This is a genomic window from Oceanobacillus sp. M60 (genome assembly GCF_053839645.1).
On sequence record NZ_JBSSNH010000001.1, the window covers coordinates 115,344 to 230,686 of the forward strand.

The window sequence follows — 115,343 nt, forward strand, 5'->3', positions numbered from 1 at the left end:
GGTGTATTCATTCCAATTGGCTTCTTAACAGCAGGTATCCAATATTTACGAAACACGTATATCAATTTTACTGCGAAGGCAAAGGATACCGTGTATATAGGGATTGATGCTCCAGATTACAATGATCAGAAAAAAAAGCAGGATATTAAATTAGAAGATATTAATTTGTAAACTGAAAACGTGCAGAAAGGAAAAACTTATGTTAGCGACATTATTATCGATAATGATTGTATTACTATTTTTGAATTTTCCGATGATGATTCCATTAATGTTAGCCCCTGTTGTTGTGATGCTTATCTTTAATCCAAATTTAAATATGGATTTACTGATGGGACAGTTACTAACAGGAATTTCATCTTCTGTTTTACTATGTGTGCCTTTATTTATATTCGCAGCAGATATTATGACTTCGGGGAAAACATCGAATAGATTGTTAGATTTTATCGGTTCCTTTATTGGTCATATTCGTGGTGGTTATGCTGTAACGACTGCAGCTGCGTGCTCCGTATTCGGGGCAATTTCAGGCTCCACCCAAGCAGCCGTGGTAGCAATCGGGCGTCCGATGCGGGACAGAATGCTGAAGGCGGGATATAAAGATTCCAGTGCAATTGCATTAATTATTAACGCAAGCGATGTTGCCCTGCTCATTCCGCCAAGTATCGGCATGATTATTTATGCTCTAGCAGCAGGTTCAGGTGTATCTGTCGGTGATTTATTTATCGCCGGAATTATTCCAGGGATAATGGTTTTTCTCGCTTTTGCCATCTATAGTGTGATTTATGCAAAGGCAAAGGATATTCCGCTTGCTGAGCGCCAGGGCTGGGGAGAACGCTGGAAATCTTTTCGTAAAGCTTTACTTCCTTTAGCCTTTCCAGTAATCATAGTCGGCGGTATTTATACAGGGATATTCAGTCCGGTAGAAGCATCCGGTATTGCGGTACTCTATGCATTTATTCTAGAAGTCTTTATTTTCCGGACCATTCCATTAAAAAAGATTCCGAGTATTGCCCTTTCCACCGGGCTAGTTACATCAGCCGTATTTGTATTGGTAGCCGGCGGTCAATTATTCTCATGGGTGCTTGGGTACGCCAGAATTCCGCAGCAAATATCCGAAGCAGTGTTAGGAACGGATCCAAGTGCCATTTATGTACTTATTGTTGTCAGTATCTTTTTCTTTATAGGCTGTATGTTTGTTGATCCGATTGTTGTGATTCTCGTATTAACACCAATATTTATACCGGCAGCAGAAACTGCAGGAGTAGACCTCATCCACCTTGGAATTATTATTACCTTCCAGGCAGCATTAGGCTCTGCAACACCGCCATTTGGCGTAGATATATTTACCGCTAGTGCGGTATTTAACAAACCATACTTGGAAGTAATTCGAAGTACACCGCCATATATTTTGATTTTATTACTCATTGGTGTGCTATTAATTTTCTTCCCGCAATTATCATTAGTACTTATTAATTAATAAAACAGGTTTATCTCTGTTTTATATATAAAAATTAGGGGGTATTTATTATTTTAAACAAGAGATTTCTATGGATGCTTTCCTCTATTATAGCGCTCAGCTTATTATTAGCAGCGTGCGGAGGAAGCGATGATGGAGAAAGTAATGGAGATACCGGCAATGGAGAATTTGAAGAGCAGTCTTGGCAGTTTGTAACGGAAGAGCTTCAAGGCGAGGTTCAATATGAATACGCCGCGGAATTCGCAAACCGTATCAGCGAAAAAACAGATGGAGCGATTACCGTTGAACCGCTGGAGTTCGGTGCTTTGGGCAGTGAAGTGGATCAAGCCCAATTACTTCAGCAGGGCGGAGTTGAGCTGGCTGTAATGTCTCCAGGCTTCACCGGGAACCAGGTACAAGATGGACAAATCTTCTCTCTGCACTATTTCTTCCCTTCTGATCAAGAGCAGGTACAGGAAGTATTGACAAATAGTGAAGCATTGAATCAGGATTTACGTGCCAAGTATGAAGAACATGGTATTTCTCCGCTATCTTACTGGACAGAAGGAGCAATGGCTTGGTCCAGTAACGCCGGGATTGAATCTCCTGACGACTGGAGCGGTTTAAACATTCGTGTTCAGGAATCACCGCTTATGCGTGAAACATATGCTGCTTATGGAGCAACTGTTCAATCACTAAGCTGGGATGAATTATATACAGCACTGGACCGCGGAACGGTAGATGCACAAGAAAACCCCATTTTCTTTATTCAATCAGCGAGCTTCCATGAAGTACAGAATACCGTTACCGTCTCTAACCATAATAACTATGTTGCCATGACAACAGTGAATACAGATTGGTATAACGGCTTGGATGATAATGTGAAAGAAGTAGTCGACGAAACGGTAGCAGAAATGCAGGATTGGGTATTTGAGGAGCAAACGGCGCAAAACCAAGAGGGTATCAATGCGATTGAAGCAGATACGGATAGTCCGACAGAAATCATTGAATTAACAGATGAACAGATTGAAGAATTTAGAGAGGTTGCAGAGCCTGTACATCAATATTATCGTGATGAAGTATCCGATATCGATCAGGATATTTTCGATAAGCTGCAAGAAGAAATTGCGGATGTAATGGGTGAGTAATAGAGAACACCCGCTTTTAACTTTATGTAAAAGCGGGTGCTTATTATTTCTTACACAAACAGGCTGAGATTTGTCTCACCTGTTTATTTATGATTAATATGCTCTGGCCCAGTAAACTAATTCTTTTGCTTTTTTACCACAGCATACACATGTTTCCGATACGCTTTCCGGTTCAAATGGGATACAGCGGGAGGTTGCGGATGTTTCTTCTTTAATCTGTTCTTCACAAGCAACATCTCCACACCACATTGCTTTGACAAATCCGCCTTTTTCGATTTCTGTTTTAAATTCATCCATATCCTTCGCAGTATGTGTCATCTCTACACGATGTTCCAGCGCACGTTTATAAAGGTTTGCCTGTACTTCATCCAATAAGGCAGCCAGACGCTCTTCTACATCGGTTAAGGCGACAAATTCTTTTTCTCCCGTATCACGGCGGACAAGAACAACCTGTTCCTTCTCAATATCCTTTGGCCCCATTTCGATACGGACCGGAATACCCTTCATTTCATATTCATTAAATTTCCAGCCCGGCATTTTATCACTGCCGTCAATATCCACGCGGGCAATACCAGCCAATTGGTCGCGTAACGCATAAGCTTTATCGAGAACCCCTTCTTTATGCTGCGCGATTGGTACAATCATTGCCTGTGTCGGCGCAATCTTTGGAGGCACTACTAATCCGCGGTTGTCTCCGTGTACCATAATTAATGCACCCATAATCCGGGTAGATAATCCCCAGGAAGTTTGATGCACAAATTGGCTTTCACCGTTTTCATCCAGGTACGTAATGTCAAATGCTTCTGCAAATCCGGAACCAAAATGATGAGAAGTACCGGATTGCAAGGCTTTTCCATCATGCATCAACGCTTCAATCGTTAACGTGAATTCAGCTCCGGCAAATTTTTCTTTATCTGTTTTCTTTCCTTTTAGAACAGGAATTGCTAGATAGTCTTCCACCAGCTTGGCATAAATTTCAAGCATCCGATTTGTTTCTTCTGTCGCATCGGCATCTGTCGCATGCGCTGTGTGGCCCTCCTGCCAATGAAATTCAGAAGAACGCAGGAACGGGCGTGTTGTTTTTTCCCAGCGAACCACGTTAGACCATTGATTATACAGCTTTGGCAAATCACGATAAGAATGGATATTTTTTGAGTAATAATCACAGAAAAGCACCTCAGAGGTTGGACGCACGGCGATACGTTCTGTTAATTCCTCATCTCCGCCATGGGTTACCCAGGCAACCTCGGGAGCAAATCCTTCTACATGATCCTTCTCTTTTTGCAGTAAGCTTTCAGGAATAAAAAGCGGGAAGGCCACATTGGTGTGCCCTGTTACTTTAAACATACGATCTAATTCATCTTTGATATTTTCCCAAATTGCATAGCCATATGGCTTGATAATCATCGTTCCGCGAACCTGACCGTAGTCCACAAGCTCCGCCTGCTTGACGACGTCTGTATACCATTGTGCGAAATCATCCTCCATCGCTGTAATTTTTTCTACAAATTGCTTATTCTTCTTACCCAAAAGTAAGCACCTCTTTCTTATTTTGCTCTTCTATTATTTGAAATTTCCATGTAAACGCAAAAAATCCTCCATCCAAAAAAAAAGGGACCGAGGTTTAGTGGTGGTACCACCCTTGTTTATATATAAGCTGCCATCTATTATTTTATAGACGCGTCCAGCATATATATACACTTTATTGGATAACGGTCCAAAACCGCGCCAATTTCAGAGCAGAACTCCTTATATGGCGAACTCAGAAGGCAGGTTCCCTTGTCTGTCTAAGAAAAAGTCTCAGCATTCTTTTTCTCTCTGTGTTAGACATTTACAACGTACTATTCTCCGTCAACATTTCAACTATGCTTTTAATATATAGTTCTCACTGATGAAAGTCAAGAAGCTGACGATTTTTTTCATATATGCTGTCCAGTTAAAACCAAATTGCAATGAAGAACCAGGCAATCATTATTAGCTGCAATACTACTTTCGCAACCGATCCGCCTAAAAACCCTAAAAAAGAACCAATCGACGCGCGGATTGCTTCTTTTGCTGTCCTGCGCTGTATCATTTCAATAGCAAGAACCGTAAAAAATGGCACATAAATAATTCCAAATGGCGGTGTAATAAATGATCCGACAATAACAGCAACTGCAGCTCCTCTTTCGCCTGCCTTACTCCCGCCAAATTTTTTCACAAAATAACTGTTGGCGATAATATCCGCTACAAAAAGAATAACTGTGATAACTATCATTCCTGTCCAAAACCACCAGGTCAGGGAGTCACTGTTTATAAAGAAATAATAGACTAAAAATCCGCCCCAAATCGCGATAACTGATGGAATCATTGGGAAAATAATTCCTAGAAAGCTTGCGATAAATAATAGGATAATGATAATCCATAATAAAATATCCAATTCGTCCACGCTCCTTCTTAAAAAACTTCCTTTTTAAATCCTTCTCTTTAAGCACTCTTTTTAAACATACTGGATAGCCTGGTCTCTTCTTTTAATAGAATACGGCGATAATTTTCCATATGTTTGTATATACATAGCAATGTTAAAAAGATCACTACCAGCGCAGGTCCATTCCCAAAGAAATAATAGGTTGTAATTAAAAAGGAAAGATACATAAACAGCACACCAATAACAAGGTAGTCCGTTGCAAAGGTAAAGAATAATAAGATAGCAATTCCAATTAATGCAACCCGCCAATCAATGGCAATTAGTGCGCCTACTAACGATGCCGTACCCTTCCCGCCACTGAATTTCATCGTAATTGGATAATTATGACCAATGATAACACATAAAGCCGTCAAATAAATAGATAGCGAAATTCTCTCAGCCGACATTCCCGCTTCATTTAAAATAAAGAGAACAAGCAAAATGGCAAGTGTCGCTTTAAAAATATCGATAAGCGCAACAACAATCCCATATTTCCAGCCTAGCAGAATCGTTGTATTCGATGCTCCGGCATTCTTTACGCCTTCCCCCTTAATATCCCGCTTTTTTATCTTGCCAACGATTTGCGATCCATGAATACAGCCAAAAATATAGCCAATCAAACAGCTGATGAGGTAATAATACATTGTTTTCCCTCCATTTCTGTCAAGTTTATCTCATTATATGTCTAGATCAGCGAAGAAATCAATTTGCAAAACTGCCAGATTTCGCTAACTGTTCAATCCTTCACCAAAAGCCCGTACATGTTATGATAGAACTAGAGATTCTTTTTAAAGGAGCCCAAAATATCGAATGAAAGCTTTAAAGCATTTTACGCTTTCTTGGATTGCCATTATTCTTTTTATAGGTTTGCTGTTCTGGCTTTACGAGCAGACAACCCCTTCTTATGAAAGAGTGGATGGAGAAGAAACAGTATCAGAACTTCATCCCGATGTCCAAGAAGCGGTGGATACGTTAATTGATCGTGCGGATGATATAGATATAGAGGTCGTTATTACAGATGGTCTGCGTACAGAGGAAGAGCAGGAAACACTGTACGCCAGAGGCAGAGAAAATGAAGAAGATATTGTTACCCATGCCAGAGCCGGGGAAAGCTATCATAATTATGGGCTGGCTGTCGATTATGCGATTCGTAATCATGATGGAGAGGTTATTTGGGATATCCATTATGATGGGAATAACAATGGAGAGTCTGATTGGTTTGAAGTTGCAGACATTGCAAAGGAATTAGGTTTTGAATGGGGCGGAGATTTTAATAGCTTTACAGATTACCCGCATCTGCAAATGACATTTGGTTTGAGCATTTCTGAGTTGCAGCAGGGATACCGTCCTCCTGTTGGAGAAGAATAAGATGGTCTGATTTATTATATTCGAATATATTTCACAAAAAGAAATGCAGGCAGAAAAAAAGTTTCTGCCTGCATTTCTTTTTATCATCCTATTTTAAAACAGACGAAGTTCCTTGATTTCGCTCTTGGTTTTATCAGTTCCTAAATCATATAATTTGCGGTAGAGGGCAATCAAATCTCCCTCGTAATTATCTCGTTTGGCATCGACAGGCTGTTCATCAAATGGTTTTCCTACGAATTTAACGGCATCCTTTGCATTTTTTTCTTTTCTGGCAAATAAAACTTCCACTTCTTTTACCTCTTCCGGTGTCGCATATATTTCATACTCAATTCCGTTTTCAGGTAGCGAAACCTCTCGGATTTCCTCCGTATCCACTGTTACATAGTATTTCTTTCGTGCCATCTTTGGAAACCTCCTTTATAAAAATATTACCTATTTTGGGAGGTCTAAAACTTCTCTATTAGATTAGGAAAAAATATGGCTTGGATTACCGTCTGTTCTTCACAGCAGGAGATGCCCCTTTAAAACAGACAATACAGCCCGTTTTATTCCGCAATATATTGCGAGGCTTCCTCCCCGGAAGCCTCTGTAAATGCAGAAAAAGAACGATATTCTTCACCCTTCCAAATCCAGATGCCTTCTTCTTCTGATTCTCTATAATAAATATTTTCAATCAAACGATTATCTTTGTTTTCCTGAAAGAAATTCGCAATAAAAATACGCGATGGACCGGCAGTGAATTCATTTTCCTTTATTTCATTATCATGCACATTATACTGCACCAGAAGCTGGCCGCCGTCTAAGTCTTTCGTATCGTTTTGATACAGGATATTCTTCGTAATCAGCGTATCACGAGTGCCGCCTCTCTCTTCATCATAGCCGCCAATAGCAATTCCGGTATAATGATTATTTGAAATCAGATTATCTATAATTTGTATACCTTCCGCATATTTCCCGGCATGTTCCGAAGTAGCTTCAATACCTATATCATTCTCATATAATTCATTTTTCTTAATCAGAATATCTTTTCCGCCATCTACATAAATAGCCGCCGCACTATACTCGCCATCGTACGCCGGATTTGTAGAAGAGGAAATATGGTGGACTGTATTATTTTGGACCGTCCCATTACGGACATAATCCGCAGCGGGATTATTGGCAACACCTTCATATCCTATCAGATCGATTCCAATATTATCACTGAACTGAACTATATTCCCATCTACCGTAAACCCGTCAATATCACCATTTAACACAATCGATTCACTGGTACCTAACTTTAAATCCTCAACGATATTATCTATGATATTTATATCTTTCATTGAATCCGTACCATATACCGCAATCCCGTGTCCGTTCCCTTCCTCATGCCACGTTTTTATTCCTTTGACAAAGTTGTCTCTCACTGTAATATGGCTGCTGGAACCGCTGATGAAAAGCCCCATTACCGTTTCATCCATTGCATCTGTCGTTACATTTTGGATAGTCAATCCTTCTATATTTATGTAATTTTTATCCTCCAGAACAACAAGTGCACGGTTTCCATCCACAGTATTCAAACTCTCGCCGTCCATAATAACTTCTTCCCCTTCAAACGCTTGAAAGGAGATTGGCTTGTGCCTCGTGCCGCTGTGCTGGACGATCAGCGGCTCCTTATACGTCCCTTCCCGAATATATACAGTAGCGCCCGCCTCCGCTTCCGAGCTGGCTTTAGCAATTGTCTGAAAGGGAGACTCCAATGTACCTTCATTTTGATCGTTTCCATCCATTGCTACATAAATTACTTGGTTTGTAGAATACAGCGAACAGACAGTAAATAAAACACCGGCAGCTGCACATGCTGCAATCATAAATAATCCCATACTCTTCATGGCTTTCTCCTAGATAACCTTATTTCTTTTCTTCTTTCTGATTCTTCTCATTGCCGTTACCGTCACTATTCTTCTTCTCCTCTTCACCAGGAAGCGGATCTATTTTATGCTTATAGCCATACCCTTTTGATAATGTAACCAAGGATAAAATAATAACCATTGCAACCACAATGACCGAAACAGCAATTACTGCGATATAGGACCCCATAATATACCTCCATCATCTTTTCTTATATTCTATCCTATTAAACTATGCATGCCTTTTCAATTAATTTCTATTTTGCTGTAAGTTACTGCGCCTCCAATATAAGAAACCACTTACTCCCCTTTGCTTGTACCATATTGGGACTTAGTATAAACTCTAGTATGTATGTTATTAAAGTTTATCACGGAGAATCACTCGAAAATCTCTTTATGATAGAAGTTTCTTTTTTAGTAAGTTGAAATAAAAAATGCGTGCAAAGGAGCAATACAATAATGCCAGAACCTATCGTTACCTATCAAAATGTTCATAAATCCTTTGGGAATGTGGAGATATTGAAGGGGATTGATTTAGATATATATCCAGGTGAAAAAGTCGCTGTCATTGGTCCAAGCGGATCAGGGAAAACAACAATTATCCGGATGCTGATGACATTAGAGCAGCCAACATCTGGAGACATTATCGTAGACGGCCGCAATTTGTGGAAAATGGAGAAGAATGGAAAATGGGTGTATGCGAATGAAAGTCATCTGCGCTCTATTCGCGGTGAGATTGGAATGGTATTTCAGCATTTCAACCTGTTTCCGCATATGACGATTTTAGAAAATTGTATGACAGCGCCTATGCATGTGAAAAACGAAGTAAAAAACGAAGTAAAAAAGCGCTCGATAGAAATGCTGGAGCGTGTAGGACTCGGGAGTAAACTGGATAATTATCCAAGTCAGCTTTCAGGCGGACAAAAACAGCGGGTAGCCATGGCCCGTGCCCTTGTGATGCGTCCTAAAATCATGTTATTTGATGAGGTTACCTCTGCACTTGACCCGGAGCTTGTCGGAGAGGTGCTAAATGTTATTCGTGATATTGCAGAAAATGATGATATGGCGATGGTTCTTGTCACGCATGAAATGAACTTCGCCCTGGATATAGCGGATAAGGTACTCTTTTTAGATGAAGGGGTTATCGCAGAGCAAGGTACAGCAAGTGAGGTCATCGAGCATTCAGAGAACCCTCGTGTTCAATCCTTTTTGCAGCGTTTTAGAGGGTGAGCGAAAAATATTTAATCCTCCCCAGCCATGTTTAGCTTCGGCTGAGGTTTTTATAGATATTTTATGTTTCTGGTTAAACGGGTTCAAATGGGTTACCTATCAATATTTTAATTTTGAAGTTTCACTTATAATTTAAAGGAAAAATATTCCGTAAAGGCAATAATATAAGAGGAAAAGGCTCTTAGGGGAGCAAAGGATTTCGTATATTACGAATGTATTAAAAAAACCAGCCGGATTGACTGGTTTTTTCCTGTTATGCAAAATAAGAATTTATGAAACTTCCTCTCCTTCATCAGGAAGCTTTCAATAACTCCGACTGATGTTTTTCTTCATATTTTCGCGCCCAGCGGACAAGCAGATACGCAAATGGTGTATCAACCGCTGCAACGGTAAACTTCCAAATATATTGCGAGACAATCATTCCCAGTAAAACAGATGTCGGGACAACGCCCCAAAAAGCAATCGTAATAAATAGGACGGTATCAAAGAGCTGGCTCGTCATCGTTGATAAATTATTACGCAGCCACAGCTTTTTCCTTCCATGCCGCTGTTTTAACGTATGAAAAATGGAAACATCCAGGTGCTGGCTGACAAAATAAGAAACCAGGCTTGCTAAAATTATCCGGAAGCTCCCATTAAAAATCTCTTCAAAGGCAGCCTGTGATTGGAAATCGGCAGCCGGCGGAAGCTGAATGGAAATATAAATAAATACCATGGCAAGCACCTGTGTGAGAAAACCAGCCTGGACCGTTCTCCGAGCTGCCTTTTTTCCATAAACTTCCCCAATGACATCCGTCATCAAATAAGTAATCACATATACAATCGCTGCAGCGGGCAATACAATACTTCCCATTTCAAATAATTTAACCGACAAAATATTCGATAATAATAATAGGCCGACAAAAACGGCAGTGAAATAAATATACATTCTCCTGTTCCCTTCTCTTCAAAGGTGCAAGGATCTTAGTTTCCCTCTATCGATTATCAATCTTTTCCGGATACATATCATGCTGCATTAACCGGTTTTCTGCCATCTTTTCAAATTTTGTCCCCGCTTTTCCATAATTGCAATACGGGTCGATGGAAATACCTCCGCGGGGCGTAAACTTTCCTCTTACTTCAATATAACGCGGATCCATCAGCTCAATTAAATCGTTCATAATAATATTGACACAGTCCTCATGGAAGTCACCATGATTCCGGAAACTGAATAAATATAATTTTAAAGACTTACTCTCTACCATTTTGATATCTGGAATATAGCTGATATAAATCGTCCCAAAATCCGGCTGATTCGTTATCGGACAAAGCGTTGTAAATTCCGGACAGTTTAATTTCACAAAATAATCACGATTTGGATGCTGATTATCAAATGTTTCTAAAATCTCAGGTGTATAATCAAACGCATATTTCGTTTCTTTATTTCCCAGCAATTCAATTCCTTGAAGATCCTTCTCACTTCTTCCTGCCATACTCATCACCTCCTTTAGATATATTACGATAACAGAAATCAGTTATTTTCTATTACCTTGCAGTTCAAAACTTCCTCACATAGAAAAAGCCGTGCTCCCAAGGAACACGGCTTGATAATCGCAAGTTGTCCTTAGTTTTTTATAGAGGGTTTAAGCTAAGAACCTCTGCCTGAAGTTTAAAATAACACTTCATATTATAAGAATAGATAAAAGGCATGTCAAATTTTCTTTTTATCCCAGCCATCCTCTATCACAGCCAGAACCTGTGCCATGAGGCTATCCTTCCACATCCTCGCCAATAATCCGCACTTCCCGCTCTAACTGCACATCAAATTTCTCTTTTACCGTCGCTTGAACAAATTGAATTAAGGAAATATATTCGGAAGCCGTTGCATTTTGTTTATTTACAATAAAACCGGCATGCTTTGTGGAGACTTCTGCTCCGCCAATTTGCTTCCCTTGAAGATTACAGTCTTGGATCAGCTTGCCGGCAAAAAAACCGGGTGGGCGTTTGAACACACTGCCGCAAGACGGGTACTCGAGCGGCTGTTTGGATTCTCTTTTATATGTAAGATCATCCATCATTTCTTTAATTTCTTCTTTGTTCCCGGGCTTTAACGCGAATGTTGCTTCCAACACAATATAACCGTTGTCCGGGATGTTACTTGTGCGATAGCTGAGATCTAATTGCTCTGCTGTTAATGTCAGCAGTTCGCCGTCCTTTGTCGCAACTACCGTACTTTCCAGCGCATCTTTAATTTCTCCGCCATATGCACCTGCATTCATATATAGCGCTCCGCCGACGGAACCTGGAATACCGCAGGCAAACTCTAAACCGGCAAGCTCTTCATTTAAAGCAAAACGGGAAGCATCAATAATTCTTGCTCCGCTCTGAGAGATAACTTTACCTCCTTCTCTCCAAATAGCCGACAGCTGCTGCAGGTTCATAACGATTCCGCGGATGCCGCCATCCTTCACAATCAGATTAGAACCATTTCCAAGCATTGTAAATGGGACATTTTCCTGATTAGCAAAGCGAATAATCGCCTGTACTTCCTCGTAAGTGGACGGAGTAATGTAAAAATCCGCTTTCCCGCCTAATTTCGTATACGTATGTTCTCTAATCGGCTCATTCATCAATACATTCTCTTTTTTCGTATGTTGAATTAATTGATCATAAAGATGATGGTATTTATTCATGCTATCATTCCTTTAATTTGTCAAAAGCTTTTCTCTATTTGACCTTTATATTCTCATTCTTTTCCTACTTTGTTAAAAACAGGCATTCATCTTACTCCAGTTGAGCATTTCCGCATAACTGAAGTAAGATTATTTGATAAATCAATCCTATACCATTGTAGTTGATTCACTTTAATCTTGCCACAAAAAGCTATGAATCAATTTATCAATTTGCATACTTTCGTGCAGGGCACTGTGTGTCAGCTGCGGGTCATCAATAATCGTCTCTTTGAAATTTTGTTCGGGTATCATACTCCTCAGTGCCTTCACACTTTCCGGAACAGCAACGGAATCACCTGTACTGGCAATGCTGTAAACATCCACATCCGCAGGAAACATATTCTGCTGCAGCATATTTATCGCATGCGAATCGGGTTTCAAATCTTCTGCAGCTGCATCTTGATGAATTTCAAAATATCTTTCATTATAAATACCATCAAATGGACTGCCGATGGCTACAAGTTTATTAACAGATGGATAGTCATTCCTTGCATATTCCATCGTATATTTCACAGCAAGAATACCGCCCATAGAATGTCCGACCAGGTTAACTTCCTCCACTCGATAATTTTCCTTTAGATGAAGAAGCACTGCCGCAATCCATTCTGTACTTTCCTCAAAGCTTGCACGATTATCCTCTAAAACAATCTGTACAAACATGGGCGCATATCTCCCGTTATTTAAGTTATAATCGACAATATCTCCGTTCTCTGTCACATAGTAGATAAATCCTTTATTTCCCCATTGGTACGTATTTTCAAAACGGTCAAGCATATGACCAAATGAATTCTCCGTTCCTTTATAACCATGTATAAAAATCGTCGGTGCACCGGTATACTCCTCTGCTTGCGTTTCATCGTTCTGGTAAAAATAAATACCTGTTGCAATGGCGCAGATAACCAGGAGACCCAGGACAATACCTGCAATCTTCTTTCTCATTTATTTCCCTCAATTTCTGTTGTAAATCTAAGTACATCTCATGCTCTGAAGTACATAGCTATTATAACATCCTTCCTTTGCTGGAACACCATTTCTTCTACTTTATGTGTTTATTTTTTTACTTCATTGGCATATTTTTTATCAGGAATTAAAATACAAATTTTAAGAAAATAATGATTGAAAAATAAGTACCTGCAGGAAGCCCTCTGTTCATTCCTCCGCCATGGGTATCTATAAAAAGAAAGCAAATAGAATCTGCTTTTTAAACAGCATTCTATTTGCTTTCAATCATTATTGGGCAATCCGTTCATAATAATATCCCGGCCGATAATCCATTTCTGCTTATAAGTCTTTATTGCCCTCTATTCATAATATGATTAATGATGATGGTCGTCATCTTCATGCTCATGATCGTGGTCATGATCGCCTTCCTCACCATCTTCATGCTCATGATCCTCGCCTTCATGGTCGTCAATCGTAATTTCTGTAACCGGAGACTTGGCAACTGGATTATGATCATCATCGTAAAGAACCGCAAGAACTTCCTGTCCATCTACTTCTGCATCACCCATATAAGAATCCCCGTATTGATCTTCTGCCACCGTCCATTCCTCTTCAGCAGAATCACGTATGTACCAGTGCCAATGATCCAAATCTTCCTCTTCTGTTACTGCCTCTAATTTAAAAACATCGCCTGTATGGTAATGGTCGGATAACCCTTCAATTTCGATATTTTCCGGCACATCCTCGAAGGAAACCGCTTCGTCATCATGATCATGGTTATGCTCTTCTTCTTCATGATTTCCTTCTGTCTCTTCCTGGCTGTCTGTCCCTTCATCTTGATTATCTGCTTCTTCATTTCCGGACTGACAGCCAGCTATAAACAGGAAACTAATTAAGCCTAATATAATTCCTAATTGCCAAAACTTCTTCATAAAAAACACTCCTTCCATAATACGTAATGATTACGTTTCGTAACGATTACGATTAAAATTATACATAGATGCCGTTTAGTGGTCAAGTGATTTTTTTAAGATACTATTCTTCATAGACATGAAAATATGCTGCCATACTACGCTGATCGAATGATATGATTGCTGCTGCCACTAATCGTTTGGGCAAAAATGGCCTGAAACCTGATTCAACCCTTATAAATAAAAGTCTCAAGCTCCCACGAACAAATATCCTGGGAGCTTGAGACTTTTATTTATCCTTTATTTCACAACAAGCACTTTACACGCTGCCTGATGAACGATTTGCGTACTGACACTGCCAAGAAGAAGCCTTCCTACTCCGCCAAGCCCCCGGCTTCCTATAACGATTAAATCTATTTCCTTCTCTTTGGCATATTCAATTACTTTATAACCCGGATTACGGAAAGAATAATCTATCAAAACCTCTGTTTCACATGTTATCCCATCCGCTTCCAGATCATTATATACTTCTTGGATGGCAGGGCGCGCTTCCTCTGCCAAATCATTCATAAAAGTGCGGGCAAGAGCGGCATTCACCGTTGGCCCTCCATTGGAGATTACGGTAACAACATGTACAACGGCATCTTCAGCAAGTTTCACCTGCTCTTTGGCTTCTTCTATTGCTTTTTTACTAAGGTCGGAGCCGTCATAAGCTACTAATACATTCATACTCATCCCTATTCCTCCCTATTTCGTATTATATTCCTACTATTATCGTAACACATTTCTGTTAAAACGGTTACATGTTCAATAGAAGTGTTGAAAAAGCGTCATTAATTTACGCAGTGTAACTGACTGTAAGAATCCCGACTCCTAAACCAAGAAATACGGTGTTTCATTGCGGAAGTTCTAACAGTCAGTAACGACCAATTAGTTCTACTTGCAGCCACCCCCGCTGAATTGCCTTTTTATTTTATGGAGTGATATTGGACCTCGTCTTCATTCATACTGCATATATAAGAAAAACCGCAATCTGTTAATATCTCTTTAGCCTCTTCAAAATGAGCAGCAATCTCTTCCGGACGGTGCGCATCAGAACCTAATGTGATAATTTCTCCGCCAAGCTTACGGTATAAGCGCAATAAATTTTTACTTGGCAGCGGTGCATTCATGCCATATTTATAGCCGGATGTGTTTAATTCGATTCCCTTGCCTTCTGAAATAACCAGTTTTAATATTTCTTCCATAATATCCTGCGGCACATGTTCCCAGCCCCCAGAGGCATATCTGCTGACTAAATCAAGATGGCCTAAAATATGATAGTTTTTAAAATTTTTCAGGCATTCATAGTACTCTTCAAAATAAATACGATATGCTTCATCTACGGTTCTATCTTCAAAAAATTCACCGGAATGCAAATCCTGTTTATTCGCGGAGTGCATGGAACAAATGATAAATTCCGGATCCAGCCGTTCAATAAAATCGGAAGTTTCCTTAAGCACATGCGGCTGCACACCTACCTCAATTCCCTTGCGGATTTTAATCCTGTCCTGATACTTCTCCCGCAGCCCTTCTAATTTTTTTTGATAAGCTTCTGTATCAAAGCTAAAATCCCACTCCTTATCCGGGTAGTCCACATCTAAATGCTCGGTGAACGCAATTTCCTCCATCCCTTTGTTTATTGCTTCCTGAACCATCTCCTCCATCTCTGCCTCACAATCTGCCGAAAAGCTTGAATGCATATGAAAATCGTACATAAAAGTTATGCTCCTTTCATTGACTTTTTTTCTGAACATTACTATAATACTAAATAACTTTAATTAGATAAAGCATTAAATTGATAAAGTGTTGAATGCGAAGGAGAATTTTATGAGAAATAAACAACTGCTTCATACCATGTTCTACCCGAAACAATTTTCAAAAAAACGTCATGTTATCCATACATTAACCGGCCGCTTTTCTAAATTTGGATATCAGCAGGTGGAGACACCCGTTTTTGAAAATTATGATTTATATAACGATGTTCAAGGGACCGTCAATACAGCCGATATGCTGAAGCTGATCGACCCATCTGGAAAAGTGCTCGTACTGCGGCCGGATGCAACCATCCCGATTGCCAGACATTATACCAATTTGCAGGAGGAAGTAGCAACCGGACGCCTCTCCTATGTGCTGGATATTTTCCGTTCCACGACAGAAGAACGCTCCCGCACACAAGCAGGTGTAGAGCTATTTGGAGAACGTACGCCGGAAGCTGATGCAGAGCTGATTGCATTAGCTGTAACCAGCTTAAAAGAATTAGAGATTCCTTCTTTTAAAATAGAAATTGGTCATGCTGCTTTTTATAAAGAATTATTACGCGAGGCTGACCTGGACGCCATGCAGCAGAAAGAACTGGATCAATATATTCAGTCGAAAAACATCTCGGAGATTGTTCCCTTTTTAAAAGACTTGGGACTGGAGGCTGCCTTAATTGAAAAGCTTCGTAAAATTCCAATGTTATACGGAGATGCAAGCTTTGTTATCGATGAAGCGGAGAATATTATCTCATCAGACAAGATGCGTGAAGAACTGGACTATGTATCAAGAGTGTACCAGCTTCTCCAGGATTATCAGGTGGATTCCTATATTTCGATCAACCTTGGCCTGATCAACCATATGAATTATTATTCCGGCATTATCTTTCAGGGCTTTGCGGAGGGGCTTGGCCAGCCCATTATGATGGGAGGACGCTATGATTATTTAACCCGCTCCTTTCATCAGGAAACGCCGGCAATCGGCTTTGCTTTTGAGGTTGATTTGCTTGTTGACCTGCTCCCTGGCATCTTTACAGAAGCTGAGATAATCCAGCTTCGTTATGAAGCTTCTGAACGCCAGCATGCTTTTCAACTCGCCGAATTGTTCCGGGAAGCAAATCAGACAGTCATTGTAAAGGCGTTCGATAAAAAGGAAAATCGCTCTGATTCACCGGAGATACTCGTAAAATCCGAAGAGATAGTATATAGTAAACAAAAAGAAGCAGCAGTGTTTAAGACAAATCAGGAATTACTAGATTGGTATTTTAGAAAGGACGTTAAATGATGCAGCCAGTAACTATCGCTTTAGCCAAAGGCCGCCCTGCAAAGCAATCGATTGATTTACTAGAAGCAGCAGGAATCCATTTTGAAGGGTTTCATGAAAAAACCCGTAAGCTCGTTTTTTTTAATAAAGATAAGACATTACGGTTAATCTTTTTAAAAGGGATGGATGTTCCGATTTATGTTGAAAAAGGCGCTGCGGATATCGGGATTGTCGGCAGAGATAATATTATTGAAACAGAAGCAGATGTTTATGAAATTCTTGATTTAGGGATTGGAAAATGTAAATTCTCTGTCGCCGGAAAAAAAGGAGTCTCTCTTCCTGATAATCAGTCGTTAACGATTGGCACCAAATATCCGAATATTGCCAAGAAATTTTTTGACAAACGTAATCAGACAATTGAGACCGTACATCTCAATGGATCCGTTGAGCTGGCGCCATTAATTGGACTTGCGGATTACATCGTTGATATTGTCGAGACAGGAAACACCCTGCATGAAAATGGATTAGAGGTATTAGCAGATATCGAAACCATCAGTACAAAATTTATTGTGAATAAAGCAAGCTTCGTAACACGTTCAAAAGAAATTCAAGATGTACTAAAAAAATTGGAACAGGTTGTGAGTGAGAAAAATGCAAATTCTCCGTTATGAAACATATAAACAAAATGCAGTAAATACTGAAAAAGCAACACAGCTGATGCAGCGAAATTTAGATGAGCAGGTTTTGGAAATTATCCGTGCTGTACAGGAGCACGGTGATGAAGCAGCACTTGCATATACTAAAAAATTTGATAAAGCTGATTTATCCTCCTTGCTCGTTTCTGATGAGGAATGGAATATTGCCTTTGATAAAGTAAAATCTGAACAGCCAGCTCTCTTTCAAGCATTAACAGAAGCTGCGGAAAACATTCGCCAGTACCAGCGACGAACCAAAGAAGAAGGTTTTCAGTTCAGCCCGCAGCCCGGCATTCGTCTTGGTCAAAAAATAACCCCACTGGAGCGTGTCGGAGTCTACGTTCCCGGAGGAAAAGCAAGCTATCCTTCCACGGTATTAATGGATGTGATTCCAGCTGTCGTTGCCGGTGTCGAGCAGGTTGTGATTACAACCCCTCCCCGCCCCGACGGAACGATTGATCCTGTTGTACTGACAGCAGCAAAAATCGCCGGTGCGGATCAGGTATTCAAAATTGGCGGCGCTCAGGCTGTTGCTGCTCTGGCCTATGGAACAGAGAGTCTCCCTAAAGCTGACAAAATCGTTGGACCCGGGAATGCATTTGTCGCCCGTGCGAAAAAATGGGTGTTTGGCGATGTTGCCATTGATATGATTGCAGGTCCAAGTGAGATTTGTGCCTTTGCTGATAATACCGTCCCTCCTTCCTACGTTGCCGCTGATTTATTATCCCAGGCGGAACATGCAGAGGATGCTGCCTCAATTTGTGTGACAACAGATGCTGCTTATGCAGAGAAAGTACAAAAAGAGGTTGAGCGGCAAATTCCTTTACTGGAGCGGGCAGCTATTATCCGTGAATCGATTCAGACAAACGGAAAAATTATTATCTGCGAGGATGAAGCACAAGCAATCGAATTAATTAACACGATTGCTCCGGAGCATCTGCAATTAATGGGAAATAATGCGGAAGAACAAGTGGAGAAAATTAAGCATGCTGGAGCTATTTTTATCGGTCCGTATTCCAGCGAACCTTTAGGTGACTATTTTGCTGGCCCTAACCATACGCTGCCGACAAATGGGACCGCTCGCTTTTCCTCCCCGCTCGGTGTGTATGACTTCATGAAAAAATCGAGCACCATTCATTATTCAAAGGAACGGCTGCTGGATTATGCTGATACCATTATCACAATTGCTGAAGCGGAAGGCCTGACCGGGCATGCCAATGCAATTCGAATTCGAAAGGAGAACAACGATGCGTCAAGCTGAAAAAGAACGGCAAACCAAAGAAACGAATATATCCCTTGCTCTTAACGTAGATGGAGAAGGAAAATCAGAATTAAAAACAGGGGTCGGCTTTTTAGATCATATGCTGACTCTCTTTACCAAACACGGCGGATTAGATTTGCAGGTCGCATGTGACGGAGATTTAGAGGTAGACCAGCATCATACGGTAGAAGACATCGGCATTGTGCTTGGTCAGGCATTTAATGAAGCATTAGGAACAAAGGAAAGCATTAAACGCTATGCAACAGCAACAACACCAATGGATGAATCTCTTTCCTCCATTTCCATCGATATCAGCGGCCGCTCCTTTTTAGTTTATCGTGTAGACGGGTTAAAGGACAAAGTCGGGAATTTCGATACCGAATTAGTGGAAGAGTTTCTGATTGGCTTCACCAGCCATGCCAAGGTGACCCTTCATGTGGAAGTTTTATACGGAACCAATACACATCATATGATTGAATCCATCTTCAAAGGATTGGGCAGAGCAATTCGTGAAGCGGTATCCATTGACCCGACCATAAAGGGTGTTCCTTCTACGAAAGGAAGCCTATAAGATTAAAAGGAGGCTGGGATATGATTGCCATTATTGACTACGGTGCAGGAAATATTAAAAGCCTGCAATTTGCATTAGATAAATTAGGGAAAAACTCTAAATTGACCATGGATCCGGAAGAAATCCATCAGGCGGATTCCATTATTCTTCCAGGCGTCGGCGCCTTCAAGGATGCGATGGAAGCATTACAGCGCTACAAATTAGATACGATTTTGAAAAAAGAAGCGGCAAGCGGCAAGCCAATTTTAGGCATCTGTCTTGGGATGCAGCTTTTCTATGAATTCAGCGAAGAAAATGGTGGATGTACAGGACTTGGTCTTCTATCCGGTTCGGTAAAACGTATTTCAGACAGGGTCAAAGTGCCGCATATGGGCTGGAATATCCTGCAATCCAATCAGCCTCAGCGCTTATTACATCAGCTCGGAGAAAATCCATATGTTTATTTCGTCCATTCCTATGCAATTGATGAACTGGAAGAAAAAACATTGGTCGCCAGTGCCGATTATGGCGGACGCGTACCAGCAATCGTGCAGGATAAAAATATAACAGGAATGCAATTTCACCCGGAAAAAAGCGGGGATATCGGTATTGCATTATTGAAAAATTATGAGGAGATGATTTCATGATCATTTTTCCAGCAATTGATGTGAAAGATGGCAACTGTGTCCGCTTAAAGCAGGGCGATTATAATCAGCAGACAACCTATAATGACTCCCCGGTGGACACAGCCAAAAGATGGCAGGAAGCAGGCGGCACCTTCCTCCACATGGTCGATTTAGACGGAGCTAAAACAGGAGACCCCCAAAATAAAGAAATTATCCTTAAAACCATTCAGGCATTATCCATTCCTGTTGAAGTCGGCGGCGGTATCCGCTCCCTGGACACGATTAGAGAGTACGTGGAAGGCGGTGCTGCCCGGGTTATCCTCGGCACCTCTGCAATCACTGATTGGGACATGCTCACTAAAGCAATTCAATTATATGGAGATAAAATCGCAGTTTCTCTCGATGCTCGGAATGGTTATATTGCAACAGATGGCTGGACAAAAAATAGCGATAAAAAAGCTGCTGACCTTGCGAAGGAATTAGAAGCAGCCGGCTTAACAACGATTGTATATACGGATATTTTAAAGGATGGCATGCTGCGCGGACCGAATCTGGAGGAGCTGAAAGCGATGCAGGAAGCAACCAATATGAATATCATTGCTTCCGGCGGGGTTTCCCGAAAAGAGGATGTTGCCAGCCTTCAGGCACTTGACCTTTACGGGGCAATTATTGGAAAAGCGCTATATGATGGTACTATTCAACTGGAAGACGTTGTAGAGGAGGACAATCATGCTCGCTAAACGCATTATCCCCTGTCTGGATGTAGATAAAGGCCGGGTCGTTAAAGGTAAGAAATTTCAGGACATCAAGGACGTTGCTAATCCGGTGGAATTGGCTGCCCGCTATAACCGTGAAGGAGCAGATGAACTTGTTTTTTACGATATTACTGCCTCCAACGAAGAGCGAAACATTTTTCTGGATGTCGTTGAACAAGTTGCACGCGAAATTGCTATCCCTTTTATGGTCGGCGGCGGTATCCGTACCACCCAGGATATTCACAGTGTGCTTCATGCCGGCGCGGATAAAGTTTCGGTAAACAGTGCAGCTGTGCAGCGTCCAGAATTAATTAAGGAGTCCTCTGATAAGTTTGGCAGTCAATGTATCGTGCTCTCGATTGATGCAAAAAGAACAGCAGATGGTGCGTTCCATGTATTTATTAACGGCGGAAGAAAAGATACCGGGATAGATGCAGTGGAATGGGCGAAACGCGGAGAAGTACTCGGGGCAGGCGAGCTGGTTGTCAATGCCATGGATGCAGACGGTGAAAAAAATGGCTATCAAATCGAATTAACCAAGAAAATTGCAGATGCCGTCAATATCCCTGTGATTGCCAGCGGCGGCGCAGGTAAAATAGAGCATTTCTCAGAAGTTTTTGCAGAAGGTATCGATGCTGCACTTGCTGCATCTGTCTTTCATTACGAGGAGATTCCTATTCCGGAATTAAAAGAATATTTATCCTCACAAGGAATACCAATGAGGAGGAAAGCATAATGGAGATTTCAATCAAATACGATGAAAATGGACTCGTTCCGGCTATTGTTCAGGATTACGCAACGGGAAAAGTATTGACTTTAGCTTATATGAACGAGGTTGCTTTAGTAAAAACATTAGAAACCGGGGAAACCTGGTTCTATTCCCGCAGCCGTAAGGAGCTCTGGAATAAAGGGGAAACTTCCGGAAATAAGCAGATAGTCAAAAACATTTCAGTGGATTGTGATCAGGACGCTTTAGTTGTCCAGGTACAGCCGCTTGGCCCTGCCTGCCATAAAGGCACAACGACCTGCTTTGAAACAACCTTATCTGAAACAGAAAAACCGTTATTCTCTATCGTTAATGAGCTGACCGACAAAATCAAAGACCGTAAAGAAAACCCGCAGGAAGGCGCTTATACAACGTACCTGTTTAATAAAGGATTAGATAAGATTCTTAAAAAAATCGGTGAAGAGTCGACGGAGGTCGTTATCGGCGCAAAAAATAATGATAAAGAGGAATTAACCAATGAGCTAGCTGATTTATTGTATCACTCCCTTGTTTTAATGGAGGAGCAAGGCGTAAGTTCCAAAGATATTAAAAAAATATTGAACGAACGCCATATTGAAAAAGAGGGACAGCACCGTGAGTAGATTTTGGAATCCTTTAATCGAACAGCTGGAACCTTATATTCCCGGGGAACAATTAGATGATTCATCCATTATTAAATTAAATACGAATGAAAACCCTTTTCCCCCCTCTCCAAACGTTATTGCAGCGATTGAGGAGGAGGCAAGGACGAAATTGCAGCTTTACCCTTCCCCTGCTGTCGATAATCTCAGAGAGGAAATTGGAGGCTGCTATGGATTAAAAAAAGAACAGGTTTTTATCGGCAATGGTTCCGATGAAGTGCTTGCGCTTAGTTTTATGACTTTTTTTGAACCTGGGAAGGCCATTAAATACCCAGATATCACCTACAGCTTCTACCCTGTATATGCAAAGCTTTATCAGCTGGATGTAGAGGAAGTGGCGTTGGAGGATGATTTCACCATCTCTCCCCCATCACTCTTTAACGCAGAAGGCGGCGTTATTTTTCCCAATCCGAACGCACCGACCAGCTTATACATGGAGCTGGAAGCGATAGAAGAAATCTTAAAAAATAATCCTGATCAGATTGTGATTGTGGATGAAGCATACGTTGACTTTGCTAAAGCATCAGCTGCTTCCCTGATAGACAGCTATCCGAATTTACTTGTTATACAAACCCTGTCTAAATCCCGTTCGCTTGCCGGCCTCCGTGTAGGTATGGCGATGGGTCATAAAGATCTGATTGACGGATTAACGCGGGTAAAAGATTCGTTTAATTCCTATACGATTGACCGGTTAGCCATTGCCGGCGCTATGGAAGCATTCCGGGATACTGCTTATTTTGAAAAAACGAGAAACGAAATTATTAAAACGAGAGAGTACTTTCGGCAGGAATTAGAGAAAAGAGACTTCCATGTCCTTCCTTCTCAAGCCAATTTTGTGCTTGCTTCACCGGCAGGGATAGAGGCTGAGAAACTGTTTATGGAGCTGAAGCAGGCCGGCTTCCTAATCCGCTATTTTAATAAACCAAAGCTGGAAAACTATTTACGGATTTCCATTGGGACAAAGGAACAGATGACGAAGCTATTACACGCTATAGATTACATTATTGAAAAATAAGGTATTTATTTTAACCAAGCAGAATAGGTTCATGGAAAGCCGTTAGAGGAAATCCTCTAATGGCTTTTTATATAGCGAAAATTAAGGTTTATATATTTTTCAGAAGTGTATATATAAAATAAGGAATATTTTTAAATCTGTCCTTATTCCGGTGGCTTGATAAACAATCTATTTTCTATGATTGTTTAAGAATTAACAGATAAAACGAATTCTATTCAAAAAAGGAGAATGATAATGAGCACAAATATTTATGGCAATACACCGCCGCTGTTAGGAGCGAGAAATCTGACAAACCAAAAGAATCCTGATACCGATGTACTAATCTATGGCGTACCTTGGGAAGGCGCCTGTACATGGGGAGATTATACGGGCTGTGAGCTTGGTCCAAAGCAAATTCGTTTATCCTCTGCCAGATACAGTACATATCTGCCGGAATTAGACCATATCAATGTAGAAGACCATCTAAGTTTAGGCGATGTCGGCGATGTCAGCATCGTTCCTCATGATGTACCGGAAACCATGAATCGAATTGAGGACTTTGCAGAAAATCTGTGGAAAAGCGGGAAGTTTCTAGTCGGACTTGGCGGAGACCACGGTATTACTTATCCGATTGTAAAAGGCCTGACCAACACAGGCAAAAAAGTAGGTATTATTCACCTTGATTCCCATTATGATAATATGCCGCATCATGAAGGAGATAAGTTCGCCAGAAGCACCCCTTTTATGCGCTTATATGAAACGGAAGGTGTACGTAACGAAAGCTTGATTCATACAGGAATCAAAGGCCCGCGTAATAAACCGGAAACAGGCAAGCATGCAAATGAAGCCGGCGCTGTAACGATAACCATCAATGACATCCGCGAGCAAAGTGATTTAAAGAAATATGCAAATGAAATCTATAAGATGGCTTCCAAGGACGTTGATGTTGTTTATTTGACGATTTGCAGTGATGTGCTTGATTTTGCTTTCAATCCGGGCGGACCAGTGGACGGAAATGGATTGACTTCCTATGAGCTTCTGACAATGATTTATGAATTTGCTAAACGCGGCCTTTGCGGGATGGATTTTGTAGAGGTCTATCCGCAGCAGGATTTCAATCAAAATTCAGCACATTTTGTATCGACAGCCGTGCTGTATGTATTGGCCGGTCATGTTCATGGCGGGCAAGCCAAGTAAGCAGGAAAAGGGAGCTTCCCCTTCCTGCTTATCATACAAAGGAGGCGTTTTACTTGGCGCAATCAAAATTAGTTGAGAAGCTCAAAATCATTGGACCGGGTGCTATCATTACAGCATCTTTTATCGGCCCCGGTACAGTAACGACTGCGACAAGAGCAGGGGCAGGATTTGGTTTTGCTTTATTATGGGCAGTTATTTTCTCCATTATAGCGACGATTTTCCTGCAGGAAATGGTAGCCAGAATTGGAATTGTAACAAAACAGGGCTTAGGAGAAAACATTCGCGAATTATTCCAGAATCAAATTCTAAAATTCGCATCCGTATGGATTGTCCTTATTGCGGTTTGTGTAGGCTGTGCCGCATACATAAGCGGAGATTTATTAGGAACCTCTCTAGGTGTTTCTTACTTAACCGGCATCTCTGAAAATTATGTTGCGCCAATTATCGGAATTATTATTTTAATGCTCAATTTACTTGGCGGTTATAAATTTATTGAAAAAGTCATGATTTTTTTAATCGTTATTATGAGTATCACCTTTATTACCACGATGTTTGTCGCCGGACCTGACGTTCTCCACGTTCTTGACGGAGCATTTATTCCATCGATTCCAGACGGATCTATTCTGATGATTATTGCTTTAATTGGTACTACCGTTGTTCCCTATAACTTCTTTATTCATGCTTCTACAGTGAGTGAGAAATGGAACAATGTAAAGGATTTAAAAGCAGTAAGAACAGATACCATCCTTTCCATTACAGTGGGCGGTATTATTACCGCAGCAATATTAATTACAGCTGGTGCATTAATCCAAGGTACAGAGGTGACAAGCGTGGTACAGCTTGCTTCCCCATTAGAGCCCCTGATGGGAGATTTAGCTCCAATATTTGTTAGTATCGGTCTCTTTGCAGCCGGTTTTTCATCTGCTATTGCTTCTCCTATGGGCGCTGCGGTGACTGTAAGCAGCTTTATGAGATGGGAAGGCGGATTTGCTAATAAGAAATATAAAACGGTCTTTAGTGTCGTCATTATTTTAGGAATTATCACTTCTGCAATTGGTTTTGAACCTCTAGAAGTATTGCTTGTCGCACAAGCATTAAATGGAATCATCCTGCCGCTTATTGCAGTTTTCATCATGGTAGTTGTGAACAGGAAAAATGCAATGGGGAAATACGTAAATCCATTATGGTTAAATATCATTGGCGGTCTGGTTACTGCGGTTGTTTTCTTTCTCGGTACGTACAGTTTAGTAGATGCTATCAGCAGCTTTTTATAAGAAAAAAAGGAAGTGCTCTCCCTTTGGAGAATCACTTCCTTTTTTATTCATGAGATTTTTTTCTTCTGTAAAGGTTCATCCTGTCTGGTATCAGGCAATCATTCGCCGACCCTGACGATCCTTCCCAGAAAAAATTCTCTCTGCTGCTTTCTAAAAATAAATTGCTTCATCTTTAGAAAGTTTTAAATTTGTTCCTCTATCTCAGCAGATTCTTTTAATTCATCTACTTTATTGGTATAAGCTTCCTGCTGTTTGTTCTGGATAACCATTTGTTCCACATCATCTCTAATTTCATCCAGGTCTTGCATTTCCTGGTCACCCATTTGTGCAGATAACTGATCATACATTTCCTGCACTTCTTCATCTGTTACTTCTGTATCTACTTCTTCTTCCATATATTGCTGTGTTGCTAAATCAAATCTGAGCTGCTGTGCAAATTGTTCTTCTGTTAAATTTAACTGCTCCAGTGATTGTTGAAAGCCTTCTTCTCCGCCGCTTTCTTTCGCCGCATCTACTTCTTCTTGCACTTCTTCATCACTTACCTCGATACCGGCATCTTCTGCTTCTTGCATAATAAGCTCTTGTTCTACAAGATAATCAATCGTTTGATCCTGTACTGCTTCTAAATCTGAAACATCCTGACCGTATTGAGCAGACATTGATTTTACTAGAGAATAAGCTGCGTTATACGCTGCTCCATTCACTTCTTCTCCATTTACAACAACAACTGGTTCCTCTTTATCTAAAAATTCATCATCAGAGAATTCTACCGGATCCGGCTCTTGCGGTGCGGCTTGCTCTTCTCCCTGTTCTTGCTGCTCTTGTCCTTGTTCAGCGCCTTCTTGCTCGCCTTCGTTATCATCATTTCCGCATGCTGCTAGAAGCATGGTGATTATCATCAATATTGTTAGTGACAGTTTCTTCATTGAAACATCCCTCGCTTTTTTGATTTGTCATGTTCCATTCAATCATACATGCTTTCCCTGTTTCAAGTTTTCAAGCATTAATTTTTGTTACAGTTCTATAACAGTATGAGTCTGTCTGACTTTTTTTATTCTTTAAAATAAGCAAGAGCAGGATTTTACGCTGCTCTTGCTTAGGTTGACCCGGAAATATAATATGAAGCAGAACCGGTTTTTAATTATTTTTCTTTCCTTTTCTAACTTTTGAAATCAATGGAATGAATAAAGATAATGCCGCTACTGCTAAAATACTGAGAGCAATCGGGTCTTGAAAGAAAATAGACAAACTTCCATTCGATATCGTCATCGATTGACGGAAGGATTGCTCCAGCATTCCTCCCAGGATAAATGCCAATATAAATGGCGGCGCAGGAAATGAAAATAACCGCATTAAAAATCCGATGACGCCAAATAGCAGCAGCATGTATAAATCGAACGTATTGAAGCTGATTGCATAAACGCCAATCATACTAAACATAACAACCAATGAAATCAGCAGCGGTCGGGGCACCATTAATATCTTTGCTATGTAAGGAATTAACGGTAAATTCAGTATAAGCAAAAAGATATTGCCAATATACATACTGACGATGACCCCCCAAAATATATCAGGCTGATCGGTCATCAATAGTGGTCCAGGCTGTACGCCCAGTACTAAGAAAGCGCCTAATAATACAGCTGTTGTTCCAGATCCAGGAATCCCCAAGCTTAACAGCGGTACAAATGCGCCGCTGGTTGCAGCATTATTGGATGTTTCCGGAGCGGCTAATCCTTTGACAGAACCCTTTCCAAATTCTTCTGGATTTTTAGAGATTCTTTTTTCCGTAATATAGGAAATAAATGATGCAATCGTTGCTCCTGCACCAGGAAGCACTCCCAGGATAAACCCGATAATAGAATGCCTGGACATGGGTCCGGTCATATCCTTCCAATCCTGTTTGCTTAATTTCAAACTGCCGATTTTATGTGCATTTTGAATCGATTTATCTTTTCTATTTAATATCAACGTACACACTTCTGCCAAAGCAAATAACCCAAGCGCAATTACTAAGAAGTCAAGACCGTCTAATAAATTTGTATTTCCAAATGTAAACCGCTGCGTTCCAGATTGAGCATCTATTCCTACCGTGACGACCATAAAACCAGCTACAGCAGAAATTAATGCTTTTATTGTCGAGCCTTCAGATAAGCTCGAAATCGCAGTCAATCCCAACAGCATCAAAGCGAAATAAGCTGCCGGAGAGAAGGAAATAGCCACGCTTGCAAGCATCGGAGCCAGCAGCATAAGCAGCACAACACTCACCGTTCCGCCGACAAACGATGCTATCGCCGCTATCGCTAAAGCTTTCCCTGCTTCTCCGCGCTGCGCCATTGGATATCCGTCAAAGGAAGTAGCTACCGTTCCGGATACACCTGGAGCATTTAATAAAATAGATGATGTAGACCCTCCAAAAATGGCCCCGTAATAAACACCTGCCATCATAATCAATGCAACCGTCGGGTCCATTCCAAATGTAATTGGTATCATCACAGCTATTGCACTAATTGGACCTAAACCAGGCAGCATCCCGATAAACGTTCCAATAAATACCCCTATCATAACGAAAAAAATACTTTGCAAACTAAATGCTGTTTGTAACCCTGTTAACATTCCTTCCATAGCTCCCATAAAATTTCCCCTCCCTCTTTATAAAGGTAAGATTCCTGATGGTAAAGATATCTGTAATAGCGAAGTAAAAACAAAATAAATAAAAGACGAAAATGCAATAGAGACAATACCATTAACGATATGGCTTCTATACCCTAAAAACAGCGAACAGAAAAAAATAAAAAGTGCTGATACCAAAATAAACCCGAGTATTTCTAAAAGGAAAATATATATAAATATGAGTGCGCCAACGCCGAGAAGCATCCCGATTTCTTTTTTAGGTATATTTCTTTTTTGTCGCTGCGCTTCTGTCTCATTATCCTTTGAAAAAAATAATAATATTGCTAAAAAGACTAACAGCCACCCCAAGGCTTTTGGAATAACATCCGCATCTACCTCCGTATAAGCGTAGGACGGCAGCTGATACGAGAAAATCAAATAGACAATAGCAATAACGAGCAACACCAGACTTACCCGGCTGTTTATTGACTTTAACAATGCAATCACCTCAAATCCAATTAATTGGCGGCAAAGCCAATGAAACAGATGGATACCGAATCATTGGCTTTGCGCATCTTATTCGTTATTTAAACCTAAATCATCTAACAATACTTGCACCTGTTCTTTTTGTTCATCCAAGAATGCCTTGTATTCCTCATGCCCCATGTATTCTTCATCCCAGCCAAACTGGTCGCGAATCTCTGCGAATGCTTCTGAATCACTCAACTCCTTAAATTTATCCTCATAATAAGCAATCGAAGCTTCATCCATTCCTGGAGGTCCAAAGAAGCCTCTCCAGTTAACAAACGTTTCATCAATTCCTTGTTCTATTGCCGTTGGGAAATCCTCGATAACCTCTCCTTCTAATCTTTCAGGAGCAGTAATACCCAGTACTTTAATATTGTCTGCCTTTACTTGCTCTACCGTCTCAGCCATCCCTGTAGAATATACATCGACACTGCCATTCAGCAATTGCGTAAGTGATTCTCCATCTTGCGCAGAAACATATCTGATTTTTGTTATATCTACCCCTGCAGCTTTTGCAATCTGTACAAATTGGATATGATCCATACTTCCCGGAGCTGATTCACCAACAACGGTTACACTTTCCGGATCCTCTTTCATATCCTCGAACAGATCATTTAAATCATCCCATTCCGCATCTTCCCGAACTGCAAATGCGCCATAATCAGCAATTAGATTCGATAGCGGTATAAAGTCTTCATGACCGTATTCCGATTGCCCATTCAATGGAATCAATATAATCGGCGGGGAGGCAACAAATAACTTATGCGGATCTCCTTCATAATTAGCGATATAGGACCATCCTACAGCTCCGCCGCCGCCAGTTTTATTCACAACACCGATATTCTCTTCAATCATTCCTTCTTCACCCAATACTTTAGCAACCATTCTCGCAGTCGTATCCCAGCCGCCCCCTGCTCCGGCCGGTGCCACAATTTCTATGCTTTCTTCCGGCTCCCAGCTTCCGCCTTCTCCTGAATCACCTGATTCGCCAGCATCTGCATCATCACTGTTTCCACAAGCAGCTAGTACGATAATAAAAAAGAATAAGGCAATAAGTAACAACTTTTTCATTCTTCTTTCTCCCCTTTTATGAATTTATTTTCTGTCTTAAAAACACTATAGAGGATGCATCACATTTATGTAAACGTTTTCAAAATTAATCACAATGATTTCTTTCTGTTTATTTTGTTCATTTCGTTCACGCTATCCATTTGTTTTAAAAAGAAAAAAATTGCAGAGGAAGCTGCCCTGCAATTTTTTTCATATAAACTGCCGTAAAACTTCAGCTTAAGTGAAGTTTTGTTTTATAACCGATAATATCTGCGCTCCGGTCTGCCAACAGCCCCATATGCCAAGTCTGCCTTTATTTCTCCCAAAGAAGTAAGATATTCCAGATAACGCCGGGCTGTTGTGCGGGAAACACCTATGTGCTCTCCCATTTTCTCTGCTGCTACTCCTTCTTTAGTTTGATCAATCTTTTTTTTAATTTTATTTAAGGTTAAAGGATCAATTCCTTTTGGTGTCCGCTGCGCTTCTATTTCTATACTTCCTTTTAACCCAAAATGATTATCTAAAAAATGCTGATTAACCGTCTCCTCATTACTAAAACGCTCATTAAATAACTGGTAGCGTTTAATGGACTCAATGAGCCTCTCCTGTTTAATCGGCTTAATCATATAATCAAAAACACCCTTACGAACTGTCCGCTGAATCATATTTTTTTCGGATGCAGCTGAAATAATAATGGCATCAATTTCTCCTTGGATTTTTCGTAATTCCTCTAAAATCTCCAAGCCTGAAATATCTGGAATATAGAGATCCAGAATTACCAGATCAATTGGATATTTTTCTGCAAATCCAATTGCTTCTTTTCCATTTAATGCTTTGCCAACCAATTTTACATTGTCGAGATGTTCGATGAATTCACTGTGAATCTCAGCGATACGATAATCATCTTCTACTATCAGCGTTTGTATCATACATTCATCACCCCGTCTTTTTCGCCTGTTGCTTGGGAATAAATATGGTGAAAATGGTTCCCTCAGCCAGATTACTTTTGACTTCAATTCTGCCGTTTAGATTTTCAATTGTTTCCTTAACCATAGCTAATCCATACCCGCGCGTTGTTTTATCCTTTGTGGAGAATCTGCGGTGAAAAATACGATGGATATCTTTTTTACCAATTCCAACTCCATTATCAGCTACTTCAAAAATATAGTCATGACCGATATCCGTTGAGAAAAACTGGACCGTTCCGTTTTCTGTCTCTCTCACAGCATCCAGAGCGTTATCAATCACATTGCCTAAAATAGTAATCAAATTTGTCGGTTCAATATAATCTGCCATTTTGGACAGGGAACTATAATCATCAATCAGGAAATTAATTTTTAACTCGGAGGCTTTCCCTATCTTTCCTAATAAAATAGCCTGTATCGTTTTATCGCTGATTTGGTCGTATACGATTTTATTTTGCGTTTCTACCGTCTGTGTCTCTTTTTGAATCAATTCAATTGCTTCTTCAAAATTTCCAAGCTGGAGCATCCCTGAAAGTACATAAAGCCGGTTCGTATATTCATGCGTCTGTGCTCTGAGTTCTTCGGAATAACTTCTTACTTCTCCTAAGGTATCAATGATTTCTTTCAATTCTGTTTTATCACGAAAACTTAATACAGCCCCCCTTACTTGGTTCTGATTATAAATGGGAACCATATTAAATATGATATGCCGATCATTTACTTCCACTTGCTTATTACGGCATACTTGTCCGTTTTTAATCAGTGAGGATAATGGAAGCTCGGGCAGAACTTTTGAAATTGGCTGATTAAAAAATGCCTTTTGCTTGCCGCTGAGCAATTTCTCAGCAGATTGGTTCATTAATTGAATGACTCCATCTTCATTAACTGCAATCATTCCCTCGTGAATCGCTGAAAGAATAGCATTCCTCTCACGATACAAAGAAGTTATTTTATGAGGTTCAAATCCCATTAATTGACCGCGAATATTTCGAGTCAGCAGCAGTCCGCCGATTGTTCCCACAAATAGTACAATGACAGAAGGCAGAATTAATTTTTTAATATTTGATAAAATCGTTGCATTAATATCTTTTATCATATATCCGACAGAAACAACACCAACAATGTCACCTTCATAATTCCAGACAGGTGTCTTTCCCCTTAAAGATGGTCCCAGACTTCCTTCTGCGCGCGAAACATAGGATTCACCATCTATAAGCGCCGCATCATTATCGCCTCCTACCATGTTTTTGCCCAGCTTATCCTGATCCGGATGAGAATAACGAATCCCTTCCGTATTTCCGATAACAATAAATTCAGCCCCTGTTAATTTCCTCATTTCTTCAGCGATCGGCTGTATCGTTTCCTCAGGTGATGCTTGTGAAAAACCTTCACGAATGGAAGGTATATTTGCTACCATTTGCGCTGTTTGTAAAGCTTGTTCACCAATTTCCTCCTCCGTCATTTCTACTTCCATATAGCTGTAAAAAGCCGTTAGTAATATGGTTACAAATAAGATTAGTCCAATAATAAGTACAAGAATCTTGGTGAGTAGATTTACTTGGTTTAACCGGTTTATGATTATAATCACCTCCTATGGTAAGCGTTTACTATATTATTTATTATACTACCTTTATTTGTACTATCTACATTTTCTAAAAATTAAAATAAGAAAAGAGAGCATTTTTTACCAAAAAGTTCTATTTATAGAATGTCCCCATAGACAGACCGCACAAAAAATCCTCAAACCTGTTGAATGCAATCACATACTGCTTTTAACAAGTTTGAGGATATAAAATATGAATAAACTTAAATTTATTTATCATAACGTCTTTCTCTTTAAGATAATAATTAAAAATGTTAGCCCGCCAGCAATTTCAATAATAATGGAAACGACGCCCTGCGCATTAAATACATGGTTCATAATAAAATATGCACCAGTTAATACCAAGAAACCAATAGCAAGAGCCATAGGAAAAATATATCTGTGGTCATACGTCTGTGCTAACTGATAACTCAACGTTGCAACCAAAAAACCAAAGAAAGTAAGCGGTCCAACTAAAGCCGTTGAGATGGACATTAAAATAGAAACTAGTACAAGAACATAAATGATACTAAATTTATGATTCAATCCTAATGAACTAGAAATCTCTTTTCCGAGCGATAATACATTCAATCGCTTAGAATACGCAAGAAGAAGAACTGCTACGATGATGACAATCGGAATCGCAATCGGAAAATATGCTGCATCCGCATTATTAACAGATCCAAACAGCTTTGCCTGTAAAATATCAAACTCGGAAGGCGCAAGCAGTTTTCTCATAAACGTTGATAAAGACCTTAGTCCTGTTCCAATAATGATACCGACCAAAAGCATAAGTTGTAAATTTCCATACTTTCCGGAAAGTAACCACCCATACAGTATCAAACACATCGCGACCATAATAGCTACTTGAAATAAAAACGATCCAGTACCCATATAACCTATAAATGCCGTGGTACCAAAGAAAAACATGGTACTCGTATGTATTGTGGAGTAAAGTGCTTCAAATCCTAAAAGCGAAGGAGTGATCACCCGATTATTCGTAATCGATTGGAATGCAACGGTCGCCAGACTCTGACAAACTGCAGCAATAATCATGGAAACAATAGCTACCATTCTTCTTTTAGCAACTGGGATAAAGGAAGGGGAGTCTACTGGAACCGGGTTATTATAAACTAAAAGTCCATACGAAGAAAGAATGCCTAATCCAATAAGCGTTATCAACAGTATCCAATAACGTCTTTCCTCCTTTTTAGAACGAAAAGCTTTAGATGGTTTATCATTTTTAAGAAGGCTAGAATTCATTTTGACATTTTTTTCATTAGTATATTCCAATTCGTTATCCCAGCCTCCTTCTTCTTAATAAAATAACAATAAATACAACTGCGCCCACCGTTCCAAGTATCAAGGATACAGGTACTTCAAATGGCATGATAACGGTGCGGGATATAATATCAGCGGCGGTTAGAGCCGCCATTCCGGACACACATACCCATGGCAGGTTACTTCTTAAATCATCGCCTCTAAACATGGAAACAATATTTGGTACAATCAAACCTAAAAATGGTAAGTTTCCAATAACAGCGGCAACAATTCCAACTGCAACAGCAATAAGAGCCGTACCAACAAGAACAATTGTATTATAACTTACTCCAAGGCTTTTTGTAACATCCTCCCCTAATCCAGCTAGTGTCAGTCTATTAGCATAGATAAAAATAAGAAAAGTAACTACAACAATCAGCCATAAATATTCATATCTTCCAACCTGAATCGATGCAAAAGAACCTACAAACCAGGTTTCAACACTTTGTGACATTTGAAAAACGAGCCCGACAAACGTGGAAACTGCTGAAATAACTGCGCCAAGCATAATCCCAATAATCGGAACAATTAAAGACGAACGAAGTTTAACTCTTCTCAAAAACAAAAAGAAAACCATCGTTCCTATAAAGGAAAAAATGATTGCTCCAGTCATTCTTTCAACTAAAGATGGTGCGGGAATTAATAAATAAACGAAAACCAACCCCAAGCCTGCCCATTCAATCGTTCCTGTTGTGGTAGGTTCAACTAAACGATTCTGTGTAATAAGCTGCATGACGAGTCCAGACATTGCCATTGCAGCCCCAGTAAGCATGAGTGCAGCTGTCCTTGGGATACGGGTAATGAAAAACATATCCATTCCATCTTCGCGTCCCCGTATGTCATAAACTCCGACAGACATGGAAATAACGCCTAAAATAATAACAATGAGGATTGCTAATATAAAAGGCTTTGTCCATATTTTTTGATGATTAGAATGCAGGGGCTGAGAATTCCCAGCCCCAAACATTTTTTGTTTTGTATTTTTAAGCACTATAGTTATACCCCTCTAAATTACTCTGCTAAAGTTTCTGCAAGATCTTCAAATAATTTAGTAAATGTTTGTATAGATTCATTTGTATACGTGTCTGCCGGTGCATAAACGATTTGTCCTTCAGAAACAGCTTTTGTGTTTTGAAGAGCAGGTGCATTATCGATTACATCTTGAGCAGGACTTGCTTCTTCTTCAGATGATACAGCAGCATCACGGTCCATGACGAAAAGCCAATCAGGATCGGTTTCTGCAATAGCCTCAACAGAAACATCATCACCTTGGTGATCTGCAGAAGCTTGATCAATTTCTAACGCCGGTGTCCAATCGAAAATATCATATAATGGGCCCCAAACCCGGCCGGAATGAGGAGCTGCAAAATTAATATCTCCTCCAGATACTATAACACTCATGATTGTATCTGTCCCGTTATAAGCTGATTTAGCATCTTCAATGGATTGTTCAAAATCAGCTATTAATTGTTCAGCTTCTTCGTTTTTATCAAAAATTTGTCCAAGAGAGATTGTAATATCTTTAAATCCGTTCTCTAAATTTTCTCCGGGTGTGTCAGCTTCCTCAGAAACATCAAAATTAAGATCAATAACTGCTGCATCTGGCACTAATTCTTTTATATCTTCATAAAATCCTCCAAACCTTTGGCCCACAATAACAAGATCAGGATCTGCAGCTGCGATAAGTTCAAGGTTTGGTTCACGATGGTTTCCTATATTTTCAATTGATTCATCACTTGCATAAGGTATATCCTCAGGTATTAAATCTCTTGGAGCAGCAGCTAATTCAACTCCCCAATCAGATAATGTTTCAAACGTTCTATTATCTAAAGCTACCACGTTCTCTGGATTTACTGGAACTTCAACGGTTCCGTGAGCATCCGTAATTTCAACCGTTGCATCTTCAGAAGAACCCTCCGTTTCAGCAGACTCATTTCCTTGGTCATCGGCTTCTTCGTTTTCACTGCCTGAATCGGAGCAAGCAGCCAACACCAAAGCAAAAATTGCGAATATTGCTATAATAAACGTTGACTTAAAAAAGTTTGATTTTCTCATTTCTCCTACCTCTTCCCCTATGTATATTTTTTTGATGAGCAGACTATTGGATTGATTAAATCAATACCCGCATTATATTTTGCGCTTGATTTAAAAAAATAATTCCTGTTTTACTATAGTGCATTGATATAACCTAACACATTGATAATGATAATCAATCTCAATTAGCTTGTTTAAAGTATATCAAATAAAAAAACATTGTCAACTGTATTTTTTAATCTTATCTCTTGTACGATTATCACCAATTAAAAATTCCATTATTCTCGTTTTATTCTCAACTGCAATTGCGACAATCCAGATGAGAATAATTACTTAAACAATGGAAAGAAACCGCTTAAACACGATTTTCATGAGAATGTGAAACTATTTGGTTGAAAAACGATGTTTCAACATCATCGACATGCGTACTCCTGACAAAAGGAGTACGCATGGATCAAATCAATCGTTTTCAAGCAGCTGCACCTGCTCAAGTTAAGTTATCCTAGCAAAGATATATTCATTGAGAAAGCATAAGGTTTGGACATTTTTAAGAAAGCAATTATTGGATTTACCCATCATATATAGGGTTTAAACAATTAGCCGCTTTTACTTATATGTGAGTCAAAGTATACACAAAAACGACAGCCGTTTTGCATATGGACCGGAATATGCATATCATAGATTTCGTTTAATGCTTCTGAATTAATGATTTCATGTGTCGGACCGTTTTTTACCAGGCGCCCCTCTTTTAAAGCTACAATCTGATCTGAATAAACCGAAGCAAAGTTAATATCATGCAATACAATCACAACTGTTTTCCCCAGCTCATCGACAAGCTTGCGTAATATTTTCATAATCTGTACAGAATGCTTCATATCCAAATTATTCAACGGCTCATCCAATAAAATATATTCCGTGTCTTGGGCAATAACCATGGAAATAAACGCACGTTGCTTTTGACCGCCAGACAGCTCATCTAAGAATTTATGCTGGATATCTGTTAAATTCAAATATTCAATGGCTTGATCGACAATCCGATTATCTTCTTCATTTAAACGGCCTTTCGAATAAGGATAACGGCCAAAGGATACTAATTGGCGAATCGTCAGTTTCACAGTGAAAAAATTCGCTTGTCTTAAAATGGCAATGCGCTTCGCAAATTCATTTGATTTCATATTCTTTACATTGTTTTGGTCCAGTAATACATCTCCTGTGTCTGCATCAAGCAAACGGCTTACCATGGAAAGCAGCGTTGATTTCCCTGCACCGTTTGGTCCGATAAACGATGTAATTTTATTAGGCTGAATTTGAACCGATATATCATTTACGATAGATTTATTCCCATATTTCTTTGTCAATCCTTTAATATCAATCATGTCATCGCCCTACTTTCTTTAAGTATTAAATAATAAAATAGAAGTATGTGAAAAAAGGATAGCTAATGTAGTTAAGTGTAAAGCTTCATTAAATATAAGGCATTTCCACCAAAAATACATCAACCTTTCTTATCCTGAAATTTTACTTAAATTAATCTAGATAATAATTATTATCAAGTTCTAATTGTTCTAAATAAGAATGATATTCATTATCAATTAGATAACAATACCTAGTATATCAAATTTTCAGCCATCGTCAATGGCTGATTTATGTAAATATGACGATAATCAAAAAAACTGCCGTTTCCGGCAGTTTTTTTGATTATTCTGTTCAATTTTTCGTCAAATTTATTGATAATAGTTCGTTCAATAAGGGTACTCCCATTCATTTACAGGTATATATGGAATAGATTACTACGTTTATTTTTTCTCACAACCATCACCTGTACAATAGGAGGTTTTATTCTCATTTGGGTTCAATGATTGCAAAACAGGCGTTTCCTGTTCTTCCTGCCACACCTTTTCAAGTACCTGTGTAAAAGCTTCTTCTGGCTGTGCACCGGACACGGCATATTTTTCATTAAAAACAAAGAAAGGAACGCCCTGGACACCAAGCTGCTTTGCCAAATCTATATCTTCATTGACTTTATTACGGAATTTACAGCTGTCCAATACATTTTCAACACACTCTCTCTCCAAACCCACTTCTTCCGCTAACTGAATCAGTGTCTTTTTATCACTCAACTGTTCGGAATCAGTAAAATAGGCTTGAAAAAAACGTTCTGTCAGTTCCGCTTCCTTTCCATTCTCGGCAGCTAATTTAGCAACTCGATGCGCGTCAAATGTATTCCCGTATTTCATCGTATCAAAGCGGTAGGTCAAGCCTACTTCTGCTGCCTGCTCCGCTACCTGTTTATTCATTTCATATACTTGTTCTAAAGACATTCCCTTCAGCTCAGAAAAAGTTTCTGCGAAGTTCTTTCCCGGAAGATGCTGTGCATCCGGATCAAGCTGGTAGCTTCTAAACTGAACTGCTACTTGTTCACGATGTGTGAATTTCTCCAAGGCATGTTCAAACCGGCGTTTTCCGATATAACAAAAAGGACATACAAAATCAGACCAAATTTCAACTTTCATTTATGTTCACCTCAATTTCCTCACTTATTTTAGCATAAGGAAACCTGGGAACAAAGTAATCTGCATTCCTTCTTTAGTCATATTTGCGAGTCTCTTCAACCGTCCCATCTGCACGATAAACCGTCAGGGAGGTTCCTTTATTTTTAGCAATGTCTTTCGCTCTTTTCACCGCTTCCTCTTTTGTATCAAATCGTTCACTTGCCTGACTGGAACCGGAAGAGCCGACAGCCCATCCTTCTTCCTGCTTATAGACTTCCTCTCCCTCCTCCAGCCGCTCCGGATTATTTGTTTTTTCTTTTCCTTCCTTTGAGCGCTGGGTCGGTTTTCCGCCTTTTTCATAGCTTTGAATTTCTTCTTTATCCGCGTTCTTATACCATTCTTTAGCCTGCTCCGTAGCTATTGGAATTGCCCTGTTCTCCTTATAGCCATCATCCAGCATTGAATTTGCGATATCAATGGCCTTTTTACGGACAGGTTTTTCTAGGTTTTTCATTGAGCTTGGATAATCATTCATTGTCCAAACCATTAAAATGCCTCCTTTTTCCGTAGTGTAAGTAGCTGTAAGGGTCATTTTATAAGGACTTTTCCCTTTTCAAAACACATTAAACATTTTTATAGCCAATTATTTCTTCTAAAACGTCACTTGGCCTTTAAGCATCGGTGTTCTTGCTGTATGGTAAAATGTTCCGTCAAGATTACTTTCTGTGCATGGAAGCGACTCCCTGTATTTCATATCCATACTGTTATGATTGGATTGTTCAGACGAAAGCTGCTATTTCATTCAGCTCATTAAAATCTTATTTCTTTCATTCGCTGTAGAATCCTATCAGAGCGCAGGCCAACCACGCAGACTCCTAAGTGGTTTGCAGGCTAAACCCGTGACTCCTGGGGTTGCGATTACTCGTCCCATCGAAAACATTTGTACGTCGGAAAGCGGCGTGGTTGGCCGGAGCAGAGCTATGCACCATCATCAATTTCAAAAAGGCCGGATATTTCACCAAAATGCAAGCATGGTAATGAAGAACATGTTCATCTTGGAATAGCAAGATATATTTGCTTATTCTTAGGTGCGAAAGTTGAGTATTTAAGAAAATTCACTAACCTGACAACATTGGTAATCGCAGTCCCAGGGTGAAGATCCAACAGGAAAAAAGTGAATTTCTTTTTTTACCCTTGGCGCATAAGTGCGACTTTAGCTCTGTCTACGCCTCTCGGCTTGCCAATCGCTAAGTCTTCTTTAAAGGAGATGAACTCGGGGGTCACGGGAAGCAGGGTATATTTCCGGGACCTAAAATAAAAAGGCGTGGAATTCTCCACACCTTCTAGCTTGCAAATTATGCATCTAACAGCGATTTTCCATTAATGGATACACGCTTTGTATTTTTTAGTTCATTTAAATCGGCTGCGCCAACGCCAAACATCGTCATCTTCAGCTCTAATTCCAATTGGTCCATTGTCTGAACAACGGCTTCTGCTGATTCTGTGGCTGCCTGGAGCAGATGTCTGGCATACCCGATAATATCTGCCCCAATCGTAATTGCCTTCGCAGCATCCACGCCTGTTTTCATGCCTCCGCTGGCAACTAAAGGCGCTTCAGGAAGCTCACTGCGTACAGTGACCAGACAATCCTTGGTCGGATTTCCCCAGTTATTAAATGCTTCCGCAGCTGCCCGCTTTAATGGGTCCTTCGAGCGCAGCTTTTCCACCTGGCTCCAGGAGGTTCCGCCCGCTCCAGCAACATCAATATAAGAGATGCCCGCATCATACAATCTTTTGGCAGCTTCCCCGTCAATGCCGAATCCTACTTCCTTGACCCCTACTGGCGCTTCCACCTGTTTACAAACCTGTTCAATTTTTGGCAGTAAATCTTTGAAATTCAAATCGCCGCCGTCCTGCACAGCTTCCTGCAATGAATTTAAATGAAGAACGATGGAATCAGCCTCTGTCTTATCAATAATACGCTGGCATTCCTCTGCTCCATAGCCATAATTTAATTGGACAGCGCCAATGTTTACGATTAATGGCACAGTTGGCGCCTGTCTGCGAATAAGGAAAGAATCCTTATGCTGCTCACTTTCTAAAAATGCTCTTGTCGAACCAATTGCCAGTGCCCAGCCTTTTTGTTCTGCCGCTGTAGCCAAATTTTGATTAATTGTGGTCGCCAGTTCAGATCCGCCAGTCATGGAACTGACTAGAAATGGCGCCTGCAGCGCTTTGCCTAAAAATGATGTTCTCAATGAAATATCAGCAAAATCAATTTCCGGCAAAGCATTATGAAGAAAGTGAATGCCTTCCAATCCTGTAGATTTATTTACACCCTCTACGTCTCCTTCCAGACAAAGGCGGATATGTTCTGTTTTACGTTGGTTAATTCCTTTTTCCATGAATGTCCCTCGCTTATCTCAAATTATCAAACTATTTTTTACAGAGAGTAAAGGCATTTTCAATTATTCGTCCCCCTGCTTTTTAAATAAATATAGGTATGATTTTTTAATTTCCTTCGTTATCTTTACATCTAGTGTACTTGTTTCCTGCAATAATTGAAAGGCAAATGATGCTGTTTCAAAAGTTCACGTTCATTTGTCCTTCATTAAGAAAAAATTCAGTTGATATCTGTATTTTCTGTTATAATAGGACTACTTATTTAAGTTTTTAGGAGGATATAATGAAAAGAGATAATGCAAAAGCTTTTGCCTCAAAAGCACATCAAGGTCAAGCACGTAAAAATTCAAATGAACCGTACATAACCCATCCTGTTCGTGTTGCAGAACGTCTAGAAAAAGAAGGCTGTTCCGATGATTTAATCAGCGCCGGATACTTGCATGATGTTGTTGAGGATACCAATGTCAGCATCGAGGACATTGAACGTCAGTTCGGAAAAGAAATTGCTGACCTTGTTGCTTCTCATACGGAGGATAAATCAAAGTCTTGGTGGGACAGAAAAAAAGCGACAGTGGAACATTTAAAAGATGCTCCAAAGGAAGTGAAATATCTGATTATTGCGGATAAATTAGATAATCTTTTAGAATTGGAAAAAGAGCATCAACAGCTCGGCGATGATATCTGGAAGAACTTTAACGCCGGGTACAAGCAGCAAAAATGGTACAACGAGGCTATCGCAGAAGAAATGTATGCTCATTTATCTCCGGATGAGATTCCTTCTTATTTTAAAGAGTTTGAACAGGCTGTTAAACGTTTTTTCAAATAATAAAGGAAACACCTTCTCTCTTTAAATAAATGAAAGAAGGTGTTTTTTAATTGTAGTTTGTTAACGTGAATTCATTTCATTCGGATGCCATCCGCTGCGAATATTACGATCCAGCGCATCGATTGTTTTTATTTCTTCTTCGTTTAATTCAAAATCAAACACATCCAGGTTAGCTTCGATACGAGAAGGTGTTACTGATTTTGGAATGACAATCAAATCAGACTGTAAGTGCCAGCGCAGAATAACTTGCGCAATGGTTTTCTCTTTGTTCTCAGCAATTTGTTTTAGCGCTTCATCTTTTAAGACATCTTTTCCATTCATGAGAGGGCTGTATGCTTCTACATAAATACCTTTCTCTTTACAAAAGGCACGCAATTCTTTCTGTTGCAAGTATGGGTGGCACTCTACCTGATTTACAGCCGGTACAACCTCACATTCGTCTAGTAAACGTTCTAAATGCTCTATTTCAAAATTACAGACGCCAATCGCTTTTGCTTTGCCGTCTTTATAGATTTTTTCCAACGCTTTATACGTATCGATATATTGATCATGCTCCGGGGTCGGCCAGTGAATCAAATAAAGGTCCACATAGTCTGTACCCAGTCTTTCTAAGCTTGCATCAAAAGCTTTTAAGGTTTCATCATAACCATGATCTGCATTCCACACCTTTGTTGTAAGAAAGATTTCTTCACGAGGGACACCGCTGTTTGCAATTGCTTGTCCAACGCCTTCTTCATTCCCATAAACTTTTGCTGTATCAATGGAACGATAATTTGATTTTAATGCATGCTCCACAGCAGGGATAGCTTTTTCATTTTCTACCTTCCAGACGCCGAAACCAAGCTGCGGCATTTCTAAGCCATTATTAAGTGTAATGTAATTCATATTCCTGGATGACCTCCTGTAAATGATTTTATCTCTGTTTGTTTCACAATAGTCCCTAATGCATTTTTTAGTTTACAATAACAGGCAGATAAAACAAAGGAATGTGCTTGGTTCTATGATAAGGATACGATTCGCTTATAAAAATACCCGGTCAGCTGGCTCTTCACCCACTCAAAAAACAACTTTTAGTATGGTCATTTACCATACCTGTCGCTTGCATAAAAGAGTAACAAATCACCGGTCCTACAAAGGAAAATCCCCTCTTTTTCAAATCCTTGCTTAGCTGTTTTGACAAATCTGTTTGAGCAGGCACATCCTCATGCCGTTCCCAATGGTTCACAATTGGTTCTCTGTCAACAAAGCTCCAGATATAATCATCGAATGAACCAAATTCTTTTTGAATCTGCTGGAAGGCCTTTGCATTTTTAATGACAGATTCAATTTTACGCCTGTTCCGGATAATTCCTTCATCCTGCATCAATGCTTCTACTTTTTCATTTGAATAAGCAGCAATAATATCGGCTTCAAAGTTGTCAAAAGCCCGGCGGTAATGTTCCCGGCGTTTTAAAATTGTAATCCAGCTTAGTCCTGCCTGTGCCCCTTCTAATGTCAGCATTTCAAATAAATAGCGATCATCCTGAAAAACAGGCCGTCCCCATTCTTCATCGTGATATGCGATATAGACAGGCTCTTCACTGACCCAGGCACAACGTTCCTTATTCATCTTCCTCACCAATAGCGACTTCATTCTTTTCATACGAAATCCAATCGCTGAAGCTGCCTGGATAAAGCTTCACATTTTTAAAACCGGCATTATCCAGAGCCAGAATATTTGGGCATGCCGAAACACCGGAACCACAAGAAACGATAATCTCCGCATCTTTATCTAATTTGGAAAAATGCTCTCTTAACTGTTCCTCGTTTTTCCAAGTACCGTTCTCTTTTAAAACACCCTTCCAAAAATAATTGACCGCTCCCGGAATATGCCCTGCACGAGCATACATCGGTTCCTCGTCACCTAAATATCTTGCAGGTGCTCTGGAATCGATAATCGTTGTTTCTTCAGATTCTAGTTTTTCCTTGACCTCCTCCATATCAACATAGCGATTTTCCTTCTCGTTTCTGCGAAAGATGGTCGGCTGAAGATTGGGAACCGTTGATGTCAGTTCGCCTCCCTCTGCGACCCACCTGTCCAATCCGCCATCAAGAAGGTATACCTTCTCATGACCTAAATAATCAAGCAGCCACCAAAATCGAGGAGCGAACATATCATTTCCCTGATCATACACAACAACCGTTGTATTATTGGAGATACCTAGTTTTCCAAGTTTATTTGCGAATAAATCCCAATCGGGTAAAGGGTGATTTCCGCCATGCTTACCTGCTTTGCCGGATAAATCTCTATTTAAATCCATATAGACAGCACCAGGTAAATGCTCGTGTAAATAAGCTTTTCGCCCAGCATCAGCATCCATTAAATCAAATCGTACATCTACAATAACGACATTATTTTGCGGTAAACGTTTCTTTAATCTCTCTACGCTAATGATGTTTCTCAAAATCTAACCCTCCCATATGCTATTTTTCTAATCATATCATTCCTTATTTATTTTAACAGAAAAAATTTTCTGCAGAAATTAATAATTGAGCTTCATAAAGGGTATTCTTAAACTCTGTTAAACATGTCCACGTCCAGATACTTTTACTGTTTTAAAGCTTTATACGTTACTTTTTGGACACGCATGAATACGGTTTTTGTGTTGAGTATGGTAAAATATACAAAGCGTTGTAAAATTAGAATAGCAGAAATTTTCGCTTCAAAGGAACAATCAAAAATTTATTTAGAAGGAGCCATTTTGATGAAAGAACAATTAATCAAGCGTTTAGAAACCTATGCAAAAATAGATACCCAATCGGATATGCATTCTCAAGCCACCCCTTCCACTCCAGGTCAGTGGGATTTGATTAAGCTATTGGAGAATGAGCTGAAGGAAGTTGGACTGGAAGAAGTATCTTATGATGAAAATGGTTATTTAATGGCTACATTACCGGCGAATACGGATAAGGATATCCCGGCGATTGGCTTCTTGGCACATGTCGATACAGCAACAGACTTTACCGGCAAAGGGGTGGCTCCTAAGGTAATCGATTATAAGGGCGGGGATATTGTATTGAATGAAGATTTACAAGTCACCCTTTCTCCAAAAGACTTCCCTGAGCTTTCTAATTATGAGGGGCACCAGCTAATGGTGACTGACGGTACAACTTTACTTGGAGCGGATGATAAGGCAGGCATTGCTGAAATCATGACTGCCATGGAATACCTCATTCATCATCCGGAAATCGAGCATGGAAAAATCCGTATTGCTTTTACTCCTGATGAAGAAATTGGACGCGGGCCGCATAAATTTGATGTAGAACGCTTCGGCTGTGACTATGCGTACACCGTGGATGGCGGCCCTTTAGGTGAATTGCAGTATGAAAGCTTTAATGCCGCAGCTGCCAGAGTGACGTTTTACGGAAACAGTGTTCATCCGGGAACAGCGAAAAACAAAATGGTGAATGCAGGAAAGATGGCTGCGCAATTTATTAATAAATTTCCTTATAAAGAATCTCCCGAGCATACAGAAGGATACGAAGGCTTCTATCATCTTATTTCTGTAGAAGGCGATGTAGAAAAATCAACAGTCTATTACATTGTCCGCGACCATGACCGGGAAAAATTTGAAACACGCAAAGACACCCTTAAAAAGTACGTAGAAGAAATCAGGAACGCATATGGAGAGAATGCTGTAGAGTTAGAAATGAATGATCAATATTATAATATGCGTGAAAAAATTGAACCGGTAAAACATATTGTAGATATTGCTGATCAGGCAATGAACAATCTTGATATTAAACCGGTTATTCATCCAGTCCGCGGCGGTACAGACGGTTCACAAATTTCATTTATGGGATTACCGACACCGAACCTGTTCACTGGCGGCGAAAATTTCCATGGCAAGTTTGAGTATATTTCTATCGATAATATGGAAAAAGCAGCAAAAACGATTGTTGAAATCAGCCGTTTGTTTGCAGAAAAAAAAGCAGAATAAGTTGAAAAACAAGAGCCAATTTCACTGGTTCTTGTTTTTTTATTGTTCTTTTTCCTGAAATTATTTCTTCACTTTCCTTTCTTTTTCACTTCCATACATCATATAATATATATTGAAATGCAGCCTACGTTCACTGTTTAATAAGCAGAATTTATACTGCATCATTTCAAGGATTATGGGAATCAGCCTGCTGATTGTTTTCATCTTTTTTTCGAGTTTTCATATACCTCAAAACAGATTGGAAAACCATTCTCGTTACTGATTACCTGCAATTAATTTTTATAAAATAACTCTGCACTCCAAACTTATTTAACAGATCATAGTGTTTGGGGTTCATTCATTCTATTAAAAGCAAGGAGTTAACATGACATGCGAGGAGTTAGTTGGATTATCCTTTCGGCAATTTGCTTTGTACTGATTGGCTGCGGACCACATGAGCCATCCCCATCACAGGAAGATGCTCCGGCATCGGAACAATCAGCACCTGAAGAGCAAAAAGATACAGATGATAAGCAAGCGGAAGGACAACAGACGGAAGAGCCAGAACAAGAAGAAACAGAGCCGCCTGATGCGGTGCTGCAGAAATTTGATACAGATGATGCTGTATTACAATTAAAGCAAGCACTAAATGCCATCGGTTATGATTTAGAAGCAACAGATGAATTTGATGAAGAGCTTACTTGGGCTATAACAGATTTTCAATTGCAAACAGATGACACAGCTATTTCAGGTGTCTATGATAAAGCAACAAGAGAAGAGTTACTGCTTTATTATGAAAACGAAAAAAGTATTGAACCGGGAGAGGGCTTAGCTCCTCCCCCTGAAGAACCTGAAGTGACAGAAGCTGAAACAGAAGTTGTCGGTAATCCATACGATGAATTATCACTGGTGAATAAAAGCTTTGCACTTCCGGATGATTATATCCCTGAAGACTTGATTGTACCAGATGTGCCCTTTCCTTTCACAGAGGACTTACCTAAAAAATATCTGCGCGAGAACGCGGCACATGCCTTAGAAGAATTATTTGAAGGTGCTGAAGAAGCAGGATTAGAAATGTTTGCCCAATCCGGCTACCGTTCTTATGACCGGCAGGACGATATCTTTGCAGCGAATGCGGCACAGAATGGTGAGGATTATGCAAACACCTACAGTGCACGTCCCGGAGAAAGTGAGCATCAAACTGGACTGGCGATGGATGTTACCAGTGCAGAAGTCAATTTAGAGTTAGTAGAAGCATTTGGTGAGACAGAGGAAGGACAGTGGCTTGCTGAAAATGCTCCGGAATATGGCTTTATTATCCGTTTCCCTAAGGGGAAAGAAGATATTACCGGATACCAATACGAGCCTTGGCATCTTCGCTATGTCGGTGAAAAAACAGCGAAGTATATAACTGAACAAGGGATTACACTGGAAGAGTACTATGAAGAACAAGCTGAATAAAGTAATGAAGAAAACACCTTGAGAAGCAGATTTTCAAGGTGTTTTCTTTATCGAATAAAATGAATCGATACGTCATAATCACATTATTTATTTTTAAAATAGGAAGATAATCAATACAAAAAGAGAAGGAATAAGCAGCATTTCAATAATCAAAGGAATCCGCATTTTTCCGGCAGTTTTATATATCGTAATTAAATGCGCCAAAGACAAAATAGAAAAAACGGCCGCAAACAGATAGACAGAACCGATTGCAATATTCGTAGACAGAATAAGTATAGCTAATAAAAACAATACTAGTACTTTAAGCACACTGAATAAGATATCTGCCTTAAACCATGCAGGTATCTTTTTATTTTCCATTACATCGTCCCCCATTCCATATACATGTTATCGTATCATATTGGCGCACAGGATGGTAAGAATGAAAGTAACTGTTCACTTCTAAATTCCACCAAACATTCCTTTTCCTACTGATATGTTAAAATAGATATGGAAAATTAAATATAGAAGGGTTGATTATATGAATAATAATGAGTCTATAAAACTAACCGCTTTATCTTCTAGGCGGATGCGGATGTAAAATCGGACCGGCTGATTTACGGCAGGTTTTACAAACCCTCTCCCCTGCGACGGATAATCCTAATCTATTAGTCGGCTTGGATACCAGCGATGATGCAGGAGTTTACAAATTAAATGACGACACAGCCATTGTTCAGACACTCGACTTCTTCACTCCCATTGTAGACGACCCCTATTCTTTCGGGCAAATTGCCGCTGCAAATGCGCTCAGCGATGTCTACGCAATGGGCGGAAAGCCGATTACAGCATTGAATATTGTTGCTTTCCCAATTGCTGATCTAGATAAACAGATTCTTTCCCGTATCTTAGAAGGCGCAGACAGCAAGCTGAGAGAAGCTGGCGTGGCCTTAGCCGGCGGACATTCCATCGACGATAAAGAACCAAAATTCGGATTGGCTGTTACTGGAACAATTCATCCTGATAAAATCCGCACAAATAGTGGCGCAAAACCCGATGATGTGCTTATTTTAACCAAACCAATTGGTGTAGGGATTTTGACGACTTCTATCAAAAGAGGCTTGTTACAGGAAGCAGAAATAGACCGGGTAACTAACGTCATGGCAGCATTGAATAAAACGGCTGCGGAAACAATGGATAACTATGAAATACATGCTTGTACCGACGTTACCGGATTTGGCTTGCTTGGACATGCTTCGGAAATGGCAAAAGGAAGCAACGTCGAAATCCAGATTTCAAATCAGCACGTACCTGTTTTGCCAAGAGTAAAAGAACTTGCGGAGAACGGCGCAGTGCCAGGCGGTACGAAGAATAACTTTAACTATTTAAAAGAGGATGTTACCTTTACGGAATCACTGGATCAGATTGACCAGTGGATACTATGTGATGCGGTTACCTCCGGAGGCTTACTTGCTGCTGTAAAAGAAGCAGACGCAGAAAAATTACTTTCGGATCTGCAGGATAAAAATATCGAGGCAGCAATAATTGGCCGCGTCACTGATAAGAAAAATGGACATATCACGGTTGAAGAATAATTCGTTTATTAGGAAGTGAAAAAATGTTTCAGGATATAGAGTTACTTGATTTATTAAAAAAACAAAAAGAAGAGACTATTTGCTTAGTTGATGTGCGCTCTCCACAGGAATTTGCTGCATTTCGTATTCCAGGAAGCATCAATATTCCTGTTTTTGATAATGAAGAGCGCGTTGAAGTAGGCACGGTTTATAAACAAGTCGGCCCTGAAGCAGCAAAGGAAAAAGGGCTAGAAATCTTCTCTATCAAGCTGCCGGAATTTATTGCCCAGTTTCAATCTCTTGGGAAAGAAAAGATTGTTTATTGCTGGCGCGGCGGCATGCGCAGTAAAACCGCTGCCACCGTTGTCGATTTAATGGGTCAACAGGTTTCCAGATTGAATGGCGGCATTCGCTCTTACAGACAATGGGTGGTAAACAAGTTAGAGCAGCAGCCGTTTTCTCCCAATATGTACGTGCTGAATGGTTATACCGGATCCGGAAAAACTATTTTGCTGCACAGGTTAAAGCAGCATGGCTATCCTGTGCTTGATTTAGAAGAAATGGCAAACCACCGAGGGTCTATCTTTGGCCAAATTGGACTGGAACCGAATAATCAAAAAACATTCGAGTCTTTATTAGTCCAAGAAATGGAACGCTATGACCAAGCGCCTTTTGTTCTATTGGAAGGAGAAAGCAAACGTATCGGCAAGGCGACACTGCCTTTGTCTTTACATGAAACAAAAGAAGCCAGTATGCAGCTGTTTATCCATTTGCCTTTAGAGAAACGAATTGAAAATATATTACGTGAATACAATCCTGAAGAGCATCAAGCGCAAATAATCGAAGCCTTCGGGCGAATACGGAAGCATATTCACACCCCTGTAGCGAAACAAATAGCGGAGGACTTGGAGCAGGGTAATTTCCCATCCGCTGTAGCGCTCCTGCTGGAATATTATTACGATCCCAGATATGAGCATACGCTCCACCACTATCCAGAAGACAAACAAATGCATATCTATGCCGATGATTTAGACGAGGCTTTCAATGCAGTTGTTAACTTAATCAAACAGAAAGAAAAGATAAATATCAAGCTGTAAGCAGTATTTGAATAAACTCTCCTCTGATTAATCGAGGGGAGTTTATTTATGCATTGAGCAAAATTTGAAACTTCAGTTCGTGAACGACGAAGCAGAAGCAGCTCCTTTTTCGTCAGCCTTCACACAATCAATGGCGACAACCAGTGCAATCATGCTGGTTTCCATCTCTTCCTTAACAACTTGCACCTTATAGCTGTCTCCCCAACTAAACCACTCTTTGCTCACTTCCCCGATGATTTCACCGTGCTGATATACCTGAAAGTTCATGTCCCACCAATTCCCGCGCACTTCAATCCCTGCCGCATCAATGGTATAACGCGCTTTGAAAAAGGAAAGCCCCTTCTTGATTGCTAACACTTCCTTTCCATTTACCTCCACAAAAAAATTCGGTAAAAAGCTGAGCGTTTTTTTCGTTATAAGCGCTACTTCCTCTCCAGTATCATTCTTAATGGAGAAAGTTTTGGGAATTTTCATAAAACTCCCTTCTACGTAATAAACATCTTTTTCATCCTGATTCTTTACGCTAAACTTTTCATTTAAACTAAATACTTTTTGCTTTATATAGAGTTGTTTCATCCTCATGTCTCCTTTATTATTCCGATTATATCTGAATTTTGCTATGGAACTTCAATTTCTTTTTTCACGCAGTTTAGAAATACATTTATTATGTATTACTTAAATTAAGCTGATAAAGTTTCATTCTATCTTCTTTTTATCAACTATCACCGAAGTATAATTTATAAAATGAAACTTCACTCAGTGGGAGTTGTCGGACGGTTCTCCGTGATAAAGCTTTTAGACAAGACTTTAAAGAACATTGCTTCCTCATTTCCAAACAACATCTCTCACTTAAATATCAGAGTCTATTTCATGCATAAAAAGTAATTATCTGAACAAATTAGGGATAATCCCAACAACGAGGTGTTCTGTGCTATGTCCTATCGTAAATTACAAAAAAAGATGCATTATAAAGAGCAAATTCCAGATTCAGCAAGCGATACCCAAAAAAGCATAGACACTTCGATTACTGAAAACCTGAACTTCATCAAACAAAAAACAGGCAACAGCCCTGATATCATTATCCGCACGCTTGCTATTAGTCACGATCCTAAGGTATCTGCTGCAATCATTCACGTGGACGGGCTGGTGGACAATCCTACGATAAATGAGTTTTTGGTGCAGACAATGGAAGATAGCGTGCAGGAAAAATTACAGGACGAAGATCTTTTTACCGTTTTCACCGAAAAAGTAGTTGCGGTTGGCAGTTTAGAAACGGTTAGCGATTGGGATACCTTATTTCAATCGCTGCTATCTGGTGACACAGTAATTCTCCTGGATGGAAAAAACGAAGCGCTGATTGCCAGTACCAGAGGCGGAGAAAGGCGTCCCGTTGAACAGTCTGATTCCGAAATAACGTTACGCGGATCCAAAGAGGGATTCACCGAATCCATTAACACGAATACTGCACTCGTGCGTCGTATCATCAAAAACCCGAATGTATGGGTCGAATCCATGAATCTCGGAAAGCAGACGAATACAGACCTGTCGATTATGTATATCAACGGGATAGTTGATGAAGACATAGTGAAAGAGGTCCGCCAACGCTTGGGACGGGTCGATCTCGATGCCATCCTTGATTCAGGCTATATTGAACAGGTGATTGAAGATGAAAGTTCAGGGCTGTTCCCAACAGTTACTCATACGGAAAGGCCGGATGCGGTTGCCGGAAACCTTTTGGAGGGCAGGGTGGCTATTTTTGTCAACGGAACCCCCCATGTGTTGATTGTTCCTGCTATTATGATTCAATTTTTTCAAACACCGGAAGACTATTACGTGCGCTTCCCAATTAGTACTTTGATTCGGATGCTGCGCGTTTTCATGTTTTTGATTTCATTAATAGGCCCTGCTTTTTATGTAGCAGTTACCACCTTTCATCAGGAAATGATTCCAACAGACCTGCTCGTTATTATTGCCTCACAGACGGAATCCGTACCTTTTCCTGCGATTGTTGAAGCGCTGATAATGGAAGTCACTTTTGAGATTCTTCGGGAAGCCGGCTTAAGGATGCCGAACAAAATCAGTGCGACCATCTCGATTGTCGGAGCACTTGTTATCGGGCAAGGGGTCATTCAGGCCGGAATCGTCTCTCCCGCAATGGTCATTGTCGTGGCAACTACAGCCATTGCCAGTTTAGCTACTCCAAATTATGACATCGCTATTTCAGCCCGTTTACTCCGCTTTGCATTTATGCTGGGTGCAGCGATTGCCGGGTTTTATGGAATCATCCTTGGATTGATTATGCTGATTGTTCATCTCGTCAGCTTGCGTTCATTCGGGATCCCCTATATGGCACCATTTGCACCATTGATACCGAAAAGCTTGAAGGATTCCATTATGCGCGGTCCGATATGGTCATTCAACGAAAGACCGAAGTCCTTAAATCCTCAAAATCGAGTTCGCCAGGGTACGGATCAAAAACCTCTGCCTCCGATAAAACGGGGAATGATGAGAGCGGAGACGAAAGAAGGAGATAAAAATGAGTCGTAAATGGATAATTCCTTTTTTCATGGCAGCCTGCCTCCCTTTCCTTTCTGGATGTTGGAGCAGTATCGAATTAAAAGAATTAGCGATTGTCTCGGCTTATGCGCTTGATAAAAAGGAAGATGGCACATATGTTGGCACATTTCAACTAATCAATCCAATGAACGTGCCCGGGGCGCTTCAAGGAGGAGCATCCGGGCAAAATCCAAGTATTGCCACCTATACAGCAACAGGAGACAATCCGCTGGAGGTAGCTGATCGGGCATCCACCATTGTTTCAAGAGACCTCTATTTTGCACATACCAGTCTGCTGGTCATCAGCGAAGAGCTTGCCAGAGAAGAAGGGCTTTCCTCTATTTTAGATGCGATGGAGCGGGGTATTGAGTTTCGGACAACGACGAAGATAGTGATTAGCCGGGATGTGAAGGCGGGTGAGTTCGTTCAAGTTTTAACGGCGATTGATCAGGTCCCTGCTGAAAAAGCAATTAAGTCCTTAGAATTCACTGAAGAACTGTATGGAGAAAATATAGCCACCAATCTCCAGAAATTCATCAATGCAGCTGTTTCGACAGGAAAAGAGCCTTTGGTCAGCGGTTTCTCTGTGGAGGGTGATATTGAAAAAGCGAAAACGATGGAACAACTGCAATCATCAGATGGATCAGCAACCATTAAAGTAAATGGCATGGGCGTTTTCAAAGAAGGCAAACTGGTTAATTGGATTGATGGCGAAAAGAGTGAAGGAACACTTTGGGTATTAGATCAAATTCGGCAGGCACCTGTAAACATTGATTGGGAGAATCATGAAGATGCCATCTCCTACAAGGTAGTACGCCAAAAAACAAATGTAGCGACAAAAATAAAGGATGGGAAACCGGCGATTTCCGTCCATATCCGTGCTGAAGGAGACCTCCGAGTGATAGAGGTGCCAGTCGATATAACTAACCCGCATGTATTATTCCGGATTGAGGGAGCATTGCAGCAGAAAATTCAGGCAGAGGCCAAAGCTGCAATTGAGGAAGCACAGAAAACCAAAACGGATATCTTCGGCTTTGGTGAAAAGCTGCATCATTCCGAACCCAAGGTGTGGCAACAGTTTGAAAAAGAGTGGCAAGATGTGTATTTTCCTGCATTGGACGTCGATGTGACAGTGGAAGCCTTTATTCGCCGTACTGGGATGCGAAACAATCCGTATCTTTTTGATTTGAATAAGAAAAGCGAATAAAAAGGAGGGAATTCGTTTATGGAAAAGGCAAAAATCAGCACAAGCCAATTGTTTATCGTTATGATTTTATTTCAGCTAAGCAATTCGCTGCTGATTCCACTTGCGATGAGAGCAGGCCGAGACAGCTGGTTAGCGATTCTTATCGCGACGGCGATAAGTATCTTCTTATTTTTTATCTATCGGGCGCTTTATCTGTATTATCCTTCACTCTTGCTGACGGACTATACAGAAAAGCTGATTGGCAAGGTTTTAGGACGAACATTGGCATTCCTGTATATCCTCTTCTTTTTATATTCGGCTGCGAGAGTATTACGGGAATTTGGTGTCATGCTGCTTTCTTTTGCCTTTCCAGAAACTCCTCTATTCGTTGCGAGTGCTCTGATGATTCTGGTGGTTATTTACACGATATATAAAGGAATCGAGGTCGTTGCCAGAACAGGAGAACTGCTTTTTGTCGTCATGCTTATGCTGGCATTCTTTCTATTTCTTCTTATTGCTATATCCGGCTTAATCGATATCTCCAATTTAAGACCGACTTTGGAGGATTCGCCAAAAATTTTAAAAACGGTCTTTACAGAAACGCTATATGTTCCCTTTGGTGAAATCATCGTATTTACAATGATTTTCCCATACTTAAATCAAGCAAAGAAGTTAAAAAAAACGGCTGTGGCGGCAATCAGCATAACTGGTGTCGCTCTCGCGTTCACCACCATTTTAAATATCAGCGTTCTTGGCGTCCCGCTTATTGAGCGTTCTCTTTTCCCTTTATTAACAACTATTCAGTCGATTGAAGTTGGAGAATTTTTAGAACGTCTGGACGTTATCTTTATTCTAGCTCTGATTATTGGAGGTTTTTTCAAAGTAGCGGTATATACATACTGTGCCCTTATAGGAACAGCAAGTTTATTTAATATCAAAGAACCCTCGAAGCTGGCTTATCCGCTTGGAATAACTGTTTTATTTACATCCATGGTTATTGCGAGCAATTATTCGCAGCATATTGAAGAAGGGCTAAATGCATTTCCAATCTATGTTCAGCTTCCTTTTCAAATTATTCTTCCTGTTTTCTTGCTTTTTATTGCCTTTATCAAGAACAGGAAAAAGTAAGCAAATTAGCAAATATGAATAGCTATCCAAATACGGATAGAAAAATGTTTAAAGGCTGATTGGAGAGTGATAGAAGTGAAAATCCTAGGTATTTCTCTGACTATGTTCATCCTATTAGCGGGTATTTCTTTTGGTATTGACTTTATAAAAGGATATAAAATACCCGCTATCAAATCGCTGAATCCTTTGTATGTGATGGAAATTCCTGAATTGGCAATCATGTATCTCCTTCTTCTTTTCTTATTTGTCGATCCTGTATTATCTTTTTTGCAAAAAAAACGCAACCGGAAGTAATGAAAAAGGAGCTTACCAATAGCCATCATGATAAGCTCCTCCATATACTATAGAGAATGTCAAATCCACTTCGTCGTAATCACTTTTTTCCTCGTATAAAATTGCAGCCCATCTTTTCCATTCGCATGCAAATCTCCGTAGAAAGAGTCTTTCCAGCCAGAGAATGGGAAAAATGCCATTGGGGCAGGCACACCGATATTGACGCCAAGCATTCCAGCATCAATTGTTTCACGGAACTGCCGAACCTTTCCGCCGTCTCTTGTAAAAATACAAGCGCCATTCGCAAAGCGTGATTGATTCGTTAAAGCTATCGCATCATCCAGATCTTTTACACGAGCAATTGATAATACGGGTGCAAAGATCTCTTCTTTCCAAATATTCATTTCCGATGTGACATAATCAAAAATGGTTGGGCCTACAAAATAGCCTTTTTGTTTTACAGCTTCGTCTTTTCTGCCGTCACGAATCAGCTTTGCTCCTTCCTTTTCTCCCGTTTCAATATAATTTAATGTCCGCTCTTTATGCTGTTCGCGAATGACTGGACCCAGGAAAACCCCTTCGTCCAGGCCATTGCCAATTCTAATTTCATTGGCTTTTTGAGTGAGACGTGCGATAAACGTATCTGCAACAGATTCCTCAACAGCTACCACAGATGCGGCCATACACCGTTCCCCTGCAGAACCAAATGCTGCATTCATGATTTGGGTCGATGCATTTTCTAAATTCGCATCACGTAATACAATGGAATGGTTTTTTGCACCAGCAAGTGCTTGCACACGCTTCAGATTATCCGTTCCGCGCTTGTAGACATATTCTGCTACAGGCTGGGATCCAACAAAAGAAATCGCTGCTACCTGTTTGTGATCTAATAAACCGTTTACTACATCATGAGCACCATGAACGATGTTAAATACGCCAGCAGGCAACCCCGCTTCTTCCAGTAATTCTGCTAACCGATTCGCTAAAAGTGGTGTACGCTCTGACGGCTTCATGACAAACGTATTTCCAGTTGCAATGGCCATTGGGAACATCCAGCACGGCACCATCATTGGAAAATTAAAAGGAGTGATTCCAGCAATAACACCAATTGGATAACGATACACACCAGATTCCAAGTCGGTGGCAATCGATGGAAGCTGCTCTCCCATCATGAGGGAAGGAGCTCCGGCAGCGAATTCTACGTTTTCAATCCCTCGCTGCACTTCCCCATACGCTTCCGTATAGCTTTTTCCATTTTCAATGGTAATTAATTTTGCCAGCTCCTCCCAATTGGCAACGAGTAATTGCTGATATTTAAATAGGATTCTTGACCGTTTAGGTACAGCCACGTCCTTCCATGTTTCAAAAGCTTTGTGAGCAGCCTGGATTGCATGTTCCACATCCTCTTGCGTCGAGATAGGTACATTTGCTATTGTCTCTCCAGTTGCCGGATTATAGACAGGTGCCGTTTTATCTGTCTTTGCTTCCATCCACCTTCCTCCAACATAGTTTTTTAATTCGTTTACTTTTGTTTGAGTCACCTGAAACCCTCCCGATATTTTAATCAATATTCTCCATTAGAAGATGTTCATCCCGGAATAGCAGGATATATATGCTTATTCTTAGGTAATAAGCTTTCGTTCCTTATTTAAAAAACATTAATTTACTTTTTCATGAAATACTTTTTTCAAGACGTTAATCATAAAATCAAAATCATCATCCGTACTGGACAATGGCGGGCTGAGTGTCAAAATATTATTATGCCCGGCGACGGTATCACCGTTTTTCCCAATGATTAATCCATTTGCCTTGCAAGCAGCAATCAATCCTCCTACACATTCTGGGGAGGCAGGCTTTTTGGTAAGCTTATCTTCAACGATTTCTATGCCGATAATCAAGCCTAAACCGCGGATATCACCTACAAAGTCAAGATTTCGAAGATCATCCAGACCGTTTAAAAGACGATTCCCTGCTTCCGCTGAACGGTTAAATAAATTTTCTTTTTCCATAATTTCAATGTTTTTTAATGCCAAAGCACATGCAGCGGGATTACCGCCAAATGTATTTACATGACGAAAATGACTATTTTCTTTACCATCCTTAAATTTTTCATAGATGTCTTTTCGAACAGCTGTAATCGATAATGGAAGATAAGCACTCGTAAGCCCTTTTGCCATGGTAACCATATCCGGTTTTATATTAAAATGCTGATGTCCAAAAGCTTTTCCTGTACGGCCAAAGCCGCAGATAACCTCATCGATAATAAGCAGGACGCCGTGACGGTTACAAACCTCTTGTACCTTTTCTACATAAACAGGATCTGGAACCAGTACACCGCCTCCTGTAATCAGCGGTTCCATAATAACTGCTGCAATTGTCTCCTTCTGCTCCCAAATAATCGTTTCTTCTAATTCTCTCGCTCGCGCTATATTATAATCCTCTATAGACATGCCTTCTGGTTTACGATAATTATCAGGTGGAGCAACATGTAAAAATCCGGAAGTAAGCGGCTCGTATTTATATTTTCTCAATGCTTGACCTGTTGCTGACAACGCTCCAGCCGAGCTGCCATGATAGGCACGATAGCGTGAAATCACTTTATAGCGGGTGCCCTCTCCCTTTTGCTGGTGATATTGACGAGCCATTTTGAAAGCTACTTCATTCGCATCGGAACCACTATTGGAATAAAAAATCACATAGTCCCCGCCAAGCATTTCGTTTACTTTTTCCGCCAGCTCAATGGCAGGACCATGGCTTTGTGTCATTGGCACATAAGCCATTTTCTTGATTTGTTCATACGCAGCTTGTGCTAACTCTTCCCGGCCATATCCTACATTGACACAAAAAAGCCCGGACATTCCGTCTAAATACTGTTTTCCTTGATGATCTGTAATCCAGGAGCCCTTCCCCTCTTCCACGACCATAGGCGGATTTTTTTCACTATACGGCGAAATATGATGCCAAACATTCTGACGATCTCTTTCCACTAAAGATTGTTTCTTCTGCACAGATTCCATCCCATCTTCTCCTTTCTGTACTTCAAATAATTAAAACAATCTGGTCAAACAGCATAGATTCATATCTGAAATTTTTGAACTTGACATAATATTAGGTATATTACATAGTTTATTCTATAACCAATTCATTTATTTTTCATTTTACAAAATGTCAATCATTTTACGTTCTGCTTTAACGAAATGAGGGGGCTCATATAAATGGAGAAATGGAGTATTCAAGTAAAGGACGTTCTTTCCAGGGATTTATTCCAACATGCCGTCGTAGTTGCCGGCAAAAACGGATTACACCGTGAAATTAAATGGACACATATACTGGAAAGCGGAGATATGGAATCTTTCATTAACGGAGGTGAATTAATCCTGACGACAGGCTCCGGGGTGAAATTTGACTCTCCAGAAGGCCTTTCCCACTTGGACAAATTGCTAAATAAGAATGTCGCAGGAATATGCATTGAACTAGGCACCCATGTTAAAGAAATCGCACCTGAAATTATTCAATACGGCAATGATCATGACTTACCTTTCATTATCTTCAACGAGATTGTTAAATTCGTAGACATCACCCAAGATCTTCACACCGTCATCATTAATCATCATCACCATATGCTGAGCCAACTCTATCATTTTTCAGAAAAATTTAATGAACTTTCCTTATTGCCAAATGGAACCTTAACTATTTTAAAAGAACTATATGCATATTTTAATGTACCGGTCTTATTTGTATCATTCGACTCAAAAGCTGATTACTATCCTCCAAAGATGAAAGAGCAAACACAGTTGATGAAAACGCGAATCAAACATGCCAAGATGCCAAGCCCCTATACAGGCTGTAAACTGGACAAGGATGATTACACCATTTTTCCTGTTAAAGGTCTCGGACATACCTGGGGATATTTATGTTTACAGATAGCCCCTGACACATTAGATAAATTCTCATTCTCTATCATTGATCGGGCAGCCCTGGCAATCGCACAAATTATGCTTCGGAATAAAACGATAGAAGAACGGAAACAAAATCAAGAAGAAGAGATTGTCAGAAGGATGTTAAAGGGAAAAGACATTGATGGCAGTGAAATCCAAAAAATATTGCCTTCTCCGGCAAAGAACTTATCTTATCGATTATTTTTGATTGACACGAACTCCTATAATATAACCAATAAAGAAGGCAATTGGGAGGAAGCCAAGCTGCAGCAAGCGATGATTATCCGCTCCCTGTTTCGAAAAAACGGGTTTATTCCTGCTGTAGCTGTCGGCCGGAATGAAACGGCTGTTATCGCTGCCTTCTATAAGCAGAAGAATGCCCCAAAAGATACGAATCGATTGACAGAAATTATTAATGAACTAAAGCATATGCAACAAAAAGAAAATTTTAATGGTAATCCATATACTTTTGGAATCAGTAATATTCATCTTGATTACGATACTTCTCCTACCAGTTATAAAGAAGCAAAAGATGTGATACTCATTCAAAACGCTAAATTAATCGAGACACATTTTTATGAAGAAATCGGTGTTTATCGCTTATTGATTGAAATGTATAACAGCAACAAGCTGGAAGTATACGTACAGGATTATTTAGGAGCAATTTTGCAATATGATAAAAAAATGAAAACAGATCTGCTTTCCACACTTTCTGTATACCTGAAATGTATGGGCTCCAAAAAAGAAACCGCTAACAAATTATATATTGTACGGCAAACCTTGTATCACCGTTTAGAAAAAATTGAAGAGTTACTGAGAACTAACCTTGCAGAGCCAATCAACCGGCAAGCAATCGAACTGGCATTAAGCGCTTATTATCTATTGAATTGGACATCGCTGGAGGAAGCATATCCCAATATAAAAGAACTTTGATAAAAGGAAACTTCATTAAATATGAGACGAAAAGAAATCCCAGCGGAATAATATTAAACTATCGAAGCGTTACCGGCTGCCCCGCTCCCGCTTAAAACTGACTTTTTCCTTCTCTTCATGCGGAAAGCTCACAGTCAGTTATATTGCATTAAATTGCTTTTAAGGGATTCCTATCTAATTCATAGACACTTTGTAAAATAAGGCTAGTACCCGTTTGACATTTTGCTGATTGTGGTAATTTAGCAGTTACTTTATAGTCAAATTAAATTACGTTAATTTTGAAAACAACAAACAATTTAAAAAGGGCGGTAACAAACTGATTATCTGTTCGAAATTAGAGGGTTATTCAATGATACACCTTAATTCGCAAATCATCTTTTTTTTACGTCTTGTTTTATGCTTACAAATCAGGAAAAGGGCGGTGAGTCTATGTTTAATTTGCCTCTAGAAACCGTATTATTAATGCTGCCATGGCCTTTCATATGGGTTACGCTGGCTCTGGTTATGTATTTTAAATTGCGGCGCGATGAAAAGCGCGAAAATCATAATGAATAAAGTATAAGACGTTAACAGAAGGGACTGGTTATGAAATGAATTTGGATATTATCATTTTTTTCACCTATCTGTTGGGAATGCTTGGGATTGGTTTATATTTTACCAGGAGTGCTTCTGCATCTGCTGATCATTATTTATTAGGCAACCGAAAAATCGGAGCTCCTGTCACTGCAATAAGTATGCAGAGCACATCTATGAGCGGTTTTATGTTTATGGGCGGACCTGCGCAAGCCTTTCAAGAGGGCTGGCATGCATTATGGTATGCCATTGGAGATGCCGGCGGATCTATTGTCAATTTATCTGTACTGGGGAAACGGATGAGACGATTATCTCAGCTTCTCGGAGCACTCTCACCAATCGAATACTTGGAGAAACGTTTTGAAAGCTTTGGAATACGCGTTTACGGCGCAATTATCGCAATCATATTTCTTTTCGCTTATGCATTCGCCCAGTTTATTGCTGCCGGTAAAGCATTATCGGCAATGTCAGGATTTCCGTATGAGTGGGCACTTATTCTTGGTGTAGGGGTTATTGTGATTTATACTGTGGCTGGCGGCTATCTTGCTGTGGCCGTTAGTGGTTTCATTCAGGGAATTATTATGCTGATTGGAGTCACGGCTATTGGTATTATGGTCTTGCCAAAGGTTGGCGGCCTGTCAGGCCTGAATGAACAATTGGCGGCGATTGACCCGACTTATTTAAGTATTTGGGGGAAAGACTTGATTTATTATGGCCAGTGGGGAGTGATTATAGGAGCTGTACTTATCTATGCCATTGGCTACATGGGGCTTCCACATGTCACGGTAAGACATATGTCGATGCAAAATGCAAATACAACAAAAAATGCAATTATTTGGTCTGCTGCCTTTAATCAGTTGTTCACATTTACACCGTATATTTTAGGTTTATCAGCTATTGTAATTATGCCTGTTGTATCGGATCCCGAAATGGTTATTCCAGAACTCGTATATATATTCTTCCCAGGGATATTGGCTGCTGTTTTACTTTCAGCCATCATGGCGGCAATTATGTCCACCTGTGATTCCCTGCTGATGCAAGCAGGTACGACACTTTCGCGTGATGTTTATCATCGTTTTATCAATAAAAAAGCCAGCCATAAACAGTTGCTTTTGGTATCCAGACTATGCATTTTATTTGGGGGCATTATCGGCATTATTGTTGCAACTTATGAACCTCCAACCGTATTTGCTCTTGTTGTGTTTGCCTTTGGTGTACTGGGAAATACATTCCTTGTTCCTTTTATCGCTTCCGTCTATGCAAGAAAAGCTAACAAAATAGGAATCCTTTGTGCCATGATCAGCGGCTCCATAATAAACATTGTTTGGGAGCTGTTCGCCTTACAAAATGCAAGCGGATTACATCCATTTTTAGCCGGCTTAATTGCTTCTCTCATTGCAATGTTTATTGGGAATCAATTTGGCACTCCTCCTTCCGATCCTATTCTGGAGGCATATGATTTAGCCAAGCAAAGTAAAGAGATTCCAAAAAATCTGGAAAAAGGGATTTTTGAAGACCTTGCACCGGAAGCACGTAATATTTCTAAATTTATCCAAAATCAGGATAATACAAATGCCGTTGAGAGAAAAAGGGATAAAGATATCGAAATAGAACCTGAAATCTGTTTAAGGTTAGAGGGGTAGATAGCTTGGGTGCTAACGTGTTAACACAATCTGTCGAATTTAATAAAGAACAAATTGAATCAAGTTTTAAGAGGTTACACCCTCATGCTAATTTTATTGCAGAACGTATCGTCTACTATCCTTATTATTATTTTTGTTATAACGTAAAAGCTAAACGCCTTTTCCTCCCCTTAAATGAAAAAGTAGGATGTGCCATTGATTCGATTAGCGGCAAGGGATCGCTCATTGATTATAAGCCGAAATGGAAAGCGATTGAAATTTCAAAAGAGCAGCAGATGCCCGAAATGTACTCCTTGGAGGATTGCACTTCCATTTCTGAATCATTCATCTATCGGTCTTTATCTTTAAAAATGAGAATGATATCATTTCCAGAACTAAAGAGAGAACAGCAACAAAGATTTTATCGTCCTTACTGGGTGGTTTGGAATGAAAGAGCTGAATCGTCGGATTTCATTGTTGATGGGGTGTCCGGACAATTTCATCCCTTGTAAAAATAAATGATAATAAAGAAAAAACAAGGATACCGCTTGGTCTTTAAATCACCGGTATCCTCGCCGAGCAGATGTCCACTCCGGGGAGTCGCTTTCTGCGTGCAACGCTTCAGCCTCCTCGGAAGAATACCGCTTCCTGCTCAGGTCTACCTGTTGCTTTTCCCGCAGGAGTCGACTTCCCGGAGCTCCCATCTAAGTGGAATTATGTTTTATTTGCTTTTTCACAAAGAAATAATGCAAATTCTAGTGATGGTTTTGATGGGACGAGTAATCGCAGTCCCAGCCCCAGTGGGAAGACCCCGCAGGAAAAAGTGTTCTTCTTTTTTCTACCCACGGGGCATAAGTGCGGCTATGCTTCTGTCTGCGCCTGCCGGCTTGCCAATCAGCAAGTCTTCTTTAAAGGAGATGAGCTCGGAGCCCACGGAAAGCGGAGTGTATTTCTGGGGCCTAAGATTTCTCACCCCGCGAAACCCGTTGGAGCGGCTATATTCAGCATTTTTTTATGCTTTCTTATTCTTTAACAAAAACAGGTAAAGGAAAAAAACCTTTACCTGTTTTTGTTACTATCTAATTCATTGTTAAATCCAAAACAGTCTGCAAAACCACGTTTACCCCTCGCTCACAATCTTCCCATGCAGTCAATTCATCTTCGGCATGGCTTTTTCCGTTAACGCTTGGTACAAAAATCATGGCAGCCGGCAGATAGGTCGCAATAAATTGTGCATCATGCCCTGCACCGCTTGCCATCCGTTTATAGGAGCAGTTCAGGGATTTACAGGACTTCTCTAAAGCGTCCACTAATTTGTTATTAAACCATACGGTATCACGGTCCCAAAGCTTCTTTATTGTAACATCACATTTTTCTTTGGCCTCCGTTTCCGCTAACCCTTGAATGATTTCTTCCACTTGGCTGATTACAGCCGCTTCTTTATGCCGTGCCTCCAGCGTGAAAATTACTTTATTCGGGATAACTGTATGGATATTCGGGCTCACATTCATTCGGCCAATCGTGTAAACGAGATCATTATCCAGTTTACTCATTTTCTCCCGTATTTCATTAATCAGATTATTAGAAGCAAATAAGCTGTCTTTTCTCATGGACATGGGCGTAGTTCCTGCGTGATCAGAATCACCAATTACCTCAATTTCATAGCAGCACATCCCCACCACACACTCCACAACACCGATATCAATGGATTCACTTTCTAATACTGGACCTTGTTCAATATGCAGCTCTAAAAAAGCTTCTGCCTCTGTTAAGCGGTTTTCTTTCCTTCCTTCATATCCGCTTTCTTTTAAAGCTTCTGCAAAGGTTATCCCGTTTTTATCGACCGACCGGAGCATGTTGCCCTTATCAAACTTCCCAGACATGACTCCCGAGGACATTAACGAAGGTTCAAACCTTGCACCTTCTTCATTTGTAATATTCGCCACAACCACTGGAATTCGTGGTCTGATATTACTTTCGACCAAGGTTCTCACTACCTCAAGCCCAGTTAAAACACCTAATACGCCGTCAAACCTGCCTCCTTTTTCCACGGAATCTAAATGTGATCCGATTACGACCGGTGGCTTATCATTTTCTCTCCCCTCCAGCGTTGCATACATGTTTCCCATATCGTCCCATTTTACAGTCAGGCCCAGCTCTTCACAAACCATTTTAAAATGGTTTCTCACTTTTATATCCGTTTCGGATAATGCCAATCGGGTTACACCATTATTTTCAGTTCTCCCGAAATCTGCAAAATCTTCAACGATTTGTTTTAGCCTCTCCCCATGAATGAATATTTTTTGTTTTTCCACTATATCTCCTCCCGCATTTATTGTTTTTGCAGCTGATGTTTGATTAGTAATGTCGTGATATATTTTCTGCTGTCAGCATTCTCAAGCAGGATGGACTGCTTCTCTGCCACACCCTCTTTTTCCAATTCGACCATATCTCCGTCCAATGTTCCAACCACGGAAGTGATTTTATAATTATTTTTCATCCATGCATCAACAAGCTGTTTTTCCTGTAAAAATTCTTGATAACTTGACAATGAATAACCTCCTCGTCCCCTAAATCATTCTGTTATTTGGCAGCTGTTTCCTCCTTTTCTGCATCCTCATCTAACGACCAATCCCTGCCGACGGTAATTCCTAAATATTTGTCATCATCCGGATCCGTAATCTCTGCTTGCGGGAATTTGTGGAAGTACCAATATTTCGTCAGCACATAGTAAACTGCTGCAGCAACTATAAAGCCGACAATAAACGAATAATTCATAAAGATTAAAGCAACAGCGCCGCCAATGGCCCAGGAAATAAAGCCAACGATGTTTACGCCGCCATGAAAGCGATATTGGCCCCTATTCTTATATAAGTCAGGAACATTCACTCTTCGTTTTCGGAGCAAATAGTAATCTGCAAACAGGATACCGCTGACCGAGGATAAGATGGCACCAATAATCAAGAGAACCTGCGTGAGTATTTCATAGACGCTCCAAGGCTGAATGACCGTACCGACAATGCCGGCAACAAAAACAGCAACTGCATGGGAAACTTTTGGACCTAAGACATTAGAGAAAACAGCAGCAGCAGGTAATACATTTGCAGCTGTATTCGTGGACCACTGTGTCAAAACTATCATAAAAAGTAACATTGCAAGCATCCACCCAGATGCGGTATCCTGCAGTGCTGTAACTGGATTCGAGGTCCCGGCAACAATAAATGCTGCGGCACCAATCATAATCATAAATGCTTCTGTAAGAGGAAGAGCGACGAGACTGCCGATTAAGGTTGTTTTATTCCGTTTAAACCAATTTCTTTCATACTTAGGAGCTTTGAAATGGCGGGAGATGGTCGGGATATCGCAGCCCAGTGTTGCCCAGAATCCCATATTAGCGAAAAGCACCACCATAAATGCCGTGAATGCAGCTCCCCCGGTTACCGGACTTGCTACCCAGGCCCAGACATCTGCCCCTTGTGCCTGAATATCTGCATTTAGTGTTTGGTAAATAATTAAAGACATGACAATAATAATTGGCGCAGCTACATCTGCAAAGCGTTCTACCCATTTGATGCCGGAAGCAGTATTGATAAGCTGGACAAGCGCAAAAACAAGGTAACATAACAGCCAATTATCAAATCCGGCAAACATCGTATGCAGTATTGCATTAATCGCTGTTGCACCGAAATAGGTGTTAATCCCGAACCAAAACGATGCCGTGACTGCTCTCGTTAAAGAAGGAATATGCGTCCCTACCGTTCCAAACGGCGCCCTCATATAAACCGGGAAGGAAATACCATGCTCTACACCGATATCACCAATAATGGTAATAAACGCTCCAATTGCTATACATCCAATCAACGTAGCTAAAACCACCCATGGCAGCGATATACCCTGGATGCCTGAAGCACCAATATCAAAAGTTGCCAGCAGGATGGCCATTCCTATCCACATCGCAAAAAATCCCATTACCCCAATCTTTCGCTCACCATGCTTCACCGGAAGTAAATCTGGAGACTTTAAGTAGGAATTACTTTTATCCTTTCCCTGCAATGCAATCGCCTCTCTCCTCTTTGATGAATCCAAAAAGCCGCTTCATCCCTCTCATTCCGCAAGCAGCTATGGATTGTTTATATTAACTTCTAGGTGCTGTTTCCTGCTTGTTCGTATGCGCAGAATCAAATTTAGCTCGTTTTAAGAACTTGCCTGCTCCTGGTTTAGCAACCAGCTCTTTATCCTTAATGACATACTCCCCGCGCGATAAAACGGTAACAGGCTGCCCAGTTACCTTCATTCCCTCTAAAGCGCTATAATCAACGGCGGAATGATGTGTACCTGCGGATATCGTACGCTCCACATTTGGATCGAATAACACGATATCTGCATCTGTGCCGGGAGCAATCGTTCCCTTTTGCGGAAATAAACCAAACAGTTTCGCTGCTTGCGTTGACACCATGTCTACAAATTGATTCATAGAAATGCGTCCTTTTTTCACACCTTCTGAAAATAGAATACTAAAGCGGTCCTCAACGAATGGTCCGCCATTTGGAATCTTGGTAAAGTCACCTTTTCCTAAATCCTTTTGTCCATCAAAGTCAAATGCACAATGGTCGGAGCCTATCGTTTGCAGCTCCCCGCTTTTCAGAGCATTCCACAGCACTTCCTGATTGGATTTATCACGTAATGGCGGAGACCACACATATTTTGCTCCTTCAAAATCAGGCTTTTCCAAATAGGTTTGGTCCAGTACCAAATATTGCGGACAGGTTTCCCCATAAACAGAGAATCCCTTACTTCTGGCTTCCGCAATTTGCTCTACCGCTTCTTTACAGGTGACATGCACAACATATAATTGGGAATCAGCCAGCGCAGTCAGTTTTGCTGCCCGGCCCGTGGCTTCCCCCTCCAGTTCTGGCGGGCGGGTCAACGCATGATAGATTGGATCGGTATTCCCTGCTTTTAATGCTTCTTGCGTTAAATGTTCAATTACGTCCCCATTCTCAGCATGCACCATTACTAATCCACCGTGGTCTCTAGCAGTTACTAAGGTTTGAAAAAGTGTTTCATCATCTGCTTGCAAAACATTTTTATAAGCCATAAATACTTTAAAGGAAGTAACTCCCTCCTCTTCAATAACCGCAGGAATCTCCTGTAAAATCTGTTCGTTTGCTTCCACGATTTGCAAATGAAATCCATAGTCGATTACTGCCCTGCCTTCTGATTTGGCATGCCAAATTTCCAGAGCATTTTTTAATGTTTTTCCCTTCTCTGTTAAGCAAAAGTCAATGATTGTTGTTGTCCCGCCATGCGCAGCAGCAATGGTTCCACTTTCATAATCATCTTTTGTTACTGTACCGCCAAATGGCATTTCCATGTGCGTATGCGGATCAATGCCTCCAGGAAAAACGTAAAGTCCTGTTGCATCAATAACTTCTGCATACACATCACTTAAATCCTGTCCAATCGCTTTCACTTTTTCATCTTCAATCAACACATCCGCTTGATATATGTCTGCTGCTGTAACAATCGTTCCATTTTTAATAATTTTTTTCATTTTCGATTCCTCCAGTAAAAATCTAAAGTCTCGCAATTAGCGTTTCTCAAGCATATGAATTGCTGCCTGGCGGTCATTCCAGGACATCGGCGGTTCCGTTGGTGTCAAATCAATCATGTCGATTGCTCCCTCTACCGGACAAACAATCGAACATAGATTACACCCGACACAGTCCTCCTCTCTTACACGTAAAATAGCATTTCCATCTTTATCTGTAAGCATGTCGATACACTGATGAGACGTATCTTCACAGGCAATATGGCATTTATTACAATTAATGCAGACATCATTGTTAATACGGGCCACCACTTTATGATTTAAATCCAGATTGCTCCAGTCTGTGTACTTTTCCACAGATTTTCCGATGATGTCGCTTAAAGCATCTATCCCTTTTTCATCTAAATAATTTTCCAGCCCCTCTGTTAAATCCTCAATAATCCGAAATCCATGATGCATTGCTGCGGTACATACTTGCACACCGCCGGCTCCCATCAGCATAAATTCCACGGTATCCTGCCACGTAGAAATCCCGCCAATTCCGGATATCGGAATATTAACTTCCGGATTTCTTGCGCATTCTCCGACCATATTTAAGGCAATCGGCTTCACTGCCGGTCCGCAATACCCGCCATGCGCTCCTTTTCCATTCACATTTGGAACCGTGTTCCAAGTATCTAAATCTACCCCTATCAAACTATTGATTGTATTAATTAAGCTGATGGCATCTGCCCCGCCCCGAGCAGCAGCTTTTGCGGTTGCTGTTATGTCCGTAATATTTGGCGTGAGCTTCGTGATAACCGGAACCTCTGCCGCTTCTTTGGCATACATCGTAGTTCTTTCTACCAGATCCGGATGCTGACCAACAGCTGCACCCATCCCTCTTTCAGACATCCCATGAGGACAGCCAAGATTTAATTCAAACCCATCCACTCCAACATCCTGCACTCTCTTTACAATCTCATGCCATTTTTCCCGCTCGGGTTCTACCATTAAAGAAGCAATAATTACCCGGTCTGGATATAACTTTTTCGTTTCATAGATTTCCTTTAAGTTTTCCTCCAATGGACGATCGGAAATCAGCTCTATATTGTTAAAACCGGCAACCCGCTGCCCGTTAAAGTGACTTGCACCAAAGCGGGAGGTGACATTTAATATAGGCTCACCCAATGTTTTCCATACTGCTCCTCCCCACCCAGCTTCAAAGGCACGCTGTACTTGATACCCGGTATTGGTCGGGGGCGCAGATGCCAGCCAGTACGGATTAGGTGATTTGATTCCAGCGAAATCAATACTTATATCAGCCATTTTCATCCTCCTAATCTTGAAATATCTTTTAAGATCTTTCTGTTACAGATTGCTTGAAACGCTCATGGACCGCCAGCGCTGTATCCTTTCCCTGCTGAGCAGCCGTCACCACCATTGCTTCTCCAATTCCTTTTCCAAAAATCACATCTCCTGCAGCATATACTTTGGGATGAGACGTTATAAACGTTTCCGGATCAACCTTCACAACGCCTCCACTATGCTCCAGACCAAAGGCCTCAATGATTCCCTGATGCCTCGTTTGTCCGATAGCCTTCACTACGATATCAATATCCATTAAGAATTCAGATCCTTCAATTTCCACTGGCCGAGGCCTTCCATCCTTCTCAGTCTCTTGTAATTCCATTTGTACGCACTCCATTTGTGTTACATGACCATTTTCATCACCGATAAGACGTTTCGGATTGGTAAGCCATCTAAATTCCACGCCCTCCTGTTTGGCAAACTCATATTCAAAATCATAAGCAGTCATTTCCGCTTCCGTTCTGCGGTAAAGTATCTTTACGTTATCCGCGCCAAGTCTGACTGATGTCGTAGCTCCATCAATCGCTGTATTTCCTGCCCCGATGACCGCAACACGCTTTCCGATAAAATCCTCTGGATAATTCCCATTTTTTGATCTTTCCACTAAATCAATGGCATCGAAGTTCCCCTCTAATTCTTCCCCTTCTATTCCAAGCATTGGAACTTTGGACATTCCAACAGCAAGCACCACCGCATCATATTGATCAATAAGATCCGCCGGAAAAATATCCTTGCCAATTTCCGTATTCGTTCGTATTTCTACACCTAAATTTCTCACTTGCTCTACTTCCCAGAAGGAGATATCCTTAGGCAAACGAAAGGGAACAATTCCAAATGTATCTAACCCTCCCGCTTCCCTTTTTGCTTCAAAAATAGTTACTGTATAGCCTAGCCGGGCTAATTCGCGGGCTGTTGATAAGCCAGCAGGACCGCTTCCAACGACAGCGACTGTTTTTCCATTCTTTTTGCCAGCTTGAAAGAGAACCGCTTCATTTTTAATTGCCCAATCTGTCGCAAATCGCTGCAAATCCCCAATAGGAATGGGCTTCGTAGCGTCATTCAGGACACAAGCTCCTTCACATAATTCTTCTGTCGGGCAGACTCGGGCGCAGCTAGCTCCAACCGGATTGGAATCCATAATTGTTGTTGCAGAGCCCTTCAAGTTCCCAGAAGCAATTTTTTTAATAAATCCCGGAATATCAATCCCTGTCGGACATGCAGTAATACAAGGCGCATCATAACAATATAAGCAGCGATTCGCTTCATCCAATGCCTCTTGGGAATTAAAGCTTGGTTTCGTTTCCTCAAAATTCGCTGTAAGCACCTCACCAGATATAAAATTCTTTAATAAATCACTCAAGAAACAAACCTCCTTTAAAATACATTTCAAAAAAGATTAATTAAAATAGAAAGTTATTATATACTTATGTGGCAAGCTCTCAGTAAATTACCATTTCAACAAAAGCAGGGGTTTTTCTAAAAACTAATTATTAACTCAACTTTCGCACCTAAAAAGTAACGTCATTTCTATAGAAACAGGAGTTGATTGTTCCTTCGATAACCCCCTTGACAAAGATATAGAAGGCGAAGTGTAAAGCACCGGTCCGCCTCCGCTAGTAGGGTATTCTATACGTGAAAAAACAACTCACCAAACAGAAGTTTAATCAGATAGAACATATTTTTCATGCTGTATGGTAAAATGTTCGACCAAGATTACTTTCTGTGCTTCGAAGCGATTCCCTGTATTTCATATCCATCCTGTCATGATTGGATTGTTCAGACGAAAGCTGCTATTTCATTCAGCTCATTAAAATCTTATTTCTTTCATTCGCTGTAGAACCCTATCAGAGCGCAGGCCAACCACGCAGACTCCTATAGGAACAGGGCGAGCTGAAGATCCACTTGAAAAGCGGGTTTCTTTTCAAGTTAGCTGAAGCCGTCCCCATGGAAAGCGGAGTGGTTGGCCGGAGCGGAGCTATGCACCATCACCAATTCCAAAAAGACCGGATATTTCACCAAAATGCAAGCATGATAATGGAGAACACGTTCCCCCTGGAATAGCAAGATATATATGCTTATTTTTAGGTATGAAAGTCGAGTTATTAGAATTCGCGCCGATTTTATAGAGGGCAAAGATAGTGTGAGGTAAAATAAAAATGAGTAAAACGTATATCTGCTGAATTTTAAACACCTATTTAATATTATAAAATTTACAATATTCCCATTCATTGGACAAATGGTAAAATAGTCGTTATTATTTTTAGGCGAACTGTAATTATTTTTAGAAATACTGGCGGTTCTTTAAACACACGGTTAAAAATTCATTTGCAAAAATTTTATAAATTCGGTACAATTTAATTGATAATAATTATCAATTAAATTGTATAGGAGTTTATTTCATGAGTAGAACAGAACTTGCAAGATTAATTCGGGAACGCCGTGCTGTCAAAACAGGATATAATAATAAAAAAGTGACCAAAGAAACAGTTATGCAATTATTAGAGGAATCAATCTGGGCCCCTACCCATGGAATGAGACAGCCTTGGCGCTTTCTGTTCGTTGACAAGGATCACCTTCCCAGCTTTGCCAAAAAAATTGCATCTACATATCCTGAAGAAAGACAGGAAAATCGAGAAAATTATCTGAACGAGCCAAATGCTATTCTAGTCGTCATTATGGAAACCTCCGATATCCCCAAACAATGGGATGAGAATTTTGGTGCTGTTTCCGCAATGATCCAGAATTTTTGGCTGCTGGCATGGGAAGAAAAGCTAGGTATTGTCTGGAAAACAAATCCGCATATCTATGATGAAAAAGTAAAAGACATTCTCGGTGTGAAGGAAAACGAAAAAATTGCCGGTTTTATTCACATGGGTTACTTTGACGAAGTACCCGAAGAGAAAGAACGTATCCCGTTGGCAGATAAATTTGAAGTATTTGAAGGATAGGAAAATCAGATAATTTCACCTTTTTTCTATAAATCTATTGACAACCTCCTGTCCTTTCGTTTAGTATAGATTTCAATCAATTAAATGAAGTGGCGTTGATGAAGAAGAGTAATTACAGGTGAACTCTAAAGAGAGCTGATGGCTGCTGTGAATCAGTGAGTATCCTTGTAATGAATGGACTTCGGAGCTCCAAACCGAAACAATATCGGAGTAGGCTTTGGCGGAATGGTTTCTCGTTATGGAAACTTAGAAGATAGTAATCTTCTTTTAGAGTGAGCTGCACGTCAGCTAATAAAGGTGGTACCACGGTCCCTCGTCCTTTTATATATGGATGAGGGGCCTTTTTGATTTTTATGAGACAATATATTACAAACGATGATGAAGAGTAGTAAATAATTTTTCATGCATAACAGAGAGCTGATAGCTTGGTGGAATATCAGTATGCAGGAATTATTGAATGGACTTCAGAGTGTTTTTCCGAAAAATGCCCGCTGGCAAATGGAGTAGGAAAAAACGTATTTCCGACGTTACACGGATAGGGTATCGGACATTTCCTGTACCTGATAAAGATGGAAAGATGAATCTTTCTAACAGAGGTGGCACCGCGGCCCTATCGTCCTCTATAAGCACATAACTGTGTTTATAGAGGACTTTTTTATTTCTTAAATATGATTTACAGAATTTTCAACTATAAAGGAGAGAGAAATCATGACGGCACAGGTAACGCATCAAACGTATTCCATCGATAGATTAATTCCTATTCAGGTTTTTCAAAGCTTGCCGAAAGCAAAAAAATATCTGTTGGAAAGCAGCTTTCCACACGAAGAAAAAGGACGCTATTCCTTTATCGGCCTTCATCCTTATCAAGAAATCATTGGGCGTGGAAAAGAAACAACGCTAATCAGTGCTTCCCATGTAGAACCGCTGGTTGTTCATCAGCACGCATTGCATTTCTTACAAGAAACGATGCCGACGCTTGATTTATCTCTTTCCCTTCCCTTCTATGGCGGAGCGATTGGTTATATTGGCTATGATACGATTCAGGCTTTTGAAGATATCGGTCCAGCACCTTTTGATGACCGGAATATGCCGGATATTCATTTCATGCTTTTTGAAGATACAATTATTTTTGACCACGAGGAAAACAAACTGCACTTTGTTGCGATAGACCGGAACAGCGGAACAGAAGAAAATCGCGAACAGCGTATTCAAAGGCTGAAACAGTATGTTGATCAGGCAAGAAAAACCGAACTTCCTGTTCCGCAGACATATGCTTTTATACCGGAAATGGATCAGCAGAAATTTGAAGAGAACGTGCAGATTGCAAAGGATTATTTGCAAAAAGGGGAAATTTTTCAGGTTGTTTTATCCCAGCGTTTTTCAAGAGAGGTGGAAAATGAGAGAGAGTTTGGTCTTTCTTTTTACGAACAATTAAGGAGACATAATGCCTCCCCTTACATGTTTTACATTGATTTTCAAGATTACACCGTACTCGGGGCTTCTCCAGAAAGCTTGATAGAAACCAAGGGCAGCCACGTTGTCACCAATCCGATTGCCGGAACAAGAAAACGCGGACAGAACGAGTTGGAGGATCAGGCACTCGCAGAGGAACTGCTTGCCGATGAAAAAGAACGGGCCGAACACCGGATGTTAGTCGACTTAAGCAGAAATGATTTAGGTCGTGTCTGTGAGGTCGGCAGTATTGAGATTCCCGTTTATATGACGATTGAGCGTTACCAGCATGTAATGCATATTGTTTCCGAAGTAACCGGAACCTTGCGCCCGGATTATTCAGGGATTGACGCACTTATCTCCTGTCTGCCAGCCGGGACCGTATCGGGCGCACCGAAAATAAGGGCAATGCAAATCATTAATGAACTGGAAACCGTAAAGCGCGGTCCTTATGCCGGCGGAATCGGTTTTATCAACTTTGAACATGATGTGCATATTGCACTCGCTATCCGCTCGATTGTTATCAAGAACTACAGAGCTTATTTTCAATCTGGAGCCGGTCTCGTATATGATTCCGTTCCATTCAATGAATATATGGAAACCATTAACAAAGGAAGATCATTTATGGAGGTGCCTGAACTTGATTCTATTAATTGATAATTATGATTCTTTCACATATAACCTGTACCAATATGTTTCCGAATGCGGCGTACATGTGGAAGTGATCCGCAATGATGAAGTGACTGTCAAAACCATTGAAAAATTAGAACCAAAAGCCATTATCATCTCGCCTGGACCGGGTTCTCCAAAGGACGCCGGAAATTGCATCCAGATTGTGCAGGCTTTTTATAAAAAGCTGCCGATACTGGGAATCTGCTTAGGGCATCAAGTAATTATGGAGGCCCTGGGCGGCAGAGTTATTCAGGCATCTACCATTAAGCACGGAAAAACATCGCTGATTCACCATGATAACTCCGGGCTGTTCCAAGGGCTCAGCAACCCGGTTGAAGTCATGCGATACCACTCTCTTGCAGCGGAGCATATCTCGGTACCATCCGAACTGCGTATCACTGCAACAGCTTTAGATGATGATGAAATTATGAGCGTGACCCATCAGACATATCCTGTTTACGGACTGCAATTCCATCCGGAATCGATTGGAACGCTGGATGGAAAACAGATTATTTCTCACTTTGTTGAGAAATTGACGAAGCAAAAGGAGGAGGTACCCCAATGAAACCGTATTTTAATCAATTACTTGAAGGAACAGACTTATCATTTGAAGAAACAAAGGCATTATTTAATGCTTGTTTCCAGGAGGAAGTTTCCGATACAGAGCTTTCCGCTATTTTAGTAGCTTTAAAAATGAAGCAGCCGACAGCAGAAGAACTGGCCGGCTTAGCAGAAGTAATCCATACCAATTCACCTTTTCAATTTGAGTTGGAACTTCCGGCAATGGACAACTGCGGAACAGGAGGAGACAGATCAAACAGCTTCAATATCAGCACCTGTGCAGCATTTGTCTTAGCCGGCGCCGGCATTACAGTTGCGAAGCACGGAAACCGCCGCATCTCCAGCCAAACTGGAAGTGCTGATGTATTAGAAGAGCTTGGTGTTTCACTTGATTTAACCAAGTCGCAAATGAAATATATGCTGCAGGAAAATCAAATCGCCTTTTTATTCGCCCAGCATGTTCATCCTACATTGAAGCAGATTGCCGGTGTACGTCAGAAGCTTCGGACGCCGACCATTTTTAATTTGGTCGGCCCACTAACTAATCCGGTTGCTTTGCATTCCCAGCTGGTTGGCGTGTATTCAAATGATGCCTTGCCGATTGTAGCAAAATCTCTGCAAACGCTCGGCCGGAAGCGTGCGTTAGTTATTCATGGAGCGGGCGGAATGGATGAAGCCTCTCTGCAGGGGGAAAACAACTATATTTTACTGGAGAACAATGAATTAAAAGCAGGCAGCATCCATCCGGAAGAGGTCGGTCTTTCCGTCTATACCAACCAAGAGATTGAAGGCGGCGATGCAAAACGGAATGCAGAAATTTTGCTTTCTGTATTAAATGGAGAACCGGGAGCTTATCTGGATACCGTTCTATTTAATACAGCGATTGCTTTATTCGCCATCGGGCGTGTGGATTCCGTGAAGGATGGGATGGAAATTGCCAGACACAGCGTATTCTCTGGAAATGCCAAAGCAAAATTAGATACATTGGTCGACTATAGCCAGGAAGCAAAACAAGAGGTGGTATAAATGACGTTTTTAGAAAAAATTATTGATAAGAAAAAGCAGGAGGTTGCGGAACGTAAATTACAAGCAGCCGGAAAGCATACGCGAAAAAATCCAATTTACTCTCTCCATCAAAATGTTCAAGCAGCTGATCATATAGCAATTATTGCTGAAATCAAACGGGCTTCCCCTTCCAAAGGGGCAATTCAAATGGACGTCGATATACTGAAACAGGCAAAGCAATATGAACAGTCTGGGGCGGCTGCTATTTCTGTTTTAACCGATGAAAGTTTTTTTCACGGTTCATTAGATGATCTCCAAGCAGTAAGTGAAGCAGTCTCCGTCCCTGTTCTCTGTAAGGATTTTATGATTGATGAAATACAAATTGACGATGCGAAAAATGCAGGAGCTTCCATTATCTTATTAATTCTTGCCGCGCTGCCGCTGGAACGATTCCAGCGTCTTTACAACTATGCAACAGAGCAAGGGCTGGAAGTGCTTTGCGAGGTGCATAATGCGGATGAATTAAAGGACGCCCTGACAGTGAATCCGAAAATTATCGGAATCAACAACCGTAATTTAAAAACCTTTGAAGTCGATTTACAAACAACGGCGGAGCTTGTGCAGCAAATCGATAAAGGAGAGCTTACCATTATTTCTGAAAGCGGCATGCGTACGAAAGAGGATGCCGAACTGGCAAGAGATGCCGGGGCTAATACGATTTTGGTCGGGGAAACATTAATGCGCTCCAATCATGTGGAAACAGACATGCAGGCCTTGCAGGTACCCCTCTCTTCCACGAAAGGAGCTTCCTGATATGCTTGTCAAAATCTGTGGAATCACATCTCCGGAGACAGCAGAAATTGCTGCCCGTGCCGGAGCAGATTTTTTAGGCTTTGTTTTTGCCAAAAGCAAACGGGAAGTATCCGTGGAGCAGGCAGCCAACATTATCGCAGCATTGCCGGAACACGTAAAAAGTGTCGGCGTTTTCGTCAACAAAGATAAGAAGGAAATAGAAAAAATTGCTCGGGAAACGGGACTCGATTTTATACAGCTGCATGGAGAAGAATCTCCTGAAGCTGTCAGCAGCTTTACCTTTCCTGTTATTAAATCACTTCCTGGCACAGAAGAAGGTGTTAAACAAGCAGCGCAATATGATGCTGCTTACCTGCTGATGGATAGTCCTCCCCTGCCCCATGCGCATGGAGGAAACGGGGTTACATTTAACTGGTCTACATTAAAAGGAAATACGTTTTCCGAACGGCTCATTTTAGCTGGCGGACTGACACCGGAAAATGTCGCTAAAGCCATTCAGCAGGTAAAACCGATTGCCGTGGATGTTTCCAGCGGCGTGGAAACGGATGGAAGGAAAGACCCAGATAAAATAAAAGCTTTTATTCAGGAAGCAAAACGAACAACTGTAGAAAGGAATCGATAACATGCAATCATATACATTCCCAGACAAATCAGGAAAATACGGTAAATTCGGCGGCAGATATGTGCCGGAATTACTTATGCCAGCTGTCTTAGAGCTTGAAGAAGCTTATGAAGCAGCAAAAAATGATCCCTCTTTTCAGGAGGAATTAAATAATTATCTGACAGAATACATTGGCAGAACGACACCGCTATATGAAGCAGAACAATTAAGCAAACATGTAGGCGGTCCAAAGATCTATCTAAAACGGGAAGACCTTAACCATACTGGTGCACATAAAATCAATAACACGATCGGCCAGGCGCTCCTGACTTTACGAATGGGCAAAAAGAAAGTCGTCGCTGAAACCGGAGCCGGCCAGCATGGCGTAGCTACAGCAACCGTCTGTTCTCTGCTTGGTTTAGAGTGCATCGTTTTTATGGGTGCGGAAGATATTAAGCGACAGAAGCTTAACGTTTTTCGTATGGAGCTGTTAGGAGCAAAAGTGGTCGGAGTCTCTCAAGGCAGTGCAACCTTAAAGGATGCAGTAAATGAAGCATTGCGCTATTGGGTGAATAATGTCCACGACACCCATTATATTATCGGCTCTGTGGTAGGCCCGCATCCTTTCCCTCGCATTGTACGGGACTTTCAATCAGTGATCGGCGCAGAAACAAAACAGCAAAGCCTTGAAAAACAAGGAAAGCTGCCAGACGCAGTCGTAGCTTGCGTTGGCGGCGGCAGCAACGCCATGGGCATGTTCTATCCTTTTGTCGATGATAAGGAAGTTGCTTTGTACGGTGTCGAAGCTGCAGGGAAAGGCGTTACTACCAATGAGCACGCAGCTACGCTAACAGGCGGTTCTCCAGGCATGCTGCATGGCACGTTTACTTATTTATTGCAGGATGAAGCAGGCCAAATTCAAGAAGCTGCCTCTATCTCTGCCGGATTAGACTATCCAGGCATTGGACCGGAGCACAGTCACTTGCATGATACTGGCCGGGTAACCTATCCTTCTATTACAGATGAGGAAGCATTGGAAGCCTTTCAGCTGCTTGCAAAATTAGAAGGAATTATTCCTGCTCTGGAGAGCGCACATGCTGTTTCCTATGCATGTAAGCTTGCAAAGGAAATGTCTCCGGAGCAATCGTTAGTTATCTGTCTGTCCGGACGTGGAGACAAAGATGTAGAACAAGTCAAAGCAAAGCTGGAGGAGAATTCCGATGGGGAAGCATAAACTAGAAAATACATTAAATGAATTAAAAGCAACAGGAAAGCCTCTGTTCATTCCTTATATGATGGCTGGTGACGGAGGAATCAACCAAATCAATGAACACATTCAATTTCTGGAAGAATGCGGTGCGTCTGCAATTGAATTAGGTATTCCTTTTTCTGACCCAGTAGCTGATGGTCCTGTAATTCAGGATGCCGGACTGCGTGCATTACAGGAAGGAACCACGCTAAAGCTGGTTCTTGATGAGGTCAGAAAACAAAAAGAATCACGAAACATTCCAATTATTTTGATGACCTATATTAATCCTATTTGGAAATACGGCTACGAGCAATTCGCCAAAGACTGTGATACTGCGGGGGTAGATGGTATTATTATTCCAGATATTCCAATGGAAGAGGAAGAAGATATTGCAGCTGCGCTATCTAATCAATCCATTGCCTTTATCCGTTTAGCTGCGATGACCAGCCCGGATGAGCGTCTGGAGAAAATTGCACAGGACTCAGAAGGTTTTCTATATGCTGTTTCCGTGAACGGAACAACCGGAGAGCGTCAGCAGCATGATAAAAATACATTGGACTACTTGAAGAAACTAACCGCTTTAAGCAGCGTTCCCGTCTTAGCCGGATTTGGCATTTCTAATCCAGAACAGGCAAAATCGTTAGCCGCTTATTGTGACGGTGTCATTGTCGGCAGTAAAATCGTTCACTTATTTGCGGAAGGAAAGCAAACGGAAATCAAAGAATTGATCGGTGAAACCGTGCGATAAAATGAAACTTTATTTATCAGGTGTTTTGGGGCTTCTACGTAATTAAGTGAATCTGGATCTTTATCGGCGTTTTCTCTCTCCATGATGGAGCAAACAATCAAATCGGGCGCTTTTTGACTGCTCCATTGCAATAAATGTATGTTTGCATTGATATAAGTGTCGAGACAACCATTTCTTTATAGCATAAACTATATTAGAATCTAGACAACGTTGTCATTGATTCAAACCATCACAACAACCCATGCCTTGAGGGAGCTGTACGCCACATACAGCTCCTGTTTTTTTAGATAAATGAAGTACAAGCTGATCTAATTCAATAATGACTGGAACCAAGATGGCGGCAGTTGCAGTCTTTTTGCTAAAAAATATGACTCTCCTATTTAACTAATAAAAATACAGAATAGAAGATACCCTCTATTCTGTATTTTTATCTTTACTTATCCTCAAATTCCATCTGATACAAATCAAAATACTGATATTGTTTCATAGAATCTTCTGCCTGAATAATCCCTTGATAAACATTTTCCCCTGTTTCCAAATCAAATACATTGATAGAAATATCCGCCACTGTCAGTGTAGAATAAGCAGGAAATACAACATAGAAATAACCATTATGAACATCTGTTAATGGATATACTTCTTCTTGCCCTATTTCCATTCCCGCATCAAACACATTTTCTTCAAAAACGGTTTCTTGTTCTTCTAAATTCTCATCGAACTTTGTTAACGTGTAATTTTCCCCTTGGAGCATCCCTGCATAAACTGTACCATCATAAATTCTAAGAAAATCTCCCCCATAAAAGTTTGCTTCCTGAAGATCAATGGATTGGAAGCTGTCTTGCTCTACATTGTATAAACGCAGTTCATATTTAAGCGGAGAATCCCCTACGTAAACACCATTCTGATCGACTTTATATTCATCATACGTATAGAGATAATGCATTTCTCCGTTGATCAGACCGCTGTCCTGATAGGTTAAAGAGGGTTCTATTCCTTCTTTAGACTCCATGTCCCTTTGTGGAAACCTTATATCCTCTATGGTTTGATTATTTAAATCTATCACAAGAATCCCATTTTCATCCGTATACACATCTGTTATTTCATCATACTGTCCTTCCATATATAATTGGACGTATAACTTATTATGATTATCAGCAGTTATAGAGCTTACACCATAGATTTGCTGATCCTCGACAGCCAGTTCGAATGAGCTGACGTTTTCTGTTTCTTTATCAAGTATTTCTACGCCAATATGATTCTGTTCATTCATATCCCAGTTGTTTTCATTCCCATCTACATAAATAAGCTGATTATCTGTTTCCGCAAAATTCTCACTCCATTGGTTTTTCCCGCGCATAAAGCTTTTATACTTTTTCACATATTTTTCTATTTGTAAGTCAGAATAATACCAGCCATAATATGATTCCCTTGATTGATCTATCCGCTTAGATTCATCCACAGATAACTGAAAAGGTTCTGACACCACACTGTAGTACGAAGCCATGCCGGGACTACTTTGCCCATCTCCAAGTATCGTAACATCCTTCACAACCGCTTCATCTCCAGATACGGTTTTCCATTTAAAATCAAGCGTTTCTTCATCCATTACATAAAAACTGATAAGGATAACCGAAATGAAAAGGAATGCAAAATATATAATCGAATAGCGCTTTAAATGATCCATCTCTATCACACCCTTATCTTTCTATTTAACAAATGATTACTAAAGAAAACCGATACTGCTGAAAGGGTAATTGCTATAGCAAATTGCATCCATAAAAGCTCCGTCTCATAAAAATATCCTTTTACGATTATCTGCAAAATATATGGAGAAAAGACCAGAATCAGAGCCCCTATCCCATAAAAAACCGCCATAAATACACCTTTAAAACGGTAGCTGCGTTCAATCAGAATCATGGTAAATAATATAATGACAAAAGCTGTTCCAAAACCGTAATTAATCACAAAATCAATAAATTTCTCCGGAAGCAGGAATTTTAAATAATAAAAGCTTCTAATCATCCCTTGAATCGTTAAATCCAACCGGTAATCAACCGGAATAATCAGCTTTAATATCACCTGTAACGCAGGGAGGACAGCTACTTGATAAGCAATCAGACCAAAAACGAAAATCAGAATCGCCGCCAATTTGGAAAAGAACAACTGAATACGTTTCACCGGAAGCATCAGCAAGCGGTAAATAAACGTGTTCTTGCCCAGCCAATCCCGATACCAGATAAATAAAACATAAATAAATATCGTCACTGCAGCGAGGACAATAGGCAGTGTAAACAGAAAACTCGACAATATATTCCCTATCGATACATAGCCATTATCTTGAAGAAATTGCTCTTTAGGTATTCCAAGCTTCATGACACTCTCTGTAATTTCCGATTTCACCATAAATGCATAATACAGCATCCCGGCAGCCTGCAGCAAAAACACAGCTGCAAGCAGCATAATATAAATCGGTAAAAATCGTCTAAATTCAAAGTTTACCAGTTTTCCAAAAAGCTTCATCCCTGATATACCTCCCTCATCACATCGATAACAGATTTACCCTCTTCTTCTCTTACCTGCTCCGTCATAAATTCTTTTTTCACCGCTCCATCAGCCAGTAAGACTGCTTTATCAATTAAATGCTCAATATCACTGATTTCATGTGTTGTGATGATAACACCGCGGTCTTCTACCAGATGACTGGAAAACACATCGGCAATCTGTTCTCTGCTAAAGATATCGATACCAGAGAAAGGTTCATCCATTAGAATATAATCAGCCTCCATCGCCAATCCCATCAATAAATTCACTTTCGCTGTATTGCCTTTTGATAATTGGGAAATACGTTCATCCTCTTTCAGCTTAAAAAATTCTAAAATCTCTTTTGCCCGCTCCCCATTCCAATTTTGATAGAAATCATCCATAAATTGAAAAGCATCCTTAATCCGCATTTTAGGCAAAAGCGTCATTGTATCTGGGATATATGTTATTTTCTCCATCATCTTTGGAGACAGCTTCTCCCCATCAATGGTAATCTCGCCTTTTTGGTAAGGAGTCAGTCCCATAATCGATTGAAGAATAGTCGTTTTCCCCGCACCGTTGATTCCAATTAAACACGTAATCTGGCCTTTATCTGCCTCAAAAGTAACTCCATTTAATATCTTTTTTCTGCCATACTTTTTCTCTATACCGGTCAATTTAATCATGCTTCTCTTCATCCTCCCTGCCAAGCTCATTTAATTTTGACTGGACAAGGTCAAAAACCTGTTCTTTTGGAATTTGCAAAGAGGTGATACGATCTACAAATTGATCAATTGCTTCGTCAATTAAACTTTCACGAATTTCTTTTATGCGGCCCGTTTCCTTTGTAATCATACTTGGTTTATTTCCATCCGTATAAATCAAGCCTTCCTCCTCCATTTCCTTATAAGCTCGCTGCACAGTATTCGGGTTTATTTTTAATCGCTGTGCTAATTCTCTGCGTGAAGGAATTTCCTGACCAGACTTTAATTCTCCAATTGCAATCTGTTCTTTGAAATACCTGATCACCTGAATATACACAGCTTCACGTTTATCAAAACGGATATCCATCCAATTTCTCACCTCATTCTTATCATGCTTTCGTGTATACTGTATTAATACACTAGTACATCTTGTAAGTGTATTATATGCATAATACAGAAGAAAGACAACTCTTTTCTTTGTTAAATTTAAATTTTTTATGTATGGTGGATTGGATTTCTTTATTTCAAACTGGACTCGTTCTTAAAAAGAGATATTTTTCATATTTACCTGGCATCAGCAAAGGAAATATATATAAGTATACTCGGTGTAATTTTGTTCGACGCTTCCACACCCATCGTGAAACAGCCGGCTCTCTCCACACAAAAGCAATCCCTTTTTCAGACAAATATGGTAGAATGGCTATCAGAATGATGTTAACAGGAAGGAAGATTTTCAAAATGAAGTTAGTTACATGGAACGTTAATGGAATCCGGGCCTGTGTTCGAAAAGGGTTCTTGGATTTCTTTCATGATATAGATGCAGATTTTTTCTGTTTACAGGAAACAAAGCTGCAGGCAGGGCAGATTGATTTGGATTTAGAAGGATATTATCAATATTGGAATTACGCGGAAAGAAAAGGTTATTCAGGAACAGCAATTTTTACCAAGCATGAGCCGCTTCATGTTTCTTACGGGTTTCAAGAAGGCGAGATAGAGCCTGAAGGAAGAATAATCACATTAGAATACCCTGACTTTTACCTCGTCAATGTCTATACGCCGAACTCAAAGCGGGATTTAACCCGGCTGGAAGAGCGTTTGGAATGGGAAGATAAGATGTTTGATTATTTGCGGGAGCTTGATTCGAAAAAAGCCGTTATTTATTGCGGAGATTTAAACGTAGCCCATCAGGAAATCGATTTGAAAAATGATAAAACAAACCATGGCAATTCAGGATTTACGCAAGAGGAACGGGATAAAATGACACGGATTCTGGCCAATGGTTTTACAGATACCTTACGCTTCTTCTATCCTGAACACGATGATATTTTCACGTGGTGGTCTTATATGAAAACAATTCGTGAAAGAAACATCGGCTGGCGTATTGATTATGTGATTGTTTCCAGTCCATTAGAAAAATATCTGGAAAACATGGAGGTTCACCGTTATACACTTGGCAGCGACCATTGCCCAGTGAGTCTGGAAATAAATCTTAACAGCAGATAAACCCAATCCATGTTTAATCAAAAAAGGAGAAAAAGGAAATGTCGAACGTCTGAAATATTTCTGGTATTAAAAATAGTCCAATGATTACACCAAACAAAAAAACAGTAATGATACGCAGTTTTTTTCGCATTCTCATCCTACCTCTCTTTCCTGAAAAACGAAAAGGAACCAGCTTGTGCTTCCTTTTCGTTTTTATCATTCAAGGAATATTATATAAATATGGAAGCATCCGCTTCCCGTTTATTGTTTCTGAAAATAATCTACCATCCCAAGGGCACTTAATTGTAAATCAACATTAATTATCTGATAAACCTCATGGTCATCAGCAATCCCCTGCTCACGAAGCTCTGTTTGTACATATTTCAACAATCGGTCGGCAATTTCATCATAGCTTTGTCCTTCTGCAACTGCAGCTTCCCCTTCTCTCACAAAGATATCCAGCCATGCTTCTGCCTGCTCGAGAGCTTCTTCTACTAAATCTGTTCCTCCAAAATGTCCAAAAAAGATATAATCTAATTGTTTCTCACGGAACCTTTGTAAAGAATGCCTCATTGCCTCCGGATCAAAGTGATTGGGAGATGTAGATGGTAAAAAGAAGTTCAACCCATGCGGAAATAGTTGTTCATATTGAATTCCGGCCGTATCCCCAGTAAACATCCCATTACTTATAGGATCATAGATTCCCAGATGATGTCTGGCGTGGCCTGGCGTATCCCAGAATTCTAAGATGCGGCCTTCCTCAAGCTGCAGCGTATCTCCTTCTGTTTTCTCCACCACCCTTTCCTCATCAGCAGGGATAATGGGATCATATAATTCGGAAAAACGCTCGCCGTAAATTGCGCGTGCTCCAGCAGCCAGCTTTTTAGGATCAACAAGATGTCTCTTCCCTTTTGGATGAACGTATAAAAGCGCATTCGGACAAAGCGATAATAAACGTCCTGCGCCGCCAGCGTGATCTAAATGAACATGTGTAACAATAATATGTTTTACATCCGCAAAAGTATATCCTAATTCTTCTAATCCTTTTTTAATATACGGTACAGAAGGGCTCGGTCCCGTCTCAATAATCGTAAGTTCATCTGCTTCAATGACATAAGCTCCTGTTCTGCCGCTTACACCAAAATCAAAACCATCGATAAGTGAAATCCCATGATGAAGTTTCATCGTTTTTCTAGAGTGCAACTGCATAATAATCCCTCACTTCCACAAAATAATTGAAACACACTATACTCTTATTTTAACATTTAAATATATGTCTCCGTATGATTTTATCAGATATTTCATTTTTACTTTCCAATCCACCCTCTTTAGAAAATAGGAAATAGGAATGATTTTCTTTGCTTGATATTCAACAATAGGGTACATTAGATGGAGAATAATGATTATGTAATAATTGCTGATGCAAACCGCACAGCAAATTGAAAATAGATTAAAAGGATGAAATCGAATGAGTAAAAAGAATGTAGATGATTACCTTCAAGAAGGAATGTATGGAACGCGTCTGCCCAATGAGAGTGAACGGAAAATGTATCTTGGCACCTTTCGTGAGCGCGTTGCCTTTGTGTTAACCATTGGCGAGGTGATGTCTAATAAAGGACTCGCTGAATTAGAGCGCCAATTAAAGCAGCATCCGAAGGCAAAAATCTTATTGAACGGAAATATTTCATATTCATTTTTAAAGGAAGAAAAAGCACTCGCTGACCGCTTTTCCATTCCACATACTACGGTAAGTAACCAGGAGAATGATACAGAAATCGGTTTAGTGCTCACCTATCCTTATGCTGTAGATATAGACCAAATTTCCCTTAAAGATATTGAGGAAAAACTAGCTCCCAAAGAAAAAGAAGATGAAGAAGAAAAAAACAGCAATCCGTCAAAAGGAATCGTATCGAAGCTTAAAAACTTTTTCCACTAACCTGCCGTTGTTTCTCCCATTTAATACTGTGTAAATGTTAGAAAAGCCAAGAACACCGCTTAGTCTTTAAAACATCGGTGTTCTCGCCGAAGAGATGTCCGCTGCGGGAAGTCGCTTTCCGCGGGCAACGCTTTGGCCTCCTCGGAAGAAAACCGCTTCCTGCGGGGTCTTCAGCTGTTGCTTTTCCCGCAGGAGTCGACTTCCCTCCGCTCCCATCTAAGAAGAATTATGTTTTATTTGCTTTCTTACAGAGAAAAGAAGCTAATTCTAGCGACGCTTTTTGATGGGACAAGTAATTGCTGCCCCAATCCCAGTCAATCCCAGTGTGAATACCCCGCAGAAAAAAGCGAACTTCTTTTTTACCATCGGGACATAAGTGCGACTATGCTTCTGTCTGCGCCTGCCGGCTTGCCAATCAGCAAGTCTTCTTTAAAGGAGATGAGCTCGGGGCCCATGGAAAGCGTAGTGTTTTTCTGGGGTTGTGATTACTCACCCCATGAAAACCGTTGGAGCGGCTATCTTCAGCTTTTTTATAACTTTCCTATTCTTTAAAAATGCCAGTCAGCGGAAATGAGGCGATTTACACCCAATTCCTATGACCAGCACTACATTTCACCTTACATTTCCTGTTACTTCACACTGTATGATGCATCATTTATCATCAAAATCAATATTCTTCATTCTAAATGGTGTAATAATCAGTACAACAATCAGTACCAGTCCCATATAGCCAATCAGCGAATAAAATTTAGAGACTAAATCGGTAAAACCGACAAAGCTAAGTATAAAGCCTGCTACCAGGGTGATAGCTAATAATATATTAAATTTTTTCGTTTCTACTTTTGCAAACCTGGTAACAAACGCAAAGAACATACTAATTGCTGTGTTAAAAATCATTCCAAAAAGTACAAGTGCCATGATAATACCTAGCACTGGTGAAATATTATTTACAATCCCCAACATTGGCATCTCAAAATTTCCGACCTCTTCAATTTTAGCAAAAATCGCGAAATAACTAAGAAGAATTAATACACCCAGTCCCAGTCCGCCTACTAACCCGCCAATGGCTGCTGTTTTTCTATCTTTCACTGCTCCCCCCATAACAATGGACATCGCCGCGCCAACAGAAGTGTTAAAGGTAGCATAGTTTAAGCCTGCAACAAACCAATTTGGAAAATTCGGTCCATGGCTCTTTGCCGTACTATTTAATTCAGCTAAAGATCCATCCATTGTAAAAAAGCTGTAGATAGAGATAACGATAACAAATAAAATCAAAAACGGTGTAATACTGCTGATTACAGCAACCACTTTATCCACTTTCAGCATACCTGTCAGCAGTACCAATACTGTCATTAAAATCGCTCCTGCAACATGAGGCAGCCCAAACTGCTGATTCAGGTTCGCTCCAGCTCCAGCAATCATTACTACCCCTACGCCGAATAGCGTAAATACTAATACAGCATCTACTATTACCCCAATCAGGTTAATACGAGTGATTTTTTCAATGATTTTAAAATGGCTGATTTTATAGATAACATCATTATAAGAAGTTGTCTGTGCCTTGCTCCCTAACCAGACCAGCATCATTCCAACATATGCAAAAAACACTGTAGAAACAAATGCAGCCAGAATTCCCACTGTACCAAAGCTTGTAAAGTACTGCAGCACTTCCTGGCCGGATGCAAACCCGGCGCCTACGATCACCCCTATGAATGCGCTTGCAATTACAAAGATTTTCATTAGTTTTTTCATGTGCTTCCCCCTCTGTTCTTTTTATCTTATAAGTATCAGATGAAATCTTTTTGTGTATATACTAAAATGAAAGTATGTATATACTTATAACCAGTATATAAAAAAAGATTACTTATGGAAAATGATAGTCTATCCTACTAATAAAAAGCAAGTATACCAATTATTAAATTTATTCAAAATAATGCATTTTCTATTTAGACCATATCTTTATAAAGGGGTGTACTTTATGAACTCATCTCATATCGCAAAAAATAAAATAGCAACATTAAAGCAGCCTTTTTCATCTTTAGACGAGCTTGCCGATACAATCAGCGAGGTATTGTCATGTCCTATTACCATTGAGGATGCGAATCATTATGTTCTTGCATATAGTAAACATACCGAAAATATTGATGAAGCACGAATCGGCACCATCATGAATCGAAAAGTCCCTGATAAAGTTATTAACGGTTTATGGAAAAACGGAGCAATGCCCAAGCTGATTGATAGTAATCAGCCAGTCATTATTCCCGAAATCAAAGAAATTGGACTTGGAAACCGGATTGCTATATCCATCTGGAAGAAAAACGAAATTTTAGGTTTTATCTGGGCACATACAGGTGAAAATGAATATAGTAAGGATGATTTGGAAATTCTAAGTGAAGCTACCCGGCAGGTGAAAAAGTTTATCCTGCAGAAGCTGCCTGGCCGAAGAAATACAGAACAAGCTTATAAAGACTTTTTCTGGCAGCTGTTAACAGCAGATTTTGTCAGCGCCAGCACGATTCAATCCTACGAAAAACAATTTAATATAAAGCTGCAGGATGGCCTTGCTATCATTGTTTTTCATTTTGAAGATGCAATCACACCGCAGATTGAAAAGCACGCTTCCTACCTTTCAGAAACGGTCATGCAGGTGAATACGATTTTCCGTTTATTTGATGATCAAGATTTTATCTTATTGGTACGATTATGGAAGACGGATGATACATCCGATAAAATTTATCAGTTTATTGAGCAGTTTCAGGAAAAAATAAGCACACAGCTGCAATTGACCTCCATGCGCGGTGCAGGAAGCCAAATTTACGGTTCTGCAAAAGATATGACGAGGGCTTACGAGGAAGCGCTTCAGACAAATTCCCTGCAAAAGCAGTTTCCCGATGAACTGTCTTCTTGTTTTCTTTATGAAGACCTAGGCGTTTTTCAGTGGATAGACGTATTAAAAGAACATCGTCATAAGCGGCGTCATACAAATAAATACATTCAACGTCTGCAGCAATATGATCAGCGCCAGCAAAGTAATTTATTGTACACCTTAGAAAAATTTTTGGAGCATGACTCCAACGTACATCGTACAGCAAAAGAGTTGTTTATCCATCCAAATACCATGAATTATCGTTTAAAACGTATTCATGAAATTAGCAATCTTGATTTAAAAAATCCGCATCAGAAAGTAGCGGTTTATTTAGAGTTATTAGCTGACAAGCTGGAAAAATCCTAGGATTTGTGTAAATACACAAACGTTTTGGACTCAATTCATTTATTTTCATAATGAATTCTCACAAAGAAAGCGTTACCATTATAAGTATAAAATGATAAACAAAGGGGCGAATAACATGATTATTGGGGTACCTAGAGAGATAAAAAACAATGAAAACCGTGTTGCCATGACACCAGCCGGAGTAGTGAACCTTGTTCAATCCGGGCAAACGATTCTAATTGAAAAAGAAGCCGGTTTGGGAAGCGGCTTTACAGACGAAGAATACAAGCAGGCCGGAGCAGAGATTATCGCAGAGGCCTCGGAGGTATGGGAACGGTCTGATATGATAATGAAGGTAAAAGAACCGCTGGAATCAGAGTACCGTTATTTCCGGAAGGGGTTAGTATTATTCACCTATCTTCATTTAGCTGCTGATGCAAGATTAACGGAAGAGCTTGTCGCGAAAGAAGTTACAGCAATCGCCTATGAAACCATTGTTGTAGGTAACGCTCTCCCGCTTCTGACACCGATGAGTGAAGTCGCCGGACGTATGGCTACGCAGATTGGCGCCCAATATTTAGAGAAATCAGAAGGCGGCAAAGGCATTTTACTTGGCGGTATTCCCGGGGTCAAACGAGGAAAAGTAACGGTTATCGGCGGCGGTGTTGTTGGCACGAACGCAGCGCGCGTAGCAATTGGTCTTGGAGCGGACGTTACGATTATTGATTTAAACCCGCAGCGTCTTCGCGAATTAGAAGAAATTTTTGGTTCGAGCATTCAAACATTAATGTCAAACCCGCTAAATATTGAAGAAGCTGTCACAGATTCGGATCTCGTTATCGGGTCGGTATTGATTCCAGGCAGAAAAGCGCCAAAGCTTGTATCAGAAGAAATGATTCAAGCGATGCAGCCGGGCAGTGTCATTGTGGATGTAGCAATTGACCAGGGCGGTAACTTTGAAACCGTTGACCATCCTACTACACATCAAGATCCAATCTATGTCAAACATGACGTCCTTCATTATGCTGTTGCCAATATCCCGGGAGCTGTTCCACGCACTGCAACGGTCGGACTGACAAATGTAACCGTGCCATATGCAGTCAATATTGCGAAACAAGGCGTCGAGCATGCGATTCAAAATAGCGCTCCAATCGCCAGCGGTGTGAATGTAATGAATGGGCATGTAACAAATGAAGCAGTTGCCAATGATTTAAATTATGATTATGTTTCTGTACAGGACGCTTTAAAATAATACGTATTCCAAAGCCATTTCCTTGTTAAACCGAGGTGATGGCTTTTTCTTGGCTTCAGCTCCGTTAAAAGTCGTCGGAATCGTTATTTTTACGCCAGTCTGTTAAACTATTTCTATAAAGAATGGAGGGATTATTTTGCGTTTACAAAACCAAAAAGTTATCGCACTTGTTGATCATGACTTTGAAGATCTGGAACTATGGTATCCCGTTCACCGTCTGCGTGAAGAAGGCGCTCAGGTAGATTTAGTCGGACAAGCTGCCAATCAAAAATACATTGGAAAATACGGTGTTCCTGCTGAATCAGATTATGCCTTTTCCGAAGTGAATCCAGAAGACTATGATGCTATCCTGGTACCCGGCGGGTGGGCTCCAGATAAATTGCGTCGTTTCCCGGAGGTTATCAGGTTCGTTCAGCATATGAATGAGCAGAAAAAGCCTATTGGCCAAATTTGTCATGCCGGCTGGGTATTAATTTCTGCCAATATTTTAGAGGGTAAAACCGTAACCAGTACACCTGGAATCAAGGATGATATGACCAATGCCGGAGCGACATGGGTTGATGAACCGGCTGTTTCGGACGGTCACCTTGTTTCAAGCAGAAGACCGCCTGATTTACCGGATTATCTCCGTGAACTGATTAAAGTGATGGAAGAATATCAGCGTTAAGGGAGTATACAAATGAAAATTGTTTCTATAGAACCGACACCGAGTCCGCATTCTATGAAAATCAATGTGAACGAGACGCTTCCTCCCGACGAAACGTATAATTACAGTAACAAGGACGATTTAGCTCAAGCTCCGGAGTATGTGCAGAAGCTTTTTGCTTTGGATGGGGTCAAAAACATCTATCGTGTCGTCGATTTTATTGCTTTGGCCCGAAATCCGAAGACACCCTGGGAGGAGCTTTTGCCAAAGGTCCGGAATGTATTGGGAACAAACGAAGCTTTTAACCAGACCGATGAATTATCTGCTGATGCAGAAGCACCTTCGGAAACATTTGGCGAAGTTCATGTTTTCATTCAAACATTTTTAGGGATTCCAATACAGGTAAAGCTGGAAGAAGGAGATAAGGAGGAACGCTACGGACTGCCAGAGCGTTTTTCCAAAGCTGTAATGGAAGCCTCTCCCGCTTCTGAAAATGTCTTCATGGACCGAAAATGGGAAGAACAGCACCCTCGCTACGGCAATATGGATGAAATCGGTCAGGATGTTATAGAAGAGTTAAAGGCAAGTTATAACCAGGAAAGACTGGATACCCTTGTGAAATTAGCTTTACAAACTGATGGAAATACAAGCAAAGCCACAAACTACTATCAGCATGTTCCGATTGAAAAACTGGATAACCCGGATTGGCGGGAACGTTATGCAGCACTGGATCGTCTGGATCCGACCTTGGACGATCTTGCCCTTTTAGAAAAAGCGATTCACGATGAAAAAGCATCAATCCGTCGTTTGGCCACTGCTTATTTAGGCATGCTGGAGGATAAAGCTGCTTTGCCATTGCTATATGAAGCTTTGGCTGATAAAGCCGTGAATGTCCGTCGAACAGCCGGTGACTGTATTTCAGACCTGGGCTTTACAGAGGCGATTCCAAACATGATTGAAACATTAAAGGACAAAAGCCGGATCGTCCGTTGGCGCGGAGCAATGTATTTATATGAGGCGGGCGATGAATCTGCTATGCCTGCTCTTGAAGAAGCATCTGCTGAGGAACCAGAGTTTGAAGTACGCATGCAAATACAACTAGCTTTAGAGCGTATTCAAGGCGGCGAAAAAGCAAAAGGCTCTGTCTGGCACCAAATGACGCAGGCAGCAAAATCAAAATAGGATGCTTTCACAGATGAATCTAAACTAATTCAGAGCTATGCTCTGGATTAGTTTTTTCATATCTAAATGGAACAGACGATACATATCATTAATATATATTCTTTTCTCCTGTAAGCTACACGCTTCACTGCTGATCGTTTTATATTTTTCTCTTTGCTGTAAAACATATATTTTCCATTTCAATTCCTTTACGTATAGAAAGCGTTTTCCTATAATAGTAGTATCGGAGTACTTGAAGGGGGACATAACGAATGGATACACAAGAAGGTACGCTGCTTTTTGAACCAAGTAAAACACAAGTGGAACAGGCAAATATTACTTCTTATCGTACTTGGTTACAAGAATATAAACATATCCAGACTAAAGATTACTATCATTTATGGAAATGGTCTGTGGAGGATCTCGATACATTCTGGGAATCTATTTGGGAATATTTCAATATCCAGTCGCACCAGCCTTATCAAACGGTGCGTTCCGGCAATCAAATCATCGGAACAAAATGGTTTCCCGAAGCAAGCCTCAATTACACAGAGCATGTATTCCGGAATAAAACATTAACAAGCCCTGCTATTATTCATACATCGGAAAATCGGGAGCTGCAGGAAATTTCTTGGGAGAAACTATATCAAGACACAGCTGCGCTTCAAAAAACATTGGAAAAGCAAGGAATTGAAAAGGGAGACAGGGTAGCCTGCTATGCGCCAAATATCTATGAAACGGTGGTTGCTTTCCTTGCAACGGCAAGCTTAGGAGCTATCTGGTCCAGCGCTTCTCCTGACTTTGGAACCCAGAGCGTGATGGAGCGTTTCCAGCAAATCGAGCCAAAGGCGATGATTACGGTCGATGGCTATACGTATAACGGCAAGAAATTTAATAGATTAGATGTAGTCAAGGAGCTGCAATCTGCGCTTCCTTCTTTAAAAACAACGATTACTATTCCTTACTTAAACAAGCAGGCAGATTTCGGTGACTGTATACAGCCGATTTCCTGGGATATTGCAACAGCGCATCAAGAAAAACTGGAAATGTCGTATACACCTGTTGCCTTTAACGATCCGCTCTGGATACTCTATTCCTCTGGAACAACCGGCAAACCGAAGCCTATTGTGCACAGTCAAGGCGGTATTCTATTGGAGCATTTGAAGGCTCTCCACCTGCACTTGGATTTAAGCCCCGGCTCCCGCTTCTTCTGGTTTACTACAACCGGCTGGATGATGTGGAATTTCCTTGTCGGCGGATTATTAACAGGCTCTACCATTATCTTGTATGACGGCAGCCCTGCTTATCCGGATAAACAGGTTTTATGGCGGCTTGCCGAGCGGACAAAAATGAATGTATTTGGCACAAGCGCCAGCTTTATCACAGCTTGTATGAACGATAATGTATCGCCGAAAAGCGAATTTGATCTATCTTCTTTAAGAAATATCAGTTCAACAGGCTCGCCGCTTTCTCCAGAAGGATTTCGATGGTGCTATACACATGTCAAAAATGATATCTGGGTTGCTTCGGCAAGCGGCGGGACGGATGTTTGCACCGCATTTTTACTCGGCTGCCCTATTCAGCCTGTTTATGCCGGAGAGATTCAGTGTGCAGGACTGGGAGCGAAAATTGAAAGCTTTGATGAAGACGGAAATTCGATTACAAATGAGATTGGCGAGCTTGTCTTGACCGCTCCATTTCCAAGCATGCCGATTTATTTCTGGAACGATGACTCCGGGCTGCGGATGTACCACAGCTATTTCGATACCTTCCCCGGCGTCTGGTGCCATGGAGACTATATCAAACTGACAAATCGAAATACAGCTATCATTTACGGCAGATCAGACGCAACAATCAATCGGGGCGGCATCCGAATTGGAACGAGTGAAATATATCGAGTCACGGATTATGTTACCGCTGTTGAAGACAGTTTAATGGTTGATTTACCAAAAGGAAACGGCGATTCGATTACCCCCTTATTTATTGTAATGAAAGACGGCGAAGCATTAAGCGAGACCATTAAACAGGAAATTAATCAGCAGCTGCGGACACATTGCTCCCCAAGGCATGTTCCGACCCATATTTATGAAGTAAAAGAACTTCCAAAAACTTTAAATGGAAAGAAAGTCGAAATTCCCGTTAAGAAAATCTTGATGGGTCAGGATGCAGAAGCCGTTATTAATCGAGGCTCTCTGATTAATCCGGATAGTCTCGACTATTTTATCGAATTAGCTAAGAACATCTAAAAAAAGCTGATGGAAGATAGCCGTTATTCTTCCATCAGCTTTTTCAACAAATACCTTATTTTTAAATCAAAGAGAGATTAATACAATAATCAATGGAATAAGCACGACTAACGAGATAATCGTTAAAATCCCCATAATCAGCAATAATTTTCCATACTTATTTAATAACTCATTCACATTGCCTGCTGTAAAATCGTCTGAAGCTATAATATTAGAAGCCTCTACGCCTGTTTGATAAAAGAGATAGCCAGTTATAATAGAAATAATACCAGAAAGAATCATGCTCGGATCAACCGTTAAAGTTAAAACAATCGAAATTGCCCCCATGATAATGGATGCCGCTCCAACAATTTTCCCCCATGTTGCAATTCTTTTTAAATGGTCTATATTTAAATAATCCATCAAATCGCCTCTCCTTAATAGTGACTTTATTACTATATTCACCTTTAATCGATTTATTAAACATTCTTCCAGTTCCGTTTATTTATGGATTTGTTTTATGATTACTTTATGTTTTAGATGAAAACGTGTGATTCCTGCCCTATGTTATACAAATCAAACTCTCTAAATAGAAAAATGCTGATGGCAGGATAAGCTCCCTTCCATCAGCATTCCTTCTCTTATTTAAAAACCGCTGTAGGAATCACGATGAAACTTTCCATACACCTGATGCAGGTATTTACCTGGAACAGCTTCTTCAATAACTGGAAAGATTTCTCTCTCCTCAAACCGGACATTTTTCTCTAACAGCTCCCCAAGCTGATTCATTTTTTCATATGGGGCCTCTCTGTTTTCACGTATCGCATAAACGAAACTGCGGATTTGCATGTGCTGATAAAGCATTTCTTTCATCAATTCGATTTCCGTTTTTTCAGCATAGACCTCATAAAGTGGCAGCAGAACCTCTTCCTCATCCCGGAAATGAAGGACGGCATCCTTTTCCCAATAGTCAATAAGACCTCTAATGGATTCGCCTAAGGATTTATCGGTCTTTTCTGTACCGGCCTGCTTTAATTCCATTGCTTGTACTAATGCATGATGATGGTGATGTGATAATGGCTTCAGTGCATCATGCCGCTGTTTTTTCACAATAACCCACCTCCGACACTGTCTGATAAACTTCTCCAGCTAAAAACAGGGAGAAGCGTCTTCTCCTCTAGTATAAACCAAACCCTGTCTGCAGATATACGATTTCAGCTTGATATAGCTTCTTTTTCATATAATAAGCTTCCTGAAACAAATGCAATCAAAGCCAGCAGCATAGAAGTCACCACAGAATGCATCCCAAACGGCTGCGGATAAAATGTTTCAAAAATAATATAACTGAGTACACCGGTGAGTATCGAAGCAATTGCTCCATGCTTGGTTCCCCTTCTCCAATAAAGCCCGAGGATAATCGGCCAGATAAAAGCAGCCTCCAACCCGCCCATGGAGAATAAATTCAGCCAGATAATCAAATCAGGCGGCTGAAGTGACATCAATACAACAATGATTCCTATTAACGCGGTAGCACCCATACTCCATTTGCGAATCGTCTTATCATTCGCATCAGGACGGATATAGTTTAGATAAACATCCTTTACAATCGTCGAGCTTACCATTAACAGCAGCGAGTTAACCGTCGTCATAATCGCCGCCATCGGAGCTGCTAGAACAATTCCGGCAACCCAGCCCGGTAAAACGGCTTGTGCTAATTCCGGCATCACGGTATCACCGATTTCGATACCGGGAAGTACAGTCCTTCCAAACACTCCAATTAAATGCATATTCAGCATAATAAAACCGACTACGAAGGTACTAATAATAATGCCTCGATGCAGCGCCTTTGTATTTTTATAAGACATCGCACGAACCGCAATCTGCGGTAAGGCAACAACCCCGACACCGACCAATATCCAGAAGGAGGAAACATAAGCAGGGGTTAAACTTCCATCTGCACCGAATGGTGTAATCAAATTGGGATTCTCCACAGACAGATCATGCATAATCTGAGATACACCGCCTCCTGCTATAATTACGGCTATAAGTAAAATAAGTGTACCTATAAACATAATAATACCTTGGATACCATCTGTAATCGCTACTGCGCGAAAGCCGCCAACGACAACATATACTAAAACAGCTATTGAAAAAATACATAACGCCGTAAAATATGGAATCCCTGTCAAGGATTGAACCAGACGTGCCCCGCCAATCCATTGTGCCGACATCGCCGAAAACAGGAAAATCAAAATACTGGCCGCAGAAAGAATCACAACCCATTTGGATTGGTATCTTTCCTTCAAAAAATCAACGATTGTAACGGCTTTATATTTTCTGGTGACAATCGCAAAACGCTTGCCGAGCACCATCAAGACAAAGTAACCCGTTGCCAGCTGTGTCATCGATAGCAGCACCCAGCCAAGCCCTTCATTATAGGCTGTTCCCGGCCCGCTCAGGAAGCTGCTCGCGCTTCCATAGGTTGTTACCAGTGTCATCGCCAAAATAAAGCCGCCAAGACTTCTGCCGCCCAGAAAATATTCCTGTAAAAACGAATCAGAGCGGCTGACAAATTTGCCAGCCCAAATTCCTATCATAAAAATAATCGCAATAAATATAAATAGTGGTAAAACAGCTTCCCAATTCATGGTTAAACTCCCTTGATCTCAAAATAAGACATACTTTGTTTATTCCTCTTCGGCTTCTAAAGACATATCTTTAAAAAAGAATTTAACAACAAATACCGTTAACAGCATCATCACGACAAATCCAAGAATGCAGCTGAAGAAAAACCAAGCCGGGAAACCAAATATGTACTGATAGGATTCTGGAGATTTGCTTCCAAGTCCATAAGCAAATCCAAACCACCAGATAAAATTAAAAATCACAAGCGCTACACCGGTCCAAGCTTCCCGGTTGGCAGTTTTGTAACGTTTATCCGTCCATTCTTTTCTCTTCATACTAAAAGCTCCTAACCATTCTGAAAAGATTATTTTCTTTCTTACTATAATCAAATTCCTATCAACTGTAAACTGGCAGCAATTTCAATTAGATCACAGACATAACAAATCCTTGTTCCACTTCCTATTATTTCATTACTAGTTTAAAGCATTGCTTCTGCCAACAGACGATAGGATTTTTTCTTTGCTTCAAAATCAAATGTATTATTAATGACCATAAACTCGTCCGTCTGGTATTTCTCCTGCAGTTCCAATAACTGTTGTTTCACTGTTTCCGGTGTACCGATAATACATCTTTCCCTGTTCTTTTGGATTATCTCTCTATCTTCTGCACTCAGTTTATCCATATCACGGTAAACAGCCTCGCTAGACGTTACTTTCGTTCCTAATCCTTTACTGACATTTAATAACCATTTATCCTGTGTCAGCGCATGCTCCTCCGCCTCTTCTTCTGTTTCTGCACAGACTATAAAAATACATACGATAGATTGCGGATTTTCCATACTGACAGATGGTGTAAAATTTTCCCGATACGTTTGGAGCGCCTTCACACCTTTTTCCGGATTGATAAAATGGCCAAAAATAAATCCTGTTCCCAGTTCTGCTGCATAGTTTGCACTTCGCGCGGATAACCCGAGTATCCAAAGCGGCGGTACCTGATTCACACGCGGAGTGGCCTTTACTAAACGAAAATCATGGTCCCGCGGGAGGGAATTATGCAAAAACCCCTGTAAATCAGCAGCCTGTCTCGGAAATTCAGCTAAACTCCGATTTTGATTATCTGTCAGCGCAGCCCTGGTCTGTGGAGAACCTCCCGGCGAATTTCCAATGCCAAGATCAATTCGATCAGGAAAAAACGTCGCTAATGTTTTGCCAATCTCAGCGACTTTATACGCACTGTACTGCGGCAGCAAAATACCGCCTGAGCCGACACGAATACGGCTTGTAACAGAAGCGATTCTCGTCATCACAATTTCTGGAGCAGAAATCGACAGCCCATTCGTATTATGATGCTCTGCCACCCAATAGCGGTGATACCCAAGCTCCTCCGTCCATTTTGCCAGCTCCAGCGTATGCTGTAATGCCGCTTCTGACGTTTCCCCCATGGAAATTGGAGATTGATCTAGTACACTTAATTTCATGTTAAACACGTTCCTTTTTCCAGTTTAAAAACTTCTACAAATAATTAAAAAGCAGAAATGTCTTCCATTCAACATTTCTGCTTTTTACCGCTGCTCCGCTATTCTATTTTCTCCTTTATCCGCATGGACAGCAGCACACCAAGCAATGCCGTCACAGCCATCATCATAAATGCATACGTCGTCCCCCAATAGGTTCCTGTCCGCTCCGGTGCATCCATGACAGCAGTCGTTACACTAATAACGGTTGTCAGAATCACCACGCCAAAAGCCATTCCCAATTGACGCACGGTATTAACAATCGCTGAATTATGAGCCATTTCCTTTTCATCCAATATATTGACACTGACAGAAACTAGCGGCATCAGCGACAAACCAAATCCGGTCATAAAAAAGCAGAAATAAATCATAATCAAAAATGGAGAGCTGTCGATGCTTAGCATTGTCATCAGTACTAAGGACACAAGCGTAAAAGCAAAACCGATAACAGCTAAAATCCTTCCGCCATACCGATCATATAAATTTCCCGAAATAACAGAGACAATACAAAGCAGAATCGTGCCTGGCACTAATAAAAATCCAGATAGAAAGGCGCTCGTTTCTAAGACGTTCTGCGCAAACATCGGCAAAATCGTCTCTGCCGATAATAAGAGCATCATATCCATAAATATAAGCACCACAGCCAACAGAAATGTGCGGTTCTGAAACAAACGCACATTCAGCACAGGCACGTCATCTGCTAATTGCCGCTGGATAAAAAGATATAAAAAAACAGCACTGATACAAAATGGCAAAATAACGAGATACAGGTCCATGCCGGCAACACTAATATTACTGATACTAAAAATAAACAAAGAAAAAGCCCCTGCCGAAAGAATCACAGAGAGAATATCCAGCCTTGCTGCCTGTTTTTTCAATACATCCTTCATATAGAAAACCGCTAACAGCAAAAGTATCAGCACCAATGGCAGCATAAACCAATGAAGGATGCGCCAATGGAAAACATCAATAATCATCCCGGTCAAAGACGGCGCACTTGCCGGAGCGACATTAATGACGCCGCCCAGCAGTCCAAGTGCGAACCCTTCTTTCTTTCGGAAATACGGTAATTAAAATCGTTTGAATCACGGGCAATATGACGCCAGTTCCAACCGCCTGAATCGCTCTGGCAAGAATCAATTGGATAAAGCTTTGCGAAAAAGCGCCAACAATAAGACCGGCAGCCATGCAAAGCAATGCAAATACTAAAAGCGCTTTGGTTGAAAATCGGTTAGATAAATAGCCCGTCAACGGGATAAATACTATGGTTGTTAATAAATAAATCGTCGTCAGCCACTGTACTTCCGTGGCATTAATCTGAAATTCCCGCATAATCGCCGGGTAAGACGTAATCAATAGGAACTGGCAGAATGTTAATAAAAATCCTGTTGCCAGCGTAACAATAATAACCCCTTTGTTTTCTAATTTAGGCTGCATGGCTCCTCCTTATCCGTTGTGACGTTATATGTAATGCTTTAATTAAACTGCTTCACCATCAAATAATGCGGAATACCATCTTCTAAAAATTCATCTGACACCGTTTCATATCCCAATTTGTGATAAAATCCTTCCGCATGCGTCTGACCATGCAGCTTTGCGCGGGTTAATCCTTTTTGTAAAACAATCTCTTCTAAAGACTGCACAATTACCTTGCCAAGCCCATACTTACGATAAGGCTTTAAAATACAAATTCGTTCCAGCTTCCCGACTTCTTCTACCGCTCTCACTCTTCCTGTTCCTACAGGCTTGTTATCGTAATATACTAAAATATGATTGCAGTCCGCATCCAGCGAATCAAATGCATCAAACTCCTCGTCTCCGGGCACTTCCTGCTCCTTTACGAAGATTTCTTTTCTAATCTCAAAAACCTTCTGTAAATCCTGTTCTTCTGTTACGATTTTATAAGTCACCTGAGTTTCCCCTCTCTGCCTCTGTTTGCATCCTGTTAAAAAATATGATTGCTACTATTGTAAAATAACTGACTATTGTTGTAAATGCAACAAATATAATAAGCTTGCTAAGTCTCTTAAAAAGCCTCCCAGCCTTATTTCGACTAAGAGACTTTACTATATTATTCCTCGTCTTCCACTCTATTAAAGATAGCTTCCGGAATCATTTCAAACCCTTCAATCACTGTGTTTTCTTCCACTTCAATCATTAAACAAAGCTTACCGTCAAGCGTTGTCTGGCGAAGATAGCGCAGATCCTGCGGACATACTTTAAGGTCAGCCACTTTTGTTTTGATTTTAATGGATTTAGACGTATACTTCGGAACTACACTGGTTGCTTTCAGCTCATACTTTTCATCATCAATAACCTTTTTAAAAGCAGACTCTACTTTATCCGGATCAATATCCTGTACACCGCTGCTTGTCAGCACCTTCTCTACATCCTTATAATCTAACATTGGCGCATCCGGCTCTTCATTTTCTTCCACCACACGCTGAATCTCATCATATACATTCGCCAATGTCGTCGTATTGATCTGCTCTCCTGCTACATCCTTAACAATTTCCTCAAACACGATTTTATCGTCCTCTGCGGTCATTGCTTCCTCCGCGTTCAGCACTTCCTCAATAAAATGATAATCGAGCTCATACGGTTTCGAGGCGGAATAAAGAACATGGTTCACATCCGCAGCCCCGCCGGTAAAAGCAGGGAATAAGAACCCGCCGATAGGCTGTTTTAAATTAATCACTGGATCCACCACAAAATGATATTTAAATTCCTTCTCCACATAATCAAAAAGCAGTTCTTTTTTCGGGTCCATTGTTTTGTTGATGCTGCATAAGATAAATGGACTGGAATATACTCTGTCCCTGCTGCTTTCCTCCGATTCTTCATTACTCCGCTTCGTAGGCTTTGCATACTCTCCATGGATAAACGTAATAACAATATCCATTTCATACTGTTTATCCTTCAGCATTTTTGCTACCAGCTCGAGCATCTGCTCCTTCCATTCCCCAGTATCATTTGAGAGCATTCCCTTGTGAAGAATAAGCTGGCTGCTGTCTTCCACATCACGCTGGAATTTCAATTCAAACAATTTTTGATCCAGCTGCCCCGTCAGCACCTTCTTAAAATTCGCCATAAACAAATCTTTCTGTTCATCCTCCAGCATTTGAAACGGCGTACTTTCATAATGATAGATTTCACTCGATTCTTTCATGATATATACATTGAAAATATCCTGTATCTTTAATAAATCATTATTTACTTTGAATTGTTTTTTTATATCGGCAATATCTTTTTTATTCAAATTGGATTCTCCTCTGTTTCTTAATCGGCTTATCACTTTTTGCTGCCAGCTTTCAACAGTGTCTATCTATTTTATCACAAATCAATAGGAGGTTGTTCTTCTATTCATTCAAGATTTTAAGGAGTAAAGATTACAAATAAATAAGCCTTCTGATAACAGAAAGCTTATTCTTCTCGACCACTTTATTTACTTGTATTTTTAATAGTTACTTTTATGTAGATAGTTTAGAATTTCTTTTTTATAAGCAGTAAATTCATCTAAGTGATTCTCTATAACTGATTTCATCCTATCAAGATTCAACGATGATGGATAATGACGAACTGCACTATTTTTAAATTCTATTATTTCTCTTAACCGGATTACAGTCCTTTGACTAATTATATCTTCTTCCAGTAATCTATCAAAAGCATCCTCACTCGATTGCGGCAATCCTAATCTCTCATCAGAAACAATATGCATTGCCAGCTGGAGAGCTGCTTCACATGCCCTTTGGATATTCAGAATAATAGCGTCCTGCTTTGTGAAATCTTTTAAATTCTCTGTATTATCATTATAAACCTCTTTCACGCGGATAAGGCATCTTTCCATAATAGCTATCTTATTAAAAATAACGTCATTCGCCATACATAGAACCTCCTCTTTAAATTCTCCAATACGGATTGGTGTGCTTTATGTTATTTTTTCAGAAACAATGGACAAATTTGTCCCGTTAAAAAACAGGATGCAAATAGAACAAAAAAACTTGATGCAAGTCTGCGAAAAGTATATAATACTATTTGTTGATATATTTTCCACCTATTTTATATTTAACAATGGCAGTATAATTCAGATGTAAATACTTCAATCGTATTTAACCTCTCATACTTCATTAAAATATTTCGGGGCCTTGGTATAATGGGATTACGTTTGACTGGCAGTCAAATAATACGGGTTCGATTCCCGTAGGCTCCATCATTGGTTATACCAAAACACGCTTACTTATTCTAATTCAGAATGAGAAGCGTGTTTTTTACTGCACTACTTTATTCATACGTTTAATTTTATCAGCAATTTGTATGGGAAAATATTAAAAGTTTTATTCTCTAACTTTAAAAGTCAAAAACAAGATAGTACTTCTTTATTCTTACATGGTATCCCATTTGTTTTACAAATCAAATCCGATTCAGTACTATTAATTATCCACTTTAAAATAAACTCTCCAAATAAAGCACAATCTGTGGTAAAAAGTAGATTAAAAAAACAATTAAACCTATTATCGTTATTAAAAAAAGCCATATTTTTCTTACCCTCAACTGCACAAAAACAGATACTATGACAAGTACATTAAAAATGGCGATAGCTGAAAACCAAATTCCATAGGATTTATCTGGTTCTGGGCTAGCAGGATTATATTTACCGCCTAAACCAATAATATATAAATTGAAATTAATAGCTACTATGTCACCCATAGATTTTGGTGAATCGCCTTAAAAATTAATAATTTGATTTCATCCATTGCATAGAAATGAATCGTACTTAGATTTATACTATATATAAATACATAAATAAGGTTATAGAAAAATATCAACAGAAGTATAGTCCCGCTGTTGAGAAATGATAACTTTATGTGCAGTAGATACAATTTTAACTTTTAGGAAGCTCTTTTTTGTAGATTCCTTTTTGTGAAAAGGTTAGACATTTACTACTTATCATTGTTAAACAATCATGCCCTTTTATGAAATAAACTTCATAATCTATTGCTTAAAATAAAATTACGATACAACCAACTTATAGTGTCTTTAAAATCATTAGCTATGTAATCAATGTTTACATCATTTAATTTATCGAAATGCTCATTTAGGGAAGACTTTCCAGCCCCAGTTTTAACAAGAATTTTAATACTTCCCACCTTTGCTGCGGCAACTATATCACTCCATCGGTCTCCTACAACAGCACAGTTTTCAAGCCTCAATTCATGTTTTTGCTGTGCTTCGATTAACATACCTGTATTCGGCTTTCTGCAGGAACACCCTTCGTCATGTCTGTGCGGGCATATATATACATCATTGAAACCGAAACCTTTTAATTCCTGTACGAAATCCTGTCTTTTGGCTAAACCATTTGAAATTCCGGGTTGATTTATAAACGAAAAAATTTTTATATTATCTTGTTTTAATCTCTTGATTTCCTTCTCTACGTATAGAAAGAGTTCAAATTCACCTGATAATGAACCGTGTCATCCCCGCCAATTGTTCCATCACGATCTAAAAAGATTGCTTCTAATTGTCTCATGCTCATTCCCCCTAAATTTAATATTTTATAACCAGTTATACTCCCCCGTTTAAGAATCCTTTTCAATTAATTCTATAACATTCAGTTTACACTGAACTACTTAATTTATGTAAGCTCAGCATCTGATGATTAGTGGGTGTTATTTGCTAGTGGATAAGAGAATCAAATAATTTGAAATATAAAGCAATTGGAGAGCAGTTAAGTAATCCTCATTAGTTTGACATCCTAGGAATAAAAGGGTTTTTATGTTCCATATCAAATGTGTTATAGGCTAGTATTGTATGCACAAACATGGAGTTTTTCGATGTTTCTTGATAACCTATAAGTATAAATAATGCTGAATTCTGAAAGGCAGGGATATAATGTTTGATTTAACTCGTAGAATCGCTATGGTCACCGGTGGAGCAAATGGGATTGGTAAAGGAATTGTGAAGACGTTAGCAAAAGCTGGAGCAACCGTTATGATCTGTGACATCGATGAAGAAGCAGGGAAGAAAGTGGCTGCAGAAGTGAGTGGTGAATTTCATAAATTAGACGTGACGGACAAAAATAATGCGGAAAGGGTTGTTCAGGATATTTTAAAAAAACATGAAAGAATCGATATTCTGGCTGCGAATACAGGTATCTACCCGGATGTATCCATTGCAGACATGACAGAAGAAGATTGGGATAAAATTCAAAGCATTAATTTGAAAGGAATGTTCTTCACTGCCAAACCGGTATTAGAAGCGATGAAGAAGCAAAACTACGGCCGGGTCATCCTGACATCGTCAATTACGGGAGATATCACCGGATATCCAGGCGGTTCGATTTATGGGGCAACCAAAGCTGGAATTCTTGGATTTATGCGTAATGCGGCTCTGGAGTATGCACCATATGGCGTTACGGTTAATGCAGTTCAACCTGGAATGATTGCTACTGAAACCTTGAAAAAGGAGCTGGGCGTGTTAAGTGAAAAAGGTGCGGAAGCTGTTCCAATGAAACGATTAGGAAATCCAGAAGACATCGGAACAACAGTTTCCTTCTTTGCATCAGAAGAAGCAAAATATATTACCGGTCAGTCACTTGTTATAGATGGCGGACAAATTTTGCCTGAAACCCCTGATGTTATTTTATGATAGAAAGACGTTGCGGGATTCGGAAATGATACAATCTTCCTGCAAAAGATGCTTTCTTCCATACGTCATTTACAGAACATGGCGTTGACAGGATTTTTATGAAGGTTCGAAAACAATCAACGATTCAAAAAAACTAAATAGCTTGTTATCTCATACCTCCCAAGTAATTGTGACAGTTATAAGCTGCTTCAAATAAATGAAAAAGAACCCGTTTCTATTAAGGTTAAAAGAGCCAGCAAATAACCAATAGAAAGGGTTCTAATAATGGCTGCTTTACCGCAAATCACACTTGATTTTAATCATAAAATAAAACTATCTCTTGATGGAGGCGAATTATCCTCTGATACTGGTGAAATGATTTTCCGTGAATTGGATGAAAAAATCGGATTCTCTGGCAGAATAATATTTACAGCTTACCAATGAACGGCGCTGCTACATGTATGCGAATGAAGATTTACTTCGTCAAAAAATCTATCAAATCATCGCTGGATATGCAGAAGAGGATGCAGCAGATGTCCTGATGCACCATCGGGTATTTACGCAAATCATGGGAAAAGATGCACTTGCTTCTCAGCCAAGCTTGTCTCGTTTTTGAATTGCTTTGACTTGCATTCAAATACCTCTTTACTATAGCTTCAGTTGGAGTGATTGTAAAAAGAAACTTTTTATTCCTTGGAAGACCAAGGGATAGATCTGTCCAAAAACGGTTGTTTTTTCTTGTGAATACTATTTACCTCCAGCTTCCTACGATATTTTAGCTTTTTTCGCTTAAAATAGAAATCATAAACTACAAATTTTCGTTTGTATCTCTAATCTACAGGTATGAATAATTCGGGGTTATAATGTAAGTGACCTTTTTTTCTCTTTTTTAATCTTCTTTATCACAGAGAATCGTCCGTAAAAGAAACTTTATTTAGGCGGAAGTTCAGGTGAGCTAACTCCCTGAATCACTTAGGGCTAATGCAGTGGGAGTATGAAGGAAACAGATTAAGTTAGCGACGTTCTAGGGTTGTGGGACTGTGGTTATTCGTCCGATCGTAAAGAGTTGTACATCGAAAAACTCCCACTGAGTAAAGTTTCGTTTTATCATTTTTGGTATTTTTTCGTTGATTTTATTTCTTTCTCAGTCGGGGAAGAGCCTTTTATAACATCATAATATCTATCAGCTCCTAAACCGCCTTCGTCAATCATTACGGAGATTTCTTGAGTCCGCATTTCTTTTCTTTTGTCTATCTTTTTCTTTGCTTTGTCATAATTGGTCATCTTTCATCCCTCCCTTTACTTAAAATCTACATGCTATCTTTAGGGCTGTCAAGATAATAGTATCGAAAAATCAAAAAAATCAGTTATTTAATTCATTTACCTGTATTATACTCATAACAAGTTGAAAAAAAGTTCAAAAAACCTGTCTCCTTCGTATTTCAAATAAAGAATTAGGCTTAAGTTCTTCAACAATAACCTCCGATAATTGAAAGACCATTAAATTAACCTTACTGGATGATATACAATTTTTGTTCACCAAGGAGTTTTGGGAAGCATAAATAAATAGACACAGGAAGTATTATAAGCTAAAAAATTCAAGCGTGCGCATCAAGTATACAATCCATTCTCTCAACAAAAAGGCCGAAGCTAACATGCTTCAGCCTTTTTGTTGAGAGGAGATAATGAAGCAACAGTCACTCCATTTCATTATCTTCTCCAGTGGGAAGTAACCTGTATTCCCAATGGGTTCTACATTCATGTAATTTATACTTTCCTTCTATTTCATCTTTTGACATATATCCGCATTGCTGATTCGTATTAAAAACATCCTGCACTTCATCATCTGAGGCTCTGTAGTGGCTCAAATCTGAATAAACCATAATCCATGCCTGATCAACACTTTCTTCATATCCGGATTTCAAATCATATATAAGTACACCTTGAGTCCCTTCGTCCTTCACCACTCTGATTTCACTTTCATTATCCTGTCCATTTTCTCCCGCAGTCTCCATAAACGCTTCAAGGATATCTTTATTTTTCAACTCATTATTTTTGTATACAACATCATCTTCATTGGGAACATATTCTTCCAAAGGCTCTTCCTGGCTCTGTTCCTCCGCTGATTCATCTTGGCTTTTTCCTTTCCAATCTGAAAAAGAATCGGTTTCTGTTTCTGGGTCGATAGGAGATGAATCTTGTGTACTTTCTTGTCCAGGTAAATTGTCATTTTCGTTTTGCATCACATCATTATCTGATGACAGGCGATTGGACTCCGCATCCGAATCCTCTGTTACATTTCCACAAGCAGTCAATATAACAAATACAAATGCTAACATGCCCATTAAAAATTTAGTATTATTTTTCATTTAAAAACTTCCTTTCTCCGATAATACAGCTTTACAAAAGAGTGAATTGGCGCATGTTAATTGATAGTTTAATAACGTGTCAGCAAGGATGAACATTGCTCTCTAATACTAAATATTAACACAGGCATTCCAATTATGAAAAATCGGGAGGGATGAGTGCAGAAGGATTCCTTGCCCCTTTATCAGGCATGAATTGCTGATTTGCATAGAGTACAAGTGGTTAGTTTGTTATTTTCTACGTATTCATCATCCTTTCTCTTGCGCTATCGAACACGGACAAAAATACAAAAGCACAAATAGCCGGTGAAGTTTGAACTGGTCAGACAACACAATGCCTTATGGTAACACCATTCAATTTGTGATTTAATAGAATCTAAGAAATAATCCAAATGAATATAAGTAAAGAGAGATGATTGTTAGTGGGATTTTCATTTTTAATGTTTTCATTAATCGGTATTTTAATTGGTGTGCTATCAAGCATGTTTGGTTTTGGAGGCGGAATCGTCGTCGTACCAATCTTATTTGCATTTTTACCCGATTCCATTCCAAGCGAGTATTTAATGCATACTGCGATTGGTACATCATTAGCGGTTATGATTATAAATTCATTTAATTCAACATATAACCATGCCAAAAAAGGCAATGTGACATGGTCTGTCTTTAAACGATTAGCAGGATATATTGCAATAGGTTCTTTAATAGGCGGCGTGCTTGCAGTCTACATTGAGAGCGATTTTCTCAGGTATGCATTTATCGGCCTATTAATTTATGTCTTGATTTCGAACATGCTAAAAAAATCGTTCACAAGAGAAATCGAAGAACAAGCATTTCGTCTGCCTAAGCAGCGTTCCGCTTCTTTTATCGGGATAGGCATTGGATTTCTTTCCACTCTATTAGGTATTGGCGGAAGCACAATGACCATTCCTTATCTCAGAAATAGAGGGATGCGCATGATACATGCTGTAGCTTTGGCTACTCCATTAGGTCTGCCGATTGCTATCGTAGGAGCTTTCGCTTATTTAGTTACAGGATTGAAGATAGATGCGATGCCTTCATCAACGATAGGATTCATATACATACCTGCGCTTATTGGATTTACCCTCGGCGGATTTATTGGAGTGCCTATCGGCAGATCCTGGGCTCAAAAATTATCTGATAAACTCTTTTCCAAAATCTATTTAGTTCTTCTGTTTATTGTAGTTATCATGATGATTATAAGTTGATTGTTTGCCAATCGTGATAAATGGAATAACCAAAAAGCGAATAGTATTCAAACACCTCTTAGATTATTTTTTGTTTGGCAGCTCAGAGAGAAACCATTTCCAGTTTTGCCAAATCTATTTAAAAAGCACGCTTGCTTATTCTAATTACGAATGGAGAAGCGTGCCTTTTGTTCCTCAGAAAATAGTAAGGAAAAAATTCAGAGTTTAACCCTTATATTTATTTCATATTTCTTTTGGAATATGACAATAGTTATTTGGGCGCCTGCTTAATCTCTCTTGAAGTTCCTCAGCGCTTCTTACGTAATTTGTATGCGGCAAGACTTCAACCACCATACGATTATAATCATTTCTATTCTAATTAAAATCCTTGTCCACTAAGGGGTTACCTTCCTGATCCACCATAACAGTCAGCCCTGCTCCATAGCCTTCTTGATGCAGCATATACAAAACACCATTCTCATTATCACGAATAATCTTCGTATTCTTCATTTTCCCTTGAGAATAAACTTCTTCAAAACGATTGTTTGTCATTTTCAGCACTCCTCCTTCTAAAAATAAATAACCACATTGTTAAATAGAAACTAATTAACAATCATTCCTTTCTTCATTTTTTTAACCATTCCAGAAATTCATTCACGTTGTTTAGCAGCAGGTCTGGTTGAACACGAAATTCTAACGTTTGATAATTTGGCAGCCATTGTACTCCGATTGTATTTACGTCTGCTTGTTTACCGGCCTGAATATCCGCATCGCTATCCCCTAAAAATACAGCCTCCGTGTTTTTTATGTGCAGCTTTACCAATGCCTTGTTTAATCCCTCTGGATGAGGCTTGGGCATCGTAACATCATCACCTGTTATGATTACATCAAACAAATCATTCATTTGAAGACAATCTAAAGATATAATCAGACTTCTTCTTGCTTTCCCTGTTACAATCCCTAATTGATATCCTTCTTTTTTTAAAAACCGGAGCAAATCATTTTTTTCCTCATTTTCAACAACAAGCTCTCGATGCTTTTCATTATATTTTTCATAATATAATTCAATTGCTTTATCCTGATTAGAGTCCAGCAGATTTTCTTTGATGATTCCTGTTTCAGAAGGACCGAACATCGCCTTTACTTCATCGGAGGTGAACTCCTTATTGTCAAATTCCTTAAACACAGCTTGAAACGCATAGAAACAAACCGGTAATGTATCAGCAAGCGTCCCGTCAAAATCAAAAATAATTGCTTTCATCATTCCACACCCTTTATCATCCTATTTGTATTCTAAGTTCTCTAAAAAACGCCTCGTCCCTATTTAGCGTACCATCCAACGGAGACCGAAAACCATATTTAAGTCCTTTCCCTTATTTATATTTACTTAACATTTCTTCTGGAATATGGCAATAATCATTCGGACATCTATCCAGCCTGTCTTGATGCTCCGCTGCACTTCTCACATAGTTGGTAAGAGGCAAGACTTCAACCACGATTCGGTCATAATCATTTCTATTCTCAAGAAACGTTTTCGCCTCTTTTAAATGCTCCGGATTTTCACTATATACTCCTGTTCTATATTTCTCGCCAATATCCTGCCCCTGTTTATTTAAACTGTATGGATCAATGATTTCAAAAAAATATCCCATTAATTCTCTAATTGTTACAACCTCCGGATCAAAGCCTGTTTTTACACACTCGGCATACCCATCATAGTCCCCCTCAAGTGTGTAACTTGTTCCATTCGCTCTTCCCGCTTCTGTAAACGTAACTCCAGGTAATGTTTTTATAAAAGCTTGTACTCCCCATAGGCATCCGCCTGCAATATATACTACTTCCATTTTGATTCTCCTTTTGTTTAAACACCAAGAATTTCACACCTATCGAATCAGGCAATTTTTCCTGACAAGATATCGTGTTATCCCTCTCTGCATAATGCCGAAACATCTTCCCAGCCATAAGCTACATCCTCTACCAGCATTCCTCCGACTTCATTTTTCCTGCGAAGATACGCCTTGGCTCCCATACGTTCGTAGAAACCAAGCCCGGATCTATTTTGTTCCATCACCCATACCATCATCGAATTCATGCCTTGTTCTGTGAAATGCTTAGCAATGGCTGAAACCAGCTGCTTTCCTGTCCCTAATCCTCTACTCTCTTGCAATAAATAAAGCGCGTATAGCTCTCCGTCAAATTTGTCGCTATCCAAACCTTTTCCTGCTGCAAAGCCTATTGTTTTTCCATCTTCATTAACTGCTATATAAATAAAAGGATTATTTTCACTACTTAAAAATGACATCCATTTTTGCTCTGCTTTCCTGTATGTTAAACTTTCCAAATAATTACCCGGTACGAAACCTTTATATGTAGTTTTCCAGCCATCAACGTAAACTTTAGCTATGGACTTTATATCTTCTTTACTTGCTTTTCTAATCTGCAACAAATTCACTCCTTGTATTACATCGCCTTTATGTAGAACTAATTTAATCGTTAAATTAAGAACAATCATTCACACACACAAATATATATCATTTATTTCTATAAAAAGTATGCTTGCAAACTATTGAACTAATTTTAGCAATCAGAACCTCTTTTCACAAGTTGATAAATATTGATAATTATAATGCTTTTATTATAAAGTGAAGCTTTATTCATGTTCCCTCCCCTTGTATCCTGCTCCTGTTGATTTTAATTTTATGAAATGCCCCCCATAGTGTTTCAAAATAAAAAGGAAGGGTATATCAAAACTATAATGTTTTCTATCTACATATAAGCGTAAAAGTGACCGGATTAAAGAAAGCGTTCTCAATAAATTATAATACGAGTCATTACAACCATTCTAAATATTATTTTATACATTATCTTAGCACTATCTATTACACTTTTAAAATAAATCTTATAATTTAAAACATTTCCTCACATCCCCTTGTATTTCTTGCTCAAACATATTATAATTAAATTGTGATATACTTCACATTCTTTTTTCTAAATAAGAAAGGAGCAATAAAATGAAAAAATTTCTAAGTATTCTAGGAACAAATTCGGATTATTCTACGAATCGTATTTTACTGCAATTTATTCAAAAACATTTTGCAGATCAAGCTGACATTGAAATTTTCGAAATTAAACATTTACCTGCTTTTAATAAGCCGGAAGACAAGACAGCACCTCAGGAAGTACAAAAACTTGCGGATAAAATCAGAGAAGCAGATGGCGTGATTATCAGTTCACCGGAATATAACCATTCCGTACCAGCCATTTTAAAAAGCACGTTAGAATGGTTATCTTATACAAATCAAGCATTAATTGATAAGCCTGTTATGCTGACTGGAGCTTCCTATGGAAGATTAGGATCTTCCCGTGCACAAAGTCATTTGCGGCAAATGCTGGATGCACCTGAATTGAAAGCACGCATTATGCCAAGTTCTGAATTTTTGATCGGTTATTCGTTACAGGCTTTTGATGATAATGGCACGTTAAAAGACCAACAAAAAATAGAAGAACTTGAACAAATTTTTAATGATTTTATACATTTTGTGGATATCACCAATCAATTAGTCAACGCAAATGAAACGCACCAGAAACAAGCAGCAAACTTCTCGTGGGAGACCAATTAATTACTAGGGGGTATATTGATGAAACTTGTTGGAATCGTAGGATCAAATGCTGAATTTTCTTATAATCGCATATTATTAAACTTTATCGCAAAAAATTTCAAGAAATTAGTTGATGTGGAAGTACTGGATATTAAAGATGTCCCAATGTTTAACCAATCAGATGATCAAACCAATAGTGAAGTGATTCAAAATTTAAATAATAAAATTATGCAGGCAGATGGCGTGATTATTGCTACACCGGAATATAACCACTCTATTCCATCCGCATTACAGAGTGTCTTAGAATGGTTATCGTTTAAAATACATCCGCTTGATGAAAAACCGGTGATGATTGTGGGAGCTTCTTATGATGTCCAGGGATCTTCACGGTCTCAGTTACATTTGCGGCAAATATTAGATGCACCTGGAGTAAATGCTATCGTTATGCCAGGTAATGAATTTCTATTAGGGGAAGTCTATGATGCATTTGATGAAGACGAAAACCTGAAAGATGCGCAGACAGCTCAATTCTTAGAAACGTGTATCAAGAAATTTATCCGTTTTATCAATGTGGTCAAGGTTATCCATGCACCTGAAGGAATGCAGGATGTATCCGATACAGAGGATTTATATGCTACCGGAGCAATTGATACGACAGTGGAAGGCATCGATATGTCCGCCGATGACTGGCTTGAACAGGCTGCTGAAGCAACACAGGCCGTGGAAGGCAATACGTATGTTAAATTAAATCGCGGGCTTTTAACAGTCAATCAGCTCAATCATTTCTTGAATTCCATGCCTGCCGAATTGACTTATGCAGATAGCAATAACCAATTCTTATACTATAACCACAACATGGAAAAAGAAGATATGCTGGCAGGACGCAGACCGGAACAAGTGGGAAGTCCATTAGCAGAATGTCACCCGGAAAGAGTATTTAGCGGCGTTTCCTGGGTCATTCAGCAATTACGTACCGGAAAACAGGATGTCGTAAGGACGCAGGTTCCTACTCATGGACCAGATAAATTTGTTGTCCACAGCTATCAGGCGGTACGTGATGATGAGGATAATTATATTGGCATCAACGAATATGTCCAAGATATACAGCCAATCATTGATTGGTATTTAGAGCAAACTGGCCAGCAATTAACCGGAGGCGGTGTCGATGCGGTATCCGGAGCGACTTCAAAAGTAGATACTGTAGCTGGAGCAACGGTTAAAAGCTAAAGATTGTTCATGGAAAAGAGGTCAACACGGCCTCTTTTTCAAGTGCTGTCTCAAACCTTTATTTGATTTATAGACGATGCTGCAGAATGATTCTTCATGAAAACCGAAGCTATTTTCTGACAAGTATCCTTTCGTCTATTCAACGTATCTTAACGCAAAAGGGTGACAAGTATGACAATGCAAACACGTGAAATACATAGGATGGGGACAATTATCCAATTATCTGTTCAGCATGACTATGCAGATTTTATTTTGGATGAATTGATTCTTCGATTAACAGAATACGAGAAACGTTTTAGTGCGCACGATGCAAGCTCAGAGCTGATGGAAGTGAACCAAAATGCAGGGATAAGACCGGTAAAGGTTAATCCGAGCTTGTACCAATTGATCAAAATCGGAAAGAAACACAGCACTCCGGCAGACAGTGCGTTAAACATTACCATCGGCCCCCTTGTTCAAGCTTGGCGCATTGGATTTGAAGATGCGAATGTTCCCTCGCCGAAAACCATTGCATCCTTGCTCAGCAAAACAAACGCTGAAAACATTATTCTTAATGAGGAAGAACAAACCGTATTTTTAAAACACACGGGGATGTTTATTGATTTAGGCGCCCTGGCAAAAGGATTTATTGCCGACCTTCTGATTCAGGATTTGGAATCGATGGACGTATCGGAAGCCCTGATTAATTTAGGTGGAAATGTCATCACTCATGGAAATTCCCCAAATCAAGCGGATGGCTACTGGCGCATCGGCATTCAACACCCGCTCCTGCCGCGCGGGAAGTATATCGCTGTGTTAAACGCTCTAAATCAATCTGTGGTTACCTCTGGCATTTACGAAAGAAATTTCACGAAGGATAACCGGACATACCACCATATTTTGGACCCTCGCACCGGCTATCCGATTGAATCAGAAATTGCCGGATTAACCATTGTATCCAAAAAATCAGTCGATGGCGAAATATGGACAAGCCGTTTATTCGGAAAGTCTCCCCGCCAAATTATTGATGCGCTGGATCCGTTAGAGGATATAGAAGGCATTGTTGTTACAATGGATGGGGAGATGTGTTATACCGAATCTCTTAAGCCGTATATTAGTGAAGCTGTTTCCTAATATTTTTGATCGAGTAAGGAACCTGTTAAGTTCTCTCGACCAGATACATCAGCTCAACCTTCATGCAAATACGAAACCACGCTAGCTTATTCCAATTTTAAAATAAGCTAGCGTGGCTTTTATCTGCCAAAAGATTGCAACCCATCTATTTTACAAAACGCTTATAAATAAATATAAACAATAAGATAATAATAGAACAGCCGAAGATTCCTGCGGCCAGCATCCCAAGCCCCATGCCATACCAAGCATTAGCTGCTGCGGCTACCACAAAACTCGCAGCAAATGTCAGGATGCCAAGCGAAAAACTAATGATAGAAGGCAGATAGGCTTTACCAGCATAATGCAGAAGGTAAACACTCAGCAGACTCATCAGTAATATATACAGAATGGCAACCGTTAAGCTGTTTACCGCACGATCCAGCATTTGTATTAATCGATTATCTTCTTCTGATTGAGGTGCATCCAGTTCAACTGCTTCGATATCATGTGTTGCTGTATCTATTGTCATCAATCGATATTCAGCTGGTTCCGCTGACCAGTTTGTATTCTCCAGAAAAGCGATTTTATTGTCGTCATGAAAAAATACTGGTGAGGTTACCGCTGTTTTCAAATATGTTAATCTCTCTACTTCCTGTGTTTCTAAATCCATTAAAAATAATTCATACTTGAAAAGAGAAATTTCTTGCGATTCCTCAGATACCTGCGTAAATGCCAGCTGTTCTCCGTCTGGCGACAACTGTGGTTCATTAAATGATCGTGCGTTCGCTGTATCTTTAGGAACAACAGACGGAGTCTCATTTACTGCGCTGTCTTCCAAGGAGTAGGAATAGACTTGTTCCTTCTCACCGTCAAACTCACTAAATTGAACTACCCCCACTTACCAACCTTCAAGGTTGCTTAAAGTGGGAGATCCCTAAGAACACCAACCCATTGGTCAGTTATGGATTAGGCTATCCCCGCAGTCCCTGCGGTTATTCG

The 115,343-nt window shown here is 40.1% G+C and carries 108 protein-coding genes, 1 tRNA gene, 6 pseudogenes, 1 riboswitch and 3 other annotated features (2 of these 119 cut by a window edge); of the genes and pseudogenes, 49 read left to right on the plus strand and 66 right to left on the minus strand.

Annotated elements, in window-relative coordinates; genetic code table 11:
- The 3 genes from ACW0TQ_RS00620 to dctP all read left to right on the plus strand — a co-directional run.
- Positions 1–171: the end of a TRAP transporter small permease gene (locus ACW0TQ_RS00620; RefSeq protein WP_042532308.1), read on the plus strand. Its footprint begins 402 nt before the window's first position; the window shows 171 of its 573 coding nt (coding positions 403–573); its start codon lies beyond the left edge, outside the window; it ends in the stop codon at positions 169–171.
- A 28-nt stretch (positions 172–199) separates the two neighbouring features.
- Positions 200–1,474, plus strand: a complete 1,275-nt coding sequence (locus tag ACW0TQ_RS00625; protein WP_193064421.1) for a TRAP transporter large permease — start codon at positions 200–202, stop codon at positions 1,472–1,474.
- 74 nt (positions 1,475–1,548) lie between these two features.
- Positions 1,549–2,601 (plus strand): TRAP transporter substrate-binding protein DctP, encoded by a 1,053-nt coding sequence (gene dctP, locus ACW0TQ_RS00630; RefSeq protein WP_455725256.1) that lies wholly within the window; start codon positions 1,549–1,551, stop codon positions 2,599–2,601.
- Positions 2,602–2,694: 93 nt separating this feature from the next.
- On the opposite strand, the gene proS is transcribed toward dctP, so the two are convergent.
- The 3 genes from proS to ACW0TQ_RS00645 all read right to left on the minus strand — a co-directional run bounded on the left by proS (position 2,695) and on the right by ACW0TQ_RS00645 (position 5,691).
- Positions 2,695–4,131, minus strand: coding sequence for a proline--tRNA ligase (proS, locus tag ACW0TQ_RS00635; RefSeq protein ID WP_193064423.1), 1,437 nt, complete (start codon positions 4,129–4,131; stop codon positions 2,695–2,697).
- Between the two features lie 79 nt (positions 4,132–4,210).
- Positions 4,211–4,465: a binding site (T-box leader), on the minus strand.
- A gap of 72 nt (positions 4,466–4,537) precedes the next feature.
- Entirely contained in the window at positions 4,538–5,020 is a 483-nt protein-coding gene (locus tag ACW0TQ_RS00640) for a DUF456 domain-containing protein (protein ID WP_042532301.1), read from the minus strand.
- Positions 5,021–5,067: 47 nt separating this feature from the next.
- On the minus strand, positions 5,068–5,691 hold the full coding sequence (locus ACW0TQ_RS00645; protein ID WP_042532299.1) for a glycerol-3-phosphate acyltransferase: 624 nt from the start codon (positions 5,689–5,691) through the stop codon (positions 5,068–5,070).
- Between the two features lie 166 nt (positions 5,692–5,857).
- Between ACW0TQ_RS00645 and ACW0TQ_RS00650 the strand changes: the two genes are divergently transcribed.
- Entirely contained in the window at positions 5,858–6,415 is a 558-nt protein-coding gene (locus ACW0TQ_RS00650) for a M15 family metallopeptidase (protein ID WP_042532297.1), read from the plus strand.
- 93 nt (positions 6,416–6,508) lie between these two features.
- Here the strand turns inward: ACW0TQ_RS00650 and ACW0TQ_RS00655 are convergent, their stop codons facing one another.
- The 3 genes from ACW0TQ_RS00655 to ytzI form a co-directional block, all read right to left on the minus strand.
- On the minus strand, positions 6,509–6,817 hold the full coding sequence (locus tag ACW0TQ_RS00655) for a hypothetical protein (RefSeq protein ID WP_193064425.1): 309 nt from the start codon (positions 6,815–6,817) through the stop codon (positions 6,509–6,511).
- Positions 6,818–6,960: 143 nt separating this feature from the next.
- On the minus strand, positions 6,961–8,286 hold the full coding sequence (locus ACW0TQ_RS00660) for a right-handed parallel beta-helix repeat-containing protein (protein WP_052484985.1): 1,326 nt from the start codon (positions 8,284–8,286) through the stop codon (positions 6,961–6,963).
- Between the two features lie 19 nt (positions 8,287–8,305).
- Positions 8,306–8,494 (minus strand): YtzI protein, encoded by a 189-nt coding sequence (gene ytzI / locus ACW0TQ_RS00665; protein ID WP_368901121.1) that lies wholly within the window; start codon positions 8,492–8,494, stop codon positions 8,306–8,308.
- A 269-nt stretch (positions 8,495–8,763) separates the two neighbouring features.
- On the opposite strand from ytzI, the gene ehuA reads away from it, so the two are divergent.
- Complete coding sequence (gene ehuA / locus ACW0TQ_RS00670) at positions 8,764–9,534, plus strand: ectoine/hydroxyectoine ABC transporter ATP-binding protein EhuA (RefSeq protein ID WP_368901122.1); 771 nt, start codon at positions 8,764–8,766, stop codon at positions 9,532–9,534.
- 292 nt (positions 9,535–9,826) lie between these two features.
- On the opposite strand, the gene ACW0TQ_RS00675 is transcribed toward ehuA, so the two are convergent.
- From ACW0TQ_RS00675 to ACW0TQ_RS00705, 7 genes are all read right to left on the minus strand, one after another.
- Positions 9,827–10,462: a queuosine precursor transporter gene (locus ACW0TQ_RS00675; protein WP_042532289.1), complete on the minus strand. Its 636-nt coding sequence runs from the start codon at positions 10,460–10,462 to the stop codon at positions 9,827–9,829.
- Positions 10,463–10,508: 46 nt separating this feature from the next.
- Positions 10,509–11,006 carry a preQ(1) synthase gene (gene queF, locus ACW0TQ_RS00680; RefSeq protein WP_193064429.1) on the minus strand — a complete coding sequence of 166 codons (498 nt, stop codon included), beginning with the start codon at positions 11,004–11,006 and terminating at the stop codon, positions 10,509–10,511.
- Positions 11,007–11,131: 125 nt separating this feature from the next.
- Positions 11,132–11,178: riboswitch (PreQ1 riboswitch) on the minus strand.
- A gap of 104 nt (positions 11,179–11,282) precedes the next feature.
- Positions 11,283–12,206, minus strand: coding sequence for a UDP-N-acetylmuramate dehydrogenase (gene murB / locus ACW0TQ_RS00685; RefSeq protein WP_042532285.1), 924 nt, complete (start codon positions 12,204–12,206; stop codon positions 11,283–11,285).
- 171 nt (positions 12,207–12,377) lie between these two features.
- A complete protein-coding gene (locus ACW0TQ_RS00690; protein ID WP_042532283.1) occupies positions 12,378–13,184 on the minus strand; it encodes an alpha/beta fold hydrolase in 807 nt (268 codons plus the stop codon).
- A 377-nt stretch (positions 13,185–13,561) separates the two neighbouring features.
- Positions 13,562–14,119 (minus strand): hypothetical protein, encoded by a 558-nt coding sequence (locus ACW0TQ_RS00695; RefSeq protein WP_212929102.1) that lies wholly within the window; start codon positions 14,117–14,119, stop codon positions 13,562–13,564.
- Positions 14,120–14,398: 279 nt separating this feature from the next.
- Entirely contained in the window at positions 14,399–14,833 is a 435-nt protein-coding gene (locus ACW0TQ_RS00700) for a universal stress protein (RefSeq protein WP_193064432.1), read from the minus strand.
- 233 nt (positions 14,834–15,066) lie between these two features.
- Entirely contained in the window at positions 15,067–15,855 is a 789-nt protein-coding gene (locus ACW0TQ_RS00705) for a histidinol-phosphatase HisJ family protein (RefSeq protein ID WP_193064433.1), read from the minus strand.
- A 112-nt stretch (positions 15,856–15,967) separates the two neighbouring features.
- On the opposite strand from ACW0TQ_RS00705, the gene hisZ reads away from it, so the two are divergent.
- The 11 genes from hisZ (at position 15,968) to ACW0TQ_RS00760 (ending at position 25,917) form a co-directional block, all read left to right on the plus strand.
- Entirely contained in the window at positions 15,968–17,179 is a 1,212-nt protein-coding gene (hisZ, locus tag ACW0TQ_RS00710) for an ATP phosphoribosyltransferase regulatory subunit (protein WP_052484983.1), read from the plus strand.
- Positions 17,176–17,829 carry an ATP phosphoribosyltransferase gene (hisG, locus tag ACW0TQ_RS00715; RefSeq protein WP_226895022.1) on the plus strand — a complete coding sequence of 218 codons (654 nt, stop codon included), beginning with the start codon at positions 17,176–17,178 and terminating at the stop codon, positions 17,827–17,829. Before hisZ ends, hisG begins: the two co-directional genes overlap by 4 nt.
- The gene (gene hisD / locus ACW0TQ_RS00720; RefSeq protein ID WP_289584799.1) at positions 17,810–19,114 is read left to right on the plus strand and encodes a histidinol dehydrogenase; all 1,305 of its coding nucleotides are present in this window, start codon (positions 17,810–17,812) and stop codon (positions 19,112–19,114) included. Before hisG ends, hisD begins: the two co-directional genes overlap by 20 nt.
- The gene (gene hisB / locus ACW0TQ_RS00725; protein WP_042532273.1) at positions 19,101–19,685 is read left to right on the plus strand and encodes an imidazoleglycerol-phosphate dehydratase HisB; all 585 of its coding nucleotides are present in this window, start codon (positions 19,101–19,103) and stop codon (positions 19,683–19,685) included. The genes hisD and hisB overlap by 14 nt, the downstream gene beginning before the upstream one ends.
- Before the next feature lie 20 nt (positions 19,686–19,705).
- Positions 19,706–20,311 carry an imidazole glycerol phosphate synthase subunit HisH gene (gene hisH, locus ACW0TQ_RS00730; RefSeq protein ID WP_042532271.1) on the plus strand — a complete coding sequence of 202 codons (606 nt, stop codon included), beginning with the start codon at positions 19,706–19,708 and terminating at the stop codon, positions 20,309–20,311.
- A complete protein-coding gene (gene hisA, locus ACW0TQ_RS00735) occupies positions 20,308–21,030 on the plus strand; it encodes a 1-(5-phosphoribosyl)-5-[(5-phosphoribosylamino)methylideneamino]imidazole-4-carboxamide isomerase (protein WP_042532269.1) in 723 nt (240 codons plus the stop codon). Before hisH ends, hisA begins: the two co-directional genes overlap by 4 nt.
- Positions 21,020–21,781, plus strand: a complete 762-nt coding sequence (gene hisF, locus ACW0TQ_RS00740) for an imidazole glycerol phosphate synthase subunit HisF (RefSeq protein WP_042532267.1) — start codon at positions 21,020–21,022, stop codon at positions 21,779–21,781. Before hisA ends, hisF begins: the two co-directional genes overlap by 11 nt.
- Positions 21,781–22,413, plus strand: coding sequence for a bifunctional phosphoribosyl-AMP cyclohydrolase/phosphoribosyl-ATP diphosphatase HisIE (hisIE, locus tag ACW0TQ_RS00745; RefSeq protein WP_042532266.1), 633 nt, complete (start codon positions 21,781–21,783; stop codon positions 22,411–22,413). Before hisF ends, hisIE begins: the two co-directional genes overlap by 1 nt.
- Positions 22,406–23,467, plus strand: a complete 1,062-nt coding sequence (hisC, locus tag ACW0TQ_RS00750) for a histidinol-phosphate transaminase (RefSeq protein ID WP_042532264.1) — start codon at positions 22,406–22,408, stop codon at positions 23,465–23,467. Before hisIE ends, hisC begins: the two co-directional genes overlap by 8 nt.
- Before the next feature lie 234 nt (positions 23,468–23,701).
- Positions 23,702–24,643, plus strand: coding sequence for an agmatinase family protein (locus ACW0TQ_RS00755; RefSeq protein WP_042532262.1), 942 nt, complete (start codon positions 23,702–23,704; stop codon positions 24,641–24,643).
- A 53-nt stretch (positions 24,644–24,696) separates the two neighbouring features.
- On the plus strand, positions 24,697–25,917 hold the full coding sequence (locus tag ACW0TQ_RS00760) for an Nramp family divalent metal transporter (RefSeq protein ID WP_042532261.1): 1,221 nt from the start codon (positions 24,697–24,699) through the stop codon (positions 25,915–25,917).
- Between the two features lie 182 nt (positions 25,918–26,099).
- Here ACW0TQ_RS00760 and ACW0TQ_RS00765 read toward each other — a convergent pair whose 3' ends face one another.
- The 13 genes from ACW0TQ_RS00765 to fni form a co-directional block, all read right to left on the minus strand.
- Positions 26,100–26,843 carry a SurA N-terminal domain-containing protein gene (locus ACW0TQ_RS00765; RefSeq protein WP_042532259.1) on the minus strand — a complete coding sequence of 248 codons (744 nt, stop codon included), beginning with the start codon at positions 26,841–26,843 and terminating at the stop codon, positions 26,100–26,102.
- Positions 26,844–27,054: 211 nt separating this feature from the next.
- Positions 27,055–28,548: a tripartite tricarboxylate transporter permease gene (locus tag ACW0TQ_RS00770; protein ID WP_042532257.1), complete on the minus strand. Its 1,494-nt coding sequence runs from the start codon at positions 28,546–28,548 to the stop codon at positions 27,055–27,057.
- 18 nt (positions 28,549–28,566) lie between these two features.
- On the minus strand, positions 28,567–29,025 hold the full coding sequence (locus tag ACW0TQ_RS00775; protein WP_368901126.1) for a tripartite tricarboxylate transporter TctB family protein: 459 nt from the start codon (positions 29,023–29,025) through the stop codon (positions 28,567–28,569).
- A gap of 78 nt (positions 29,026–29,103) precedes the next feature.
- Positions 29,104–30,126, minus strand: coding sequence for a tripartite tricarboxylate transporter substrate-binding protein (locus ACW0TQ_RS00780; RefSeq protein WP_368901127.1), 1,023 nt, complete (start codon positions 30,124–30,126; stop codon positions 29,104–29,106).
- A 233-nt stretch (positions 30,127–30,359) separates the two neighbouring features.
- Positions 30,360–31,034: a response regulator gene (locus ACW0TQ_RS00785; protein ID WP_042532250.1), complete on the minus strand. Its 675-nt coding sequence runs from the start codon at positions 31,032–31,034 to the stop codon at positions 30,360–30,362.
- 7 nt (positions 31,035–31,041) lie between these two features.
- The gene (locus ACW0TQ_RS00790; protein ID WP_455725257.1) at positions 31,042–32,532 is read right to left on the minus strand and encodes an ATP-binding protein; all 1,491 of its coding nucleotides are present in this window, start codon (positions 32,530–32,532) and stop codon (positions 31,042–31,044) included.
- Between the two features lie 357 nt (positions 32,533–32,889).
- Entirely contained in the window at positions 32,890–33,915 is a 1,026-nt protein-coding gene (locus ACW0TQ_RS00795) for an iron chelate uptake ABC transporter family permease subunit (protein ID WP_042536012.1), read from the minus strand.
- A 34-nt stretch (positions 33,916–33,949) separates the two neighbouring features.
- On the minus strand, positions 33,950–34,939 hold the full coding sequence (locus ACW0TQ_RS00800) for an ABC transporter permease (RefSeq protein ID WP_042536011.1): 990 nt from the start codon (positions 34,937–34,939) through the stop codon (positions 33,950–33,952).
- Positions 34,940–34,983: 44 nt separating this feature from the next.
- Positions 34,984–36,027 carry a siderophore ABC transporter substrate-binding protein gene (locus tag ACW0TQ_RS00805; RefSeq protein ID WP_042532248.1) on the minus strand — a complete coding sequence of 348 codons (1,044 nt, stop codon included), beginning with the start codon at positions 36,025–36,027 and terminating at the stop codon, positions 34,984–34,986.
- Between the two features lie 575 nt (positions 36,028–36,602).
- Positions 36,603–37,382: an iron ABC transporter ATP-binding protein gene (locus ACW0TQ_RS00810; protein WP_042532246.1), complete on the minus strand. Its 780-nt coding sequence runs from the start codon at positions 37,380–37,382 to the stop codon at positions 36,603–36,605.
- Between the two features lie 420 nt (positions 37,383–37,802).
- Positions 37,803–38,519, minus strand: a complete 717-nt coding sequence (locus ACW0TQ_RS00815; protein ID WP_256705759.1) for a DsbA family oxidoreductase — start codon at positions 38,517–38,519, stop codon at positions 37,803–37,805.
- Between the two features lie 73 nt (positions 38,520–38,592).
- Positions 38,593–39,045, minus strand: coding sequence for a DUF2188 domain-containing protein (locus tag ACW0TQ_RS00820; RefSeq protein WP_042532242.1), 453 nt, complete (start codon positions 39,043–39,045; stop codon positions 38,593–38,595).
- 808 nt (positions 39,046–39,853) lie between these two features.
- Positions 39,854–40,903 (minus strand): type 2 isopentenyl-diphosphate Delta-isomerase, encoded by a 1,050-nt coding sequence (fni, locus tag ACW0TQ_RS00825; protein ID WP_368901128.1) that lies wholly within the window; start codon positions 40,901–40,903, stop codon positions 39,854–39,856.
- A 281-nt stretch (positions 40,904–41,184) separates the two neighbouring features.
- On the opposite strand from fni, the gene ACW0TQ_RS00830 reads away from it, so the two are divergent.
- Positions 41,185–41,727, plus strand: coding sequence for an HD domain-containing protein (locus tag ACW0TQ_RS00830; protein ID WP_256705756.1), 543 nt, complete (start codon positions 41,185–41,187; stop codon positions 41,725–41,727).
- Between the two features lie 60 nt (positions 41,728–41,787).
- Here ACW0TQ_RS00830 and ACW0TQ_RS00835 read toward each other — a convergent pair whose 3' ends face one another.
- The 3 genes from ACW0TQ_RS00835 to ACW0TQ_RS00845 form a co-directional block, all read right to left on the minus strand.
- Entirely contained in the window at positions 41,788–42,612 is an 825-nt protein-coding gene (locus tag ACW0TQ_RS00835; protein ID WP_368901130.1) for an aldo/keto reductase, read from the minus strand.
- A 163-nt stretch (positions 42,613–42,775) separates the two neighbouring features.
- Positions 42,776–43,336, minus strand: coding sequence for a DNA-3-methyladenine glycosylase I (locus tag ACW0TQ_RS00840; protein ID WP_256705754.1), 561 nt, complete (start codon positions 43,334–43,336; stop codon positions 42,776–42,778).
- Positions 43,329–44,171, minus strand: coding sequence for a sulfurtransferase (locus tag ACW0TQ_RS00845; RefSeq protein ID WP_455725258.1), 843 nt, complete (start codon positions 44,169–44,171; stop codon positions 43,329–43,331). The genes ACW0TQ_RS00840 and ACW0TQ_RS00845 overlap by 8 nt, the downstream gene beginning before the upstream one ends.
- Before the next feature lie 300 nt (positions 44,172–44,471).
- On the opposite strand from ACW0TQ_RS00845, the gene pepT reads away from it, so the two are divergent.
- Positions 44,472–45,707: a peptidase T gene (gene pepT / locus ACW0TQ_RS00850; protein ID WP_332093842.1), complete on the plus strand. Its 1,236-nt coding sequence runs from the start codon at positions 44,472–44,474 to the stop codon at positions 45,705–45,707.
- A 369-nt stretch (positions 45,708–46,076) separates the two neighbouring features.
- Positions 46,077–47,147, plus strand: a complete 1,071-nt coding sequence (locus tag ACW0TQ_RS00855; protein WP_455725259.1) for a D-alanyl-D-alanine carboxypeptidase family protein — start codon at positions 46,077–46,079, stop codon at positions 47,145–47,147.
- Between the two features lie 93 nt (positions 47,148–47,240).
- On the opposite strand, the gene ACW0TQ_RS00860 is transcribed toward ACW0TQ_RS00855, so the two are convergent.
- Complete coding sequence (locus ACW0TQ_RS00860) at positions 47,241–47,507, minus strand: hypothetical protein (RefSeq protein ID WP_042532224.1); 267 nt, start codon at positions 47,505–47,507, stop codon at positions 47,241–47,243.
- 160 nt (positions 47,508–47,667) lie between these two features.
- Here ACW0TQ_RS00860 and selD point away from each other — a divergent pair.
- A pseudogene (gene selD, locus ACW0TQ_RS00865) lies at positions 47,668–48,718 on the plus strand (selenide, water dikinase SelD).
- 23 nt (positions 48,719–48,741) lie between these two features.
- The gene (mnmH, locus tag ACW0TQ_RS00870; RefSeq protein WP_212928637.1) at positions 48,742–49,794 is read left to right on the plus strand and encodes a tRNA 2-selenouridine(34) synthase MnmH; all 1,053 of its coding nucleotides are present in this window, start codon (positions 48,742–48,744) and stop codon (positions 49,792–49,794) included.
- 72 nt (positions 49,795–49,866) lie between these two features.
- Here the strand turns inward: mnmH and ACW0TQ_RS00875 are convergent, their stop codons facing one another.
- Positions 49,867–50,370, minus strand: coding sequence for an LURP-one-related/scramblase family protein (locus ACW0TQ_RS00875; RefSeq protein ID WP_455725260.1), 504 nt, complete (start codon positions 50,368–50,370; stop codon positions 49,867–49,869).
- A 357-nt stretch (positions 50,371–50,727) separates the two neighbouring features.
- Here ACW0TQ_RS00875 and ACW0TQ_RS00880 point away from each other — a divergent pair, with 357 nt between their 5' ends.
- The 3 genes from ACW0TQ_RS00880 to ACW0TQ_RS00890 are packed head-to-tail and all read left to right on the plus strand — an operon-like array spanning position 50,728 to position 54,664.
- A complete protein-coding gene (locus ACW0TQ_RS00880; protein WP_455725261.1) occupies positions 50,728–52,341 on the plus strand; it encodes a spore germination protein in 1,614 nt (537 codons plus the stop codon).
- A complete protein-coding gene (locus tag ACW0TQ_RS00885) occupies positions 52,331–53,557 on the plus strand; it encodes a Ger(x)C family spore germination protein (RefSeq protein WP_256705746.1) in 1,227 nt (408 codons plus the stop codon). Before ACW0TQ_RS00880 ends, ACW0TQ_RS00885 begins: the two co-directional genes overlap by 11 nt.
- Before the next feature lie 18 nt (positions 53,558–53,575).
- Positions 53,576–54,664 (plus strand): GerAB/ArcD/ProY family transporter, encoded by a 1,089-nt coding sequence (locus ACW0TQ_RS00890; protein ID WP_042532215.1) that lies wholly within the window; start codon positions 53,576–53,578, stop codon positions 54,662–54,664.
- 5 nt (positions 54,665–54,669) lie between these two features.
- Here the strand turns inward: ACW0TQ_RS00890 and ACW0TQ_RS00895 are convergent, their stop codons facing one another.
- The 3 genes from ACW0TQ_RS00895 to ACW0TQ_RS00905 form a co-directional block, all read right to left on the minus strand.
- The gene (locus ACW0TQ_RS00895) at positions 54,670–54,987 is read right to left on the minus strand and encodes a hypothetical protein (protein WP_042532213.1); all 318 of its coding nucleotides are present in this window, start codon (positions 54,985–54,987) and stop codon (positions 54,670–54,672) included.
- A gap of 30 nt (positions 54,988–55,017) precedes the next feature.
- A complete protein-coding gene (locus ACW0TQ_RS00900; RefSeq protein WP_368901133.1) occupies positions 55,018–56,478 on the minus strand; it encodes a CoA-acylating methylmalonate-semialdehyde dehydrogenase in 1,461 nt (486 codons plus the stop codon).
- 117 nt (positions 56,479–56,595) lie between these two features.
- Entirely contained in the window at positions 56,596–57,954 is a 1,359-nt protein-coding gene (locus ACW0TQ_RS00905) for an aspartate aminotransferase family protein (RefSeq protein WP_042532210.1), read from the minus strand.
- A 198-nt stretch (positions 57,955–58,152) separates the two neighbouring features.
- Between ACW0TQ_RS00905 and ACW0TQ_RS00910 the strand changes: the two genes are divergently transcribed.
- From ACW0TQ_RS00910 to ACW0TQ_RS00920, 3 genes are all read left to right on the plus strand, one after another.
- Complete coding sequence (locus ACW0TQ_RS00910; RefSeq protein WP_042532209.1) at positions 58,153–59,808, plus strand: PucR family transcriptional regulator; 1,656 nt, start codon at positions 58,153–58,155, stop codon at positions 59,806–59,808.
- Positions 59,809–60,398: 590 nt separating this feature from the next.
- On the plus strand, positions 60,399–62,024 hold the full coding sequence (locus ACW0TQ_RS00915) for a sodium/proline symporter (RefSeq protein WP_455725262.1): 1,626 nt from the start codon (positions 60,399–60,401) through the stop codon (positions 62,022–62,024).
- A 5-nt stretch (positions 62,025–62,029) separates the two neighbouring features.
- The gene (locus tag ACW0TQ_RS00920; RefSeq protein WP_042532204.1) at positions 62,030–62,515 is read left to right on the plus strand and encodes a hypothetical protein; all 486 of its coding nucleotides are present in this window, start codon (positions 62,030–62,032) and stop codon (positions 62,513–62,515) included.
- Positions 62,516–63,082: 567 nt separating this feature from the next.
- Here ACW0TQ_RS00920 and ACW0TQ_RS00925 read toward each other — a convergent pair.
- The 6 genes from ACW0TQ_RS00925 to ACW0TQ_RS00950 are packed head-to-tail and all read right to left on the minus strand — an operon-like array spanning position 63,083 to position 70,264.
- Entirely contained in the window at positions 63,083–64,318 is a 1,236-nt protein-coding gene (locus tag ACW0TQ_RS00925; protein WP_256705743.1) for a Zn-dependent hydrolase, read from the minus strand.
- 17 nt (positions 64,319–64,335) lie between these two features.
- A complete protein-coding gene (locus ACW0TQ_RS00930) occupies positions 64,336–64,554 on the minus strand; it encodes a hypothetical protein (protein ID WP_256705742.1) in 219 nt (72 codons plus the stop codon).
- A 32-nt stretch (positions 64,555–64,586) separates the two neighbouring features.
- Positions 64,587–66,089 carry an NCS1 family transporter gene (locus tag ACW0TQ_RS00935; RefSeq protein ID WP_256705741.1) on the minus strand — a complete coding sequence of 501 codons (1,503 nt, stop codon included), beginning with the start codon at positions 66,087–66,089 and terminating at the stop codon, positions 64,587–64,589.
- Positions 66,090–66,138: 49 nt separating this feature from the next.
- Positions 66,139–67,557: a dihydropyrimidinase gene (hydA, locus tag ACW0TQ_RS00940; RefSeq protein WP_212928633.1), complete on the minus strand. Its 1,419-nt coding sequence runs from the start codon at positions 67,555–67,557 to the stop codon at positions 66,139–66,141.
- 36 nt (positions 67,558–67,593) lie between these two features.
- Positions 67,594–68,862: an NAD-dependent dihydropyrimidine dehydrogenase subunit PreA gene (gene preA / locus ACW0TQ_RS00945; RefSeq protein WP_042532194.1), complete on the minus strand. Its 1,269-nt coding sequence runs from the start codon at positions 68,860–68,862 to the stop codon at positions 67,594–67,596.
- A 28-nt stretch (positions 68,863–68,890) separates the two neighbouring features.
- Positions 68,891–70,264, minus strand: a complete 1,374-nt coding sequence (locus ACW0TQ_RS00950; protein ID WP_455725263.1) for an NAD(P)-dependent oxidoreductase — start codon at positions 70,262–70,264, stop codon at positions 68,891–68,893.
- Between the two features lie 1,039 nt (positions 70,265–71,303).
- On the opposite strand from ACW0TQ_RS00950, the gene ACW0TQ_RS00955 reads away from it, so the two are divergent.
- From ACW0TQ_RS00955 to trpA, 8 genes are all read left to right on the plus strand, one after another.
- Positions 71,304–71,852, plus strand: coding sequence for a nitroreductase family protein (locus ACW0TQ_RS00955; RefSeq protein ID WP_193065229.1), 549 nt, complete (start codon positions 71,304–71,306; stop codon positions 71,850–71,852).
- Positions 71,853–71,938: 86 nt separating this feature from the next.
- Positions 71,939–72,176: a binding site (T-box leader), on the plus strand.
- Between the two features lie 42 nt (positions 72,177–72,218).
- Positions 72,219–72,476 (plus strand) — a binding site (T-box leader).
- A gap of 84 nt (positions 72,477–72,560) precedes the next feature.
- On the plus strand, positions 72,561–73,961 hold the full coding sequence (trpE, locus tag ACW0TQ_RS00960) for an anthranilate synthase component I (RefSeq protein ID WP_193065228.1): 1,401 nt from the start codon (positions 72,561–72,563) through the stop codon (positions 73,959–73,961).
- Positions 73,945–74,541, plus strand: a complete 597-nt coding sequence (locus tag ACW0TQ_RS00965) for an anthranilate synthase component II (RefSeq protein ID WP_193065227.1) — start codon at positions 73,945–73,947, stop codon at positions 74,539–74,541. Before trpE ends, ACW0TQ_RS00965 begins: the two co-directional genes overlap by 17 nt.
- Positions 74,538–75,563 carry an anthranilate phosphoribosyltransferase gene (gene trpD / locus ACW0TQ_RS00970; RefSeq protein ID WP_193065226.1) on the plus strand — a complete coding sequence of 342 codons (1,026 nt, stop codon included), beginning with the start codon at positions 74,538–74,540 and terminating at the stop codon, positions 75,561–75,563. Before ACW0TQ_RS00965 ends, trpD begins: the two co-directional genes overlap by 4 nt.
- Positions 75,564–76,355, plus strand: coding sequence for an indole-3-glycerol phosphate synthase TrpC (gene trpC / locus ACW0TQ_RS00975; RefSeq protein WP_341172625.1), 792 nt, complete (start codon positions 75,564–75,566; stop codon positions 76,353–76,355).
- Between the two features lies 1 nt (position 76,356).
- A complete protein-coding gene (locus ACW0TQ_RS00980) occupies positions 76,357–76,977 on the plus strand; it encodes a phosphoribosylanthranilate isomerase (protein ID WP_193065224.1) in 621 nt (206 codons plus the stop codon).
- 1 nt (position 76,978) lies between these two features.
- Positions 76,979–78,190 (plus strand): tryptophan synthase subunit beta, encoded by a 1,212-nt coding sequence (gene trpB / locus ACW0TQ_RS00985; RefSeq protein ID WP_256705740.1) that lies wholly within the window; start codon positions 76,979–76,981, stop codon positions 78,188–78,190.
- Positions 78,177–78,953 carry a tryptophan synthase subunit alpha gene (gene trpA, locus ACW0TQ_RS00990; protein WP_341172623.1) on the plus strand — a complete coding sequence of 259 codons (777 nt, stop codon included), beginning with the start codon at positions 78,177–78,179 and terminating at the stop codon, positions 78,951–78,953. Before trpB ends, trpA begins: the two co-directional genes overlap by 14 nt.
- A 433-nt stretch (positions 78,954–79,386) precedes the next feature.
- On the opposite strand, the gene ACW0TQ_RS00995 is transcribed toward trpA, so the two are convergent.
- From ACW0TQ_RS00995 to ACW0TQ_RS01010, 4 genes are read right to left on the minus strand one after another with little or no spacing between them, the layout of a single operon-like run.
- Entirely contained in the window at positions 79,387–80,637 is a 1,251-nt protein-coding gene (locus tag ACW0TQ_RS00995) for a hypothetical protein (RefSeq protein ID WP_455725264.1), read from the minus strand.
- Positions 80,638–80,642: 5 nt separating this feature from the next.
- On the minus strand, positions 80,643–81,473 hold the full coding sequence (locus ACW0TQ_RS01000) for a hypothetical protein (RefSeq protein ID WP_368901137.1): 831 nt from the start codon (positions 81,471–81,473) through the stop codon (positions 80,643–80,645).
- Positions 81,470–82,159 (minus strand): ATP-binding cassette domain-containing protein, encoded by a 690-nt coding sequence (locus ACW0TQ_RS01005; RefSeq protein WP_193065535.1) that lies wholly within the window; start codon positions 82,157–82,159, stop codon positions 81,470–81,472. Before ACW0TQ_RS01005 ends, ACW0TQ_RS01000 begins: the two co-directional genes overlap by 4 nt.
- Positions 82,152–82,544 carry a GntR family transcriptional regulator gene (locus ACW0TQ_RS01010; RefSeq protein WP_042532170.1) on the minus strand — a complete coding sequence of 131 codons (393 nt, stop codon included), beginning with the start codon at positions 82,542–82,544 and terminating at the stop codon, positions 82,152–82,154. The genes ACW0TQ_RS01005 and ACW0TQ_RS01010 overlap by 8 nt, the downstream gene beginning before the upstream one ends.
- A 371-nt stretch (positions 82,545–82,915) precedes the next feature.
- On the opposite strand from ACW0TQ_RS01010, the gene ACW0TQ_RS01015 reads away from it, so the two are divergent.
- Positions 82,916–83,680 carry an exodeoxyribonuclease III gene (locus ACW0TQ_RS01015; RefSeq protein ID WP_193065534.1) on the plus strand — a complete coding sequence of 255 codons (765 nt, stop codon included), beginning with the start codon at positions 82,916–82,918 and terminating at the stop codon, positions 83,678–83,680.
- Positions 83,681–83,920: 240 nt separating this feature from the next.
- Here the strand turns inward: ACW0TQ_RS01015 and ACW0TQ_RS01020 are convergent, their stop codons facing one another.
- Positions 83,921–84,862 (minus strand): MBL fold metallo-hydrolase, encoded by a 942-nt coding sequence (locus ACW0TQ_RS01020; RefSeq protein ID WP_439957411.1) that lies wholly within the window; start codon positions 84,860–84,862, stop codon positions 83,921–83,923.
- Between the two features lie 265 nt (positions 84,863–85,127).
- On the opposite strand from ACW0TQ_RS01020, the gene ACW0TQ_RS01025 reads away from it, so the two are divergent.
- Positions 85,128–85,595 carry a YueI family protein gene (locus ACW0TQ_RS01025; RefSeq protein ID WP_193065532.1) on the plus strand — a complete coding sequence of 156 codons (468 nt, stop codon included), beginning with the start codon at positions 85,128–85,130 and terminating at the stop codon, positions 85,593–85,595.
- A gap of 651 nt (positions 85,596–86,246) precedes the next feature.
- Here the strand turns inward: ACW0TQ_RS01025 and ACW0TQ_RS01030 are convergent.
- Complete coding sequence (locus ACW0TQ_RS01030; RefSeq protein WP_212928624.1) at positions 86,247–87,347, minus strand: YkvI family membrane protein; 1,101 nt, start codon at positions 87,345–87,347, stop codon at positions 86,247–86,249.
- Positions 87,348–87,573: 226 nt separating this feature from the next.
- On the opposite strand from ACW0TQ_RS01030, the gene ACW0TQ_RS01035 reads away from it, so the two are divergent.
- The 5 genes from ACW0TQ_RS01035 to ACW0TQ_RS01055 all read left to right on the plus strand — a co-directional run bounded on the left by ACW0TQ_RS01035 (position 87,574) and on the right by ACW0TQ_RS01055 (position 94,111).
- Positions 87,574–88,827: a PucR family transcriptional regulator gene (locus ACW0TQ_RS01035; protein ID WP_193063959.1), complete on the plus strand. Its 1,254-nt coding sequence runs from the start codon at positions 87,574–87,576 to the stop codon at positions 88,825–88,827.
- A 115-nt stretch (positions 88,828–88,942) separates the two neighbouring features.
- The gene (gene ald / locus ACW0TQ_RS01040) at positions 88,943–90,058 is read left to right on the plus strand and encodes an alanine dehydrogenase (protein ID WP_212928623.1); all 1,116 of its coding nucleotides are present in this window, start codon (positions 88,943–88,945) and stop codon (positions 90,056–90,058) included.
- 136 nt (positions 90,059–90,194) lie between these two features.
- Complete coding sequence (locus ACW0TQ_RS01045) at positions 90,195–90,725, plus strand: type 1 glutamine amidotransferase domain-containing protein (protein ID WP_193063961.1); 531 nt, start codon at positions 90,195–90,197, stop codon at positions 90,723–90,725.
- Positions 90,726–90,737: 12 nt separating this feature from the next.
- Positions 90,738–91,886, plus strand: coding sequence for a conserved virulence factor C family protein (locus ACW0TQ_RS01050; protein WP_455725265.1), 1,149 nt, complete (start codon positions 90,738–90,740; stop codon positions 91,884–91,886).
- A 251-nt stretch (positions 91,887–92,137) separates the two neighbouring features.
- Positions 92,138–94,111 (plus strand): acetoacetate--CoA ligase, encoded by a 1,974-nt coding sequence (locus ACW0TQ_RS01055; protein WP_368901501.1) that lies wholly within the window; start codon positions 92,138–92,140, stop codon positions 94,109–94,111.
- A 66-nt stretch (positions 94,112–94,177) separates the two neighbouring features.
- Here the strand turns inward: ACW0TQ_RS01055 and ACW0TQ_RS01060 are convergent, their stop codons facing one another.
- From ACW0TQ_RS01060 to hepT, 9 genes and pseudogenes are all read right to left on the minus strand, one after another.
- Positions 94,178–94,513, minus strand: a complete 336-nt coding sequence (locus ACW0TQ_RS01060) for a DUF5362 family protein (protein WP_193063964.1) — start codon at positions 94,511–94,513, stop codon at positions 94,178–94,180.
- 222 nt (positions 94,514–94,735) lie between these two features.
- Positions 94,736–95,200 (minus strand): hemerythrin domain-containing protein, encoded by a 465-nt coding sequence (locus ACW0TQ_RS01065; RefSeq protein ID WP_042532148.1) that lies wholly within the window; start codon positions 95,198–95,200, stop codon positions 94,736–94,738.
- Between the two features lie 104 nt (positions 95,201–95,304).
- The gene (gene panF / locus ACW0TQ_RS01070; RefSeq protein WP_212928620.1) at positions 95,305–96,738 is read right to left on the minus strand and encodes a sodium/pantothenate symporter; all 1,434 of its coding nucleotides are present in this window, start codon (positions 96,736–96,738) and stop codon (positions 95,305–95,307) included.
- A 39-nt stretch (positions 96,739–96,777) separates the two neighbouring features.
- Positions 96,778–97,050, minus strand: a complete 273-nt coding sequence (locus tag ACW0TQ_RS01075) for a YhdT family protein (RefSeq protein WP_042532144.1) — start codon at positions 97,048–97,050, stop codon at positions 96,778–96,780.
- 143 nt (positions 97,051–97,193) lie between these two features.
- Entirely contained in the window at positions 97,194–98,192 is a 999-nt protein-coding gene (locus ACW0TQ_RS01080; protein WP_455725266.1) for an LLM class flavin-dependent oxidoreductase, read from the minus strand.
- A gap of 98 nt (positions 98,193–98,290) precedes the next feature.
- A pseudogene (locus ACW0TQ_RS01085) lies at positions 98,291–99,665 on the minus strand (MFS transporter).
- Between the two features lie 38 nt (positions 99,666–99,703).
- On the minus strand, positions 99,704–100,138 hold the full coding sequence (locus tag ACW0TQ_RS01090; protein WP_455725267.1) for a GNAT family N-acetyltransferase: 435 nt from the start codon (positions 100,136–100,138) through the stop codon (positions 99,704–99,706).
- 161 nt (positions 100,139–100,299) lie between these two features.
- Positions 100,300–101,487, minus strand: a complete 1,188-nt coding sequence (locus ACW0TQ_RS01095; RefSeq protein WP_455725268.1) for a DUF4317 domain-containing protein — start codon at positions 101,485–101,487, stop codon at positions 100,300–100,302.
- A 198-nt stretch (positions 101,488–101,685) separates the two neighbouring features.
- Positions 101,686–102,111, minus strand: a complete 426-nt coding sequence (gene hepT, locus ACW0TQ_RS01100; RefSeq protein WP_042532135.1) for a type VII toxin-antitoxin system HepT family RNase toxin — start codon at positions 102,109–102,111, stop codon at positions 101,686–101,688.
- A 256-nt stretch (positions 102,112–102,367) separates the two neighbouring features.
- Here hepT and ACW0TQ_RS01105 point away from each other — a divergent pair.
- Positions 102,368–102,438: transfer RNA gene (locus tag ACW0TQ_RS01105), tRNA-Ala, on the plus strand.
- 233 nt (positions 102,439–102,671) lie between these two features.
- On the opposite strand, the gene ACW0TQ_RS01110 is transcribed toward ACW0TQ_RS01105, so the two are convergent.
- Both ACW0TQ_RS01110 and ACW0TQ_RS01115 read right to left on the minus strand, forming a co-directional pair.
- Complete coding sequence (locus ACW0TQ_RS01110) at positions 102,672–102,935, minus strand: hypothetical protein (RefSeq protein ID WP_455725269.1); 264 nt, start codon at positions 102,933–102,935, stop codon at positions 102,672–102,674.
- A gap of 278 nt (positions 102,936–103,213) precedes the next feature.
- Positions 103,214–103,758, minus strand: a pseudogene (locus ACW0TQ_RS01115) (HAD-IIIA family hydrolase).
- 362 nt (positions 103,759–104,120) lie between these two features.
- On the opposite strand from ACW0TQ_RS01115, the gene ACW0TQ_RS01120 reads away from it, so the two are divergent.
- Positions 104,121–104,876: an SDR family NAD(P)-dependent oxidoreductase gene (locus tag ACW0TQ_RS01120; protein ID WP_256705733.1), complete on the plus strand. Its 756-nt coding sequence runs from the start codon at positions 104,121–104,123 to the stop codon at positions 104,874–104,876.
- 264 nt (positions 104,877–105,140) lie between these two features.
- Positions 105,141–105,468: pseudogene (locus tag ACW0TQ_RS01125) on the plus strand (transposase); the annotation flags it as partial.
- A 494-nt stretch (positions 105,469–105,962) separates the two neighbouring features.
- Here ACW0TQ_RS01125 and ACW0TQ_RS01130 read toward each other — a convergent pair.
- Both ACW0TQ_RS01130 and ACW0TQ_RS01135 read right to left on the minus strand, forming a co-directional pair.
- Positions 105,963–106,139 carry a hypothetical protein gene (locus ACW0TQ_RS01130; protein ID WP_455725270.1) on the minus strand — a complete coding sequence of 59 codons (177 nt, stop codon included), beginning with the start codon at positions 106,137–106,139 and terminating at the stop codon, positions 105,963–105,965.
- 413 nt (positions 106,140–106,552) lie between these two features.
- Positions 106,553–107,224, minus strand: a complete 672-nt coding sequence (locus tag ACW0TQ_RS01135) for a hypothetical protein (RefSeq protein WP_042532127.1) — start codon at positions 107,222–107,224, stop codon at positions 106,553–106,555.
- 437 nt (positions 107,225–107,661) lie between these two features.
- Between ACW0TQ_RS01135 and ACW0TQ_RS01140 the strand changes: the two genes are divergently transcribed.
- Complete coding sequence (locus ACW0TQ_RS01140) at positions 107,662–108,447, plus strand: sulfite exporter TauE/SafE family protein (RefSeq protein WP_193063974.1); 786 nt, start codon at positions 107,662–107,664, stop codon at positions 108,445–108,447.
- 222 nt (positions 108,448–108,669) lie between these two features.
- On the opposite strand, the pseudogene ACW0TQ_RS01145 reads toward ACW0TQ_RS01140, so the two are convergent.
- The 5 genes and pseudogenes from ACW0TQ_RS01145 to ACW0TQ_RS01165 all read right to left on the minus strand — a co-directional run.
- Positions 108,670–108,798 (minus strand): annotated as a pseudogene (locus ACW0TQ_RS01145) (peptide-methionine (S)-S-oxide reductase); the annotation flags it as partial.
- Positions 108,799–108,801: 3 nt separating this feature from the next.
- Positions 108,802–108,978: a DUF6440 family protein gene (locus tag ACW0TQ_RS01150; protein ID WP_175297035.1), complete on the minus strand. Its 177-nt coding sequence runs from the start codon at positions 108,976–108,978 to the stop codon at positions 108,802–108,804.
- 73 nt (positions 108,979–109,051) lie between these two features.
- A complete protein-coding gene (locus ACW0TQ_RS01155; RefSeq protein WP_368901502.1) occupies positions 109,052–109,690 on the minus strand; it encodes an HAD-IA family hydrolase in 639 nt (212 codons plus the stop codon).
- Between the two features lie 109 nt (positions 109,691–109,799).
- Positions 109,800–110,270, minus strand: a complete 471-nt coding sequence (locus tag ACW0TQ_RS01160; protein WP_212928613.1) for a peptide-methionine (S)-S-oxide reductase — start codon at positions 110,268–110,270, stop codon at positions 109,800–109,802.
- Between the two features lie 77 nt (positions 110,271–110,347).
- The gene (locus ACW0TQ_RS01165; RefSeq protein ID WP_256705731.1) at positions 110,348–110,938 is read right to left on the minus strand and encodes a GNAT family N-acetyltransferase; all 591 of its coding nucleotides are present in this window, start codon (positions 110,936–110,938) and stop codon (positions 110,348–110,350) included.
- Positions 110,939–111,437: 499 nt separating this feature from the next.
- Between ACW0TQ_RS01165 and ACW0TQ_RS01170 the strand changes: the two genes are divergently transcribed.
- The 3 genes from ACW0TQ_RS01170 to ACW0TQ_RS01180 all read left to right on the plus strand — a co-directional run bounded on the left by ACW0TQ_RS01170 (position 111,438) and on the right by ACW0TQ_RS01180 (position 114,365).
- Positions 111,438–112,046 (plus strand): NADPH-dependent FMN reductase, encoded by a 609-nt coding sequence (locus ACW0TQ_RS01170; RefSeq protein WP_042532119.1) that lies wholly within the window; start codon positions 111,438–111,440, stop codon positions 112,044–112,046.
- 18 nt (positions 112,047–112,064) lie between these two features.
- Complete coding sequence (locus tag ACW0TQ_RS01175; RefSeq protein ID WP_193063977.1) at positions 112,065–113,252, plus strand: NAD(P)H-dependent oxidoreductase; 1,188 nt, start codon at positions 112,065–112,067, stop codon at positions 113,250–113,252.
- A gap of 171 nt (positions 113,253–113,423) precedes the next feature.
- Entirely contained in the window at positions 113,424–114,365 is a 942-nt protein-coding gene (locus tag ACW0TQ_RS01180; protein ID WP_193063978.1) for an FAD:protein FMN transferase, read from the plus strand.
- A gap of 145 nt (positions 114,366–114,510) precedes the next feature.
- On the opposite strand, the gene ACW0TQ_RS01185 is transcribed toward ACW0TQ_RS01180, so the two are convergent.
- Both ACW0TQ_RS01185 and ACW0TQ_RS01190 read right to left on the minus strand, forming a co-directional pair.
- Positions 114,511–115,242, minus strand: coding sequence for a TolB family protein (locus ACW0TQ_RS01185; protein WP_193063979.1), 732 nt, complete (start codon positions 115,240–115,242; stop codon positions 114,511–114,513).
- Positions 115,243–115,310: 68 nt separating this feature from the next.
- Positions 115,311–115,343, minus strand: a pseudogene (locus tag ACW0TQ_RS01190) (zinc ribbon domain-containing protein) (it continues 197 nt past the right edge of the window).

Bases quoted from the DNA above. Each gene is read 5' to 3' on its own strand.
- ACW0TQ_RS00905 (WP_042532210.1), bottom strand. From the start codon at position 57,954: ATGGAATCTGTGCAGAAGAAACAATCTTTAGTGGAAAGAGATCGTCAG.
- ACW0TQ_RS00955 (WP_193065229.1), top strand. From the start codon at position 71,304: ATGAGTAGAACAGAACTTGCAAGATTAATTCGGGAACGCCGTGCTGTC.
- dctP (WP_455725256.1), top strand. From the start codon at position 1,549: ATGCTTTCCTCTATTATAGCGCTCAGCTTATTATTAGCAGCGTGCGGA.
- ACW0TQ_RS00660 (WP_052484985.1), bottom strand. From the start codon at position 8,286: ATGAAGAGTATGGGATTATTTATGATTGCAGCATGTGCAGCTGCCGGT.
- hepT (WP_042532135.1), bottom strand. From the start codon at position 102,111: ATGGCGAATGACGTTATTTTTAATAAGATAGCTATTATGGAAAGATGC.
- trpD (WP_193065226.1), top strand. From the start codon at position 74,538: ATGAAACCGTATTTTAATCAATTACTTGAAGGAACAGACTTATCATTT.
- ACW0TQ_RS01055 (WP_368901501.1), top strand. From the start codon at position 92,138: ATGGATACACAAGAAGGTACGCTGCTTTTTGAACCAAGTAAAACACAA.
- ACW0TQ_RS00995 (WP_455725264.1), bottom strand. From the start codon at position 80,637: ATGGATCATTTAAAGCGCTATTCGATTATATATTTTGCATTCCTTTTC.
- ACW0TQ_RS01165 (WP_256705731.1), bottom strand. From the start codon at position 110,938: ATGATTGTTCTTAATTTAACGATTAAATTAGTTCTACATAAAGGCGAT.
- ACW0TQ_RS00765 (WP_042532259.1), bottom strand. From the start codon at position 26,843: ATGAAGAAACTGTCACTAACAATATTGATGATAATCACCATGCTTCTA.
- ACW0TQ_RS00755 (WP_042532262.1), top strand. From the start codon at position 23,702: ATGAGCACAAATATTTATGGCAATACACCGCCGCTGTTAGGAGCGAGA.
- ACW0TQ_RS00835 (WP_368901130.1), bottom strand. From the start codon at position 42,612: ATGAATTACATTACACTTAATAATGGCTTAGAAATGCCGCAGCTTGGT.
- hisG (WP_226895022.1), top strand. From the start codon at position 17,176: ATGATGCAGCCAGTAACTATCGCTTTAGCCAAAGGCCGCCCTGCAAAG.
- ACW0TQ_RS00875 (WP_455725260.1), bottom strand. From the start codon at position 50,370: ATGAAACAACTCTATATAAAGCAAAAAGTATTTAGTTTAAATGAAAAG.
- ACW0TQ_RS00780 (WP_368901127.1), bottom strand. From the start codon at position 30,126: ATGAAAAAGTTGTTACTTATTGCCTTATTCTTTTTTATTATCGTACTA.
- ACW0TQ_RS00880 (WP_455725261.1), top strand. From the start codon at position 50,728: ATGTCCTATCGTAAATTACAAAAAAAGATGCATTATAAAGAGCAAATT.
- hisIE (WP_042532266.1), top strand. From the start codon at position 21,781: ATGGAGATTTCAATCAAATACGATGAAAATGGACTCGTTCCGGCTATT.
- ACW0TQ_RS00790 (WP_455725257.1), bottom strand. From the start codon at position 32,532: ATGACGGAGGAGGAAATTGGTGAACAAGCTTTACAAACAGCGCAAATG.
- trpA (WP_341172623.1), top strand. From the start codon at position 78,177: ATGGGGAAGCATAAACTAGAAAATACATTAAATGAATTAAAAGCAACA.
- ACW0TQ_RS00860 (WP_042532224.1), bottom strand. From the start codon at position 47,507: ATGGAAAATAAAAAGATACCTGCATGGTTTAAGGCAGATATCTTATTC.
- murB (WP_042532285.1), bottom strand. From the start codon at position 12,206: ATGAATAAATACCATCATCTTTATGATCAATTAATTCAACATACGAAA.
- ACW0TQ_RS01050 (WP_455725265.1), top strand. From the start codon at position 90,738: ATGAAAATTGTTTCTATAGAACCGACACCGAGTCCGCATTCTATGAAA.
- hisZ (WP_052484983.1), top strand. From the start codon at position 15,968: ATGAGAAATAAACAACTGCTTCATACCATGTTCTACCCGAAACAATTT.
- ACW0TQ_RS00650 (WP_042532297.1), top strand. From the start codon at position 5,858: ATGAAAGCTTTAAAGCATTTTACGCTTTCTTGGATTGCCATTATTCTT.
- fni (WP_368901128.1), bottom strand. From the start codon at position 40,903: ATGGAAAAAGGAATTAACCAACGTAAAACAGAACATATCCGCCTTTGT.
- ACW0TQ_RS00795 (WP_042536012.1), bottom strand. From the start codon at position 33,915: ATGAATTCTAGCCTTCTTAAAAATGATAAACCATCTAAAGCTTTTCGT.
- ACW0TQ_RS00800 (WP_042536011.1), bottom strand. From the start codon at position 34,939: ATGTTTGGGGCTGGGAATTCTCAGCCCCTGCATTCTAATCATCAAAAA.
- trpE (WP_193065228.1), top strand. From the start codon at position 72,561: ATGACGGCACAGGTAACGCATCAAACGTATTCCATCGATAGATTAATT.
- ACW0TQ_RS00700 (WP_193064432.1), bottom strand. From the start codon at position 14,833: ATGAGTATGAATGTATTAGTAGCTTATGACGGCTCCGACCTTAGTAAA.
- ACW0TQ_RS00980 (WP_193065224.1), top strand. From the start codon at position 76,357: ATGCTTGTCAAAATCTGTGGAATCACATCTCCGGAGACAGCAGAAATT.
- ACW0TQ_RS00830 (WP_256705756.1), top strand. From the start codon at position 41,185: ATGAAAAGAGATAATGCAAAAGCTTTTGCCTCAAAAGCACATCAAGGT.
- ACW0TQ_RS00840 (WP_256705754.1), bottom strand. From the start codon at position 43,336: ATGAATAAGGAACGTTGTGCCTGGGTCAGTGAAGAGCCTGTCTATATC.
- ACW0TQ_RS00770 (WP_042532257.1), bottom strand. From the start codon at position 28,548: ATGGGAGCTATGGAAGGAATGTTAACAGGGTTACAAACAGCATTTAGT.
- ACW0TQ_RS01155 (WP_368901502.1), bottom strand. From the start codon at position 109,690: ATGATGAAAGCAATTATTTTTGATTTTGACGGGACGCTTGCTGATACA.
- ACW0TQ_RS01075 (WP_042532144.1), bottom strand. From the start codon at position 97,050: ATGAAGAGAAAAGAATGGACGGATAAACGTTACAAAACTGCCAACCGG.
- ACW0TQ_RS01025 (WP_193065532.1), top strand. From the start codon at position 85,128: ATGAGTAAAAAGAATGTAGATGATTACCTTCAAGAAGGAATGTATGGA.
- ACW0TQ_RS01110 (WP_455725269.1), bottom strand. From the start codon at position 102,935: ATGGGTGACATAGTAGCTATTAATTTCAATTTATATATTATTGGTTTA.
- ACW0TQ_RS01030 (WP_212928624.1), bottom strand. From the start codon at position 87,347: ATGAAAAAACTAATGAAAATCTTTGTAATTGCAAGCGCATTCATAGGG.
- ACW0TQ_RS00695 (WP_212929102.1), bottom strand. From the start codon at position 14,119: ATGAAGAAGTTTTGGCAATTAGGAATTATATTAGGCTTAATTAGTTTC.
- ACW0TQ_RS00625 (WP_193064421.1), top strand. From the start codon at position 200: ATGTTAGCGACATTATTATCGATAATGATTGTATTACTATTTTTGAAT.
- ACW0TQ_RS01060 (WP_193063964.1), bottom strand. From the start codon at position 94,513: ATGGATTATTTAAATATAGACCATTTAAAAAGAATTGCAACATGGGGG.
- trpB (WP_256705740.1), top strand. From the start codon at position 76,979: ATGCAATCATATACATTCCCAGACAAATCAGGAAAATACGGTAAATTC.
- ytzI (WP_368901121.1), bottom strand. From the start codon at position 8,494: ATGGGGTCCTATATCGCAGTAATTGCTGTTTCGGTCATTGTGGTTGCA.
- ACW0TQ_RS00785 (WP_042532250.1), bottom strand. From the start codon at position 31,034: ATGATACAAACGCTGATAGTAGAAGATGATTATCGTATCGCTGAGATT.
- ACW0TQ_RS01130 (WP_455725270.1), bottom strand. From the start codon at position 106,139: ATGACCAATTATGACAAAGCAAAGAAAAAGATAGACAAAAGAAAAGAA.
- ACW0TQ_RS00690 (WP_042532283.1), bottom strand. From the start codon at position 13,184: ATGAGAAAGAAGATTGCAGGTATTGTCCTGGGTCTCCTGGTTATCTGC.
- ACW0TQ_RS00910 (WP_042532209.1), top strand. From the start codon at position 58,153: ATGGAGAAATGGAGTATTCAAGTAAAGGACGTTCTTTCCAGGGATTTA.
- ACW0TQ_RS00895 (WP_042532213.1), bottom strand. From the start codon at position 54,987: ATGATGGCTATTGGTAAGCTCCTTTTTCATTACTTCCGGTTGCGTTTT.
- ACW0TQ_RS01015 (WP_193065534.1), top strand. From the start codon at position 82,916: ATGAAGTTAGTTACATGGAACGTTAATGGAATCCGGGCCTGTGTTCGA.
- ACW0TQ_RS00810 (WP_042532246.1), bottom strand. From the start codon at position 37,382: ATGATTGATATTAAAGGATTGACAAAGAAATATGGGAATAAATCTATC.
- ACW0TQ_RS00885 (WP_256705746.1), top strand. From the start codon at position 52,331: ATGAGTCGTAAATGGATAATTCCTTTTTTCATGGCAGCCTGCCTCCCT.
- preA (WP_042532194.1), bottom strand. From the start codon at position 68,862: ATGGCTGATATAAGTATTGATTTCGCTGGAATCAAATCACCTAATCCG.
- ACW0TQ_RS01035 (WP_193063959.1), top strand. From the start codon at position 87,574: ATGAACTCATCTCATATCGCAAAAAATAAAATAGCAACATTAAAGCAG.
- ACW0TQ_RS00675 (WP_042532289.1), bottom strand. From the start codon at position 10,462: ATGTATATTTATTTCACTGCCGTTTTTGTCGGCCTATTATTATTATCG.
- hisD (WP_289584799.1), top strand. From the start codon at position 17,810: ATGCAAATTCTCCGTTATGAAACATATAAACAAAATGCAGTAAATACT.
- ehuA (WP_368901122.1), top strand. From the start codon at position 8,764: ATGCCAGAACCTATCGTTACCTATCAAAATGTTCATAAATCCTTTGGG.
- ACW0TQ_RS01150 (WP_175297035.1), bottom strand. From the start codon at position 108,978: ATGACAAACAATCGTTTTGAAGAAGTTTATTCTCAAGGGAAAATGAAG.
- pepT (WP_332093842.1), top strand. From the start codon at position 44,472: ATGAAAGAACAATTAATCAAGCGTTTAGAAACCTATGCAAAAATAGAT.
- ACW0TQ_RS00805 (WP_042532248.1), bottom strand. From the start codon at position 36,027: ATGAGAAAATCAAACTTTTTTAAGTCAACGTTTATTATAGCAATATTC.
- ACW0TQ_RS01180 (WP_193063978.1), top strand. From the start codon at position 113,424: ATGACAATGCAAACACGTGAAATACATAGGATGGGGACAATTATCCAA.
- ACW0TQ_RS01005 (WP_193065535.1), bottom strand. From the start codon at position 82,159: ATGATTAAATTGACCGGTATAGAGAAAAAGTATGGCAGAAAAAAGATA.
- ACW0TQ_RS01170 (WP_042532119.1), top strand. From the start codon at position 111,438: ATGAAAAAATTTCTAAGTATTCTAGGAACAAATTCGGATTATTCTACG.
- ACW0TQ_RS01120 (WP_256705733.1), top strand. From the start codon at position 104,121: ATGTTTGATTTAACTCGTAGAATCGCTATGGTCACCGGTGGAGCAAAT.
- ACW0TQ_RS01080 (WP_455725266.1), bottom strand. From the start codon at position 98,192: ATGAAATTAAGTGTACTAGATCAATCTCCAATTTCCATGGGGGAAACG.
- ACW0TQ_RS00820 (WP_042532242.1), bottom strand. From the start codon at position 39,045: ATGGTTTGGACAATGAATGATTATCCAAGCTCAATGAAAAACCTAGAA.
- ACW0TQ_RS00890 (WP_042532215.1), top strand. From the start codon at position 53,576: ATGGAAAAGGCAAAAATCAGCACAAGCCAATTGTTTATCGTTATGATT.
- mnmH (WP_212928637.1), top strand. From the start codon at position 48,742: ATGTTTCAGGATATAGAGTTACTTGATTTATTAAAAAAACAAAAAGAA.
- hisB (WP_042532273.1), top strand. From the start codon at position 19,101: ATGCGTCAAGCTGAAAAAGAACGGCAAACCAAAGAAACGAATATATCC.
- trpC (WP_341172625.1), top strand. From the start codon at position 75,564: ATGACGTTTTTAGAAAAAATTATTGATAAGAAAAAGCAGGAGGTTGCG.
- hisA (WP_042532269.1), top strand. From the start codon at position 20,308: ATGATCATTTTTCCAGCAATTGATGTGAAAGATGGCAACTGTGTCCGC.
- ACW0TQ_RS00645 (WP_042532299.1), bottom strand. From the start codon at position 5,691: ATGTATTATTACCTCATCAGCTGTTTGATTGGCTATATTTTTGGCTGT.
- ACW0TQ_RS00705 (WP_193064433.1), bottom strand. From the start codon at position 15,855: ATGTACGATTTTCATATGCATTCAAGCTTTTCGGCAGATTGTGAGGCA.
- ACW0TQ_RS01175 (WP_193063977.1), top strand. From the start codon at position 112,065: ATGAAACTTGTTGGAATCGTAGGATCAAATGCTGAATTTTCTTATAAT.
- ACW0TQ_RS00815 (WP_256705759.1), bottom strand. From the start codon at position 38,519: ATGAAAGTTGAAATTTGGTCTGATTTTGTATGTCCTTTTTGTTATATC.
- panF (WP_212928620.1), bottom strand. From the start codon at position 96,738: ATGAATTGGGAAGCTGTTTTACCACTATTTATATTTATTGCGATTATT.
- ACW0TQ_RS01010 (WP_042532170.1), bottom strand. From the start codon at position 82,544: ATGGATATCCGTTTTGATAAACGTGAAGCTGTGTATATTCAGGTGATC.
- ACW0TQ_RS01140 (WP_193063974.1), top strand. From the start codon at position 107,662: ATGTTTTCATTAATCGGTATTTTAATTGGTGTGCTATCAAGCATGTTT.
- ACW0TQ_RS00655 (WP_193064425.1), bottom strand. From the start codon at position 6,817: ATGGCACGAAAGAAATACTATGTAACAGTGGATACGGAGGAAATCCGA.
- hisH (WP_042532271.1), top strand. From the start codon at position 19,706: ATGATTGCCATTATTGACTACGGTGCAGGAAATATTAAAAGCCTGCAA.
- ACW0TQ_RS01160 (WP_212928613.1), bottom strand. From the start codon at position 110,270: ATGGAAGTAGTATATATTGCAGGCGGATGCCTATGGGGAGTACAAGCT.
- hisF (WP_042532267.1), top strand. From the start codon at position 21,020: ATGCTCGCTAAACGCATTATCCCCTGTCTGGATGTAGATAAAGGCCGG.
- hydA (WP_212928633.1), bottom strand. From the start codon at position 67,557: ATGAAAAAAATTATTAAAAATGGAACGATTGTTACAGCAGCAGACATA.
- ACW0TQ_RS01135 (WP_042532127.1), bottom strand. From the start codon at position 107,224: ATGAAAAATAATACTAAATTTTTAATGGGCATGTTAGCATTTGTATTT.
- queF (WP_193064429.1), bottom strand. From the start codon at position 11,006: ATGGCAGGAAGAAGTGAGAAGGATCTTCAAGGAATTGAATTGCTGGGA.
- ald (WP_212928623.1), top strand. From the start codon at position 88,943: ATGATTATTGGGGTACCTAGAGAGATAAAAAACAATGAAAACCGTGTT.
- ACW0TQ_RS01000 (WP_368901137.1), bottom strand. From the start codon at position 81,473: ATGAAGCTTTTTGGAAAACTGGTAAACTTTGAATTTAGACGATTTTTA.
- ACW0TQ_RS00915 (WP_455725262.1), top strand. From the start codon at position 60,399: ATGAATTTGGATATTATCATTTTTTTCACCTATCTGTTGGGAATGCTT.
- ACW0TQ_RS00855 (WP_455725259.1), top strand. From the start codon at position 46,077: ATGCGAGGAGTTAGTTGGATTATCCTTTCGGCAATTTGCTTTGTACTG.